The organism is Roseibium porphyridii (genome assembly GCF_026191725.2).
GTDB classification, from domain to species: Bacteria; Pseudomonadota; Alphaproteobacteria; order Rhizobiales; family Stappiaceae; genus Roseibium; species Roseibium porphyridii.
In genome coordinates this window covers 4,933,874-5,048,064 of the sequence record NZ_CP120863.1, presented here as the reverse complement: position 1 = coordinate 5,048,064, position 114,191 = coordinate 4,933,874, and the positions used below count along the sequence as shown (strand labels likewise).

At 55.7% G+C, this 114,191-nt stretch carries 109 protein-coding genes and 2 riboswitches (2 of these 111 running past the window's edge); of the genes, 53 read left to right on the top strand and 56 right to left on the bottom strand.

Annotated features, from left to right (window positions below):
* Together K1718_RS23220 and K1718_RS23215 are read right to left on the bottom strand one after the other, a co-directional pair.
* On the bottom strand, positions 1-549 hold the 5' portion of the coding sequence (locus K1718_RS23220) for a DMT family transporter (protein WP_265680681.1). The gene continues 369 nt to the left of window position 1, outside the view; the window shows 549 of its 918 coding nt (coding positions 1-549); its start codon is at positions 547-549; the stop codon falls past the left edge of the window.
* Positions 550-704: 155 nt separating this feature from the next.
* Positions 705-1,682, bottom strand: coding sequence for a threonine dehydratase (locus K1718_RS23215; protein ID WP_265680682.1), 978 nt, complete (start codon positions 1,680-1,682; stop codon positions 705-707).
* A 163-nt stretch (positions 1,683-1,845) separates the two neighbouring features.
* Here K1718_RS23215 and K1718_RS23210 point away from each other — a divergent pair, with 163 nt between their 5' ends.
* A complete protein-coding gene (locus K1718_RS23210; protein ID WP_265680683.1) occupies positions 1,846-2,616 on the top strand; it encodes a helix-turn-helix domain-containing protein in 771 nt (256 codons plus the stop codon).
* Between the two features lie 30 nt (positions 2,617-2,646).
* Here K1718_RS23210 and K1718_RS23205 read toward each other — a convergent pair whose 3' ends face one another.
* The gene (locus K1718_RS23205; protein ID WP_265680684.1) at positions 2,647-3,783 is read right to left on the bottom strand and encodes an alpha-hydroxy acid oxidase; all 1,137 of its coding nucleotides are present in this window, start codon (positions 3,781-3,783) and stop codon (positions 2,647-2,649) included.
* A gap of 19 nt (positions 3,784-3,802) precedes the next feature.
* Positions 3,803-4,579, bottom strand: coding sequence for a FadR/GntR family transcriptional regulator (locus K1718_RS23200; protein ID WP_265680685.1), 777 nt, complete (start codon positions 4,577-4,579; stop codon positions 3,803-3,805).
* Positions 4,580-4,775: 196 nt separating this feature from the next.
* Here K1718_RS23200 and K1718_RS23195 point away from each other — a divergent pair, with 196 nt between their 5' ends.
* Positions 4,776-6,074, top strand: coding sequence for a DUF3422 family protein (locus K1718_RS23195; protein ID WP_265680687.1), 1,299 nt, complete (start codon positions 4,776-4,778; stop codon positions 6,072-6,074).
* 59 nt (positions 6,075-6,133) lie between these two features.
* Here K1718_RS23195 and K1718_RS23190 read toward each other — a convergent pair whose 3' ends face one another.
* Positions 6,134-6,529 carry a c-type cytochrome gene (locus K1718_RS23190; protein ID WP_152503188.1) on the bottom strand — a complete coding sequence of 132 codons (396 nt, stop codon included), beginning with the start codon at positions 6,527-6,529 and terminating at the stop codon, positions 6,134-6,136.
* 178 nt (positions 6,530-6,707) lie between these two features.
* Positions 6,708-7,649: a LysR family transcriptional regulator gene (locus K1718_RS23185; RefSeq protein ID WP_152503187.1), complete on the bottom strand. Its 942-nt coding sequence runs from the start codon at positions 7,647-7,649 to the stop codon at positions 6,708-6,710.
* A gap of 168 nt (positions 7,650-7,817) precedes the next feature.
* Between K1718_RS23185 and K1718_RS23180 the strand changes: the two genes are divergently transcribed.
* The 3 genes from K1718_RS23180 to K1718_RS23170 are packed head-to-tail and all read left to right on the top strand — an operon-like array spanning position 7,818 to position 10,902.
* Positions 7,818-9,299, top strand: coding sequence for an FAD-linked oxidase C-terminal domain-containing protein (locus K1718_RS23180; protein WP_418068141.1), 1,482 nt, complete (start codon positions 7,818-7,820; stop codon positions 9,297-9,299).
* An 8-nt stretch (positions 9,300-9,307) separates the two neighbouring features.
* Positions 9,308-10,498, top strand: a complete 1,191-nt coding sequence (glcE, locus tag K1718_RS23175) for a glycolate oxidase subunit GlcE (protein WP_265680689.1) — start codon at positions 9,308-9,310, stop codon at positions 10,496-10,498.
* Between the two features lie 44 nt (positions 10,499-10,542).
* Complete coding sequence (locus tag K1718_RS23170) at positions 10,543-10,902, top strand: DUF4870 family protein (RefSeq protein ID WP_152503184.1); 360 nt, start codon at positions 10,543-10,545, stop codon at positions 10,900-10,902.
* A gap of 73 nt (positions 10,903-10,975) precedes the next feature.
* On the opposite strand, the gene K1718_RS23165 is transcribed toward K1718_RS23170, so the two are convergent.
* Positions 10,976-11,605: a hypothetical protein gene (locus K1718_RS23165; RefSeq protein WP_265680690.1), complete on the bottom strand. Its 630-nt coding sequence runs from the start codon at positions 11,603-11,605 to the stop codon at positions 10,976-10,978.
* A 246-nt stretch (positions 11,606-11,851) separates the two neighbouring features.
* Here K1718_RS23165 and glcF point away from each other — a divergent pair, with 246 nt between their 5' ends.
* Positions 11,852-13,189, top strand: a complete 1,338-nt coding sequence (gene glcF, locus K1718_RS23160; RefSeq protein WP_265682497.1) for a glycolate oxidase subunit GlcF — start codon at positions 11,852-11,854, stop codon at positions 13,187-13,189.
* Positions 13,190-13,199: 10 nt separating this feature from the next.
* Here glcF and clcA read toward each other — a convergent pair whose 3' ends face one another.
* From clcA to K1718_RS23145, 3 genes are all read right to left on the bottom strand, one after another.
* Positions 13,200-14,555, bottom strand: a complete 1,356-nt coding sequence (gene clcA / locus K1718_RS23155) for a H(+)/Cl(-) exchange transporter ClcA (RefSeq protein WP_265680691.1) — start codon at positions 14,553-14,555, stop codon at positions 13,200-13,202.
* Between the two features lie 174 nt (positions 14,556-14,729).
* Positions 14,730-15,476 carry a L,D-transpeptidase gene (locus K1718_RS23150; RefSeq protein ID WP_173006263.1) on the bottom strand — a complete coding sequence of 249 codons (747 nt, stop codon included), beginning with the start codon at positions 15,474-15,476 and terminating at the stop codon, positions 14,730-14,732.
* 258 nt (positions 15,477-15,734) lie between these two features.
* Positions 15,735-16,355: a DUF2927 domain-containing protein gene (locus K1718_RS23145; RefSeq protein ID WP_209006697.1), complete on the bottom strand. Its 621-nt coding sequence runs from the start codon at positions 16,353-16,355 to the stop codon at positions 15,735-15,737.
* Between the two features lie 378 nt (positions 16,356-16,733).
* On the opposite strand from K1718_RS23145, the gene K1718_RS23140 reads away from it, so the two are divergent.
* Both K1718_RS23140 and K1718_RS23135 read left to right on the top strand, forming a co-directional pair.
* The gene (locus K1718_RS23140; RefSeq protein WP_152503180.1) at positions 16,734-17,483 is read left to right on the top strand and encodes a protein phosphatase CheZ; all 750 of its coding nucleotides are present in this window, start codon (positions 16,734-16,736) and stop codon (positions 17,481-17,483) included.
* A 147-nt stretch (positions 17,484-17,630) separates the two neighbouring features.
* Positions 17,631-18,305 (top strand): DNA-3-methyladenine glycosylase I, encoded by a 675-nt coding sequence (locus K1718_RS23135; RefSeq protein WP_265680692.1) that lies wholly within the window; start codon positions 17,631-17,633, stop codon positions 18,303-18,305.
* Between the two features lie 12 nt (positions 18,306-18,317).
* Here K1718_RS23135 and hisG read toward each other — a convergent pair whose 3' ends face one another.
* Genes hisG through hisS form a run of 3 tightly spaced genes read right to left on the bottom strand, consistent with a single transcriptional unit; the run spans position 18,318 to position 21,914 of the window.
* A complete protein-coding gene (gene hisG / locus K1718_RS23130) occupies positions 18,318-19,286 on the bottom strand; it encodes an ATP phosphoribosyltransferase (RefSeq protein ID WP_265680693.1) in 969 nt (322 codons plus the stop codon).
* 3 nt (positions 19,287-19,289) lie between these two features.
* Positions 19,290-20,444, bottom strand: a complete 1,155-nt coding sequence (locus tag K1718_RS23125) for an ATP phosphoribosyltransferase regulatory subunit (protein ID WP_265680694.1) — start codon at positions 20,442-20,444, stop codon at positions 19,290-19,292.
* Between the two features lie 3 nt (positions 20,445-20,447).
* Positions 20,448-21,914 (bottom strand): histidine--tRNA ligase, encoded by a 1,467-nt coding sequence (gene hisS, locus K1718_RS23120; protein WP_265680695.1) that lies wholly within the window; start codon positions 21,912-21,914, stop codon positions 20,448-20,450.
* A 399-nt stretch (positions 21,915-22,313) separates the two neighbouring features.
* On the opposite strand from hisS, the gene K1718_RS23115 reads away from it, so the two are divergent.
* The 4 genes from K1718_RS23115 (at position 22,314) to K1718_RS23100 (ending at position 26,742) form a co-directional block, all read left to right on the top strand.
* Positions 22,314-23,444 (top strand): glycosyltransferase, encoded by a 1,131-nt coding sequence (locus tag K1718_RS23115; RefSeq protein ID WP_265682498.1) that lies wholly within the window; start codon positions 22,314-22,316, stop codon positions 23,442-23,444.
* A 22-nt stretch (positions 23,445-23,466) separates the two neighbouring features.
* Positions 23,467-24,954 carry an ArnT family glycosyltransferase gene (locus tag K1718_RS23110; RefSeq protein ID WP_265680697.1) on the top strand — a complete coding sequence of 496 codons (1,488 nt, stop codon included), beginning with the start codon at positions 23,467-23,469 and terminating at the stop codon, positions 24,952-24,954.
* 102 nt (positions 24,955-25,056) lie between these two features.
* Entirely contained in the window at positions 25,057-25,854 is a 798-nt protein-coding gene (locus K1718_RS23105) for a ChbG/HpnK family deacetylase (protein WP_152503174.1), read from the top strand.
* Positions 25,855-26,052: 198 nt separating this feature from the next.
* Positions 26,053-26,742, top strand: coding sequence for a Crp/Fnr family transcriptional regulator (locus tag K1718_RS23100; protein ID WP_152503173.1), 690 nt, complete (start codon positions 26,053-26,055; stop codon positions 26,740-26,742).
* Here K1718_RS23100 and K1718_RS23095 read toward each other — a convergent pair.
* Entirely contained in the window at positions 26,739-27,173 is a 435-nt protein-coding gene (locus K1718_RS23095; RefSeq protein WP_265680698.1) for an RrF2 family transcriptional regulator, read from the bottom strand. The genes K1718_RS23100 and K1718_RS23095 overlap by 4 nt on opposite strands.
* A gap of 93 nt (positions 27,174-27,266) precedes the next feature.
* Here K1718_RS23095 and K1718_RS23090 point away from each other — a divergent pair, with 93 nt between their 5' ends.
* The 3 genes from K1718_RS23090 to K1718_RS23080 all read left to right on the top strand — a co-directional run bounded on the left by K1718_RS23090 (position 27,267) and on the right by K1718_RS23080 (position 28,559).
* Complete coding sequence (locus K1718_RS23090) at positions 27,267-27,758, top strand: group III truncated hemoglobin (RefSeq protein WP_265680699.1); 492 nt, start codon at positions 27,267-27,269, stop codon at positions 27,756-27,758.
* Positions 27,752-27,973 carry a hypothetical protein gene (locus K1718_RS23085; RefSeq protein WP_265680700.1) on the top strand — a complete coding sequence of 74 codons (222 nt, stop codon included), beginning with the start codon at positions 27,752-27,754 and terminating at the stop codon, positions 27,971-27,973. The genes K1718_RS23090 and K1718_RS23085 overlap by 7 nt, the downstream gene beginning before the upstream one ends.
* 241 nt (positions 27,974-28,214) lie before the next feature.
* Complete coding sequence (locus K1718_RS23080) at positions 28,215-28,559, top strand: acyl-CoA thioesterase (protein WP_152504432.1); 345 nt, start codon at positions 28,215-28,217, stop codon at positions 28,557-28,559.
* Between the two features lie 6 nt (positions 28,560-28,565).
* Here K1718_RS23080 and K1718_RS23075 read toward each other — a convergent pair whose 3' ends face one another.
* The 5 genes from K1718_RS23075 to K1718_RS23055 form a co-directional block, all read right to left on the bottom strand.
* Positions 28,566-28,862 (bottom strand): hypothetical protein, encoded by a 297-nt coding sequence (locus tag K1718_RS23075; RefSeq protein WP_265680701.1) that lies wholly within the window; start codon positions 28,860-28,862, stop codon positions 28,566-28,568.
* A gap of 41 nt (positions 28,863-28,903) precedes the next feature.
* Positions 28,904-29,028: riboswitch (SAM-I-IV-variant riboswitch) on the bottom strand.
* 101 nt (positions 29,029-29,129) lie between these two features.
* Complete coding sequence (locus K1718_RS23070) at positions 29,130-29,843, bottom strand: ABC transporter ATP-binding protein (RefSeq protein ID WP_265680702.1); 714 nt, start codon at positions 29,841-29,843, stop codon at positions 29,130-29,132.
* Positions 29,840-31,078, bottom strand: a complete 1,239-nt coding sequence (locus K1718_RS23065) for an ABC transporter permease (RefSeq protein WP_265680703.1) — start codon at positions 31,076-31,078, stop codon at positions 29,840-29,842. Before K1718_RS23065 ends, K1718_RS23070 begins: the two co-directional genes overlap by 4 nt.
* The gene (locus tag K1718_RS23060; RefSeq protein ID WP_152503167.1) at positions 31,075-32,088 is read right to left on the bottom strand and encodes an efflux RND transporter periplasmic adaptor subunit; all 1,014 of its coding nucleotides are present in this window, start codon (positions 32,086-32,088) and stop codon (positions 31,075-31,077) included. Before K1718_RS23060 ends, K1718_RS23065 begins: the two co-directional genes overlap by 4 nt.
* 82 nt (positions 32,089-32,170) lie before the next feature.
* The gene (locus tag K1718_RS23055) at positions 32,171-32,383 is read right to left on the bottom strand and encodes a SlyX family protein (RefSeq protein ID WP_265680704.1); all 213 of its coding nucleotides are present in this window, start codon (positions 32,381-32,383) and stop codon (positions 32,171-32,173) included.
* A gap of 205 nt (positions 32,384-32,588) precedes the next feature.
* Here K1718_RS23055 and K1718_RS23050 point away from each other — a divergent pair, with 205 nt between their 5' ends.
* Positions 32,589-33,293, top strand: coding sequence for a glutathione S-transferase N-terminal domain-containing protein (locus K1718_RS23050; protein WP_265680705.1), 705 nt, complete (start codon positions 32,589-32,591; stop codon positions 33,291-33,293).
* Positions 33,294-33,325: 32 nt separating this feature from the next.
* Here K1718_RS23050 and K1718_RS23045 read toward each other — a convergent pair whose 3' ends face one another.
* Positions 33,326-35,116 carry a hypothetical protein gene (locus K1718_RS23045; RefSeq protein WP_265680706.1) on the bottom strand — a complete coding sequence of 597 codons (1,791 nt, stop codon included), beginning with the start codon at positions 35,114-35,116 and terminating at the stop codon, positions 33,326-33,328.
* 123 nt (positions 35,117-35,239) lie between these two features.
* Here K1718_RS23045 and K1718_RS23040 point away from each other — a divergent pair, with 123 nt between their 5' ends.
* The 4 genes from K1718_RS23040 to K1718_RS23025 all read left to right on the top strand — a co-directional run bounded on the left by K1718_RS23040 (position 35,240) and on the right by K1718_RS23025 (position 38,132).
* Positions 35,240-35,878, top strand: coding sequence for a VOC family protein (locus tag K1718_RS23040; protein ID WP_265680707.1), 639 nt, complete (start codon positions 35,240-35,242; stop codon positions 35,876-35,878).
* 165 nt (positions 35,879-36,043) lie between these two features.
* The gene (locus K1718_RS23035; protein ID WP_265680708.1) at positions 36,044-36,553 is read left to right on the top strand and encodes an SRPBCC family protein; all 510 of its coding nucleotides are present in this window, start codon (positions 36,044-36,046) and stop codon (positions 36,551-36,553) included.
* 29 nt (positions 36,554-36,582) lie between these two features.
* Positions 36,583-36,936 carry a YciI family protein gene (locus K1718_RS23030; protein ID WP_152503161.1) on the top strand — a complete coding sequence of 118 codons (354 nt, stop codon included), beginning with the start codon at positions 36,583-36,585 and terminating at the stop codon, positions 36,934-36,936.
* Positions 36,933-38,132, top strand: coding sequence for an RNA polymerase sigma factor (locus tag K1718_RS23025; protein WP_265680709.1), 1,200 nt, complete (start codon positions 36,933-36,935; stop codon positions 38,130-38,132). Before K1718_RS23030 ends, K1718_RS23025 begins: the two co-directional genes overlap by 4 nt.
* 103 nt (positions 38,133-38,235) lie before the next feature.
* Here K1718_RS23025 and K1718_RS23020 read toward each other — a convergent pair whose 3' ends face one another.
* The 9 genes from K1718_RS23020 to K1718_RS22980 form a co-directional block, all read right to left on the bottom strand.
* Positions 38,236-39,213: a TAXI family TRAP transporter solute-binding subunit gene (locus K1718_RS23020; protein WP_173006132.1), complete on the bottom strand. Its 978-nt coding sequence runs from the start codon at positions 39,211-39,213 to the stop codon at positions 38,236-38,238.
* A 17-nt stretch (positions 39,214-39,230) separates the two neighbouring features.
* Positions 39,231-41,360: a TRAP transporter permease gene (locus K1718_RS23015; protein WP_265680710.1), complete on the bottom strand. Its 2,130-nt coding sequence runs from the start codon at positions 41,358-41,360 to the stop codon at positions 39,231-39,233.
* A 1-nt stretch (position 41,361) separates the two neighbouring features.
* Positions 41,362-43,002: a sulfatase-like hydrolase/transferase gene (locus tag K1718_RS23010; protein ID WP_418068140.1), complete on the bottom strand. Its 1,641-nt coding sequence runs from the start codon at positions 43,000-43,002 to the stop codon at positions 41,362-41,364.
* 116 nt (positions 43,003-43,118) lie between these two features.
* On the bottom strand, positions 43,119-44,012 hold the full coding sequence (locus K1718_RS23005) for a LysR family transcriptional regulator (RefSeq protein ID WP_173006130.1): 894 nt from the start codon (positions 44,010-44,012) through the stop codon (positions 43,119-43,121).
* A gap of 116 nt (positions 44,013-44,128) precedes the next feature.
* On the bottom strand, positions 44,129-45,772 hold the full coding sequence (groL, locus tag K1718_RS23000) for a chaperonin GroEL (RefSeq protein ID WP_152503156.1): 1,644 nt from the start codon (positions 45,770-45,772) through the stop codon (positions 44,129-44,131).
* A gap of 55 nt (positions 45,773-45,827) precedes the next feature.
* Positions 45,828-46,115, bottom strand: coding sequence for a co-chaperone GroES (gene groES, locus K1718_RS22995; protein ID WP_152503155.1), 288 nt, complete (start codon positions 46,113-46,115; stop codon positions 45,828-45,830).
* A gap of 299 nt (positions 46,116-46,414) precedes the next feature.
* Complete coding sequence (locus K1718_RS22990) at positions 46,415-46,990, bottom strand: hypothetical protein (RefSeq protein WP_152503154.1); 576 nt, start codon at positions 46,988-46,990, stop codon at positions 46,415-46,417.
* A 108-nt stretch (positions 46,991-47,098) separates the two neighbouring features.
* The gene (locus K1718_RS22985) at positions 47,099-48,586 is read right to left on the bottom strand and encodes a sigma-54 dependent transcriptional regulator (protein ID WP_265680712.1); all 1,488 of its coding nucleotides are present in this window, start codon (positions 48,584-48,586) and stop codon (positions 47,099-47,101) included.
* 188 nt (positions 48,587-48,774) lie between these two features.
* The gene (locus tag K1718_RS22980) at positions 48,775-49,539 is read right to left on the bottom strand and encodes a hypothetical protein (protein WP_265680713.1); all 765 of its coding nucleotides are present in this window, start codon (positions 49,537-49,539) and stop codon (positions 48,775-48,777) included.
* A 358-nt stretch (positions 49,540-49,897) separates the two neighbouring features.
* Between K1718_RS22980 and K1718_RS22975 the strand changes: the two genes are divergently transcribed.
* Positions 49,898-51,424: an EAL domain-containing protein gene (locus K1718_RS22975; protein ID WP_265680714.1), complete on the top strand. Its 1,527-nt coding sequence runs from the start codon at positions 49,898-49,900 to the stop codon at positions 51,422-51,424.
* A gap of 24 nt (positions 51,425-51,448) precedes the next feature.
* On the opposite strand, the gene K1718_RS22970 is transcribed toward K1718_RS22975, so the two are convergent.
* The 5 genes from K1718_RS22970 to ileS all read right to left on the bottom strand — a co-directional run bounded on the left by K1718_RS22970 (position 51,449) and on the right by ileS (position 58,702).
* Positions 51,449-52,774 (bottom strand): M16 family metallopeptidase, encoded by a 1,326-nt coding sequence (locus K1718_RS22970; protein WP_265680715.1) that lies wholly within the window; start codon positions 52,772-52,774, stop codon positions 51,449-51,451.
* A gap of 2 nt (positions 52,775-52,776) precedes the next feature.
* Positions 52,777-54,168, bottom strand: a complete 1,392-nt coding sequence (locus K1718_RS22965; protein ID WP_418068138.1) for a M16 family metallopeptidase — start codon at positions 54,166-54,168, stop codon at positions 52,777-52,779.
* Between the two features lie 232 nt (positions 54,169-54,400).
* Entirely contained in the window at positions 54,401-55,105 is a 705-nt protein-coding gene (locus K1718_RS22960) for a hypothetical protein (RefSeq protein WP_265680717.1), read from the bottom strand.
* 76 nt (positions 55,106-55,181) lie between these two features.
* Positions 55,182-55,718 (bottom strand): signal peptidase II, encoded by a 537-nt coding sequence (gene lspA / locus K1718_RS22955; RefSeq protein ID WP_265680718.1) that lies wholly within the window; start codon positions 55,716-55,718, stop codon positions 55,182-55,184.
* 23 nt (positions 55,719-55,741) lie between these two features.
* Positions 55,742-58,702, bottom strand: coding sequence for an isoleucine--tRNA ligase (ileS, locus tag K1718_RS22950; RefSeq protein WP_265680719.1), 2,961 nt, complete (start codon positions 58,700-58,702; stop codon positions 55,742-55,744).
* A 370-nt stretch (positions 58,703-59,072) separates the two neighbouring features.
* Here ileS and K1718_RS22945 point away from each other — a divergent pair, with 370 nt between their 5' ends.
* Positions 59,073-60,359: a glycosyltransferase family 87 protein gene (locus tag K1718_RS22945; RefSeq protein WP_265680720.1), complete on the top strand. Its 1,287-nt coding sequence runs from the start codon at positions 59,073-59,075 to the stop codon at positions 60,357-60,359.
* An 82-nt stretch (positions 60,360-60,441) separates the two neighbouring features.
* Here the strand turns inward: K1718_RS22945 and K1718_RS22940 are convergent, their stop codons facing one another.
* Positions 60,442-61,440 (bottom strand): bifunctional riboflavin kinase/FAD synthetase, encoded by a 999-nt coding sequence (locus tag K1718_RS22940; RefSeq protein WP_152503146.1) that lies wholly within the window; start codon positions 61,438-61,440, stop codon positions 60,442-60,444.
* Positions 61,441-61,616: 176 nt separating this feature from the next.
* The gene (locus tag K1718_RS22935; protein WP_152503145.1) at positions 61,617-62,063 is read right to left on the bottom strand and encodes a MaoC family dehydratase; all 447 of its coding nucleotides are present in this window, start codon (positions 62,061-62,063) and stop codon (positions 61,617-61,619) included.
* 252 nt (positions 62,064-62,315) lie between these two features.
* Between K1718_RS22935 and K1718_RS22930 the strand changes: the two genes are divergently transcribed.
* Both K1718_RS22930 and K1718_RS22925 read left to right on the top strand, forming a co-directional pair.
* The gene (locus K1718_RS22930; RefSeq protein WP_055675225.1) at positions 62,316-62,699 is read left to right on the top strand and encodes a response regulator; all 384 of its coding nucleotides are present in this window, start codon (positions 62,316-62,318) and stop codon (positions 62,697-62,699) included.
* Positions 62,700-62,883: 184 nt separating this feature from the next.
* Positions 62,884-63,549, top strand: coding sequence for a chemotaxis protein (locus K1718_RS22925; protein WP_152503144.1), 666 nt, complete (start codon positions 62,884-62,886; stop codon positions 63,547-63,549).
* Positions 63,550-63,746: 197 nt separating this feature from the next.
* On the opposite strand, the gene K1718_RS22920 is transcribed toward K1718_RS22925, so the two are convergent.
* Positions 63,747-64,622 (bottom strand): TIGR01459 family HAD-type hydrolase, encoded by an 876-nt coding sequence (locus K1718_RS22920; protein ID WP_152503143.1) that lies wholly within the window; start codon positions 64,620-64,622, stop codon positions 63,747-63,749.
* A 113-nt stretch (positions 64,623-64,735) separates the two neighbouring features.
* Between K1718_RS22920 and mutL the strand changes: the two genes are divergently transcribed.
* Together mutL and K1718_RS22910 are read left to right on the top strand one after the other, a co-directional pair.
* Positions 64,736-66,646: a DNA mismatch repair endonuclease MutL gene (gene mutL, locus K1718_RS22915; RefSeq protein ID WP_265680721.1), complete on the top strand. Its 1,911-nt coding sequence runs from the start codon at positions 64,736-64,738 to the stop codon at positions 66,644-66,646.
* Between the two features lie 65 nt (positions 66,647-66,711).
* Positions 66,712-67,590, top strand: a complete 879-nt coding sequence (locus K1718_RS22910; RefSeq protein ID WP_265680722.1) for an alpha/beta hydrolase — start codon at positions 66,712-66,714, stop codon at positions 67,588-67,590.
* Between the two features lie 29 nt (positions 67,591-67,619).
* Here the strand turns inward: K1718_RS22910 and K1718_RS22905 are convergent, their stop codons facing one another.
* Positions 67,620-68,093, bottom strand: a complete 474-nt coding sequence (locus K1718_RS22905; RefSeq protein ID WP_265680723.1) for a nucleoside deaminase — start codon at positions 68,091-68,093, stop codon at positions 67,620-67,622.
* A gap of 134 nt (positions 68,094-68,227) precedes the next feature.
* Between K1718_RS22905 and K1718_RS22900 the strand changes: the two genes are divergently transcribed.
* Together K1718_RS22900 and rsmD are read left to right on the top strand one after the other, a co-directional pair.
* The gene (locus tag K1718_RS22900; protein ID WP_418068056.1) at positions 68,228-69,634 is read left to right on the top strand and encodes a pseudouridine synthase; all 1,407 of its coding nucleotides are present in this window, start codon (positions 68,228-68,230) and stop codon (positions 69,632-69,634) included.
* Complete coding sequence (rsmD, locus tag K1718_RS22895; RefSeq protein WP_265680724.1) at positions 69,631-70,188, top strand: 16S rRNA (guanine(966)-N(2))-methyltransferase RsmD; 558 nt, start codon at positions 69,631-69,633, stop codon at positions 70,186-70,188. Before K1718_RS22900 ends, rsmD begins: the two co-directional genes overlap by 4 nt.
* A 1-nt stretch (position 70,189) precedes the next feature.
* On the opposite strand, the gene K1718_RS22890 is transcribed toward rsmD, so the two are convergent.
* From K1718_RS22890 to K1718_RS22860, 7 genes are all read right to left on the bottom strand, one after another.
* A complete protein-coding gene (locus tag K1718_RS22890; RefSeq protein ID WP_209006690.1) occupies positions 70,190-71,050 on the bottom strand; it encodes an MBL fold metallo-hydrolase in 861 nt (286 codons plus the stop codon).
* Positions 71,051-71,263: 213 nt separating this feature from the next.
* Complete coding sequence (locus K1718_RS22885; protein ID WP_209006689.1) at positions 71,264-71,605, bottom strand: hypothetical protein; 342 nt, start codon at positions 71,603-71,605, stop codon at positions 71,264-71,266.
* 115 nt (positions 71,606-71,720) lie between these two features.
* Positions 71,721-72,572, bottom strand: a complete 852-nt coding sequence (locus tag K1718_RS22880; RefSeq protein ID WP_265680725.1) for a patatin-like phospholipase family protein — start codon at positions 72,570-72,572, stop codon at positions 71,721-71,723.
* 82 nt (positions 72,573-72,654) lie between these two features.
* Positions 72,655-75,834 carry a putative bifunctional diguanylate cyclase/phosphodiesterase gene (locus K1718_RS22875; protein WP_265680726.1) on the bottom strand — a complete coding sequence of 1,060 codons (3,180 nt, stop codon included), beginning with the start codon at positions 75,832-75,834 and terminating at the stop codon, positions 72,655-72,657.
* A 272-nt stretch (positions 75,835-76,106) separates the two neighbouring features.
* A complete protein-coding gene (locus tag K1718_RS22870) occupies positions 76,107-77,012 on the bottom strand; it encodes an alpha/beta fold hydrolase (protein ID WP_265680727.1) in 906 nt (301 codons plus the stop codon).
* 80 nt (positions 77,013-77,092) lie between these two features.
* A complete protein-coding gene (purD, locus tag K1718_RS22865; RefSeq protein WP_265680728.1) occupies positions 77,093-78,370 on the bottom strand; it encodes a phosphoribosylamine--glycine ligase in 1,278 nt (425 codons plus the stop codon).
* 197 nt (positions 78,371-78,567) lie between these two features.
* On the bottom strand, positions 78,568-79,362 hold the full coding sequence (locus tag K1718_RS22860; RefSeq protein WP_265680729.1) for a PEBP family protein: 795 nt from the start codon (positions 79,360-79,362) through the stop codon (positions 78,568-78,570).
* Between the two features lie 216 nt (positions 79,363-79,578).
* Here K1718_RS22860 and ubiA point away from each other — a divergent pair, with 216 nt between their 5' ends.
* On the top strand, positions 79,579-80,523 hold the full coding sequence (ubiA, locus tag K1718_RS22855) for a 4-hydroxybenzoate octaprenyltransferase (protein WP_265680730.1): 945 nt from the start codon (positions 79,579-79,581) through the stop codon (positions 80,521-80,523).
* 63 nt (positions 80,524-80,586) lie between these two features.
* Here the strand turns inward: ubiA and K1718_RS22850 are convergent, their stop codons facing one another.
* Complete coding sequence (locus K1718_RS22850) at positions 80,587-81,177, bottom strand: DUF6101 family protein (RefSeq protein ID WP_265680731.1); 591 nt, start codon at positions 81,175-81,177, stop codon at positions 80,587-80,589.
* 430 nt (positions 81,178-81,607) lie between these two features.
* Between K1718_RS22850 and K1718_RS22845 the strand changes: the two genes are divergently transcribed.
* Genes K1718_RS22845 through lpxK form a run of 6 tightly spaced genes read left to right on the top strand, consistent with a single transcriptional unit; the run spans position 81,608 to position 87,063 of the window.
* Positions 81,608-82,951 carry a TldD/PmbA family protein gene (locus tag K1718_RS22845; protein WP_152503133.1) on the top strand — a complete coding sequence of 448 codons (1,344 nt, stop codon included), beginning with the start codon at positions 81,608-81,610 and terminating at the stop codon, positions 82,949-82,951.
* The gene (locus tag K1718_RS22840) at positions 82,938-83,756 is read left to right on the top strand and encodes a 3'(2'),5'-bisphosphate nucleotidase CysQ (protein WP_265680732.1); all 819 of its coding nucleotides are present in this window, start codon (positions 82,938-82,940) and stop codon (positions 83,754-83,756) included. Before K1718_RS22845 ends, K1718_RS22840 begins: the two co-directional genes overlap by 14 nt.
* A gap of 32 nt (positions 83,757-83,788) precedes the next feature.
* Positions 83,789-84,028, top strand: coding sequence for a DUF4170 domain-containing protein (locus K1718_RS22835; RefSeq protein ID WP_152503132.1), 240 nt, complete (start codon positions 83,789-83,791; stop codon positions 84,026-84,028).
* 26 nt (positions 84,029-84,054) lie between these two features.
* On the top strand, positions 84,055-84,753 hold the full coding sequence (locus K1718_RS22830) for a lysophospholipid acyltransferase family protein (RefSeq protein WP_152503131.1): 699 nt from the start codon (positions 84,055-84,057) through the stop codon (positions 84,751-84,753).
* Positions 84,746-86,044, top strand: coding sequence for a 3-deoxy-D-manno-octulosonic acid transferase (locus K1718_RS22825; RefSeq protein WP_265680733.1), 1,299 nt, complete (start codon positions 84,746-84,748; stop codon positions 86,042-86,044). The genes K1718_RS22830 and K1718_RS22825 overlap by 8 nt, the downstream gene beginning before the upstream one ends.
* Positions 86,041-87,063 carry a tetraacyldisaccharide 4'-kinase gene (lpxK, locus tag K1718_RS22820; RefSeq protein WP_265680734.1) on the top strand — a complete coding sequence of 341 codons (1,023 nt, stop codon included), beginning with the start codon at positions 86,041-86,043 and terminating at the stop codon, positions 87,061-87,063. The genes K1718_RS22825 and lpxK overlap by 4 nt, the downstream gene beginning before the upstream one ends.
* A gap of 15 nt (positions 87,064-87,078) precedes the next feature.
* Here lpxK and K1718_RS22815 read toward each other — a convergent pair whose 3' ends face one another.
* The 3 genes from K1718_RS22815 to K1718_RS22805 form a co-directional block, all read right to left on the bottom strand.
* Positions 87,079-87,294 carry a DUF2093 domain-containing protein gene (locus K1718_RS22815; RefSeq protein ID WP_152503128.1) on the bottom strand — a complete coding sequence of 72 codons (216 nt, stop codon included), beginning with the start codon at positions 87,292-87,294 and terminating at the stop codon, positions 87,079-87,081.
* A gap of 98 nt (positions 87,295-87,392) precedes the next feature.
* Positions 87,393-87,620, bottom strand: coding sequence for a hypothetical protein (locus K1718_RS22810; protein WP_152503127.1), 228 nt, complete (start codon positions 87,618-87,620; stop codon positions 87,393-87,395).
* Positions 87,617-87,844, bottom strand: coding sequence for a hypothetical protein (locus K1718_RS22805; RefSeq protein WP_265680735.1), 228 nt, complete (start codon positions 87,842-87,844; stop codon positions 87,617-87,619). The genes K1718_RS22810 and K1718_RS22805 overlap by 4 nt, the downstream gene beginning before the upstream one ends.
* 277 nt (positions 87,845-88,121) lie before the next feature.
* Here K1718_RS22805 and tldD point away from each other — a divergent pair, with 277 nt between their 5' ends.
* The 3 genes from tldD to K1718_RS22790 all read left to right on the top strand — a co-directional run bounded on the left by tldD (position 88,122) and on the right by K1718_RS22790 (position 92,267).
* A complete protein-coding gene (gene tldD, locus K1718_RS22800; protein ID WP_152503125.1) occupies positions 88,122-89,546 on the top strand; it encodes a metalloprotease TldD in 1,425 nt (474 codons plus the stop codon).
* A gap of 14 nt (positions 89,547-89,560) precedes the next feature.
* Positions 89,561-90,175, top strand: coding sequence for an HAD-IA family hydrolase (locus K1718_RS22795; protein WP_265680736.1), 615 nt, complete (start codon positions 89,561-89,563; stop codon positions 90,173-90,175).
* A 304-nt stretch (positions 90,176-90,479) separates the two neighbouring features.
* On the top strand, positions 90,480-92,267 hold the full coding sequence (locus K1718_RS22790; protein ID WP_152503123.1) for a monovalent cation:proton antiporter-2 (CPA2) family protein: 1,788 nt from the start codon (positions 90,480-90,482) through the stop codon (positions 92,265-92,267).
* A 64-nt stretch (positions 92,268-92,331) separates the two neighbouring features.
* Here the strand turns inward: K1718_RS22790 and K1718_RS22785 are convergent, their stop codons facing one another.
* Positions 92,332-92,892: an invasion associated locus B family protein gene (locus K1718_RS22785; protein WP_418068050.1), complete on the bottom strand. Its 561-nt coding sequence runs from the start codon at positions 92,890-92,892 to the stop codon at positions 92,332-92,334.
* 515 nt (positions 92,893-93,407) lie between these two features.
* Between K1718_RS22785 and coxB the strand changes: the two genes are divergently transcribed.
* The 8 genes from coxB to K1718_RS22745 all read left to right on the top strand — a co-directional run bounded on the left by coxB (position 93,408) and on the right by K1718_RS22745 (position 100,068).
* Entirely contained in the window at positions 93,408-94,358 is a 951-nt protein-coding gene (coxB, locus tag K1718_RS22780) for a cytochrome c oxidase subunit II (RefSeq protein ID WP_371419547.1), read from the top strand.
* 78 nt (positions 94,359-94,436) lie between these two features.
* Positions 94,437-96,032: a cytochrome c oxidase subunit I gene (gene ctaD, locus K1718_RS22775; protein WP_152503122.1), complete on the top strand. Its 1,596-nt coding sequence runs from the start codon at positions 94,437-94,439 to the stop codon at positions 96,030-96,032.
* A gap of 144 nt (positions 96,033-96,176) precedes the next feature.
* Entirely contained in the window at positions 96,177-97,112 is a 936-nt protein-coding gene (locus K1718_RS22770; protein WP_265680737.1) for a heme o synthase, read from the top strand.
* A 4-nt stretch (positions 97,113-97,116) separates the two neighbouring features.
* Positions 97,117-97,278 (top strand): hypothetical protein, encoded by a 162-nt coding sequence (locus K1718_RS22765; RefSeq protein ID WP_265680738.1) that lies wholly within the window; start codon positions 97,117-97,119, stop codon positions 97,276-97,278.
* 11 nt (positions 97,279-97,289) lie between these two features.
* Positions 97,290-97,892, top strand: coding sequence for a cytochrome c oxidase assembly protein (locus K1718_RS22760; RefSeq protein ID WP_152503120.1), 603 nt, complete (start codon positions 97,290-97,292; stop codon positions 97,890-97,892).
* Between the two features lie 49 nt (positions 97,893-97,941).
* The gene (locus K1718_RS22755) at positions 97,942-98,814 is read left to right on the top strand and encodes a cytochrome c oxidase subunit 3 (RefSeq protein WP_152503119.1); all 873 of its coding nucleotides are present in this window, start codon (positions 97,942-97,944) and stop codon (positions 98,812-98,814) included.
* Between the two features lie 85 nt (positions 98,815-98,899).
* Positions 98,900-99,289, top strand: a complete 390-nt coding sequence (locus K1718_RS22750; protein WP_152503118.1) for a DUF983 domain-containing protein — start codon at positions 98,900-98,902, stop codon at positions 99,287-99,289.
* A 29-nt stretch (positions 99,290-99,318) separates the two neighbouring features.
* Positions 99,319-100,068 carry an SURF1 family protein gene (locus K1718_RS22745; RefSeq protein ID WP_265680739.1) on the top strand — a complete coding sequence of 250 codons (750 nt, stop codon included), beginning with the start codon at positions 99,319-99,321 and terminating at the stop codon, positions 100,066-100,068.
* Positions 100,069-100,115: 47 nt separating this feature from the next.
* Here K1718_RS22745 and K1718_RS22740 read toward each other — a convergent pair whose 3' ends face one another.
* Positions 100,116-100,604, bottom strand: a complete 489-nt coding sequence (locus K1718_RS22740) for a peroxiredoxin (protein ID WP_152503116.1) — start codon at positions 100,602-100,604, stop codon at positions 100,116-100,118.
* 122 nt (positions 100,605-100,726) lie between these two features.
* Positions 100,727-101,548, bottom strand: a complete 822-nt coding sequence (locus K1718_RS22735; protein ID WP_265680740.1) for a protein-disulfide reductase DsbD domain-containing protein — start codon at positions 101,546-101,548, stop codon at positions 100,727-100,729.
* A gap of 181 nt (positions 101,549-101,729) precedes the next feature.
* Here K1718_RS22735 and K1718_RS22730 point away from each other — a divergent pair, with 181 nt between their 5' ends.
* The 5 genes from K1718_RS22730 to K1718_RS22710 all read left to right on the top strand — a co-directional run bounded on the left by K1718_RS22730 (position 101,730) and on the right by K1718_RS22710 (position 108,817).
* Positions 101,730-102,326, top strand: a complete 597-nt coding sequence (locus tag K1718_RS22730) for a YqgE/AlgH family protein (RefSeq protein ID WP_152503114.1) — start codon at positions 101,730-101,732, stop codon at positions 102,324-102,326.
* Between the two features lie 190 nt (positions 102,327-102,516).
* Positions 102,517-103,923: a threonine synthase gene (gene thrC, locus K1718_RS22725; RefSeq protein WP_265680741.1), complete on the top strand. Its 1,407-nt coding sequence runs from the start codon at positions 102,517-102,519 to the stop codon at positions 103,921-103,923.
* A gap of 4 nt (positions 103,924-103,927) precedes the next feature.
* Positions 103,928-105,217, top strand: a complete 1,290-nt coding sequence (locus tag K1718_RS22720; RefSeq protein WP_152503112.1) for a M16 family metallopeptidase — start codon at positions 103,928-103,930, stop codon at positions 105,215-105,217.
* A 20-nt stretch (positions 105,218-105,237) separates the two neighbouring features.
* Positions 105,238-105,876, top strand: a complete 639-nt coding sequence (locus tag K1718_RS22715) for a GNAT family N-acetyltransferase (protein ID WP_152503111.1) — start codon at positions 105,238-105,240, stop codon at positions 105,874-105,876.
* Between the two features lie 31 nt (positions 105,877-105,907).
* The gene (locus K1718_RS22710) at positions 105,908-108,817 is read left to right on the top strand and encodes an EAL domain-containing protein (protein ID WP_265680742.1); all 2,910 of its coding nucleotides are present in this window, start codon (positions 105,908-105,910) and stop codon (positions 108,815-108,817) included.
* A gap of 41 nt (positions 108,818-108,858) precedes the next feature.
* Here K1718_RS22710 and K1718_RS22705 read toward each other — a convergent pair whose 3' ends face one another.
* From K1718_RS22705 to ispH, 4 genes are read right to left on the bottom strand one after another with little or no spacing between them, the layout of a single operon-like run.
* Positions 108,859-109,782, bottom strand: coding sequence for a diacylglycerol/lipid kinase family protein (locus K1718_RS22705; RefSeq protein WP_265680743.1), 924 nt, complete (start codon positions 109,780-109,782; stop codon positions 108,859-108,861).
* Between the two features lie 31 nt (positions 109,783-109,813).
* Complete coding sequence (rnhA, locus tag K1718_RS22700) at positions 109,814-110,269, bottom strand: ribonuclease HI (RefSeq protein WP_265680744.1); 456 nt, start codon at positions 110,267-110,269, stop codon at positions 109,814-109,816.
* On the bottom strand, positions 110,266-111,231 hold the full coding sequence (gene thrB, locus K1718_RS22695) for a homoserine kinase (RefSeq protein ID WP_152503107.1): 966 nt from the start codon (positions 111,229-111,231) through the stop codon (positions 110,266-110,268). The genes rnhA and thrB overlap by 4 nt, the downstream gene beginning before the upstream one ends.
* Before the next feature lie 4 nt (positions 111,232-111,235).
* Positions 111,236-112,234, bottom strand: coding sequence for a 4-hydroxy-3-methylbut-2-enyl diphosphate reductase (gene ispH, locus K1718_RS22690; RefSeq protein WP_265680745.1), 999 nt, complete (start codon positions 112,232-112,234; stop codon positions 111,236-111,238).
* A 191-nt stretch (positions 112,235-112,425) separates the two neighbouring features.
* Here ispH and K1718_RS22685 point away from each other — a divergent pair, with 191 nt between their 5' ends.
* Both K1718_RS22685 and gcvT read left to right on the top strand, forming a co-directional pair.
* Complete coding sequence (locus K1718_RS22685) at positions 112,426-113,010, top strand: hypothetical protein (RefSeq protein ID WP_209006684.1); 585 nt, start codon at positions 112,426-112,428, stop codon at positions 113,008-113,010.
* 141 nt (positions 113,011-113,151) lie between these two features.
* A riboswitch (glycine riboswitch) is annotated at positions 113,152-113,244 on the top strand.
* 176 nt (positions 113,245-113,420) lie between these two features.
* Positions 113,421-114,191 carry the 5' portion of a glycine cleavage system aminomethyltransferase GcvT gene (gene gcvT, locus K1718_RS22680; RefSeq protein WP_265680746.1) on the top strand. Its footprint extends 381 nt past the window's final position, so 771 of the gene's 1,152 nt are visible here — the first part of the coding sequence; it begins with the start codon at positions 113,421-113,423; its stop codon lies beyond the right edge, outside the window.

The following is a 114,191-nucleotide window of genomic DNA, read 5'->3' as shown; positions in this document are numbered from 1 at the left end:
CATGTTGCCAAAACAAAAACTGAGCGTGCCTCCAATACACATGGACAGTCCGAATAGCGTTGCGGAGCTGTATTGCGCGCTGGCAAGCGTTGGCCAGAACATCAGTCCGATCCCTGCAAATCCGAGGATACCTGCAGCGAGCGCCAGCAGGTTTGGCCGCTGACCGAACAGCAAAAGCCCCAGAAACAGGTTAAAGATCGACGCGGTGGAGAAGATCACCGCGAGCAGGCCGGAGGGCAGATGCGAAGCCCCATAGTAGAAGAGCGTGAAATTCGTCGAAAACAGAAAGGCACCGAGTCCAGCGAACCGAAGGTGGTCTTTGAGCGGAAAGGACAGATCATGTCCTCTGTATTTCGCCCAAGCCATCATGATCGTTGCGGCCAGCACGAACCGCCAGAAAACCGACACTTCTGGCGCTACCGTTGCGACCTGGCCTTTCATTGCAATCCAGCTGAAGCCCCACGCAAGCACGGTCGTTGCATAAAGACCATAGTCGGTTGCGTTGAAGCCATGTGACTTGGAACCGGCAGCAGGGGATGCGACGCTCATATGATTTGCCAATCGAAAGAAGAATGTGAATCCAATGTGAGTGCAGGGCTGGATCAGCACAAATGATTGTTTTTGATCTATCCATCACGAGATCCGATGACTTCTCGTTTTGCTTTCTTGACCTGAGACCAGATGTTGAATGTATGGCTCTGAAATCAAGCCATGGGTGTTTTTCCGTCCAAGATCGTGCGCAAGACTTTTTCGTCGATATTGCCGCCTGACAGAATGATGCCCGCCTTCTTGCCCTTCAGATGCACAGCATCCTTTTTCAATGCCGCAAGTGCCGCAGCACCTGCGCCTTCAGCAAGATTATGCGTGTCGGCAAAGAGTAGTCTCACCGCATCCGCAATTTCATCTTCTGAAACCGAGACGATGCGATCAGCTCCTTTCCTCAGAATATCGAGCGCTGCCTGCAGCGGTTTGCGGCAGGCCATGCCGTCGGCAAAAGTCTGCGCGGTTTGGGTCGTGACGATTTTTCCTGCGTCATGCGAAAGCTTGTAGGCCGGTGCGCGCTCACTCACCACCGGAACGATTTCAGTTTTCAAGTTGAGCAGATCCCGGACGGTGATCAGTCCGCAGGCACCTGACCCCATGCCGACTGGTACGTAAACGACATCCAAATCCGCACAGCTGTGAAAAAGCTCAAGTGCATATGTCGCAACGCCCAGCACAATGTTCCGATGGAAGGAGGGAACCATCAGATAGTTTCGCTCCTGGGCTGTTGTTTCGGCGACTTGCCGGCTGATATCGAAATCGCGACCTTCGATCAGAAGCTCTGCGCCGAGAGCTCGCATGGCCTTGTTTTTTCCCTCAGCGTTGCCCTCGGGAACGACAAGCGTCGCGGGCAGGTCGAGTAATCGTGCAGCCAGCGCCATTGACTGGCCATGATTGCCGCGGGTTGCCGAAATGATGCCTTTGGGACGACCATGGGTCACAATGTGCTTTTGAATATAGACGATCGAACTGCGCGCCTTAAATGCACCTATCGCTGTGTGGTTCTCATGTTTGACGACGACTTCGAACCCGAAACGCTTCCTGAGCAATGGCCAGGAATAGGCGGGTGTCTCAGGCACGATCTGGCGAACGAGAGGCAAGACCGCCTGCAGATCTTCAAGTTTAAAGAGCCTTGTCATATTTTGTCTTTCTATGAGGCGCAGTTGGGATCCGGCTTGGCAGCGCAACTGGTTCTGCCAAGCGACAGGTTCACGAGAATGCAGATGTGATTGTCGAAGTCTTTCAGGATCCTGAACCACAACGTGCTTGAGCTGCCGTCGCAGTTGGATCAGATTGCCTCTGATGATTGTCCGTGAACCAAGATCGATATTTGCAGCCGGTCACCAGGTTAAATTGCTTGCACCGGGGGCTTATGACACAAGCTATGTCGCTGCCGGCGACAGCATCGGTTTTGCATTTGATGCACAGTCGGGCAGTCACGCAATCGGAACAGACAGGTCCGCGGCGTTTTACAGGGATCCGAACACTTTTGCCGGAGTGCCAAATGGCTGTGATGTCCGGTCGAGTTCGCGCTCTGGAGGTGAGTATCTTCTGGTGAGCGGCCCTCAGATTGCGGTCAGCGCAAAAAAATATCGGTCCAATATCCGCGCTGATCGAACACGTGCACTGGCGGATCAACTCAGGTACTGGGTGATTTCCGGTCAGATGCCGGACGTGTTGGCGGCTGAAAACACATTTCGGCAGATAAGTGCCGTAGTCGCAAAACCCAAACGGGATCCGAAAGCCGCAAGATGGATGACACCGAGACGCTTCCGGCAACTGACCGAGACAGTTGAAGCCAAGCTGGAGGGACCGCTTACGGTGGCAGCGTTGGCAGAGGAGATCGGCGTTTCGGCAAGTTTTTTGAGTCGTGCCTTCAAAGCCTATTGCGGTCAGTCGCCCTATGATTTCATTTTGAGCCGGCGCCTGCAGCGCGCGCGTCAACTTCTTGAGGCAACGCAGCATTCGATTGCGACAATTGCGCTGGCGTCAGGGTTCTCCTCCCAGAGCCACATGACATCGGTCATGAGAGCAAGACTGGGAGTGAACCCTACGATGATCCGGCGACCCTGAGACGGGTGTCGCAAGGACGCCGATTCAAGGCTACATGACGAGGTTGTGGCGTCCCACTTTGCTGATGTCTGTTTCGCCACATAGTCCCATGGTGACGTCCAATTCCTTGTGCATGATTTCAAGAACCCGGGTCACACCCTGCTTGCCCATCGCTCCAAGGCCGTAAATGAATGCCCTGCCGATGTACGTGCTGTGAGCGCCCATCGCTATTGCCTTGAAGATGTCCTGCCCGGACCGGATGCCGCTGTCGAAATGAACTTCGATTTTGTCTCCAACTGCATCAACAATGTCGCCGAGCACTTCATAAGACGCCAGCGCTCCGTCGAGTTGACGGCCGCCATGGTTGGAGACGACGATTGCATCGGCACCGAGTTCAGCTGCGATTTTGGCATCATCGACGTCGTTGATGCCTTTCAGGATCAATTTGCGGTCCCAGTGCTTCTTGACCCATTCGACCGAAGACCAGTCGAGTGTCGGATCGAACTGGCTTGCGGTCCATTCCGAAAGTGATGACATGTCCTTCACGCCCGTGACGTGACCATGAATATTGCCGAAGCCATGTCGCTTGGTCTGCAGCATGTTCCAGCACCAACGTGGTTTCAGGCAAAGGTCCAGAAGCACATGCGGTTTCGGTTTCGGTGGCGTACTGAGACCATTCTTGATGTCCTGATGGCGTTGACCGAGAACCTGCAGGTCGAGTGTCAGAACAAGAGCGGAGCAGTCGGCAGCGAGTGCCCTTTGCATCAGACTTTCCGAAAAGCCCCGGTCCCGCATCACATAGAGCTGAAACCAGAATGGATTTTTCGTATTTTCGGCAACATCTTCGATCGAGCAGACGCTCATGGTCGATAGGGTGAAGGGCACACCAAATTCTTCGGCAGCCTGTGCTGCCAGGATTTCGCCGTCAGCATGTTGCATTCCGGTGATGCCCACGGGCGCCAGTGCCACAGGCATGGTCACATCCTGACCGATCATCGTCGTCTTGACCGAGCGATTGTCGATATTGCGGGCAACACGCTGACGCAGCTTCTGTTTTTGCAAAGCCGTTTCGTTTTGCCGGTAGGTGCTTTGTGTCCACGAGCCGGTGTCGGCATAGTCGTAAAACATCTTCGGAACCCGGCGTCTTGCCAGAGCCTGCATGTCTGCAACATCGGTCACAACGGTCATAGAAAATCCTCCGGGAAAGTCACGCGCGCGCGGGGCGCTTAAGGGGGGCGGTTCGTCGGAGGCCGGCCAGGAGTTCCCGTTCGTCGAGCCCCTGCGCGTCAGCCAGCGTTCCGCGTACATAGTCGATGTGTTCTTCGGCAGCGCGACGAGCGCCGGTTGGGTCGTTTTCGCGAATGGCCTTTGCGATTGCACAATGCTGGTTGAGCAATTCAACACGGGCATTCGGTAAATGGTAAAGGCGGCCACGATTGTAAAAGACACCGTTTTCAAGCAACCGGTAGCAAGATCGCAAGGTGTGCAGCATCACCACGTTATGGGCTGCTTCTCCAACCGCGTGATGAAAAGCCACGTCCAGCAGGGCTTCAGATTTCAGATCCTCCGCCTCATGCGCGGTCTCCATCTTTGCGACAATGTCGTCCAGACGTGCAATGTCCGAAGGCGCTGCACGCATTGCGGCCTGAGCGGACGCCTGACCTTCGATGCTTCTGCGGAACTCAAAATAATCGCTGATTGCTGAAGGGTGACGGGCGATCAGCTGAACGATGGCGTCGGAAAAGATAGGTCCGATGAGATCACAGACGAAGGTTCCGCCCCCGCGTCGGGCTTCGATCAGCTGCCGTTCCTCCAGCTTCTTGAGGGCGTCGCGAAGAATTGGCCGCGAGACGCCAAGCTGTTCCGCAAGGTCGCGTTCCGCTGGTAAGCGATCACCGGAGGACAGCACGCCTTTGAGGATCAGGTCCTCAATTTGGGCAACGACAGCATCGGCTGTTTTCTGATGGTCGACAGGCTGAAACATTCAGGTTTTATCCTTTGAACGGGGGTCAACATAACGGCGGATTTCAAATTGGTCAACTTTTTTGTCCAATTTCATGTTGCTGAATTGACGCGGCAGACTGCCAATAACTGCATGCGGCAAAAAACGCGGTTGGATTACCCGTTTCCCTAAGGGCAAGGTAGAGGCACGGGTTTTCTGTCAAAGTGAGGGGGGTACTTTGAAACAGGTTTCGGACAACGGTTCGTCGCTTCCCAACTTCCGGACGTCGCCATTGCGTGAACGTGTGTTGGGAGAAGTTCATGCACGGCCATTCAGACCGATCAGCAAGCAACGGACTATTTTGCACTATGCCTTCTTGACCAATGCGGACGAAGCGGCAGCAGATCATGAATGGCTAAAGGAGTTTTGCATCTCGCGCGGCGGCCACGGCCCTGCGCCCGGAGCGCGCCATTATACGCTCGACTTCGGGGGTGGAACGCTCAGCTGGGAACAGCATGCGGAATTCACCACCTACACCTGGGACGGAATGGCCAATCCCGGAGCAATGTTTGCAAGCGTGCCGGCGTCGCATCCCTTCGGCGTTGCTTTCAAAGCGCCAGGCGACCTTCTTGTCGCAGTTCGGCTGGAAGTCAGAGGAACGCCGGAAACTACGAGTTGGCGTGAAAATTTTGATGAGGGAAGTCTGACCGTATCTCGGCTTGAGGACGGTGCTGCAACCGTCGCCACTGATTTTCGACAGGACGGAGATGGTCTGACCCGGTTTGCGTTGTTTGTCGATTCACTGAGCGACGTGCAGTCGGGCGCGGTTGTTCAGCGTCTTCTTGAAGTCGAAACCTACCGCACTCTGGCAATGCTCGGCTTCTTTGAAGCGACTGGTCTGCAGCCGGAAATCAGACGGTTTGAAATTGAGTTGGCTGAACTCACCGAGGAGATGAAAGACGCGTCCGCACTTGGGACCAACCAGGACCTTTTGGACAAGTTTACGGCCCTGGCGGCAGCGCTCGAGGCCGGGGCAACGGCGAGCACGTTCCGGTTCGGCGCGAGCCGGGCGTATGCTGAAATCGTCAAGGCCAGGTTCATGACGCTCCGGGAGGAAGCTGCTCCGGGAGATCTGTCTATGGCAGCGTTTCTCGCGCGCCGCCTTGCGCCGGCCATGAGGACCTGCCAGGCAATTGAAGACCGTCAGGCGATGCTCTCGCGCAAACTGGCCAGAGCGACGACACTTCTGCGCACACGGGTCGATGTCGATCTGGAACAGCAGAACCGCAGCTTGCTGCAATCGATGAACCGTCGCGCGCGCCTCCAACTTCGGCTGCAGCAAACCGTCGAAGGGCTCTCAGTTGCAGCCGTCAGCTACTATGTCGTCGGCCTGATTTCCTATCTTGCAAAGGCAGCCAAGGAATCCGGGCTACCTGTTCCAAATGCGAGCATCATGACGGGTCTCGCTGTTCCGGTGGTGATCATCGTCATCTGGTGGACTGTAAAACGGATACGCATGCATCACGGTGAGCATTAGCAACGAATAAGGCCGGGCTCATGGCCCGGCCTTGTCGTTCTTTGCGAGAAGCCGAGACCTTACTCGGTCGTACCGTCTTCTTTGTACTGCGCCATATAGGCAATGACGTCCACAAGATCTGCCTCTTTGCGCAGACCGGCAAAGGCCATCTTGCCCTTTGGAATGACTTCTTTCGGTTTTGTCAGATAGGCTGTGAGTGTTTCTTCATCCCACACCTTGCCATCGGCCATTTCGACCAGTGCCTTGGAGTATTTGTAGCCTTCAATGGCACCCCAAGGGCGTCCTACGACACCGTTCAGCTGTGGGCCGACCTTGTTTTTCGCGTTCTCGCCTACGGCGTGACAGGCGGCACATTTCTTAAATACTCTAGCGCCTTTTTCGGCATCGCCCTCGGCGCTTGCCTGAAAAGTAAGGGCCAGAAACGCTGTTCCGGCGATCATCAGCAATCGCTGCATGGTTTACTCCCTCAAGTTGGGTAAATTGAAACCCGTCACCACACAACAGGAACTCCGGCCGCGATGCAAGCGACCGAAGGTCCCATTTACGTGAGCATTTTGTCGCTCAGGGAGAATACCTATAGACCAATTTGAGCATTTCTTTGCCGGTAATTTGACCGCTTTTGTTCGGCTGTCATCAACCGGCTTTTGCTCTGCTGGGCAATCGCAACCAGTCCTCCAAACCGGTGTCCCAGTAAGGCTCCGAACCATAAAGCCCTGCGAGGAAATCGATGAAAACCCTCACCTTGGCTGGGAGGAACTGCCGGCTCGGGTAGACTGCATAAAGGCCAACGTCACGGGACGCGCGATAGTGTGGTAGCAGGATCTGCAGTTTACCTTCACGCAACTCAGGTCCGACATCCCATGTGGATCTCAGTGCAATGCCGACCCCTGCCAGAAGGCACTCGCGGATCACTTCATTGGAATTCGTTTTGACCGGCGCGCGCGTGCGGACCGTTTCAATCCCATCCGGTCCCGCCAAGCGCCAGGGGTCCTGGTTGGTGGCCGCCAGCGTTACGTGTTCGCTCAAGTCTTCGATTGTCTCAGGCATTCCATATCTGGCGATATAGGACGGACTGGCGCATAGAACCCGGTGCACCGGAGAGAGCTTGCGTGCGACGAGACTTGAATCAGACAGTTCCGCAATTCGGATTGCCAAGTCATATCCATCGCCGACAATGTCTACAAAGTCGTCCGATAGGTCGAGATTGACCGTCAGATCCGGGTTCGCGGTCAGAAAATTGCCGAGGTGCGGGGCAATGTGAAGGCGTCCGAATGATGTTGGCACGGCAACCTTCAGGCTTCCCCTCGCTCTGGCCGAACCGCGGGAAACGAAGCTTTCGGCTTCTTCAACCGAAGCAATGATGGCAACGACCCGTTCGTAAAAACCTTGTCCCGCCTCGGTCATCGCGATTTGTCGCGTTGTCCGCTGGAGGAGCCGCGTGCCGAGTTTCTCCTCGAGGCGTCGAATGCGCTTCGAAACCACGGCCGGAGACAAGTTCATTTCTCGTCCGGCTGCCGACATGCTGCCAGCACTCACCACTCGGGCGAAAATTTCCATGTCCGTCAGATTGCTCATTTTCAATCCCACCGAAAAATATTTATTATTTTCCGAACATTTCCCTCCGCCGCGATACTTGTCAGACTAGGGACGTGTTGCTTTGCCAGCTCTGGATACGCAGTAAGTATCTTTCCGGATCAGCGCAGGGCTAAAAATCGAGGAGATTAGCCCGTGACAGCGATCGCAATGCCTGCACCGGATCCGGAAGTGCTTGCCAGGCGCCAGGAGATATTGAAGGCCCTCCAGGCCATAGTGCCAGGAGAAGGCGTGATCCACGACGAGCGCGAAATGCGGGCATATGAGACCGATGCCCTCACGGCATATCGCCAACTGCCGTTGATCGTGGTCTTGCCAGAAACCGTGGAACAGGTCTCGAAAGTTCTGAAGTATTGCCATCAGAATGATGTGAAGGTGGTGCCGCGCGGTGCGGGCACATCCTTGTCCGGCGGCGCATTGCCACTGGAAGACGGCGTGCTTTTGTCGATGATGAAGTTCAATCGTGTGCTTGACATCGATTATGACAATCGTGCTGTGGTCGTTCAGCCGGGCGTCACCAATCTCGGCATCACGCGCGCGGTTGAACATGAAGGTTTCTACTACGCGCCCGATCCTTCCTCGCAAATTGCCTGTTCCATCGGCGGTAACATCGCTGAAAACTCAGGCGGCGTGCATTGCCTGAAATACGGCCTGACCACAAACAACGTGCTTGGTCTTGAAATGGTGTTGATCACAGGCGAAGTGATCCGGCTCGGTGGTAAGCATCTGGACAGCGAAGGCTATGACCTGCTGGCTTTAATGACAGGATCGGAAGGACTGCTGGGTGTCGTCACAGAGGTGACGGTCAGGATTCTGCAGAAACCGGAAACTGCGCGCGCCTTGCTGATCGGGTTTCCGAGCAGCGAGGATGGCGGTCGCTGCGTTGCAGATATCATTGCAGCAGGCATTATCCCGGGCGGTATGGAGATGATGGACAAGCCTGCCATTCATGCAGCAGAGGACTTTGTCAATGCCGGTTATCCTCGAGACGTCGAAGCGCTTCTGATCGTTGAACTTGATGGTCCGGAAAAGGAAGTGGACTTCCTGATCGGCCGCGTGGAAGAAATTGCCAAAGCCAACGGGGCCAGCCACATCCGCATTTCTCAAAGCGAAGAAGAACGGATGACTTTTTGGGCCGGCCGGAAGGCCGCATTCCCTGCTGTTGGCCGGATCTCACCAGACTATCTTTGCATGGACGGAACGATCCCGCGCCGCGAGTTGCCCAAGGTTCTCTCTCGGATGCGGGAGTTGTCGGACAAACACGGGCTTGGCGTGGCAAATGTTTTTCACGCCGGTGACGGCAATCTGCACCCGCTTATTCTTTACGATGCGAACAAACCCGGAGAACTGGATGCCGCTGAAGCATTTGGTGCCGATATCTTGCGGCTCTGTGTCGAAGTCGGCGGTGTTCTCACAGGCGAACACGGCGTTGGCATTGAGAAACGGGATCTGATGACGGACATGTTCTCCGAAGAGGATCTGAAACAGCAGCAACGGGTCAAATGCGCATTCGACGAGAAGCATTTGCTCAATCCGGGCAAGGTGTTTCCGGTGCTGCACCGCTGCGCTGAACTTGGCAAGATGCATGTTCATAAGGGGCAATTGCCCTTTCCGGACATTCCGCGGTTTTGAGGGATCACATGGACGCAACATTCAAGCCGCAAACGGCGAAAGACGTGGAAGTCGCCGTGAAGTGGGCGGCTGCCGAAGACCAACCCCTGGAGATCGTGGGACAGGCTTCCAAGCGGAACCTTGGACGACCGGTTCAAACCGCCCACGTGCTCGACTTGTCGGAACTCTCCGGGGTCGACAGTTACGAACCGGCGGAATTGGTTTTGACCGTCAAGGCAGGAACACCGATTGCCGAAATCGAAGAGCTGGTAGATCAGAATGGGCAGGAATTGTCCTTCGAACCAATGGACTATGGGCCGCTTCTGAATGTCGATGCTGGGCAGGGAACCGTGGGTGGCGTCCTCGCAGCGAACCTGTCGGGACCGCGCAGGCTGAAGGCAGGAGCAGCACGGGATCATATCCTTGGCATGGAAGCTGTTTCGGGTCGTGGCGAAATTTTCAATTCCGGCGGCAAGGTGGTCAAGAATGTCACCGGTTACGATCTGCCGCGCGCACTCTGCGGTGCATTCGGTACTTTGGCTGTGGCAACGACGGTGACATTGAAGGTTAACCCGAAACCGGAAACTTCGGCGACGTTCGTGCTGTCCGGGTTGGATGCCGGACGCGGTATCAGTGCGCTCTGTAAAGCAATGGGCTCGTCTGCAGAAGTCTCCGGCGCTGCCCATCTTCCGGCCGGAATCGATGGCGACATAAGCAGGACACTATTGCGTCTGGAAGGATTTGAAACGTCCGTTGACTATCGGTTCAAGACACTGGAAGGCCTTTTGAAAAGCTATGGGCCTGTCTCCCGGATTGAAGAGCGAGACAGCAGGAAACTCTGGCAGACGGTCAGAGACGTTCGCCCGTTCGCTGGGGTAGACAATCCTGTCTGGCGGATTTCCGTTGCTCCAACGGTTGGCCCAAAATTGGTCGAAACCCTTGAAGAAGAACTGAAAGTCAGCGCGTTTTTCGATTGGAGCGGCGGGCTCATCTGGTTGATGTGCCTGGACGGACTTGTCAATGATCAGCAAATCCGGGCTGCTGTTGACGCGGTTGGCGGTGGGCATGCCACGCTTGTGCGGGCAGTCCCATCCATCAGGTCAAGCGTCGCCGTTTTCCAGCCGCAACCAGCACCTCTGGCAGCGCTTTCCAAACGGTTGAAGGAACAATTCGATCCAAAAGGTGTGCTAAACCCTGGACGTCTGGTCATGGGCGTGTAGTTTGTTTTACATTTCCAATCGTATTTTTAATTGCGGAGCGTGAAATGGAAGAACAATCCGATGTTGCCGGCTACATGGAGCCGGGCGGCAAGAACGCCACACTTGTCTATATCCTTTACCTGGTAAATATCATTGTGCCATTCACCGCGATTGTCGGCGTAATTTTCGCCTACTTGAATCGCGGCAAAAGCACGGGCTGGGTCGAAAGCCACTACACGTATCAGATACGCACTTTCTGGATCGGGCTGCTGTTCGGCATCGTCAGCGCGTTGCTGACCATCGTGCTGATCGGTTTTCTGATGATTATCGCAGTGCTAATTTGGATGATCGTGCGTTGCATCAAGGGGCTTCAGCTGGCGGGTCGTAACGAGCCCGTGCCCAACCCTGAAACCTGGATGTTCTGATCCGGCTATCTGCTAACGACATCGACACCCCCAAACCTATGGTAAGGGGTGTCGGTGCATGCCTGAGATGATGTCAACTGGCCGGAAGGCATTTGACGGTGACCTTGTAGCCATAGCCATCACGCTGATGGGTGGTGTTCTTCAAAGTCCACTTGTTTTTCTTTGCCTTGTTTTTTCGGGCTGCGACCGCGTCCAGCTCAAAGTAGGCTTTGGCAGACACCGTCCAGGTTTTGCCGAGGGCCACAGATTTCTTCATGCCACTCTTGATCTTCTTGTCCAGATTGAGCGAGCAGGCCTGAACCGGGTCCCAACCTTGCCACTTGATTCTCTTCAGAGGGATCGTCGGCTTGTAGGAGATTGAAACGGTGCGTTTCGATCCTGAACCGACATCGCGATTCTGAAAACTCTTGCTCCAAAGCGACCCATCGCCCTCGAAGTAAAGCACGTTTTTGAACGAGCCAACCTTCATCGCGACAATGCGCTCGCCGTTGGTCGCCTTGCCGTAGAGGCGCAGCAGGAAGCGATGCGACTTGGATTTGATCTTGGTGTAATTGTAGGAGCTGGCGGAAACTTCGACAGGAATGACGTCGATGCCGTCGCGTTTGACTTCAACCTTCTCAATCCAGTCCTTGGCCAGTGCACCTGTTGCGAGGCTGGAAAAGGCTACGGTTATAAAAAGGGTCTTGGCAATTTTCTTAAACATAAAAAGTCCTCAATCGGGGTTAATCGGCCCACTGACGAGCACTCTAGGTGTTCGGGTTTGAACTGTTTCTGAGCGGGGCGTTTATCTCGTATTCACATTCCATTCGCCTGGGCCGAGAGGTGTCGGCCAGATCGATGCATTGTCCAATTGGGCAAAACGTTTGTGCCGGAAAGGCATCTTGTGCCCCTATTTGTGAGCCCGTACCATCTGCTGGCGATTGTCGAAGGTGAGGGAAACGGGAACGCGATGCAGACAAATTTCACTGCGGAACAGCTGAAAGACCGGCATGTTGCGGAATCTGAAAAAATTCTGCGCAAATGCGTGCATTGCGGTTTTTGTACCGCGACCTGCCCAACCTTCACATTGCTGGGCGATGAGCTGGACAGTCCCCGTGGGCGGATCTACCTGATCAAGGACATGCTGGAGAACGACCGGCCGGCAGACGAGAAGGTCGTCAAGCATATCGACCGTTGCCTGAGCTGCCTGGCCTGCATGACAACCTGTCCTTCCGGGGTGCATTACATGCATTTGGTCGATCATGCCCGGGCGCATATTGAAAAGACCTACAAACGCCCCTTGTCCGACCGTTTGATGCGTTCGGTTCTTTCGTTTGTCCTGCCTTATCCAAACAGATTCCGGTTCGCTCTTATAGGTGCCTATTTCGGACGGCCGTTGGCCGGGCTCTTGAAGTCATTCGGTGGTCCCTTCACCAAAATGGGCGCAATGCTGGAATTGGCACCGTCAAGAGCGCCGATGCGTGGCCAGTTGGAGGGGCCAGGTGTTTTTTCGTCAAAACAGAAAAGCCGCAAAGGACGGGTGGCACTGTTGAGCGGGTGCGCCCAGCCAGTGCTGAACCCCGGCATCAACGATGCAACCATCCGGCTGCTGCAACGCTCCGGTTATGAAATTGTCTTGCCGAAGGGTGAGGTCTGCTGCGGTGCTTTGGTGCACCATATGGGCAAGGAAGAAGCCTCGCTTGAAAATGCCCGTCGCAACGTGGACGTCTGGTCGGCGGAAGCTTCGGGCGAGGGACTTGATGCAATCCTCATTACCGCATCAGGCTGCGGCACGACGATCAAGGACTATGGCTACATGCTGAAAGATGACCCTGTCTACGCTGAAAAAGCTGCGCGGGTTTCAGCTCTTGCAAAGGATGTGACCGAGTTTCTGACCGGGGTTGATCTTGGCGAGCCGCAGGTGCGACAGGACCTGAAGGTTGCCTACCATTCGGCCTGTTCCATGCAACATGGCCAGAAAATCACACGCCAGCCAAAGGACCTACTGAGCGCCGCGGGTTTTCAGGTGAAAGAGGTGCCTGAAGGACATTTGTGTTGTGGGTCGGCTGGAACCTACAACATTCTTCAGCCGGAGATCGCCCAGAAGCTGCGCGACAGGAAGGTCGCCAATATTGAAAGCACCGGACCCGATGTCATCGCAACAGGCAATATTGGCTGCATGACCCAGATCGGTCTGGGCACGCACATACCTATCGTGCATACGGCGGAACTGCTGGACTGGGTTTACGGGGGGCCGGAGCCCGAAGGTCTCGCTCCGGTTCTGCACGCACCTGAAGCCGCAGAATAGCTGAGCCGATTTAGCTCTCGCGGGTGCCGAGCTGCACCGGGGTTTTGTCTTTCTCGTCGTCGACGCTTTCACCCGCCAGTCTGAGTGTGCGTTCCAGAAGCTGTTCGTAAATGGGTCGGCCACCGAGGTGATGCGCCGTCAATGAGGCTGTCGTGCAGGTCACCAGAACCGGCATGATCAGCGCATAAGCGCCCGTCAATTCCATCACCAGCACGACGCCTACGAGCGGGGCGCGGACTGAGGCTGCAAAGAAACCGCCCATGGCAGCAACAGCACAGGCAGCGCGGAAATCCGATTCGATCGGCAGCCATTCAACCGAGGCGACGCCAAACGCGAGACCGGCGCAAGTGGCGATCGATAGCATGGGCGCAAAAATGCCGCCGGGAACGCCGGAGGCATAGGAAAACAAAACCCCGCCGAAGCGCAGCAAGGTCAGCAGCAACAGCGCATAGACACCGTAATTGCTGGCAATCAGATGATGAACAAGATCCTCGCCGCCGCCTGTTGCATCCGGAAAGGCATTCAGAAGAATACCGGTCAGTGCGCCGATAGCCAGGGCGGGAAGCCAGCGCAACCCTTTGGGAATGCGCAGGAAAAGGTCCATTACCGTGATCAGCGCATAATTGAAAAAGACACCGAGTGCGCCGAGAAAAATCCCGAGAAGGCCAAGCAGCAGAAAACTCCAGACGGGAATGTAGCTGACTTCAACGAGAAGGATAGGGCCTATATGTGTCAATTCCTCCATCACGGCGGCGCTGAGGATCGACGCGATGATAACCGCCATGTAGGTCCGGTAGGAAAAGGGAAACTGCCGTCTTGTCTCTTCAACAATGAATAGGATCGCCGCCAGGGGAGCGTTGAAAGCGGCAGCCAATCCGGCAGCTGCACCGGCTGCCAGCAATCCCTTGTGCTCGGGCGCGGTCACGTTGCCCGATCTTGAAATCGCCTCGGCTGTCATTGCTCCCATGTGGATAGTGGGGCCTTCACGCCCCAGAACCAGGCCGGAACCGAGTGCAAGCAGACCGCCAAAAAACTTGGCCACGAGAACCCGGGCCCAGTTGAGCGGCCGTTTGTCTTCCATAGCGCCTTCAATTTCCTGAATGCCGCTGCCAGCAGCTTCCGGGGCGACGCGTTGAACAAGTAAGAACGCACCCGTTACACAAATCGCCGATATGCAAATTGAAACCAGATAGGGCAGATAGCCGGAGCCTAGCGAAGCCCTGAGAGCACCATATTGGGCAAACATAAATTCCAGCCCGGAATGAAACCCCGTGGCCAATCCTCCGACAAGCAGACCGACAAGCGCCGCCTTCACAAAATAGGCCGCGTCGGAACGTGCAGAAAAGGATTTGGAAGGTTCTGTCATGCCACGGGCCGGAAAAACTTCGGTTGTTGCTCAATGGGGAATGAGCAGTCTGAAAGACAAACTGCAGACAAACCAGCCTGTGTGCAAGGCTTGCGCAGGATTGCAAAAGGAAAACGCGCAGGAAGACACCTGCGCGTTTCTTGATCGACGAACTCTTTTTAGAGAATTCAGGGCTCAGATTACGTGCACCCTTGTGCCAACTTTAACCCGCTCATAAAGGTCCATCACGTCTTCGTTGCGCATGCGGATACATCCGGAAGATACAGCATGCCCGATGGTCCACGGCTGATTTGATCCATGGATACGGTAAAGTGTCGAACCCAGGTAAAGCGCACGCGCACCGAGCGGGTTTTCCGGTCCGCCAGCCATGAAGGCAGGCAATTCCGGGCGACGTTTGCGCATCGCTGCCGGTGGGCGCCAATCCGGCCATTCGGCCTTGCGCGTAACCTTGTGGGATCCGGCCCACTCAAACCCCGGCTTGCCGACACCGACACCATAGCGGCGGGCGGTCCCGTCATTTTGCACCAGGTAAAGGTAGCGTGCGTTGGTGTCGATCACGATCGTGCCCGGCTTGTGCTTGCCGTGATAGTCAACAACGGTTGGCAGGAATTGCGGGGCAACCTGACGGCTTTGCGGCTGACGCGCCTGGCGTTGCGGTTGCTGACGAACCGGCTGCTGGCGTGGTGACCACCAGTTAGCCCGGCGAACCTGCGGCTGGACCACCTGGCGACGTTGCACAGGCGCGGCCACACGGCGCTGCGCGCGGGGCTGAAGTTGCAACACCCAGGGTTCAGTCAGGTTGGGGCTCAAAACGAGCGGAGGTGGCGATACCTGACCGGCCAACGCCTTGGTGCCCGGAAAACCGGTAACAACGACCAGGGCGCCAACGGCAACCAAAGCCAGACTCGAAACTTTTTTCATAAGGAACATGGCAGCACTCATAAACTTGTCATCGACCACGTTCACCGGCATTTACAAGTACCGGTTAACGGATTGGCAAGGATGATAAGCGCTGCCACTCAGTCAAAAGTGAATCTGACTTAGAGAAACGAAGTAATTGTTTCTTATGGTTATTTTTTGGTTGAAGAACAGGCTTAACAAAATACTATCGATCGCATTGCGACGTAGTGAATCAATTCAATCGATATTGAATCTTTTGCTCTTTCAAGGAAACCTTGGTTAACGAACACGGCGTCGCGCATCCCGAGCAACAATCGGCAAGATGTCCTTGGTCTGTTGTTTTGACATACCGGGTCTTATGCGCGGGTCGTAGAGCATATTGAGAATCAGCTGGTCGAAAACCGTAAACCTGCTGTGCCGGGAAGAATCGTTAAAGACGGAATGGGTCAGGGCGGCGTCGTCATTCATGGGCCCCAGCCCTTGAAGAAGTTCTTCGACAAGGCAGCGCCGAAATAAAAACTCGCCTTCGTCCGAAACGATGACCGCAGCCGATCTCTTGATGCCATTTCGACCTGAGACAACACGGACAAGGCATCTGCCGGGTACCCTTGCGCGATCATTTTTATAAATGTCTTTGCGCACAACAGGTTCGTACTGAACCCTGTCGACAACATAGACCTCAAAATTTGCGCTTGCCCGGTCGTTCGTGATCGCCGTCGTCAGGCCACCCACTCTTTTGCCGATTTCCTTTACGAAGCGGTTCACGGTCTTTCGACGGTCGCGGGCGGAAAGATTATGAACATAGAAAAGCACCGGACGCGTGAACTTCTTCACCAGATAGGGCCGCCAGCTCCAGCTACGATATTCTAGACCAAACACGGTCTTTTCGAATCCATCCATGATTTCTTCCATGGAAAAGGATTCATTCGCCGACTTTGCCGGAGACGAAAAAAAGAATCCGGTCATCAAAAGAATCAGCAGATTGGCGTGCAGGTTTTTCATCTGGGAATGGGCCGCTTCACCATCACATTGGGGCAGGCAGGAGCCGGACCGGTTTTGCAGTGTCGTTCGTTGTCATACGCCAAGTCATTCCCTTGTTCTTGTCGCGGGAGGATAGCCAAAGCACCTCAATGAGGAAAGCGATTAAACGGTTTCCCGGGTGCAAAGCGTCGGTCCATTTGCTCCCAGAACTGAAAAAACAATTCTTTAAACTTCCGCTGTTAAAGATGGATCTCGCAGCGATTTCAATCGCCAAAGGGGCTAGGGACGGGAGTAAGCATGGCCGCGGTGAAAAGATCCTTTCGAGCGGAAAGCTTGATACGTATGAATGCAGGGGCGAACGACGACCCCGGATATGCTGAAGAACGCCGTCACCAGGAAGTCTTGGCGGAAATTGCCAGTCTGAAGGCCATGATGCGCAAGGGTGCTGGAGAACAGCAGGCCCTCGACCCGGAGGAAATGGGTGCGAAATTCATGTCCGAGTTCCGCAAGGAACTGTCGGAGGCTGCCAAGCTGAAGGTCGAGCTGGACGCAATGTATGAAGCGATCGCTCAGACCAAGAAGGAAATCGCTACACTGCATCACACGACGGGTTCCAAGGGCGAAGAAATGACCCGGGTGACCAATGAGCTCGATGCTGTCGTGGTTGGAACGGAAGGCGCGACTGAAACGATTCTTGCTTCGGCAGAATTTATTGACGAGACCGCCAACACGCTGTCTGCACGCGTTGACGCTGCGGATGCCGAACTTGCGAATGACATCCAGGAAAAGGTCATCAGCATCTTTGAAGCCTGTAACTTCCAGGATCTGACCGGACAGCGCATCACCAAAGTGGTCGCGACACTTCGATTTGTGGAAGACCGGATAATCCAGATGATGGATATCTGGGGCGGCATCGAAACCTTCAAGGAATTCGAAGTCGAAGAGCGAAACCTCAAGGAAGGCGACGCTGCTCTTCTCAACGGCCCGGCGCTGGAAACGGACGCCGACGTTGCGACGCAGGACGACATCGACGCACTGTTCGCCTGATCAGCAGTCACATTGCTGGAGAAACGAAAAAGCCTGGCTGTCTGCCGGGCTTTTTCTTGTTTGCCTCCACCGGTTTTGTTGCTGCCTTGCCAACACGTTCAAATTGGCCTAACAGATAGAGAACAAACAGTGAATATTGAGCAGGCCATGACCGAACAGAAAAGCACATCAGCAGCAAAGCCTGAACCGGATCCGGATACCGGGTTGATTGTGGGGGCGGATGGGCTAAGCCGTTGCTGGTGGTATGGCGGTCTGGAGGATTACCAGCGCTATCACGACGAAGAATGGGGCTGGCCGGTAGATGACGATCGTCGGCTTTTTGAAAAGATCTGCCTGGAGGGGTTTCAATCAGGCCTTTCCTGGCTAACCATTCTGCGCAAGCGCGAAGGGTTTCGCGCGGCGTTTGCAAATTTTGAATTCGAACGCGTGGCAAAATTTACCGACAAGGATGTCGAGCGTTGCCTGAATGACAGCGGAATTGTTCGCCATCGCAAGAAGATCGAATCGACCATCAACAATGCAAACAGGGCGCTCGAACTGAGAAAGGAATTCGGTTCGCTGGCAGCCTATTTCTGGTCATTTGAGCCCAAGCCTGAAGATCGCCCGGAAAAAATTGATTTTCCAACTGCAAAAACGCTCGGCAAGACCGCCGAAAGCACAGCGCTGTCCAAGGATCTCAAAAAACGCGGCTGGAGCTTTGTGGGTCCAACAACCGTTTACGCCTTCATGCAATCCATGGGCATGGTCAATGATCATCTGGAAGGATGCTTCTGCAGGGAAAAGATCGAGAAGGCCAGGGCCGACTTCAAGCGACCGGTCTAAAGCTGGTTTAACCTAACTGCCGACCTTTTCCTGCAAAGGTGCGAACAACTTGTTTTCCTTGGAGAAAACATAATCCAGTGTCTCGACGGTGACAGTGTCGGCGCCTTCCGCGATCAGCAGCTGTGCGCAATCCGCAACAGCATCTTTCGGGCACAGCACACTGACATGGTTCATGTCATCGCTTTCAGAAAAGCGCTGCAAGGCCCCGACGTGGCTTACGGCTCTAAGGGCTTGTGTCCGATCATCGACCACGGCTTTGACCAGCTTGACATCGCGTGCGGCCTCTTCCGCGGCAATCCGGTCGAGAATGGCGCGGGCTCCCGTCAATGCCTCGTCTGACCAGTCTGCGTTCAGGGACGCCACCAGGTTGGCCTGGCTTTTCAACATGACACCGTCAGAGAGTATCTTCAGATTGTTGGCCTGAAGCGTGGAGCCTGTGGTGGTGATGTCGACGATCAATTCCGCAGACCCGGCCGCTGGTGCACCTTCCGTCGCGCCCGCACTCTCCACGATCCGGTAATCGGCTATGCCGTGATTTGCAAAGAATGATCTGGTCAGGTTGACGTATTTCGTGGCAACCCGAAGCCGGCTTCCATGGCGGTTTCTGAAATCAGAGGCAACATCGGAAAGATCCGCCATCGTCTCGACATCAATCCAGGCCTTTGGAACAGCGACCACGACATCCGCCGGCCCGAAACCAAGTGGTGTAACGATGTGCACGGTCGCGCCCGGATCTGCGATATTCTCGTGCACAAGGTCCAGGCCGGTGACGCCGAAATGTACCGCACCGTCTGAAAGCGCACGGGCGATCTCCGAGGCGGAAAGAAACGCGATCTCGACACTGTCGAGGCCTTTGATGGCGCCGCGATAATTGCGGGCGCCGCCCGGTTGCAGAACTTTCAGACCTGCACGGCCGAAGAAATCATGCGTTTTTTCCTGCAAGCGGCCCTTGGAAGGGATGGCGATGATCAGTTTGCTCATGTGTCAGCCCTCAACGCTCGCTGCAATCCGGTCCAGCCACATGGAGAACCCGATTGCCGGAACATCCTCCTCAGCACCAAGCAGATTGACCAGCTTGTCGTAGCGACCGCCGCCGACAAGCGGACCTTCCACGGTTTTTTCGGAAGCGTGTATCTCGAAGACGAAACCGGAATAGTAGTCCAGACGCCGGCCGAACTCGGCAGCAAAACTCAGGCGCGTGGGGTCGATGCCCTTTCGGTCAACAGCCATCATCCGCTGCTCGAATGCAGCAAGTGGCTTGTCGAGGACAAGGCCGAAATCCTTGCCGAACTGGCGAAGGACCGATGCAGCATGTGCACCGTCGGACTTCAGCGTGAGATACGCAGAAAGCGTTTTTGCTGCTTTGTCATGACCGCGAGCACCTCTTGCAAGCGCAGCCTGTTCAAGAAAACGATCTGCGATTTCACTGGGAGTGCGCCCACCGACAGCGGATATCCCTGCAATGGAAAGAAGATCTTCAACAACCGCGTGCGCTGCTTCAGGATCAGCACCTTCCATGGCGGATAGAAAACCAAGGCGGACATCCCGGCCTTCATCGTCGGAAACGGTACCACCCGCCATTCTGTCGATTGCAGCTGAAAGCTTGTCGGTTTCACCAAAGAGGTCGCGCAGACGTCGGCGCCAGACGCTTGGAAGCTCCAGTCCGTCGAGAACGGCGGCAAAAAGGGTTTCATCACCAACGCGAATAGTGTTTTCCCGGACCCCGAACGTCTCCAGCGCATTGACCGAGAGCGCCAACAGGTCAGCATCGGCTTCGCTTGTGTCGGTCCTCCCCAGGCTTTCCGCCCCGAGTTGAGGTATTTCGCCGAGGCCGGCTGGTCGCTGCCGAAACACAGGGCCATTGTAACAATAGGCAGCAGGTAGGCTCACCTGATCTTGCGCCAGGTGATGACGGCAAACCGGTATGGTGAAGTCAGGTCTGAGGCAAAGATCTAGACCGTCCGAACCGTTCGTCAGATAAAGTCGGCGTCGAATATCTTCGCCTGTCAGATCCAAAAAGACATCCGCAGGCTGAAGGATCGGCGGATTGACTTCCGTATGACCGGCCGCCTTGAAGAGTTCAAGCACCGCATCGATTTTCGACGGATCGGGTCTGTTCATCTGTGCCGAGCCATTCATGGCTTACTCCTCGCCGGCCCGTCTGCGATCATCGGCTTGCCCATCCAACAGTTCCTTCACGGTCGCGACAAGTTCAGATACCTTAACCGTGACCTGAGCCGGGCGGCTTTCGCGCCAGGTGATGTTGTCTGCGATTTCTTCCGACAAACGTTTGCCTTCAATAAGGTCCTTGATCTGGATCTCCCCGGCCTCGCGCTCATCCGAACCCTGGATGATAGCGATGGGACAGCCACGCCGGTCAGCATATTTCAGCTGATTGCCGAATTTCTTCCAGTTGCCCTGATACATCTCTGCGCGAACACCGGCGGTGCGCAGATCCTGAACCATTTTCTGGTATTTCCCAAGGGCAGCCGTGTCGCCATCCATGACGGTCACCAGCACCGGAGCTACCATGTCAGCAGTGCCGAGCTTGCCCAGGTTCTTCAATGCCGTCATCAGTCGGGAGACACCGATAGAGAACCCGGTTGCCGGTACATCGCGTCCGGTGAAGCGTTTGACCAGGCCATCGTAGCGTCCGCCACCACCAACGGAGCCGAATTGAACCACTTCGCCCTTCTCGTTGGTGACATCAAACAGGAGCTCGGCTTCATAGACAGGGCCGGTATAATATTCCAGACCACGGACAACCGATGGATCGATCTTGATCCGGTCTTCGCCATAGCCGCAACTGGCAAAGATAGCAGCCATTGTGTTGAGTTCAGTGATTCCGTCGTTCTCAATGCCGCCTGTTCCGGAGAGAAAGGCAACAAGCGTGTCTATTGCGCCCGGCTCCAGACCAGCGCCTTTGGTAAAGTCGCCGCTTTCGTCCTTGCGGCCTTCGCCGAGCAGAAGACGGACGCCCTCAACACCGAACTTGTCGAGCTTGTCGATGGCCCGCAAGACGGTGAGGCGTCGTTCTTCGTGTGTTTCACCGCCAAGGCCCACACTTTCCAGAACGCCGTCCAGGACTTTGCGGTTGTTGACGCGGATGACATAGTCGCCGCGCGGAATGCCGAGGGCTTCCATTGTGTCAGCCATCATCATGCACATTTCCGCATCTGCCTGCACACCAGGAGCGCCGACTGTGTCGGCATCGAATTGCATGAACTGACGGAACCTGCCTGGACCGGGCTTTTCATTCCGAAACACCCAGCCAGAGCGGTAGGTGCGATACGGAAGCTGAATTTCGTTGATGTTTTCAGAAACGTGCCGGGCAAGTGGTGCCGTGAGGTCGTACCGAAGGCTCATCCACTGTTCGTCTTCATCCTGTACGGAGAAGACACCGGCGTTCGGTCTGTCGGTGTCGGGAAGAAATTTTCCGAGACAGTCGGTGAACTCAAAGGCAGGTGTTTCGACAGGGTCGAAGCCATATTGCTCATAGACTGCGCGGATATTGGCCAGCATCTCATCCGTTGCGCGAATGTCGTCAGCAGTGCGGTCAACGAAGCCACGCGGCAAGCGGGCTTTCAGTTTGTTCGGTTTCTTGGCCATGAAGTCTTTTGATCCTGGCGAGTTCCCGGCGGGCCGGCGTCAGTCGGCAAACCGCCCGGTATTTGTGATGTTGCGGTTGTCCTATAAGAAACAGGTCACAAGGGCAAGACGGGCGAAAGCGCCAGATGTCACAAGGATTTGCTCACCTTGGCCCTCGGATTGACGCAAAGCTGTCGGATTGCCTTGTTTGCTTCACAGTTCCCGTTAAAAGGGCTCTGCCGGGGTGGACTGAGACCAGGGACATTGCGGCCAAAGGCTGAAGGCTCCAGTTCTTGTTTTCGAGTATTTAATCTCTGGCGGGCTATGGTCACCGGCAAATTGTGAGAATTGCGGCTGCTTGATCTGCCAGGGCGGATAAGATGACAGCGGATAAGGTTTGAGATGGACAGTGCAGTGCAAATGGAAGACAGCAAGGCCAAGGACGTTGGTATGCCGGCAACTGCACAGTCCGCCGAACTCAGTGTAATCTTGCCGAGTTTCAACGAAGCTGCCAATATTCCGATCCTTGTCGGGCTTCTGGATACGGCGCTGAAGGGCGTTCGCTGGGAAGCGATTGTCGTCGACGATAACTCGCCGGACGGAACAACCAAGGTTGCGCGCGACATTGCCGCAAGAGACGCCCGGGTCCGCGTGATCCGCAGGATCGGAAGACGCGGCCTGTCCGGAGCCTGTATCGAGGGCATACTCGCATCTTCAGCTCCATTTGTCGCCGTGATGGACGCCGATCTGCAGCATGATGAAACCATGTTGCCCAAGATGCTGGATGCCTTGAAAAAGGATGACACCGATCTTGTGGTCGCCAGCCGGAAAGTTGACGGTGGCACGGTTGGCGAAGGTCTGTCTTCGATACGTGCGTGGGGTTCCAATATCGCAAATGGTCTGGCGCAGAAGCTTCTCAATGTGACACTGAAGGATCCGATGAGCGGTTTCTTCATGGTCAGGCGCGAAAAGGCGGAAGCTCTGGCACCACAGCTTTCACCGCAAGGTTTCAAGATCTTGCTTGACCTGGTGTCCAGCGCGAACGGAGCGTTGAAAATCAAAGAGCTTCCGTTCACCTTTCGCGAGCGGCAACATGGCGAAAGCAAGCTCGATACGCTTGTGACACTGGACTATTTCGGCCTGCTCCTTGCCAAATATTTCGGTGATGTTGTCTCCGTTCGTTTTCTGATGTTCGGGCTTGTCGGTGCCAGTGGCCTTGTCGTGCACCTTGTGGCCCTGCGTCTGTTCCTGCTGGGCGACATGGAATTCAATCTTGCTCAGACGGCAGCGTCTTTTGTGGCGATGACATCCAACTTCTTTTTGAACAACCAGCTGACCTATCGCGACCGGCGCTTGAGCGGTGTGCAGGCCGTGATAGGCCTGTTCACTTTCTATGCCGTCTGCTCTGTGGGCGTGTTGGCCAACGTCGGTGTCGCGAACCTGATGTATGCCGATCCGGCCTATTGGTGGTTCGCAGGCACGGCAGGCGCGGTCATGGGAGCTGTCTGGAACTATGCGGCGAGTGCGGCTCTCACCTGGCGCAAAAACTGATCCGATAAAGATGACTTCACGGATGGACACAAGGAACGAGCCGATTTACCTGCGGCCGGCCGGTCTGGTGATTATCGTTGCGTTGCTGACAGCCATGAAGCTGTTCGCTGCATCACAGGCCCATTTCGTTGAGGACGAAGCCTATTACCGGATCTGGGGGCTCAATCCGGCGCTCAGCTATTTCGATCACCCTCCGATGATCGGCTGGTGGATCGCGATCGGACAAGCGGTGTTCGGTGACACGGTTTTTGCAGTCAGAGCCATGGTGGTCCTGTCCGGTCTCATCGGTTCTCTTGCTCTTTGGCGCACCACCTCGATTTTGTTCAACCGCACTGCCGCCGGCTGGGCGGTCTTGTTCCTCAACACCAGCCTGCTTGTTGGCATCGGCGGTATTCTGGCAACGCCGGACGCTCCTTCGGTCTTGTTCTGGGGCCTGAGCCTTTGGGCACTGGCCGAACTTAGTCGCTCTCACAACGCAAACTGGTGGCTGGTGGTCGGCCTGATGGCTGGCTGCGGCCTTCTTTCCAAATACTCGGTACTCTTTCTGGGTGCCGGCATTGTGCTTTGGCTTCTCTGGGTGCCGGACGCACGGCGATGGTGGAGATCTTGGCAGCTTTGGGCCGGAGGACTGATCGCACTGTTGTGTTTTGCTCCTGTGCTTTACTGGAATCATGCGCACGAGTGGGCAAGCTTCTACAAGCAGTTTGGCCGGGCGGGTGCAGGCGGCTTCACGGCAAAATATGTCTTTGAGTTTTTCGGCGCGCTGATCGGCCTGCTCAATCCATTGATTGCAATTCTCGCCGGCTTCGGCGCCTACCATATGGTGAAGGGCTTGAAAGCGAGAGATGGCGCGCCCTCACTGCTGCTCCTGAGCGTTGCTCCGTTTCTGCTCTATCTGCTCTATCACTCCTTGCACGCAAGGGTGCAGGCCAATTGGCCCGCGCCTCTTTTTCCCGCCTTTGCGATCATGGCGGCGGTGTTCGTGGCTAACGTCAAAATGCGCACACGAGTGTGGCAACGGGTCGGGGGCGTCGGGGTCCTTTTGGGGATCGTTGTTGCGTTGATCGTTCAATTGCATGCGGTTGAGCCGATCACCGGACAGTTCGCGCGGAAGGATCCGACTTTCCAATTGCGCGGGTGGCCCGCAATTGGTGCTTCGGTCCAGGCGATTGCCGATGCGGAAGATGCCGCCTTTGTTGCAACAACGAGTTACGGCCTGAACGGTCAACTGGACTTTCTTTTCAAAGACAAGTTGCCGGTATTCCAGGTGACCGAACGTGTGCGGTATCTGATGACGCCACCACCCGACATAGTTCTGCTGGAAAAACCAGGCCTTTATGTCACCGAAGATCGCCGAAACCAGGCAGATGAACTTCAGAAAGTCTTTGAAAAGGTCGAAGAAGTCGCAGAACTGGAGCGCATGGTTGAGGGGGTTCGTTTGGAACGGTTGATCGTTTACAAGATTGAAGGTCCGACCGGACCTGTTTTGGAGCCGGTCCGTTACAGATAGGACAAGCGCGGCAAATCGCTTGAGTTCACAACGGACTTGCATTGCGCGGGCGAATGACGCAGGGATGTGGCTGAATAATTGCTATTTGCCCGCCGGAATTAGATGAAGCGAATAACACTTGGTGCCTTGGATTATGGTCTCGCTTTCGGGGTTGACCGCGCCCTGCGCGAACTCGCCGAAAAGGGGCGCTTGAGTGCTGTCGGCGCACTTGTCGCAACAGAGCTTTGGCCCCGCGAGTTTCGTCCGCTGCAGGAAACGGCTGAAAAAGTCGGGAACCGGGTTCTTTTTGGGGTAACGATTGCCTTCAGTGGGGATCGAGTGGCACCAGTCAGTTCGCGCATGCAGGAAGTTTACGGTGAGAGGATGTTTAGCCGTGAAAAGCTGAATTTCCGCGCCTTGACCCGTCTGATGCCAGATGAACTACTGCTGGAAGAAGCCAAGGCACAACTGGCAAGGTACAGCGTGTTGATGAAGCGTCAGCCTGACTTCATCGCCGTTCGCGAGGGTCTGCTTTCCAGTATGTCGATTGCACGCCTTGTTCTGAAGGCCGTTGATCATGCGGACTTTGAAAAACCGCCTCTTTTGATTTCGCCCGTTCCACCGGGTTTGAAGGCACTGCGGTTGTCCCGTCTTGCCAAGGCCCACAACATGAAGCTTTTGCCAAGAGCGGAACCTTTGCCGCAAACGGATGATCGCGAAAATCTGCAGCGTCTTTTGCACAATCACTTCGATGGCATGAGCGATCTCAGCTTTGTCGCCGCAATTCCCGGCAGGGCCGATGATCGACTGAGACGCGAAGAGCCACGAAAAAAAATCGCGATCAGGGAATGTCAGTACGAGGTTTTGGCCAGTACGAGGTTTTTCCATACTCTGGACAAAAAGGACGTGTTTTTGAACTAGGATCGCTATTTCAACGAAAAAACGGCCCTGCGGGGAACAGAGCCGTTTTTCGTGGAGGCCTGGAAGGGGGGAGGGGCGACCCCGCTTCCATGACTTTAGATATAGGGTTATTTTGCTTGATTGCACGTGATGAACATCACAGGATTGCGACTGATCCAAAAAAGTTCGTCGCGGCAGCGCTGTTGGCAGGGGGTAGGTGTGGCGGAAATTAAAGATTTTTTGAAGAACAGCTTTTCACTTGAGGGGCTGGATCCGGAATTGGCTGTCGGGCTGTCTCGGCTTGCACGGCCCATGAAGATTGCTGCTGGAACAATTCTTTTTGAAAACGGCGACCCGGGCAATGGTTGTTATGCCGTGCTGGAAGGGTCGTTGAAGGTGTCGCTATTGTCCGTCGAGGGCGACGAACAATTGCTGGCCGTTCTCGGGCCGGGCGACCTTGTCGGCGAACTGGCGCTTCTGGATGGCAGGCCCCGCTCGGCGACAGTGAGCGCTTTGAAAGAGGCGCAACTCGCCTTCATTGACAAGGCGGCGTTCCAAAGGTTCTCGGACGAGCACCCGGCTGTTTATCGTCATATGCTGTCAATTGTCGGCAAGAGACTACGGCACGCCAATGACGTTTTGGCCGCACGCTCGTTCCTGCCGCTTCCCGGCAGGGTTGCGCAAACTCTGCTGCAATTGGCAGAAACCTTCGGCAAACCTCTCGACGACGGCCGAATGCTGATCCACTACAAGCTCAGTCAGGCCGACATCGCCAATATGGCCGGCGCTGCGCGCGAGAATGTCAGCCGCGTGCTCAATGACTGGAAACGGGCCGGAACGATCAGCCGGATCTCTGGCTATTATTGTCTTGAGCAGATCGAGTTTCTCGAACAGGCTTCAACGCTTTAGCCAGTGGCGTCCAACAGTCTTGCTTTCTGTGTCCCTGCGAGGATTGAAGCCAGGGTCTGTCCATTCAGGCTGTCCAGAAATGCTTCTGCAGCCTGTGCCATTGCACTCTTCAACGCGCAGCGTGGCAGGAAAGCGCAGGCTGCAGTTGACCCGGGTTTCAGGCAGGCGACCACGCCAAGGTCTGGCTCGATCAGCCGAACGACATCGCCAAGCCGGATTGCCTCCGGCGATTTTGCCAGCCTGATGCCACCGCCACGACCGCGAGTGGTTTCCAGATAGCCGCCCTTTGCAAGGTGGGCGACGATCTTCATCACATGCGATTTTGCCAGCCCCAGCTGTTTGGCAAGCTTTTCGACGGTCTGCGGATTGTCTGACTGTCCGGTGGCCATGAGTATTCTCAAGGCAAAATCACTGGCCTGACTGAGGCGCATGGCAGCTTCCCGTAAAACATTCATCTCAGATGTTGATTTTAGTATGAGCTTGTGTCATTTAAAAGATGCATCTTAAATGAATGTTTGGAGAAGATGATGCAGACCGGCAAACCCTCTAGCCGTCGCGACAGACCGCCCGTGATCGACAAGGGCGATCGCCTGCAACGTTATGAACACGTGGACGAACAATCGATTCACGTGATGGTCCAGACATTCTATGGCTGCGTTCGCGAGCATCCGCGACTAGGCGAAATCTTCAACAGTCGGTTGGACGGAAAGTGGGATGAGCATCTGCCGAAAATGGAAGCATTCTGGCAGTCTGTTCTCATGAAGAACGGCGCTTACAAAGGAAAGCCTGTACCGGCTCACCTCAAGCAAAAGGAACTTGTGAGTGCGGACTATGCCTTGTGGCTTGGTGTGTTTCGCCCTGTTGTGCGCGAGCTGTTCGTGCCCGACCTTGCTGACGAAATCATCGCGGTTGCAGAGCGTATCGCGCAAAGCCTGTGGCTGGCGACTTTTGGATTTGCCGGAGCAGTGCCCCCACCTGAACTCACCTCGAAACAGGACTGGATCGGATCATGTTGATCGCAATCGTGCTCGTTGCCGAGGTGCTTGTCGTTGTCTGGTTCGCCGTTTTTTCCCTGATGTTGCTGTCGATGTATTTGGATTCGCGCGACCTGCCGATGCCACGGCTCGACACGGCGGGCCGATCCCTGATCGGCAGTGCAAAGGCAGCGTTCATCACTGGAATGTTGGCACTCGCAATCCTGACGGTGATTGAGATCCCCGGTTTTGCTTGAAAAAGGAGTTTCCTTCACATGCGCAAGAACTTGCTGCAGCGCGGCCTGCCGATTGTCCTGATCTGGATCGCTGCACCATTACCCCTCTGGATCATGGCAATCATGATGCTGGTGATTTGAGTGACTTTGATCAAGTAGCACTTGTGATCTCTGCCGCGGTGGGTAGTCTCGACCTGTCTGAAAAAGGAGGGGCTCGGCCGTGACCGAAAACAAACCGAATGGCGATCTGACATTGCGAACAATGGCGATGCCAGCTGACACCAATGCTTCAGGTGACATTTTCGGTGGCTGGGTTTTGTCGCAAATGGATTTGGCCGGCGGTATTGCTGCCGGTCAAAGAGCAGAAGGCCGCGTCGTTACGATTGCGGTCGACAAGATGAAATTCATTCGTCCCGTTCATGTCGGTGACGTTTTGTGTGTCTATACAGAAGTGATCCGCGTTGGACGTTCTTCCATGGAAATCAGGTTGGAAGCCTGGGCTCTGCGGCATCGGTATGGACACCGTGAAATGGTCACGGAAGCCATATTCACGATGGTAGCCGTCGACGACGGTGGCAAGCCGCGTCCCGTTCCCAACAACGATTGACCAAATCTAGCGTTCAGACAGGTGACGGTTGACAATGTCGGCGAACAGATCCTCGTCGACCGCACATGTGCAACCATTTGCCCAAAGCTGCAGAAGGCTCTTCAGCCGGTTCAGACGTTCATCCGGGTGCAGGGCCGCCTTGTGTCGGGGCAATCCACCGACAATACGCAAAGACTTGATGCGTGCCAGAACACAGTCTTCGGCAGCCCGCTGCCAGATTGACGCTTCGGCGAGTTCGGCATGAGCACCAAGATGATGCTCGATCAAGTCCGCCGCACGACCGGCAAAAGGCTGTTGAGACAAAAAATCCTCCATCGGTTGCCCGAGGAGGACTGGCGCATGCTATTGAACCGCTTGGTTGCCGGTTAACCCGATGTGAGGGTCTTTCCAGCCGCATCCCTATTGCGGGGACCACCTTGCCCGGTTCGGCAGGTTGGCGAGGGCGCCAGCCCTTCTCTTGATGATGTCGGGCTTATGACATGTCTTCTCGCCAATGGCAAGCGGCGAGCCGATGACAAATTCATTTGTGATTTCAATGTTACCAGCGCTGAGAAGGCTCTGATAGCTTCGTTATTGCTTTCGGTCGTAGTCAATTCGCCCGTCGACCAGATGAACACGCCGTTCCATGCGATTGGCCAGATCCATATCGTGCGTGACAGCGATAATGGTGGTCTGCTGGGTTTCGACGATCTTCTGCAGGCTTTCAAAAACCTGCTCGGTAGCAACGGAATCGAGGCTTCCCGTGGGCTCGTCTGCGAGTATCAGGTCTGGCGAATTTGCAAGCGCTCTGGCGACAGCCACACGCTGGCGTTGACCACCGGAAAGTTGCTCTGGTCGACGGTTCAGAAAGTCCTCAAGTCCCAGCCCGGCCAGAAGGCCTTCCGCATGTTCATGCTGTTCCCGTGGCGGCAGCTTTCCAAGCCGCTGCATCGGGATCATGACATTTTCCAGCGCTGTGAATTCCGGCAAAAGAAAATGAAACTGGAAGACGAAGCCAATCTTTTCCAATCGGATGTGGGCAAGTTCGCTGGAAGACAGACGGTCGGTTTCCGTTCCGGCGATCCATATCTCGCCCTCGGACGGCCGGTCGAGCAGGCCTAGCAGATAAAGCAATGAGGATTTTCCGGAACCGGAAGGTCCGGTGATCGCGACAAACTCCGAATGACCGATCCGCAGGCTGACATCCTGAACCAGAGTTACGGGGACGACGGCGGGCAATATTCGGGTCAGGCTACGTGTTTCCAGCAGCGGGCTCTCCCTCGGCGCGGCATCAGGTGCAGTCACGTCGCCCCCCGTATGATGTCAACGGGATTGAGACGGGCAGCCTTGCGAGCAGGGATCAGGCCGGCAATTGCGGAGGAAAACAGCGCCAGAAAGCAGGCGATCACGTAATGCAGCGTCGAAAAATAAATCGGCAGACTGGTCACCTCGACATCCGTCGTAAGTTCGAACTTTACGGTTGCGAGGTAGCTGGAAAGGCCGAAACCGAGCACTGACCCGGTGATCGCGCCAAGCACGCCGATCACGAGGCCTTCAAGGACGAAAATCTGCTGAATGTCCCTCTCCGGAAATCCGAGTGATTTCAGGATCGCGATGTCTTTTGCCTTTTCATGGACGATGGTGGACACGATGTTGAAAATGCCGAAGCCTGCCACCACCAGTATGGCACCGACGACCGTATACATGATGATGTTGCGCACGAAGAAGGCTTCCATCAGTCCTTCATTCGCTTCCTCCCAGGACACTGCCTTGTATCCGAGCTGGCGTTCGGCGCGGGAAGCGACATCGTTTGCCTCGCCAATATTTGAAAGACGAATAGAGATGCTGTTGATGATGTCGGGTTTTTCCAGAAGGATCTGGACAGCTTTCAGGGGCGCGTAAGCAAAGCCTTCGTCGCTGGCGGTGATGCCGGTGTGAAAAAGTCCGACGATCTTGAACCTTTTTGCCACACCGTTTGCCGATGTCAGTGTGACAGTGTCCCCGACATCTGCGCCGAGTCTTTGAGCAGCCTTCCGGCCAAGCACAAGACCATTTGAAGTCACCTCAAGATCCTTGAGAGACCCCTGGCGCATGTCGTCCTCGATCTTGGACACTTGGAGTTCATATCGCGGCACGACCCCGGTCAGGGTCAGGCCGATGTCCTGTCCGCTGTAGCGCAGCACCGCCTGGCCGCTCAATCGCTGTGCCATGGAACCGTTCACCCAATCGCGCAACGATGCCAAAGCCTCTGTCGGATTGCGGATACCGCGCAGATCTTCCTTCGGTCTCAGTCCGTGAAATGCAACTGCGTCAAACCGTTCGCTGGCGGGTTGCAAGGCCGGAGCACGTTGTTCGTCCTGGATCTCGACATGCGGAATTGCTTCGATCAATGTCGACATGAAATCCCGTTGAGAGCCTTCCATCAAGCCAGCCATGGCAACTGAAAAGCCAACCCCGAGTGCGACGCCAAGCGTCGACACCACCGTCTGACGCATGCGGTTGCGCACATGAGTTGCCGCGATCCTGAGCAATAGAATCATGGCTGTTTCCCGGCCTCGGTCCGGACGGTCTGCCCCGCTTTCAGGTCTGAATTATAGGGAAAGACAATTCTTGAGTTCGGGTCCACACCGTCCAAAACTTCTACAGCGCGTGTGCCACGGATTCCGGTATCGACCTGTAGAAGCGAGACAGTGTTGTCTTCAGCAATCGCCTGCACGTTTGCACCATCAAAGGCGGCAAGCGGCAATAGCAAAGTGTCGCTTTCCTCAGCCGTGACAATATTGATTTCAGCGGTCATTCCGATGCGCAAGGGTGTGTCGTCCGGCAGATCCAGATAGACACGGTAGTTCTTCAACACGGGATCGCCCATGGGCGTGATCCGTGAAACAGTTGCCATCAAGTCCCGATTTGGAAACGCGTCTGCCTTGATGAGTGCTTTCTGACCTTTGACGACTTTCGGAATGTCTTCTTCATTGACTTCCGCAATCAGCTGCAGCGGTTGGGGTTGCCCAATCCAAAACAGAACATCTCCAGGCTCTGCAACTTCACCGACCGAACCATCCTGACGCAGGATTACGCCGTCCATCGGAGCGACGATACTGTAGTCGCGCAAGCGCTCCTTTTGTGCTGCAATCATGGCATTGACGCGGATGAGTTCGCTTTGGGCTTTGTCGTAGACCTGTTGGCTGACCACCCGTCGTTCCAGGAGCTGCATGGCGCGTTGTCTGTCGGACTTGGCAAGAACCTGTCGTGCTTCCAGCTCGGCCAGTGTCGCACGGGCATCGCCACTGTCCAGCTCGGCGAGCTGGTCTCCCTTGGCGACTTCCATGCCTTCGCAACCGCAGAGAGAGGTAATGCGCTCACGGATAATGCTGGTGACTTTGGCCCAACGAACGGGTTCAACAACCGCCGTCGCGTAAACGACCTCCGCCGCACTGCCTCTATAGGGCGCAACGACTTCGACAATAGGCGGGCGCGCATTCCACCAGGAGATGCCGGCAATACCGGCAATCAGGACGATTAGAAAACCCAGATATTTCAAGACACGCATGAAGCACCTTCTTTGAAGCTTACGTCAGCATAGTGTCTTTGCAAAAGCGGGCCTTGGAATGGATCAAACTCCCCAAATTCCTTCAGTAGTGAGGTGGTTTGTCGATCTGGTGGCCCGGCAGCACGTTGTCCATCAGCTCTTCCACCTGATCAGTCATGTTTGCAAGGACGTGTTTCATTCGCTCGATCTGTTTGCCTTGCTCGATCACAACGATATTGAGTTCGTCGATGGTGTTGTTGGCGTGAGCGAGATCAATTTCAAGCTTTTCAATACGCGCTTCCCTGTCGTCCGACATCAAATTCTCCATGAAAAGGCCTGGCCCTGAGCTCAGCTTAAGGGGCTCTCCGTTTGAGCGCGCGAGCTATAAGGTGTTTGCGAGCTTCTGTCTTCTCTAATTATTCATCGGCAACTGGCGATGGGTTTAAATACGATCGCGATGTCCTATATGCGCAGCGTAATCCGGCAAAGACCATTGGAACAGAATTAGAAGAGAGCATTTTATGACTGCATTGACCGACTACCCAATCACCCGGAAATGGCCTGCTCAACACCCTGACCGGATCCAGCTCTATTCATTGCCGACACCGAACGGCATCAAGGTATCGGCGATGCTGGAAGAAACGGGATTGGCATATGAAGCTCATAAAGTCGATTTCGCGACCAATGACCAGATGACCCCGGAGTTCCTGTCGCTCAACCCGAACAATAAGATCCCGGCGATCATCGATCCCAACGGCCCGGATGGTAAGCCTCTGGCTCTGTGGGAATCGGGCGCCATCCTGATTTATCTCGCAGAAAAGTCAGGCAAGCTGCTTCCGGCCGATCCGGCAGCGAAATATGAGACGATCCAATGGTTGATGTGGCAGATGGGCGGACTGGGTCCAATGACCGGCCAGCTTGGCTTCTTTCACAAGTTCGCCGGCAAGGAATATGAAGACCGTCGTCCGTTCGAGCGTTATCGCGACGAAGTCAAAAGGCTTCTCGGTGTTCTGGACCGCCAACTCGAAGAGCGGCAATTCATCATGGGCGATGACTATACAATCGCGGATGTCACCAGCTGGCCCTGGGCACGCAACATCAACGGGTTTTATGAAGCAGCTGAGGTGACCGGATATCTGGATCACAAGAATGTGGTTCGCTGGGTTGAAACCTGCCTGGCGCGGCCTGCGAGCGAAAAGGCAGTCAACATCCCTCCAAGGAACTAGCTTGCTGGCCACTTAGTGATAGAAAAAATCGATTACCCGGCGCAGTCATGGTTCCAGACCTGCCGCGTTTGAATATGTTTTGGCACGCCGGGTGGTTGCGATCTTTCAATCTGGAAATAGATGACAAAGCTTTGCAGCACGGGCTTGTCCGGATTCAATCGGGCCCAGTCCCGGCAAAGATAGCGACCGTAACTCAGTGCGAGAAATTGAGGTCTATCCTCGTAGGACTGGTCTTCAAGGTTCGACAGGAATTTGCGCCACCTGTAATTCCCATAAACTTTTGAAACCAAATCCGGTTTTCCAAAGTTTGCCAGCCCCACCTTGCCGTTGTAGACATCCACGATCATCCCGTCTGCAAGTTCACCCTCAATGACTGGCCATGGACTGGTCATCTCCGGAAAAGGGGCAAACATAGTCCAGTGCTGATAAAGGCCGAGCGCTTGGCGAACCATCTTGAAAGAAGCAGGTAACGGAGAGACGCCGCTCCATGGCAAGGTGGCGAGGTTCTGCACTGTGATGAAACACAGGAAAATCACAGCCAGCAATTGGGTCACAACGCCAAACTGTGGGGGTGAGGTGCGCCATGCAAACCATTTGCGGGATATCTTTGAGAGTGTTTTCCGGTTGCGGCCAACCAAGTCGTAGAGCCGGTCGCCGACATTTCGAAATATGGCGCGTTTGAGCAGCCAGCCGATAGGAAAGAAGATCGGTGACGAACAGAAGACAAGGGCAAGTGCCTGGAACTTGTAGTGGTGTTCATTGCCTTTGGTGACGACCCATGAGTTTCGTGCTTCCAGCTCGGCACCGATGTCGGGGTCATCCTGCGCAGGACGGATTTGCGTTGCCGGCAGAAACAGAAACACCCGCAAGAAGCAACAGGTCTTCTCGCAGAAATCGCATCCTCGATCGAACCACAAATGTAGGCCAGCATTGGCGCGCTGAGGCAACCTCCTGGCGATGGCATCCCACATCCAACCAGGCATGAAGGTAAGGTTCATGATGATGGAGATGAGCGGGAAAAACCCAATTTCTAGAAAAAGAAGAAACGCCAAATGCATGGACATGAAGGCCAGCATGAAAATCATTCGAAGAGTTCGGTGAAACAAGGGTGAAAAGATTAGGAACGGTCCGACTAGCTCAAGCAAATAGACATAGTAGGTTAGCCCTGTCATCAGATCCTGAAATTGCCTGAACCAAAGTGAAAAAGCTGTCACCAGATAGTCAAGCTGAAGGGCATAGTGCACCGCCGTGCCGTCTTTGAACCAGATCGGATGTGTCTTCAAAAGCGCGCTGAAGAAATACATCGACATGCCTTGTAGGAGCAGGGCACCTGTGGCGAATGAAGCATATTCGTTTTTGACAAAGCTTTGCGTTTTGTCCAGCGCGGCATCAACGGAATAACGGGCTCCCAATGGCAAGAACAACGCCCAAAAGAGTAAAAGAAGGGAAAGATTGTCTTCGCCGGAGAGGATAAAGGTGTTCCTGTTCTGCACCGACAGCATCAGGCCCCAGGAGATGACCGTCATGAAACGCGTACGCCAACCAGCGATCAGACAGAGAGCCGCAAAGCCTGAGATCCCGAACAAAAGTCCCTGAAACCAAGCTGCCCCATTTGCCAGATGGAATGACCAAGTGGTGACATAAAGATGATCGATCTGAACAGATCGCGGCATAACACCTGCATCTGTGTAATGTTCGACCAGATCCCGACTTCGCATCGCGAGATCAATCAGGATGTAGACGCCAAGTAGAATGCGAAAAAGTGCAAGTGTGCGCAGATCAATGCCGAAGATCGTACGAATTGGCGCGAGTTCGATTTTCAAAGGGGCCACCGCTGCCGAATGACGTCGTCACCTAGAATAGAATTGGCACAGATGATGGCAGCGTATGGTTAACAATCTTGAATTTGGGCTGTCTCGATTCCTACCCGCAAGAGGAACCTCTGCATGCTGAAACTTGACCACTTGACCGTCATCGCGCCGACACTGGCCGAAGGTGTTGCTCATGTCCGGGACTGTCTTGATCTGGACGTGCCGTTCGGCACACGGCACGTCTATATGGGCACTCACAATCACAGGCTCCAGCTTGGCGATCGCGTCTATCTGGAAATAGTCGCGGTTGATCCTGATGGACAGCGGCCACACCGGTCGCGATGGTTCGGACTGGATGATCAGGAAACTGTCAGGATGAACTGGGACGAAGGCCGTCGCCTCAGGGGTTGGGTTGCCAGCACTGCGGATATCGGCGCTGTGCTCTCAAAGTATGGAGATCACCTCGGAGAAGAAGTTGCGCTTCCCTTCAAGCAACCGGAGTTTGCGTTTTCCATCCCCAAAGACGGGACACTACCATTCGAAGGGGCATTGCCGTCGCTGATCGATCATCGTGGTGCCCCGACTTCCATGGCGGAAATACCAGATTTGGGAGCACGCCTTCTTGCGCTGAAAGTCGAGCATCCTGACCCGCAATCACTAGAAGATCTTTATCGCGCACTAAACGTCGAACACCCGCTGTCGGTTCGGTTTGGCGAACGTGTTCGATACTGCGCGGAGATCGAAACTTCGTCAGGTCGCAAGATGCTGACGTAAAGTATCCTTACATCTGCCTCCTATCGGAAAAAGCCTGAAAGTACCGAGCGCCCGGCAAAGTTTTTTTCAATTTCAAAAAAATGTCCGTCGATGTCCATCGGGACCCAAACCGTTCGTCATGTCAGTGAAAGCAAGGTGCTTTCAAGAACAGACTGAGAGGACATCATGACGATTTGGACTTATTTGGCCGGCGGTGTCGGCGCTCTGACATTGATTGCTGCTGGAACTTTGCTGTTGCCAAGGCAGATACATGTTGAACGCCAGGCCGTGCTGGCAACGAGCCCTGCAACGATCTTGTCCCTGGCAGCTTCCAATGCCGGGTATCAGAAATTCAATCCTTATCTAACCGCCGATGCCAACCTGAAGATCACTCCCTTCGGGCCTGAAAGCGGGGTTGGGTCCGGTTTCCGGTTCAACGGCAAAGACGGGAAGGGCAGTCAAACCGTAGCAGCAGTGACTCAAGATACCGTGCGCTACAACATAGATCTGGGCGCAATGGGTAAACCAGCCCAGGAGATCTCGGCTGTGGAAGCACCGGGTGGAACGCTCGTCACATGGCGCATGGACATGGACCTTGGTTACAATCCGGTCTTTCGGGTCTTTGGGCTCTTTATGGATGGAATGGTCGGCAAGACCTTTGAACAGGGTCTCGACAACCTGGCATCTGCCGCGTGATCATCGGCTTGAAAAATTGAGGAAACAAAATGCGTTATACATTCTTGCTTTATACGGACCCGGCCGACCTTGCGCACATGACTGCTGAAGACTGGGAAGCCGAAAAGGAAGTCTACGGAGCCTATATCGGTGCCTTGCAGGAAGCTGGTGTCTTTGTGGACACCGATTGGCTGCAGCCGGTGCAGACGGCGACAACCCTTTCTCTGAAGGCGGGTGCGAAGGAAATCCAGGATGGTCCCTTTGCCGACACCAAGGAAACACTTGGCGGATATTTCGTCGTAGACGTTCCGGATCTGGATGCGGCAATGGTTTGGGCAGAAAAATGCCCGGCTGCGAAAACCGGAAAAGTCGAAATTCGAGCATCCGCGATGGGGGGCAATTGAGCGATGCTGCCCGTGCTGCCGAAATGGCGGCGCGGGCTTCTTATGGGCGTCTGCTCGCTTTTCTGTCAGCGCGCACGAGCGATATTGCCCAGGCCGAAGATGCTTTGGCGGATGCATTTGCCAAGGCGCTTGACCATTGGCCGGCCAATGGGGTGCCTGGCAATCCGGATGCATGGCTTTTGACGGTCGCGCGCAACCGTTTGACAGACGTGCAAAGGCGTAGGACGCGCTTTCCAACCGAACACGAGTTGCCCGACATGCCGGAAGAAGAAAGTTCAGATCCTGAATTTCCAGATCAACGCCTGGCTCTCATGATGGTCTGCGCACACCCTGCGATCGCTGCAGATTTGCATACGCCCTTGATGCTTCAAACAGTCCTCGGACTTGATGCCAAGCATATAGCGCGCCTCTATTTGATGTCTCCGGCCGCACTTTCAAAGCGGCTTGTACGTGCCAAGACAAAAATCCGGGATGCGGGCATTCCCTTCAAAGTTCCGGATCAGGACGTATTGCCCGAACGGAGCAATTCCGTTCTTGAAGCGATCTACGGTCTGCATGCTCATGATTGGCTCGATCCGGCAGAAACGCTGGGTGAGGAAGCGCTCTACCTTTCGGATCTTTTGTGCAAGTTGCTGCCGGATAACGCAGAGGCTCTGGGTCTTTCTGCGCTGATCGCCTTCAGCCATGCGCGCGTAAATGCCCGAATAGTCGCGGGTGTGCTTGTGCCGACGGATGAACAGGACACCAAGCTTTGGAATGACGAATTGATCAGCTACGGCAAGCGACACTTGTCGCGTGCCTATCGTTTGAAAGCGGTGGACCGGTTTCAGATAGAGGCGGCAATCGAAGCCGTTCATATAGAACGGAAACAAAGCGGTGAAACGGACTGGAAGGCGCTCAACAAGCTCTATCATGCCTATTTGACCAAAGTGCCAACGGCTGGCGGACTTGTTGCACAAGCTGCGATTACCGGCCGATTGCATGGCGCAGAAGCTGGGCTTGCGGCCATCGAGGCGATTGAGGAAAGTGTCGGTCCGGCATTCCAGCCTTTCTGGGCTGTCAAAGCCGACTTGGAAGCCAGGGCAGGCCGTAACAATGAGGCTCTTGCCTGCTATGAAAAGGCGATTTCACTGGCAACTGACCTGCCCACCATTGAATTCCTGAAACAGAGGCGGATCACGGTGCTTCCGAATTGATCATGCCAAACGATTCTAGAGAGCCTGCCTGACACGCAGGTTGAAGTCGCCGGCATCACGCGTTGCATTAGTGACGCCGCCGACGACCTTTGGAAGCTGCCGGTTACAGCGCGCCGATTTCCTTGTAGTAGCGCTCTGCGCCTGGGTGCAGCTTGATGGTGCCTTCCGCTTTTGCGGCATATTCGGGTGTCAGAGCTTTGGCCCAAGGGGCATCGGACGCGATGCTGTCGACATTCTCCCAGAAAGCCTTGGTCATGTTGTAGACCAGCTCTTCGTCAAGATCGGTGCGAACTGCAATGCTGACTCCGGTATCGTTGGATTTGACGGGGCCGTCGTTGACTTGATTTGCATAAAGGCCTGCAGGCACTTCTGTGCGGTGGCGGAACTTGCCGAGAAACTTGTCGACCGCGTCACCGCTATCATCTTCCGGTCCGATGAACCGCACTTTCTCTGTTTCCGTGAACTGTATGAACTGCTGGCAGGGGTCGATACAACCATTGACATACATGTCGATCTTGCCATCCAGAAATGCCTGAAAGCCAGTTTTCCAGTTTGCCTTGATCGCATCATAGTCTTCGCCCGCAACAAGGCCCGTGGTCGACTGGATCCAGCCTTTGGCAGCATTGTAGGCTCCGCCGCCTTGCGGCCCCAGAAACACGGTTGTTCCTTCAATATCATCGAGATACTCGATCCCGCTATCAGGGCGGACCGCAAAGTGATAAGCCCCCCAAGGAAAAGCCATGAGCTGGCTGATGTTTCCGGCAAGCTCCTCGTGGTTTTCCACGTCCTTGTACATTGCCCTCTTGTTACTGAGTAGCGAGTGAATGGTCGGAGAGCCCATCGACATGTCGAGATTGCGTTTGGCAACTTCGAGCATGTGGACAGTTGCGGCGCCGCCAGCAGCGACCTCAATCGTGACGTCATCCAAATTCTCGGTCACGATATTGGCAAAGGTAGCCATCGTGATCGCCTGGCCAAGACTCGGCGCGATGGTGGCCATCTTTAACGTGACTTCCTCCGCCCAACTGGATGAAGCAATAAGGGTTGTGGCGAGAACAGTCGCAAGACTTAGTCGGCGCATGAGGTTTCCTCCCTTGATCATGCATATTCCTTTGGTGCGTCTGAGGTTGAAAGCCGTGACAGATGAAAATGACGCGCCAGCAGTGCGATGCCGGCGACAGTTGCGAAGCCGGCTACCAAAAGACTTGGTACGAGCGTGAGCAGACCCAGTGCGGTCCTGACCAGTCTTTCGACCGGGCTGAGAGTGCCACGATCAAAGCCCGTTAATGCGGAAGCGAGCATCCACATGGCGAGCACGAAGGCGACAATGACCCATGCGAATTCGAGCCATCCAACCGTCGCGATATCGAGCATGGCGCGACTGTTCGGGAGGTCTTCTCCAAACCAGACAAAGAGGACCTGCAGCTTGTAGAGAACCGCTGGATGATAGACGAAAACAAACGGGATCAGAAATCCGGCGATGCCGATGCGGGCTGCCTCAAAACCCGTCCGCACGGGGTCTGCGCCCGCGATAGGGGCTGCAGCAAATGCAGCCAGCGCAACTGGCGGCGTTACTGTTGACATGACGGCAAAGAAAACCACGAACAGATGCAATGTGAGCGGTGGAATGCCGATCGCTTCAATGCCGGAACTGAGCGCGATCACGATGATAAAGTAGGTGGCACCGGGTGGAAGGCCCATTCCAAGCACGATGGAGCCAAGCGCAACGACCAGCAAGACAACTGGAAGCGGCCCGCTCGCCAGTTGTGTCAGCAACAGTGCAAGCCTGCCTGAAAAACCGGATACCTGAATCAACCCAACGATGAGGCCGATGGCGGTAACAATGACAACGATGGCCGCGGACATGCGCCCCGCGCTCACGAATGCCGACCAGAGACTGCCTGCAGAACGGAACGCTGGAAAGAGAACCAGTGCCGTCACAAGGGCTGCCACCAGACCGTAGAAACCTGCTTTGGGTACAGATGGCTGGACGAAAAGGAAGTAAGTCAGAACACCAAGCGGAATGATGAACACCAGACACTGGAAGAGTTCCATCCGGTTGAGCGCAGGCCGGTCTTCGGCCCTGAGTGTCTCGATCCCCTGTTTTCTGGCCTCGAAGTAGATGGTCAAAAAGGTGCCGAAATAGTAAAAAATCGCCGGCAGGATCGCCGCGACGACGATGTAGCGGTATTCGAGGCCTATTTGGCCGGCGACGAAAAATGCGACAACACCCATGACCGGTGGCATTACCTGACCACCTGTGGAGGCGGCGGCTTCCACAGCGCCGGCAAAGGCCGGCCGAAAGCCCGATTTCTTGATGACAGGGATTGTCATCACACCGGTGGAGACGACATTCGAGATTGCAGCGCCCGACAGCGTCCCGAACAGAGCGGAGCTGGCAACCGCAGCATGGGCTGCGCCTCCGACAAAGCCCCCGGTCAAACGATTGGCTATCTTAAGAAGCAGATCACCTGCGCCTGAAGCCATCATCACGGCGCCGAACACGATGTAGATGAGAACGTTTCCCGAGACGACCTGAAGCGGCTGGCCGAACATGCCCCCTGTTTGAGCCCAGAAGTTCTGCACCATTGAGCGCAGATTTTGCGCAAAGGTTGCATCGGAACCGGCAAGGATCCCGGTCCAGCCGGGCAAGTCTCCCCGTATGAAGAAATAGACGACCCAGAAGGCGCAAAACGCCACAATGAACCCGCCGAACATGCGCCATGTCAGATAGAGAGTGATCAATGTCGCGAGCGGAAACATCACATAGTCGATCGGTTGGGCGGTAGGAAGCGCGCCGCCATCGGTCGCAAAAATTTTGACAATCCATGCTGAAAAGGCTGCGATGGCCAGCAGCGTTAGAACCCAGTTCAGCCATTGCAATGCGGGTTTGCTATGAAGTGTGAGAAGTGAAATCGCAAAGGCGAACAGGATCGGGAGACCCAGTATCAGGCCGGTGGGCAACAGAAAGGCCCGTTCAAAACTTCGATACCCGCCACCAAGCCAGTGTTCGCGATAAAGCAACCGTTTGTCGCGTCTGGAGAGTTCATCAAAGCCGGGCGTGGTCATTTCAATGACCCAGCGAACAAACTCGGAGATCGGGCCCGAAGCCGCGTAAAGCAGGATCACCATCGCAAAACAGAATGCGAGCACTTCCGACAGGTGGGTCGCGACGCGACCGGAAGGATGACGACTGGTCTCTGTACTGTCGGCCTGGACTGCACTCATCTCACTCTCCCGCTTCCTTGCGTTCATCGAGATGATTTTGAAGGGCTGGACCGCGATAAGCCTCCGTCAATTCTGCCGGAACTTCGGTGCCGTCCTTGAGAAATGGGAGAATACCCTTTCGCCGGGAACGGCCACGCATAGCCTTGATGTCGTCTTCCGATTTGGTAACTCGTTGCGCAAGCCGCCGTCCCCATTGCGCCAGGTAGCCATAGAGACGGTCGATTTCCGCGGAGTGCTCGTTGTCTTTCGCAAGGTCGACAAACTCGTCAGGATCGGAGACGAGGTCAAAAAGCATCGGGCGAAAACCGCCTTCTGCATGCATGAGTTTGTAGCGGCCGTCGAACACCATGAAGAGGCGCGCGTCTCTGGGTTCGAGCTCAAGTTTCACGCATTGAGGCGTTGGCGAATAGTCAAATTCGCTGATGACAAACTCACGTGTCTGGGTCGCTTTCCCGTGCAGGAATGGTTCCAGGCTACGACCTTCGAGAATGTGGTCCGGCACGTTGCCGCCAGCCGCTTGGACAAAGGTTGGTAGCAGATCAATGGCTTCCACCAAGGCATCACATGTCGTGCCACGGGTTCCTTGAGCTTCATCGCGGGGATCATGGATGATCAGCGGCACTTTGACCGACTGTTCATGAAAGAGGTCTTTTTCGCCCAGCCAGTGATCGCCCAGATAGTCACCATGGTCGGACGTGAGGACGATCATGGTGTCCTTCAGTTGTCCACTTTCTTCCAGATAGTCGAGAAGGCGGCCCAACTGATCGTCGCACTGTTTTATCAACCCCATGTAGGCAGGGATGACTTTTTCACGAACAGGGTCCTGCTGAAAAGCTTCCGATATCTTGCCTTCCATATAGGCCGCATAGACCGGATGAGCGCCCTCACGTTCAAGCGCGTGGCGTTTTGCTTGCGGCACATGATTTTTGCCAAACATATTGTGGTAGGGAGCCGGCACGATGTATGGCCAGTGGGGTTTGATATAGCTGACATGCGCACACCAGGTTCCCTTGGCCTGTTCCATGAACGCGATTGCCTGAGAGGTCAGCCAGGGTGTTTCACTGTCTTCTTCGCGAATGTTGGCGGCCTTGTCAGCATTGTCGAACATCCATCCACTGGCGATCTGATTGTCACTGATCCCAGCGTTAGCAAAATCTGCCCATGGGTTAGGGCTCTCGTAGCCTTTGGATTTCAGATACTCGTTATAGGGTGACCGCTTTTCGTCATAGAAGCCATCCGGCCCTTGGCCCCAGAGGCCATCGTCTCGGACCCAGACATCGAAACCGCATTCTTCCTGGCGCGCTCCAATGACGCTGTCAGGGCTGAGGCCGAGACGGGACATGCCTTCCTTGTCGGCTTTCATGTGCGTTTTGCCGATGAGCCAACACTCCATCCCAAGCTTGCGCAGATGGTCGCCCATAGTCATTTCGCCGATGCGCAACGGAAACCCGTTCCATTGCGCGCCGTGCGAGGATGCATAGCGCCCGGTATAGGTGCTCATGCGGCTTGCACCGCAAATCGGCGACTGCACATAAGCGTTCGTGAACCGGACGCCCATGGCCGCAACACGATCAAAATTCGGAGTGTGCAGATGCGGATGACCGGCGCAGCTCAAGTAGTCAAAGCGCAACTGGTCATACATGACAAAGAGAATGTTCAGCGCTGTCCCTCCCAAGATCGCCAGATGGGAGAGAATAAGGCGAATTACTCATAGCTTACAAATCACCGTTTTTCTCTTTCGGTAATTTTGGTTATGAGTCAGTTCCACTCCCTGCAATGCTCAAGAACGAGGTCTGAAAAGGCAAAGGCAGCCGGTGTAAGAATTCTGTCTTTTGCGCTGGTAATGGCAATGGAGACTGTCGGCAATGTCTCCTCAATCGGCACAAGGCCGATGTCCCACTTTGCACGAAGTTCGGGAATTGGCAGACTTGGAAACGAGCACAAGAGATCGGTTCCCTCAAGCATGGAAAGGATGCTTAGAACGGAATCCGAGCGGGCAAAAGGTTCAGGCGGTCGAACGCCCCTTCTTTCAAAAATCTCGTAATAGACCGGGCGACGCTCCTTAGGTCCGATCATGATCCAGCGACCGTCTCTGAGATCCAGTGGGTCTGTTACGCTCAAGTACCGTGATTGACTGCCGGTAAGGATTGAAACCGGTGTTGAGAACAATTGCGTTGCCTGAAGCCCTGGAAGGTCGCTGGGAGATGGTGAAGGTCCCAGAACAAAATCGGCTTCCCCGCGCCGCAGGGGAGAAAAGGCTGCGGGGGCGTGACCGCCGGTGATACCTATTTTTACATTTGGAAACCGGTGTTGAAAGCGACGCAGGACGGCTGGAACAACCTTCAGCGCAACAAGCGGCGATACGATGATATCGATCGTTCCGACATAGTCCCCCTGGATCTGGGCGACCTCTTCGCGAAGTTTCTTGATATCGCCGAAGATCTTCCGGCAACGATCGACGATAAGTTGTCCCTCACGCGTGGGCACGACACCATAGGAGGCCCGAAAGAAGATGGGCGTTCCAAGCTCTGTTTCGGCGGCTTTCAATGCCTTGGTAATTGCCGGCTGGGTCTTGTTCATGCGGGCAGCAGCTGCTCCCAGGCTGCCAAGCTCGGCGATCGTGACGATCAACTCCACATGCTGGGGTTTCAACAAGCTCTCCACTGATCAATCACATCAATTGCTGACAATAGGAGATCGCAATCGCCAAAGCAAAAGGGCGAGCCAATGGCTCGCCCTCAAGTCTTGGATCGTCTGGAAGGACTGGCTTAGAAGCCCATGCCGCCCATGCCGCCCATGTCGCCACCCGGCATTGCCGGTGCTGCTTCTTTCTTCGGCAGCTCAGCAACCATGGCTTCGGTTGTGATGAGCAGGCCGGCGACGGAAGCTGCGTCCTGCAGAGCAGTACGGACAACTTTGGTCGGGTCGATGATGCCGGCTTCGATCATGTTGACGAATTGTTCGGTCTGAGCGTTGAAGCCGAATGTGTCATCGCCATTTTCCTGGATCTTGCCAACAACGATGGAGCCTTCGACACCAGCGTTTTCAACGATCTGACGAAGCGGAGCTTCCAGAGCGCGCAGAACGATCTTGATGCCGGCTTCGATGTCGGAATTGTCGGAAGAAAGAGCTTCGACAGCTTTCTTGGCGCGCAGCAGAGCGGTACCGCCACCTGGGACGATGCCTTCTTCAACAGCAGCACGCGTCGCGTTCAGAGCATCGTCAACGCGGTCTTTTTTCTCTTTCACTTCGATTTCGGTTGCACCGCCAACGCGGATAACTGCAACACCGCCAGCAAGCTTGGCCAGGCGCTCCTGGAGCTTTTCACGGTCGTAATCGGAAGTGGTTTCCTCGATCTGTGCCTTGATCTGACCAACGCGGCCGTCAATGTCTTCCTTGGAACCGGCACCGTCAACGATGGTGGTGGTTTCCTTGGTGATGGCAACTTTCTCGGCTGTGCCGAGCATGTCGAGGGAGACGTTCTCCAGCTTGATGCCGAGATCTTCGGAGATCACGGTGCCGCCGGTGAGGATCGCGATGTCTTCCAGCATGGCCTTACGGCGGTCGCCGAAGCCCGGAGCCTTGACAGCAGCGATTTTCAGGCCGCCACGCAGTTTGTTGACAACGAGGGTTGCCAGCGCTTCGCCTTCAACATCTTCAGCAATGATGATGAGCGGACGGGAAGACTGAACAACAGCTTCCAGGATCGGCAGCATGGCCTGCAGGTTGGAGAGTTTTTTCTCGTGCAGCAGGATGTAAGGCTTCTCCAGGTCAGCCAGCATTTTGTCAGCGTTGGTGACGAAGTAAGGAGACAGGTAGCCACGGTCGAACTGCATGCCTTCAACGACTTCGAGCTCGGTTTCCAGAGACTTGGCTTCCTCGACGGTGATAACACCTTCGTTGCCGACTTTCTGCATGGCTTCGGCAATGTCCTGACCGACCTGCTCGTCGCCATTGGCGGAAATGGTGCCGACCTGTGCAACTTCTTCAGAAGTCGTGATGGTCTTGGAAGAAGCTTCCAGAGACTTGACAGCTTCAGCAGCAGCAAGATCGACGCCGCGCTTCAGATCCATCGGATTCATGCCGGCAGCAACTGCTTTTGCGCCTTCCTTGACGATGGCTTGAGCCAGAACCGTCGCGGTTGTTGTGCCGTCACCAGCGATGTCGTTGGTTTTGGAAGCAACTTCACGCACCATCTGTGCGCCCATGTTTTCGAACTTGTCTTCCAGTTCGATTTCCTTGGCAACGGAAACACCGTCTTTGGTGATACGCGGAGCGCCGAAGGCTTTGTCGAGAACAACGTTACGGCCTTTCGGGCCGAGGGTTACCTTTACAGCGTTTGCCAGGGTGTCCACGCCTTTGAGCATGCGCTCACGGGCGTCGGAGGAGAATTTTACTTCTTTAGCAGACATGTAGTCGTCTCACTTAAATTGGAATGATGATGAGATCAAAAAGCGGTTCGCTGACTTAAGCGATCACGCCCATGATGTCGGATTCCTTCATGATCAGGAGGTCTTCACCGTCGATTTTAACTTCGGTGCCGGACCACTTGCCGAACAGGACGCGGTCGCCTGCCTTGACGTCGAGAGCTACGATCTCGCCATTGTCTTTGCGAGCACCATTACCGACGGCGATGATCTCGCCTTCCTGCGGTTTCTCTTTTGCGGTGTCCGGAATGATAATGCCGCCAGCGGTTTTCTCTTCAGAGTCTACGCGGCGAACAACGACACGGTCGTGCAGTGGACGAAATGCCATAAGACTAGTTTCCTCTCATGAGCGCGCCCCACGCAATTGGCAGCGCGCGAGACATGATTTCTAGGTTGATTTCGCATGAAGGGCCTTCCCTTCATGAGGCTACTAGCACTCCTCAAAGGCGAGTGCTAACGCGCCCACGATTTATGTACCGAAGGCCGTCTTGTCAATGCTTTGTGATGATAAATTGTACGCTTTTGGGTGCCAGGCCACCCTTGCGGACAAGGGTTCGTCAGGGCGAAGGCCTTTAGCGCCTCAAAAAGCTAGCCGAACGTTGTTCTTTGGCCCGCAGGTTTCAGTGGTCAATTGGCCTCGACAACCGTGAAAGGCAGGTTAAAGGCAGCCTTCTTTCCACCGAATGTGTCGCTGAAGCTCGTTTCGAGCTGATAATCGCCTGCCGGCAATCCACTGAACTGGAAACTCAACCCGGCAGAGAGCTCCCGTTTCTTGGATCTGCTGGTCCCGGTAAATGAGGCGAAATTGCTTTGTTCGGCAAGCACCTGTCCGGACAGGTTCAAAAGACGGTAGCTGGCAGTGAGTTCATAGGTGTACCCATCCGCAGTTTCCTGAAAGCCATATCCGACAGGTTCCGCATAAACATTGATGGTATCCCCATCGGCAAATTTCGCTTCGCTAAGCGGCGTATATTTGCCATAGCCTGTGCTTGCATCCTGGGAAAAGCTCACGATGGTGAAGGCAAGTTCCGAACTGTCCCAGGCTGTATCAAAAGCGGTTAGAGCCTGGAGAAAAGACTGCGAAGGTTTGGCCACTTGCTCTGATTGAGCCTGCGCAGCCAATGTGCCGGCCAGTGTTCCGGTCGCAATCAGGATTGCAGCCGCAAGCCGTCCGGTTGCACGTCTACCTGCCAGTGTTTTCATAAGTACCCACACGCCCTTTAATCTTGTCTGTTCTCAGGGTTGTGGCCGATATAGACCGACTTTCCCTGATAGACAAGAAAATGTGTGCAATGCGGTAAATGTAGACGGTTAAAGACTGCGCGCCGTCCAGGACTGGCGTTTGCGGTAGATAGTTGAAGGGCTGATCTCGAGGGCGGCTGCGGCCATTGCGATGTTGCCGTCAAAGGCGTCCAGAGCATCTTCGATGATCCGCCGCTCCTGAGCCCAAAGCGGCTCGATTGCGCCGAAAGGCCGGCTCGGAACCGGCACGCGAGCTCTTTCCCTGGACAGATCAATAATGGCGTTCGGGCGGCTGCTTTGGTCGCGGATCACTATCGGAAGCATATCGAACGTGACCGCTACTCCGTCGTTCATCACGACAATCTGCCGAATGGTGTTTTCCAGCTGACGAACATTGCCCGGCCAGGCATAGGCGATGATGCGTGCTTCCGCATCTGCGTCGAACCCTTTGAAGGATCGCCGCTCTTCACCCGAATACCGGTCAAGAAAGGCAGCAGCCAATGGCAGGATGTCGTCTCGTCTCTCGCGCAAAGGGGGCAAATGGATCGGCAGCACGTGAAGTCTGTAGTAGAGGTCTTCGCGGAACCGGCCAGCTGAAATTTCGGCAACGGGATCGCGATTGGTGGCGCAGATGATCCGCGCATCGACCTTTCGCGTCTGGGTGTCGCCCAGTCTCTGGAATGTGCCCGTTTGCAGGAACCGGAGCAATTTGCTTTGCAAGAGCAGATCCATCTCGCCGATTTCATCGAGAAACAGGGTTCCGCCGTCTGCCTGTTCCGCCGCGCCGGCCCGATTGTCGGTGGCGCCGGTGAACGCCCCACGCATATAGCCGAAGATTTCGCTCTCGATGAGATCACGTGGGATCGCTGCGCAATTGAGGGTCACGAACCGGTTTGACTTGCGCTCGGAAAGATCGTGGACAGCGTTGGCGCAAAGTTCTTTGCCGGTACCGGACTCACCGGTGATGAACACTGGCGCTTGAGAAGGGGCCATTCGGCTGATCTGTTCGTGTACATCCCGCATTTTAGCAGAAGCACCGATCAGCCGCGAATGGCCGGTAACTTCAATGTCTTGTATGTTAACCCGTTCAACTGGGACAGGTCTTTCAATAACGGCGGGAGCCGGCATCGGCTCGATCGGAGCCGGTGCGCTCTTGATGGCCGGACGGCGTTGTTCCAGTTGGAAGGAGACCTTCGACGCCAGTGCGTCAAGCGAGAAGGGCTTTGTCAGAAAGTCATGAGCGCCCGCGCGCATAGCGCTGACAGCGCGCGACACAGACCCTTTTGCCGAGACAGCCATTATCACCGATTTTGGGCAGCGAACGGCATAAGCCTCAAGAGCTTCGTCACCGCCAATTGTCTCAAGGTCAATAATCAGGATGTCAGTTGATTTGTCTGCGAGATCCTGAAGGCAGGAGGCAGAATCCGTATAAAGGATAGGATCGGAGCAGGCATGAGCCAGTTTGGCACAGACCGCTGCCGTGCGTGCAGCTTCCGAAGCTGATGCGTCCAGGACACGTACAATTACAGGCAACTCAGTGCCCTCGTTACTCCCCATTGCTGGGCAACTCCCATCGCTCGATCCGGCACTTTCGAATATCGAAAGATTCGTCAACCTGATAATTCTCCGAACAGGGTAAACAAAGCGTTGTCAGATGACGCATTTTGCAGTTTCACGGCGAAATGGGTCATTTCAGGAGCAAACAGACGGATTGAACGGCAGCGAATGCGCAGGAAAACGCGACGTCAGAGGGTTGCAGCCAGAACACCGACCAAAAAGCAGGCAATGCCGATCACCATCACCATGTGGAAGGGAACCTGACTACGAAGGAGCTGTCGGTAAGAGATTTCCAACTCGCGCCAGACTCCCGGCTGGTCCTCAGACGGATCCGCTTTTGTGCCGGAGACAGGTTCACCCTGTTCCTGAAGTCTTGTCAGTGTTTCAAGGGACTTTGACGTATCAGTGGCCAGACTGTCGAACTGAATAGTGAGTGTGTGAACTCTTTCCGGTCCTGATGTGTTCTTGTCAGCCGGTTCAAAAAAATGCGGTGTGTAGCTGCCCTTTGGGATAGCAATCCGCACCGGGTCGTTTGAGCCGGAACCTTCATAGTATTTTTCGAGGCGGCGTCGCAATCTGGCGGCTTCGACGCGCACAATCGGGTCGGTCACCGGATTGAAGTCTTCGGGCCGACCAAGTGCTTCGACCGCAATTGTATAGCCTTTGATTTTTTCCCGCTGGTCGTTGAGCGTGGCGCGGACCACAAAGCCAAGAAAGGATCTTAGCTGCGGTGCGGATTGAAATTCAGGGCTCTTGAGTGCTTTGACGAGTGCCTTTTCAATCTGATCGTCAGAATGACATCCCGGACCGCTTGCTTCGTTACGCAAAGCCGATTGCTGGCTGCGCTGCGGTGGGCGATCTGCTTCTTTGGCCGCAATAGCGCCGGGGCCTCTGTCTGGAGCTCGAACGGCATGCGGCAAAGGACGCCTGGATGTTTGCCCGGAAGCACGCATGCCAGCCCTCTCTTCAAATGCACTCTATCAAACGCCGCGACACCAATTGTTTACCCAAGTTAACTCTAACGGAAGCCTGGAGAAATGGAAAGACCAAAGGCACTCTATGGGATGGGTCGCAGTTCTTTGCACGGTTAAGTGGTTTTCGCCGGTTTAGGGTGGCTGGCATCAAATTGCCTGCCGATTTTGAATTCCCGCAGCGCATAGTCGGGGACAAGTTACGGATTCTACGTCAGAAAGCGGGTTGCGGATTCGGTGTCGGCTCTTTCTTAAGGCATGATTAACAAGTAACTCTTGATTCGGATCGGAACATTCGTACGCCATGGGTCGGACAGGGACCATATTTGTTGCAGTATGCATGGCCGTGATCGCATTGTCCTCGGCGACCGTGCTGATCTTCCAGTTTGGCAGGCCGTTCGGGGAGGCTGTGTCTCTTTCTCTTGCGCTGATGTGCACGATGATCCTGATTCATCTTCTGATCGGGCGCGCCCGCGATCGCGGTGCTGTTAGCGAGGCCGTTGATCGCCTGGAAGAACGCATGTCCGATATCGATGAGGATGTGGGCAATCTGGAGGGCCGTCTGACCGGAATGGAACAGACGGTGCCGCGCCGCACACGCGCTGAGATCGATCCACTGTTCGCGGAGGTTGAAGTTCTTGGAACCCTCGTGAAGCAGATGGCTGAAGCGATGGCCGATCTGGAGACCAGGGTAGAGGATCAACAATCCTTGGCACCGCCGCCCTCCATGCAGCAGTTGCCGCGCTATCCTCAGTCCCAGCCGGCACCGCGCGGCTTTGGCGGTGATGTTCCGCCTCCTTATCAAATGTCCCCGGGTCAACCTCCAGTGCAGCAGCCTGGTGCGCATGCACCCGGACTTGAGCAAACGGGACCAGCAGCGCCTGCGCATACCTATGCGCCCATGCACGGCGAAACAGCGGACCTTGACCGGAACTATGGTGTTCAGGCACCGAATGCCGGTGATGTGCCCTCACATCTTGGGCACCCGCAAGCGCGACCGGATGACGGTTACGCATCCGAAGCCGATCTCCCAGGTGAAGCAGGCGGATTGCCACAGGAACAACCTGCCTATCAGCCGAACATGGCGATGCGGGAGTTAATCGCCTCCGCATTGAACGCAAACCGCGTGGAACTGCATTTGCAGCCAATCGTGTCGCTGCCGCAGCGCCAGGTAAAGTTCTATGAGGCTTTCACCCGTCTTCGCGATGTGGATGGCAACACAATAGAAGCAGCGGTATTCCTGCCGGAGGCCGTACAGTCCGGTCAAATCGCGCGCATCGACAATCTGCTGCTCTTCCGCTCGGTCCAGGTCATTCGACGCCTGATCTCACGCAACAGGAACGCGATCCTCTTCTGCAACATCTCGTCGCTGTCGCTTGTCGACGAAACATTCTTTCCAGGCTTCCTCGAGTTTGTGAAAGCTAATCAGGACCTTGCAGATGTCCTGGTGTTCGAATTCGCGCAGCCGGATGTCGCTGTCATGGGGCCGCGTGAACTGGAGAGCCTGAGTGCACTCTTTGAAACCGGCTTCCGTTTTTCCATCGACCGGATCTCCGATATGAAGATGGATTTCAATTCACTGGCAGGGCGCGGGTTCAAGTATGGCAAGCTGAATGCGGATTATTTGATCGGGCGGCGTGAAGCAATCCACGGTCACATACATCCATCCGATTTTGGAGACTTGCTGCATCGCTACGGTATGCAGTTGATTACCGACCACGTTGAAACGGAGAACCAGGTTCTGGAGCTTCTCGATTTCGACGTCAAACTGGCTCAGGGAAATCTGTTCTCGCCGCCTCGTCCCGTACGTGCCGAGGTTCTTCAAGGAGCGCCCGCGCCAGGTCCGAGAAGATCGGCAGCGGGCTGAACCCGCTGCCAATAGTCATTTTTCTCAGCCCTGTTTCGGACCAACAGTAACAACGGTTGGTGCTTGTTCTGCAAGCAGCCGTTTTGCCACCCTGCGAACATCTTCAAGAGTGACCGCATCAATTTCGCTGTTTCGGCGATCGAAGTAGTCAATGCCCAGTTCCGCGTTCTGCAGAGCGACCAACTGCCGTGCGATCTTCCCGGAACTGTCGAAACGCAAGGCATAGGAACCTGTAATGAACTGCTTCGCGCGGCGAAGTTCGTCGTCTGTCGGCCCCTCGTCTGCCATGCGGCGGAATTGATCAAGCATGACGCTCACTGTCTCACCGGCCCGTTCTGCCTTGGTAGCAGCTGAGCCGATCAGCAAGCCGGTATGGCGATAGGGCGACAGGGACGTGTTAGCACCATAGGAAAGGCCACGCTTCTCACGCACTTCCTGATACATCCAGGAGGTGAACGAGCCTCCGCCCAAAATGTGGTTCATGACATAGGCAGCCTGATAGTCCGGATCGTCCCGTTTTAGGCCGGGCAGGGCGACCAGAATGGTCGTTTGAGGGACGGCCAGTTCTTCAGCGATCTCATCGCCTGCTGTCGGTGTCAGTTCTGCAACCGCCTTCAGGTCGCCGCTCTCCGGCAGACCGGCAAAGACCTTGTCCAGCAACGGCTCCAGCGTTTTGGCATCAATTGCACCGACGACACCGATTGTCAGACCCTGCTTTGCCAAAAGCCTCCCGTGTTGCGCATTCAGATCATCCGCGGTCAGGGCACCGATGGTAACCGCAGTGCCGAGCGTTGGCCGGGCATAGGTATGGTCGCCAAACATGGCTGCAGCAAGAGATCTGCCGGCAATTGCGTTCGGATCGGTTTCGCTTCGCCGCGCCCGTGTTTCCAGCCGGGTCTTCATCCGTTCGATTGGCGCTTCGTCAAAACGCGGCGTGTTGACGGCCAGCGCAAGGAGATCGCCCGCTTCAGGAAGTGTTGAGGTCAGAGTTCTGAGGCTCCCGTAAAACCGGTCTTTGCCCGTACTGAAGCCTATGCTGATGGCAAGTTCCTCAAGCTTCGCCTGAAACTCTTCCGAAGAAAGGTCGCCAGCGCCTTCGTCCAGGGTTGCGGCCAGAAGCCGGGTCAGACCTTCCTTGCCAGCCGGGTCTTGCGACGAACCGCCGTCAAAGGAAAAGTTTACGGCAATGATCGGGACTGTGTGATCTTCAACCAGCCAGGCCTCGATGCCTTGAGGGCTGGTCACCCGTTGAATCTCGACGGCTTCTGCAAGCCGGACCAAGGCAAAAAGTGTCACGAACGCAAACGCGATGGTGGGCAATACGCCCTTTGAGAATGTGTTCTGCATCATGGTCAGGACTTGTCCTTGAGTTGTTGGTCATCGCCGAGGGCGGCTGCGGGTTCTGTTGGGGTTTCGATGCGCAGCTCTCCAACAACCGGCATGCCTTTCAGATACGTGCGTGCAACGTCAAGCACATCGTCAATGGTGACGGCCCTGACTTGCGATGGCCATGTCTGGACGTCTTCAATAGTCAGTCCGGTGGTCAGCGCACTGCCGAAGAGACGAGCCAGCCCGGATTGACTGTCCTGCGCATAGATCGCGCTCGCAATCATACTGTTTTTAGCGCGAGCAATCTCTTCTTCGGTAACGCCACCAGACAGCAGCTTTTGCAGTTCCAATGCAATCAGCTCTTCCATTTCCTCCAGCGTATGGCCGGGGCGGGGGGAGGCGTAAAAGCCGAAGCGACCGTCATCCAGCGCACCGCTTTGATAATACGCACCTGCACTGATGGCGACTTCCTGGTCCAGAACCAGTGACTTGTACAATCGGCTGGACGGGCCCTGGCCAAGAACGTATGCGAGAATGTCCAAAGCTTCCGGTATGCGGCCTTCACCCGTCGACTGGCTTGGCACGACCCACGTCTGGGAAATTGATTCCTGGCGCACACGTGGATCTGAGACGGCAATCCGGCGTTCTCCGGACAGCGGTGGTTCCTTGGGACGTAGGCGTTCTCCAGGCTCCGCGCGTCTTGCAATCTTGCCATAGGTCTCGTCGGCAAGCTTGCGGACATCTTCAACGGTAATATCACCGGCGATCACGACAACGGCGTTGTTGGGTGTGTAGAAACGATCGTAGAAAGCGATGGCAGCCTCTTTGTTCAGGGCTTCAATCTCGCTCTGCCAACCGATGACAGGTGATCCATATGGGTGGTTGACGAAGGTTATTGCATTCAGGGCTTCGCGAAGGCGTGACCCGGGTTCGCTGTCGACGCGCTGGCGTCTTTCTTCCAGCACCACCTTGCGCTCAGGGGTCACCACCTCATCCGACAGCACCAGATTTTCCATCCTGTCTGCTTCAAGAGCCATCATCAGTGGAAGATGCTCTTTGGCGACCCTTTGAAAATAGGCGGTGTAGTCCGCGCTGGTGAAGGCGTTTTCCTGTCCGCCACGTTCCGCGATCATTTTTGAGAAAACGCCGTCAGGGTTGTCTTTCGTGCCTTTGAACATGAGATGTTCAAGGAAATGGGCAACACCGGATTGTCCCTCCGGTTCATCTGCCGATCCGACCTTGTACCAGATCATGTGGGTAACGACCGGTGCACGCCGGTCCGGTATGACAACAACCTGGAGACCATTCTCCAATGTGAAGCTTTCCAGATTGGGCGCAATCACCATGCTTTCAACCGTGCTGGGATTTGCGTTCGCACCGGGAGCCGGCAGAACGGCAGCTGTACCGAGCAACATTGCTGGCAAGAGCAGCGATTTGAGTGATCGTATTAGGCGAAGAGTAAAAAAATCCGGACGCTGAATCTCGATGGGGTTCACGTGCAACTCCGTGTTTTTTAGGGCCTTCAGACGCAAAAAGACCTTCGGACGTCTCCATCCATATAGGAAGGAGGTCCCGAAGGTCCCGTTACTTTTTCGTCATCAAGCCCTTACGGCTGCATGAACTGTGGGTACTTAACCGTAACGTGTTCTAGTTACAGTAACTTGAGTCCCCTTCCAGACACCGGGGATCAATCGGCGCGGAATCGTACTTGTCGAAGTTGGTTGGTTTACGCTTGTTCTTCTGCACGACATCCGGCATCGGGGCGTCAGGAGAAGGCGTTGAGTAATCTGTCGGCGGCTCGGTCAGGTAACGACGGGTTGCAAGCCCATTCTTGTCGAGGCCAGCCTGCTGTGCCTTGAGCTTTTGCAGGCGCTCCCATTCGTCACGCTGTTCCTGACGGGTAAGCTTCTCGCCTTCCGTAATCTCGTTTTCGCGTCGTTCGGCAGCAAGATCGCGGTTCTGGCCGGTAACGCCTGTGACGGTAAAACCGCGCATCTGTTCCGGGGTCAGAGGTTCGCGCTGCATACGGCTTGAGCCCGCGTAGAGGTCCTTCAGTTCCTTGAGCTGCTCATTATCTTGTTGCTTGGGCCAGTTTGCATCGTTCACACCGGCGACGTTGGTTTCCGGTTCAGGAAGCTTGGCCGGCTCGGATGGCATCGCCAGCGGCGCCCGTGGCTTGTAGTCGATCGGTTTTTCGTTCGGATCGACAGCACCAAGGCCCTTCATGACCGAATTTACCAGAGCCACGTCCGGAGCCTGGGTTGTACCGTCAGCTGCCTGACATGCCGCCAGTCCGGCAAGCAGCACCAGAACAGAAGACTTCTTCGCCAATCCAAAAATGGTCCGCACCACAGCAGACTCCCCGAATTTCTCGTCTCAATGAATCGGCAGCGTCCTGCCGAGATTGCGTCCGTCCTGCCTTAAACCGCTATTTTGCGGCTGAATTAGGACCATTTCGAAAACTGTCATACAGGAGACCGACGACGCCCGCAACGATCCACACGTCTGCCATGTTGAAGACGTACCAGGAAAAGGTGCCGACATGAAAGTGAACGAAGTCGACAACCGCACCGTAGGTGAGCCTGTCGATGCCGTTTCCAACGGCACCGCCGATGACCAGTGCCAGAGCAAGGGCCACCAGTTTGGTGTCGCATCTTGTCGACCAGATCCACAATCCGATTGAGACCACGACCGTCAGCCCTGCGAGCAGCCAGCGTCCGAGATCGCTGTTTTGCTGAAAAAGGCCATATGAGATGCCTCTGTTCCAGACAAGAACGATATCCAGGAACGGAAGTGCCTGCACCGGGCCATTCGCCGCAATGTCGAAGCCATGTACGAGCCAGATTTTGGTGCCTTGATCGACAAGCACACAGATGAGCACAACAATCAGGACGAACGAACTGAAGCGGCCCCAGAAGAGAGGCCGCTTGCTGGTATTGACAGACGTGTTGTCCAGTTCGCTCATCTCAAGTCCGGCACGTTGACGTTTCAGGCATCTGCGTGGGCGGCATCCCACTCACGCAAAGCAGCCGCATCCCGCAAAGTGACGTCCGGATAATCGGCATCGGAACCAACTTCCGGAAGGATTTTCCACGACCTTGCGCATTTGGTGCCTTCCGCAAGCGCCGGAACAACCGCGACGCCTTTGGTATCGTCAAGTGTGAACGCGCCTGAAGGAGCAGCCGTATCTGTCAATGTCAGCTGACTGGTGATGGCAATATCGGCCATGTCCTTGCCTGCAAGTGCCGCCATCAGATCCGCATCCGTAACATGAACCACCGGATGCGCTTCCAGGGACGAGCCTATGCGTTTTTCGCGGCGCTCGATTTCCAGTGCACCTGTCACCACACGGCGGACCGTCTTGATCTTGGCCCACTTGGCTGCAAGCGCTTCGTCTTTCCACTCCCCGGGCACTTTCGGAAACTGTTCCAGGTGGACACTTGCGTCGTCACCATAGCGGGACACCCAGGTCTCATCCATGGTGAACGGCAACATGGGTGCCATCCAGGTAACGAGACAGTTGAACAGTTTGTCGATCACAAAGAGCGATGCCTTGCGACGGGTGGAAGAGGCCGCGTCGCAATAAAGCGCATCCTTACGGATGTCGAAATAAAAGGCAGAAAGTTCCACTGTCATGAAAGTGAACAACTGGTGGAAGATCTTTTTGTAATCGAATTCCCAATAAGCCTCGCGAACCATCTCATCCAGTTCGACAAGTCTGTGCAGCATCAGCCTTTCAAGCTCGGGCATGTCCGCAAGTGAAACGTCTTCACCTTTTGCATGGGCCAACGAGCCCAGCATCCAGCGCAACGTGTTGCGCAGTTTGCGATAGCTGTCGACATTGGTCTTGATGATCTCGTTGCCAAGGCGCTGATCTTCCCAATAGTCGGTGGAAGCGACCCACAGGCGCAGGATATCCGCCCCGTACTGCTTGATGATATCTTGCGGGAACACCTGGTTGCCAAGAGATTTGGACATCTTGCGTCCATCCTCGGCCATGGTGAAGCCATGTGTCAGAACCGCGTCATAGGGTGCACGCCCCCGCGTTCCGCAGCTTTCAAGAAGTGAGGAGTGGAACCACCCGCGGTGCTGGTCGGACCCTTCAAGATAAAGCACGTAGTCATTGCCGCCGTCGACTTTCCGCTTCGGTGCAAGGTCTGCCCGGTCTTCAAGAACGAAAGCATGTGTCGATCCGGAATCGAACCAGACATCCAGAATGTCGGTCACCATGTCCCAATCGTCGGCCTTGAAGTCGTTGCCAAGGAACCGTTCCTTGGCCCCTTCTTCAAACCAAGCATCAGCGCCTTCAGACTTGAAAGCCTCGAAGATGCGCTTGTTGACGGCTTCGTCCTTCAGGATCTCGGCAGTCTCCTTGTGGATGAATACCGTGATGGGAACTCCCCAGGCACGTTGACGCGACAGGACCCAGTCCGGGCGGTTCTCGATCATCGACCGCAGACGGTTCTGACCTGCGCCTGGCACAAAGCGGGTCTCATCGATTGCGGTGAGTGCACGCGTACGCAATGTGTCGCGTTCACCATTCAATGCCTTGTCCATATAGACAAACCATTGCGGGGTGTTGCGGAAGATTACCGGTTTCTTGGAGCGCCAGGAATGCGGGTAGGAGTGATTGAGCCGTCCCAGGCCGATCAGATTTCCCGCATCCTTCAGTTTTTCGATTACTGCCCTGTTGGCTTTACCCTTTTCACCCTTGTGAGTGATCACTTCGCAGCCATCGAAGCCCGGGGCATCCTTGGTATAAAACCCGTCATCTGCAACCGTGAAAGGGATCGTGGTGCTGATACCGCGTGCTTCCAGTTCGGCACGCTTTTCCATCCAGATTTCAAAGTCATCCGCACCGTGACCCGGCGCAGTGTGAACGAAGCCAGTGCCGGCATCATCAGTCACGTGATCGCCATCAAGCAGCGGCACATCGAATTCATAGCCGCCAAGGTCCAACTCCGCCAGCGGATGGGCGCAAGTCAGCGTTGCCAGTTCATCCGCGGTTACTTCACGCAAGCGCTCAAAATCGGTGATCCGCGCGTTCTTGAAAACGTCATCGGCAAGTGCGTCCGCCAGGATCAGCAGATCGCCCTTCTGGACCCAGTTGTCGTCCGGCAATCCATCCTGAGTAACCTTGTAAAGGCTATAGGCGATGCGTGATGAATAGCAGATTGCCCGGTTTCCTGGGATGGTCCACGGAGTGGTGGTCCAGATCACAACAGACGCATCGAGCAACTGTTCAACGGCCGCCTGATCGCTTCCTCCGGCAGTCACGATCGGAAACTTCACCCAGATCATATCTGACTTGTGGTCGTGGTATTCGATTTCAGCCTCCGCGAGGGCAGTTTTCTCGACGACAGACCACATGACGGGCTTGGAACCGCGATAAAGCTGACCGGATGTCGCGAACTTCATAAGCTCCTGCGCGATCACGGCTTCGCTTTCAAAACGCATGGTCAGATAGGGATTATCCCAGTCGCCTTCGATACCGAGGCGTTTGAATTCCTTTTTCTGGACATCAATCCAGTGCTCAGCGAATTCGCGGCATTCCCTGCGAAATTCGTTGATCGGCACTTCGTCCTTGTTCTTGCCTTTGGCACGGTACTGCTCTTCGATTTTCCATTCGATGGGCAGGCCGTGGCAGTCCCAACCGGGCACATAGTTGCTTTCATAGCCCAGCATCTGCATCGAGCGGGTCACGATGTCTTTGAGCGTCTTGTTCAGTGCATGACCGATATGGATGTGACCATTGGCATAGGGAGGGCCGTCATGCAGGATGAATTTGTCCCGTGTCTTTCCCTGCTCACGCAGTTTCTTGTAGACGTCGAGCTTCTCCCAACGGGCCAGGATTTCCGGCTCTTTCTTGGGAAGGCCTGCTCGCATCGGAAATTCGGTCTTGGGAAGGTTGAGCGTTTCTGAATAGTCGCGTTTATCTGTCTCGGTCATCGTAAGGTCGATCCGGTCGTTCGGGCACCAGCCCGCAGTCATGTGTCAGGAAGATTGCAGGTCCAATGCGGCGCTGCAACTTGAAACAGGAAGAACCCGGTCCCTGGCGCCGCGCGGTCGCGTCAGCCGAGGGCCGGGCAGGTAATTCGCGCAATCGCGTTCATCAGTGCGCCATGAATTATGTAAGCCTGAGTGTGCATGGAGTGGGACATAGCAGTACTTTGGCTGCGAATAAAGACAGATTGGGAAATGTCCCTGCAAATTGCACATTGAGGCAATTCATTCTTCGCCAAGTAACCGAATATAGACGTCTTTCGGCCATTGTGCCGGCCAACATGAACAAACGACAGGTTTTGGACACGGTAAGGTCATGACGGCTCAGACTGAGATCAACAGCGAATTGGCTGCTGCCGACCCGCAGAACCCGGGACTTTGGCACCGCGGCGCCACGCGCGGCGACTGGCTGACCTGGGACCGGATTGGCTTTGCCTGCCTGTGTTCTGCCATCGGCTATTCACTGGCTCTTGCCTGGATGCTTTTGCTTCCGAACAGTTTCGGCTCCGCCAACGGCACCTTGCTGATGGACTACCTGAGTTTCTGGCTCGCGGGCAAGCAGGTGCTCTCTGGTACACCGGAGCTTGTTTATCTGCCGAAAGAGTTCGCAGCCTTGCAGGAATCCTACACCGGTTCCGACACGGTTTTCGGCTTCTTCTATCCGCCGACATTCCAGTTGTTACAGAGCCCGTTCGCCTTATTGCCTTATAAGGTTGCTTTTGCTGCCTTCGTCGGATTGACCACCGGATTGCTGTTTCTCGCGTGCCGCATGATCACAGGGAAATGGCTGCTTGCTGCCTGTCTCATTCTGGTTCCTGCCTGTGCCAACAATGCGTTTCACGGGCAAAATGCAGCTTTGACAGCTGCGCTCTATGCCTTCTTTTTGATTGGCATCGAGAGGGGCAAATTTGTTTGGGCCGGAGTGGCGCTTGGTCTTTTGACGATCAAGCCACAGCTCGGAATTCTGGCGCCCGTTGCACTGATTGCCAGCTTGAACTGGCGATCCTTTGTCAGCGCTTCCGTAACGACATTGGGCTTGGCCGGTCTGAGTGTTGCAATCGTCGGCATAGGCGTTTGGGTGGTTTTCTGGCAACAGGCCCCGGTTGCTGCGGCAATGATGGAACTGGGCGGCGTCGAGTGGGGCAAAATGGTCTCAACTTATGGCAGCGCCCGGCAACTCGGTTTGGGGCACATGGGCGCCATGTCAGTGCAAGCAGTTGTGGGACTTGGTGTCTTGGCCTGTGTTTGGCATGCGTGGCGCAAGTCCGAGGACATGACCGTTCGCGCTTCGGTTCTCGTCGGTGGAGCACTTTTGGTAACGCCCTTCGCGCTCTCCTATGACTTTACGTTGCTGGTTGTTCCCTGCGCCTTCCTGATCCGGGACGGTTTGAAGTCCGGATTTTTGCCATACGAAAAAGTTTTGCTGGCTGGTGTCATTGCTCTTTCAGCGTCCACAAGCCCTTTGGCGCTTTATGTTGGTTTGCCGGTTGCACCGCTGTTGCCCTTGATTGTGCTTTGGCTCGGTATGCGTCGTCTCGGCAATGATCTTGAAACCCGCGATGTGCCGACAGACATCTCAAAGGTGCCCGCAACTGTCGCCTGATCGTCGCATCCAACAGTAGGTAACGTTACTACGGCCTTCAGTGACAACTGCTCGCAGGTGCAAAGTGCACGCGCGGGCTTTGTCAGGGCGCAAGATCCAGCAATTTCATGTCGATATCAGACAACGGTTGCATGGAGGCCAGCGCAGCGCGCGCCTCTTCGCTGTCTGTGTCCATCTGGGTGACGAGCGCCTCTACGCTATCGAACTTTTCTTCCCCCCGAAGGTAAGCAACAAGATGCACGCGCAGGGTTGCGTCATATAAGTCTCCGTTGAAATCAAACAAATGCACTTCAAAGAGAGTTGCGCCGTTGTCGAATGTCGGTCGGCGTCCATAGCTGGCAACACCGTCATACCATTGCCCGCCTGTTTTGACCTTGACCGCATAGATCCCGCGCTGCAGCGGTGTGTCTTCTCCCAGATTCAGATTTGCGGTCGGGTAGCCGAGATCTCGTCCGCGCTTGTCGCCGTGCTGAACCGACTTTTCGAAGAACCAGCGATAGCCCAGAAGCGCGTTGGCCTGAACAATATCACCGCGTCGCAGGCTGTCGCGAACCCGTGTGGAAGAAATGACCTCTGCGCCTTCATCTTCTTCTCTTTGCACAATCGTGACACCGAAGCCGTGATTGGCACCGGCATTGCGCAGGTAGTCGGGCGTTCCCTGCCTTGCACGGCCGAAATGAAAATCGTAACCGGTCACGGCGTGAGAGATGCCAAGAGTGTCGATCAGGATTTCCTGAACAAAGGCATTGGCTTCGATGCCGGCAAATTCCTTGGTGAAAGGCAAGATAAGCGCGCCGTCCAGACCACAGACCTTCAGTAGGCCAAGTTTTTGTTCCGGCGGCGTCAACCGGCTGACAGGTTTGGCCGGATTGAAGACGGTTCGGGGATGCGGCTCGAAACTCATGGCAAACACCGGGTGGTGCGTGCCGTGTCCGAGGCCAAGCGCTGCTCCAAGCACAGCGCGATGACCCCGATGAACTCCATCGAAATTTCCAATCGCAACGATGCCGCCCTTCAGCTCCTGAGGGAAGGTATCAAGACTGTCGGCAATCAGGAACTTTGATGGATCTCTCAGGCTCATCCAGGTAACTTTCGCAAAACGTTTCGGCAAGACCGACCGATAAGACCGGCTGTCCGCAAAATCGGCGGTCAGGAGAGCAGGGACTTAGCCAGGCTGACCGCCCGTTCGGCGAGGAACCTGCCGCCAAGACTTTGAAAGGTCAAGATGGAGCAGACCACGACAGGTGCGTGTTGGCTTCAAAGGCCTGAGCGGTCTTCATCGCGGCTGGGAACTTTCACCAGCGCTTCACCTTCCAGTACGACAGTATCGTCAACGCTGCAGATGCATGACAAACGGGCGCGATTTCCCCTTTCCTGAAGCTCCTCGACTGTTACGGTGACCTTGACGTCGTCACCGATCTTGACGGGTGCTTTGAAGTTCAATGTTTGCGACAGATAGATGGCGCCCGGGCCGGGTAAACGGGTTCCCAGAACCGCGGAAATAAGACTGGCGGTATAAAGCCCGTGCGCGATTCGGGTCTTGAAGGGCGTTCTGGCGGCAAAGTGTTCGGAAAGATGAATTGGATTTCTATCGCCGGATACTTCGGCGAAACCGACAACATCGGAAGAACTGACATGTTTAACAAGTTCTTCGCTCATCCCGGTCTTGAGATCTTCAAAACAGAGTTTTTGCAGTTCCAACATTGGGTTTCCGCCTCGAATTCAAGTTTTTTATGTTGGCAGGACGCTAGGCTGGCCAAGGTTTTCTGGCAATTATGCTTTGGGCTGAGAAAAAAAACCTGCGTTATTAACGGTCTTTTCAGGGGCAGCGTCTAGATTGCTTGGAGTGTGGGGAGGTGAGGACACAGATGAATGTGTCACTCTCCTTCAAAGTCATAACGCGTATCCACCGGCCCACGGCCAGGGGCCGCGCAAATTGACAGTATGGAGTAGACAATGGCCCTTGATCTTCAGATGCCGGTCCTCGTGGTCGATGATTATAAGACCATGATTCGCATCATTCGGAACCTGCTCAAGCAGCTTGGCTTCGAAGACATCGACGATGCCGCGGACGGTACCGAAGCATTGGAAAAAATGAAACAGCGCCGTTACGGCCTGGTGATTTCCGACTGGAATATGGAGCCGATGACTGGCTACGAACTGCTCAAGCAGGTTCGTGCCGATAGCGGTCTCAGCAAAACACCGTTTATTATGGTGACAGCGGAATCCAAAACCGAGAACGTCATTGCCGCCAAAAAAGCCGGTGTGAACAACTACATCGTGAAGCCGTTCAACGCGCAGACGTTGAAAGGCAAGATCGAAGCCGTTTTCTCGGAATAATCTCTCGCATATGGCGGGGTAAGCGCTTCCATGGTGCGTCTCCGCCAGTGCCAGCCGATGGTTGTGGCACATCTCGATCCGCTGGGCAGGTGGATCGGGCGTGACATGCCGCACCCTGTCGGACGAGCGGGCCTTTGGGGGGCTCCGCGCATCGAATGATGCCGTGAAAGAAAGGCGCGAAAAAATGAAACAAGAAAATATCGCCCGCGTAATCGATTTCCTGCAGGAAAACAAAAACCGGGAAAGTGAAGTTTCCCTGACAGATGTCATGCATCTTGCTGAGATGATGTCCGGTTCGATGCATGATTACCTCGAGACTGTTCAGCCGGCGGTCACTGACGAGCTGACGATGATCGCGAGGGAAATTAAGCGCATGAAGGAGGAAATCTCCCAATTGCGTGCCAATGACATGACCGGCAACAAGATCCCGGATGCCGGACGTGAACTTGATGCGATTGTTGAGGCTACGGAAGAGGCCACCAACTCCATCATGGAAGCTGCAGAAGACATCATGTCTGCTGACACCAGCGATCCTGAAGCCTATCAGGAGCTCGTCTCCAACAAGATGATCGGGATCTTCGAGGCATGTACTTTCCAGGATATTACAGGCCAGCGAATTTCAAAGGTCGTGTCAACGCTCCGTTACATTGACGAACGGGTGAGCTCTTTCATCGAGCACTTGCGTCTTCCGGAAGATTTGGATGCCGAGCTGGTCGAGACAGACGAAGAACGCCGCCAGCGGGAGTTGATCCTGCACGGACCGCAACACGATGGCCAAGGTGTGTCTCAGGACGACATCGACGCCATGCTAGGCGATGCGCAGGCAGATATCGATAAGCTCTTCGACTGATCGAAGCTTAAAAAGAATTCTCAAAAAGGCTCTCCATGTGAGAGCCTTTTTCGTTTCAAGTCCGTCAAAAAAGACTTTGTGGAAGCCAGTCGACTGTTGCTCTTTTCAAGTGAGCTATCATCGGTAGGCAGCAAGAGTGTTGAAAACCTTCCCCGACATTTCAAAATGCAGACCGGCGATTGGGTCCGGTTTGCCGCTTACCACCACAAGCGCGGAAGGGCAGCCCGGGCACGTAAACCTTCTTCGGTCAGACGGCGGCGGATCAGGTGTTCCTCGGGATCATCGCTTGGGCCGAAATCCGAAGCGTGAATACCGGCAGTTATGAACAGCACATCAATGTCCTGCGAAACTGCACCGCGAATATCGGTCGGCAAACCGTCACCGACTGCAAGGACGTCTTCCTTTGCGATCGTCGTGCCGGCGAGCTCCGAAAGCCGATCCAGTGCTGCCTTGTAGATCGGACCGTGAGGCTTGCCGAGTATGGCAACCTCACCGCCAAGGTCTTCGTAAAGCCTTGCCAGAGCGCCGGCGCACCACACCAGACGGTCGCCGCGCTCAACAACGATGTCCGGATTGGCGCAGATCATCGGCAGCTTGCGGTCGACCAGTTTCTGCAAACGGTCGCGATAATCATCCGGTGTTTCCGTTTCATCATCCGTCAGACCGGTGCAGCTGATAGCGTCTGCCTCGTCGTCATTTTGCGTGAAGGTCGCTTCCAGGTTCCAGTAAAGAGGCTGGTCCCGATTGGGGCCGATGTGTAACAGCGTTTTTGTACCTTGTGCTTCCAGAACACTGCGCGTGACGTCGCCTGAAGTGACAATGCCGTCATAGGCCTCTTCCGGCACGCCGAGACTGGCGAGCATTTCACCAACCTGTTTGGCAGGACGCGGAGCGTTGGTTATCAGCACGACCTTGCCGCCGGTTTCGTCCCTGTATTTTCGCAGCGCCTTGTGGGCATCTTCAAAGGCGGCGACCCCGTTGTGCAAAACGCCCCAGACGTCACACAAGATGCCCTTATAGGAAGGGGCAAGGGCGCGGAGCCCGTCAACAAGAAGCGGTGCAGAAACGGTCATGGCGGGTCACTCGGATCACGGTGTGTCTGATAAGCTGATGAAAGAATCGAGGCAAACTCGGCGCGGACCATATAGGATCGCAGCGCGGTAAGAAACCGAGTAAAGGGAGTTTCATGAAGGTCAGGCAACTTGGCGAACAGGTGATCAACCAGATCGCCGCCGGGGAAGTGATTGAGCGTCCGGCCAGCGTCATCAAGGAGCTGGTCGAAAACGCGGTCGATGCCGGAGCCGGGAACATCGAGATTGTCACGGCTGCCGGCGGCAAGACCCTGATGCGTGTGGCTGACGATGGACTTGGGATGAACCGCGACGACCTGGAACTGGCTGTTCGCCGGCACTGCACTTCCAAGATTTCGGATGATGACCTCTTCGATATTCGCACGCTCGGGTTTCGTGGCGAAGCATTGCCCTCGATCGGGTCCGTCGCTCGCCTTGCCATTCAGACACGCCACGAAACGGAAGATCATGCATGGGCCATCGCGGTTGAAGGTGGCAGGCATCAGCCGATTGTTCCCGCCGCCAGAGCCAAGGGCACCCAGGTTGAGGTGCGCGATCTGTTCTTTGCGACACCTGCACGCTTGAAGTTTTTGAAATCCGATCGTGCCGAGGCGGCAGCGATCACCGAGATCGTTAAACGCATCGCCCTGGCTTATCCAACTGTAGGGTTTTCACTTTCAGGAGCAGATCGCCAGGCGCAAAGCTGGCCGGCAGCTCGAGGAGATGAGCCGCACCTTGCTCGAATTGCTCAAATTCTCGGCCCGGAGTTTGTCGACAATGCCATGGAAATCGACGCTGAGCGGGAAGGCGTCAGGTTGTCGGGGTTTGCCGGGCTTCCGACACATCACCGGGGCAATGCCCAGCATCAGTTCTTTTTTGTGAACGGCAGACCGGTAAAGGACAAACTGTTGTTGTCGGGCCTGCGCGGTGCCTATGCAGATGTTCTGGCGCGTGACCGGCATCCGGTTGTCGTCCTGTTTATTGAACTCGATCCCGGTCAGGTAGACGTCAATGTTCACCCCGCAAAGGCGGATGTCAGGTTCAGGGATGCGCAATTGGTGCGAGGACTGCTGGTTGGTGCCATAAAGCGCGCACTGGTTGATGCCGGCCACCGTGCTTCGACCTCAAATGCAGCGATTGCCCTGGACGCAATCAGATCTCATGGCGACCCTCAGGCTGGGTATGGATTTGCCGCTTCGCCAGCGGGAGGAGCAACAGATACTGCATATGCCGGGCGGGGTAGCGGATTTGCTCGTGCAACTGCAGCAGCCCACTGGAACCCGGAGGCCTTTCGGCCACTTGAGGAAAATGAGGGGCCGATTTCCGAATTTTCTGAAAGTGCCCAAAGAGCTTTCCAAACACCCGGACAGGACGGGTTCGCGGGGCTTGCGACGCCTTCTGCGGACGCCAGAGCCCACGAAATACCGGTGGAAACGGAAAAGACTTTGCTGCCCCTCGGAGCCGCAAGGGCACAGGTCCACGAAACCTACATCATTGCCCAGACAGGTGATGGGGTTGTCATCGTGGATCAGCATGCCGCTCATGAGCGCCTTGTTTATGAACGTTTGAAAGAAGCGCTGGCGAAGAAAAGTGTTGCACGGCAAATGCTTCTGATCCCTGAAATCGTCGAATTGCCTGAAGAAGACGCGGCCCGGCTCGCCGAGCGTGCCGACGATCTGGAGGCCGTAGGCCTGTCGCTTGAGGCATTCGGTCCTGGTGCTATCGCCGTCAGAGAAACGCCGGCGATGCTCGGCGACATGGATATTCAAGGTATGGTCCGCAATCTTGCTGACGAACTTGCCGAATGGGACACGGCAGATGGTCTGAGGGACAAACTTGACCATGTTGCCGCCACGATGGCCTGCCATGGCTCCGTTCGCGCCGGTCGGCGGATGCGTGCAGAGGAAATGGATGCCTTGTTGCGGGACATGGAAGCAACGCCGCTATCCGGGCAATGCAACCATGGTCGGCCAACCTGGGTTGAGTTGAAACTCACGGATATTGAGAAACTCTTCGGCCGCAAGTGACCGCGATGCCGACGCCGGCAACAAAACCCAAATGAGAATTCCGGAAACTGATTTGAGATACGTGCATGTCCGAAGCTGAAAACGATCCGGCCCTGAATGCCAGGGCAACACCATCCGGTTCGGGAAAACGTGTCCGCAAGCTGTTGGTCAATCTGACTGTCGTCGTGGCGATTGCGTACACGATGGCAGCAGGCTTCATGTATCTGAACCAGCGCAGCTTTCTGTTTGTACCGACGGGAGAGTTGTCTGACCCCGCGGAGGCCGGGCTTGACCAGGTAGCAGTTGAAACTGTGACCATGGCAGACGGCACACAAATCAGCGTCTGGTCTGCTGCGCCAGCGGTCGAAGGTGCTCCGACGGTTCTTTATTTTCACGGCAATTCCGGAAACGTGTCCACGCGCGCATCTCGCTTCAAACAGATCCTCGACAGTGGCTTCGGGCTCTACGCGCCCAGTTATAGAGGCTATGCAGGCAGCGAAGGCAGCCCGACGGAAGTTGATTTGATTTCAGATGGCCGGGAACACTTCCAAGCCGTGGCAGGTCTTACGGATCGGATCATCATCCATGGCGAGAGTATGGGTACAGGCGTTGCAACCGCGATAGCTGCAGATCAGCCGGACACAGATTTGCTTGTCCTTGAAGCGCCATATACGGCGTTGGTCGACAGGGCATACGAACAATATCCCTGGTTGCCCGTCGGGCTGCTCATGATCGACCAGATGCCGACACGCGAGCGTATTGGAAATGTCCGGGCGCCGATCCTGATCGTCCACGGCACGGAAGATTTCGTGATTCCCGTTGAACACGGAAAACGGTTGTTTGAACGCGCTGCAGATCCCAAAGAGATCCTGATCTTCGACGGTGCGGCCCACAACAATCTCTGGTCACAAGGTCTGTGGCCGGCGGTTCTTGATGCCTGGGAGAAGACCAAAGCCGAAGAATAGATCCTCCGTACCGGCAAGACCGGTGCGCATCAGTTTCGACGCCTTGAGTTGAAGAAAGCTCTCAGGAGTTTCGCTGCCTGAACCTCGCCTATACCGGAATAGGTATCGGGAGCATGATGGCAGGTCGGCTGATCGAAGAAACGAGCGCCATGATCAACCGCGCCACCTTTCTCGTCGCCAGCGCCGTAGTAGAGCCTTCGTATACGGGCAAACGAGATAGCGCCTGCACACATGGTACAGGGTTCCAGCGTCACGTACAGATCGCAATCAGGTAGTCGCTGTGAATTCAGCAATGCACAGGCTTTGCGGATGACCAGAACTTCGGCGTGCGCCGTGGGGTCGTTGAGTTCAAGGGTTCGGTTGCCGTCCCGCGCGAGGATACTGGTTCCTCTGACCAGAACGGCGCCCACAGGCACTTCCCCGCGGCTGGAGGCTTTTTCCGCCTCTTCAAGCGCAAGATCCATGAATGTCTTGTCACGTTGGGAGTGCTGACCGCTGGTCATTTATTGTCTCAGGGCCCTTTTGGAGAGGCGAAGAAAGTTCGTGTTTAATCGCAAAAGCCGATACAGTCAGCCCCGTAATTTCTTCTTTTCGACCGAGCTATGCGTCTGGGTGTCAGCGCCTTTGCAGCCTGTGAATGCAACAAGCGATTTCAGAAAAGGCAAAGCTCTGCTATGACGCGGCCATGACGACAAGAAAAACTCCCCCCAAGCGCCCCGGTTCGGTGAACCCGCGAGCGCGCGACAATCGTGCACCTTCAAAACGGCGTGGGCCACAAGGTGCGAAGAAAGACGGCCCAAAGAAAAGCGCGGCTATGCCTGCGTCGCGCAGCACGACCGACGAAACCGGCTCTCGAGGCGAGCGGATTGCCAAGGTTATGGCGCGCGCAGGCCTGTGTTCGCGCCGCGAAGCAGAAACCTGGATTGCCAACGGCCGGGTTGAACTGAACGGTCAGGTTCTCACCACACCGGCAGTCACGGTGACGCCGGACGACAAGGTCCTTGTGGACGGAACAGCTCTACCGACCCGGGAAAGAACAAGGCTTTGGCTTTATCACAAGCCGCGTGGCCTTGTGACGACGAACAAGGACCCTGAGGGGCGCCCTACTGTCTTCGACAGGTTGCCGGACGATCTGCCTCGTGTGCTGACAGTTGGGCGGCTCGACATCAACACGGAAGGTCTGTTGCTCTTAACCAATGACGGCGGGCTCGCGAGGGTTCTTGAACTCCCTGCCACCGGTTGGTTGAGACGGTACCGTGTTCGTGCCTTTGGCAAAGTCACGCAGGCCGATCTGAATGGGTTGCAGGACGGTGTTGCTATCGATGGTGTTCTTTACGGTGCGATCGAAGCTGTGCTTGACAAGGAGCAGGGCGGAAACGTCTGGATGACCGTCAGCTTGCGGGAAGGAAAGAACCGGGAGGTGAAGCGTGTGCTTGAACATCTCGGTCTTGCCGTGAACCGACTGATCCGCGTGTCCTATGGACCGTTTCAGCTCATGGATCTGCCGGAAAATGATGTTCGCGAAATTCGCGGGCGCGTATTGCGGGATCAGCTTGGCGAGGCCTTGGCCGAAGAGGCTGGAGCAGACTTCGACGCACCGATCTTTCATACACCCAAACAGGAAGCTGAAAAGACGTCGGCCACAAAACGGTCTGGCGGTGGCAGAGACGACCGCAAATCCGGCGGCCGACGCGAAGAAGGCCAGGGCAAGTGGCTGACGGCGCGTGAAGGCAAAACAGAAACAGACCGGAAAAAGGCTGCCAAGAGCGAACGTGCGGATCGCAAACAGGGTAAGGCGCCGCGCAAGAACAGCGGTCAGCGTCAGGAAAAGGTGTCTCCCCGTTCCCGTTTCCGCATGACTTCAGCACCCAGGGCCCGCAAGGACATGGACCAAGAGCGACGCAGCCCACCTCAGCGTCGGATTTGGAGTGAGGATGGCCTCGTTGACGACAAGCAGCAGGAAAGTCGAAGCACGCGCGAAAAAGAGGAGCGGCGTGGCCCGCCCAAGGGCGGTCGGGGACCGCGTCGCGGAGACCGTTCGTGAGAATAGTCGCAGGGCGCTTCAAGGGCGCCGCGATTGCGGCGCCTAAATCTCAGGGAACCCGTCCGACAAGCGACAGACTGCGCGAGACGATCTTCAACATTCTCGCGCACGGCTTGGGAATGGAATTCGAAGGCGCGCGCGTTCTGGACTTGTTTGCCGGAACCGGAGCGCTCGGCTTTGAAGCCATCAGCAGAGGAGCGCGCCATTGCACCTTCATAGAAGAGGGGGCTGAAGCGCGCGGAGTGATCCGGCGCAACATGGAAAGTCTGGGGCTAAACGGAGCTGCGAAAATCTTCCGACGGGACGCAACCCGCCTGGGCGAACCTGGTACGATCGAACCGTTCGACATTCTCTTTGCCGATCCGCCTTATGACAAGGGCCTCGGTGAAAAGGCACTGCAGTCAGCTGGTTCCGGAGGCTGGCTCAAGCCGGACGCAGTCTGTGTACTGGAAGAGCGGGCAAGTGCCGACATTGAAACACCCGAAGGCTTTGCCGAAGTTGATCGACGGCAAGCCGGGGACAGTCAGGTTCTCTTTCTGCGCTATGCGCCCTAACTCACGCGCCGCCAGGCATCATGATGTATGCGGTTGGTTTGGTAGGCAGACTGGCACGGCTGACAATGAGTTTGGCATTTTCTGCGCGAACAATCTCATACCCGGCTTCTGCGGCGCGCCCGGTAAACGCCTGAAGCGCACCGGCAAAGTGAAAATGCATCGGAATAACCATGGCCGGACCGATGCTTTCCAGCACATCCATGAGACTGTCCAGACGCAATGTCGATGTGTTGTCCACGGCGGCAAACACAATATCTATCTGCCCCAGTCTGGTCAGGTCTTCCTTTGTTAGCCTGTGGTGCAGGTGACCGAGATGGGCAATGCACAGGTCGGCAATCTCAAAAACAAAGATGGAATTTCCGAGCCGTCGGGTTTCACCGTCCCAGCCACGTATATTGGTCTGGATATTGCGGATCCGGACATCTTCCACCGTCATGTCATGGTCCATTGCCCCGCCATCCGGGTTCCAGCCATATAGAAGATGCTCGATGCTCGGGTCCGGATTGAGCGAATAGTGCGTGCTGTGCGCACCGTTCATCGTGGCAACGGTCGGTGGCAGAAATGGACGAACGCTGTCGTTGTAGTCCGTCGCAATTCGCACCCCCTTGGGTGTTTCCAATTCGAAAGTGGAGTGTCCGATATAGCGAATCTGGACTTCGCCCGCCTGCAGCGATGCGTTCCAGACCCTCGCTTCACCAGGGAGCAATTGCCGGTAGGGGGCGTCTGCAACCAATTGGCAAATGGCCATTGCTGGTTGAACAAATGCAACTGCCATAATGCAACCGATCAGCATCGAAACCGAGCGGATTTGGCCAAGGCCGTGAGCCAACGTCTTAAATAGGTCCGGAACGTCCCGGGTCATGATGCGCTCTCCCTGAAGACTGCCATGACCTTAAGTTAGCGGGTCGGACTGTCAGGGCAAGCGACTAGAGACGTATCTGTGTTGCTTTGGCGAGAACTTGATCGTTTTTCTCGATGCTGCCAAAAGAAAAGGCAACCGTTCGCACGGATTTGCGAAGGCGGTTGCCTGAGGTGGGGGCGGGTGGGAGGAAGGACCAGCCCCGGAACTGAGTGTTCAAACCACGTAAAGGCTGACGGGGGCCTTTCCCCCTTTGGGCGTGGATTGCCGTTCGATCTCCAGCGCCTTCTTGTCATCTGTTGCCTGCATGTGAATCATCTCGCCGGCATGGCCAGCTTCCAGAATCATGGCTTGCTTGCTGCAATGGCTAGCAAGCGACAGGCCCAGCTTGCGAAAATGTGACCGACGATAACAATAAACAGCCAGGGCTGCGCGTTGGCGCTCCGGCAGCTGATCGCCCACGTCGGAGACTGCACTCAGCGTTGCTTCGAGCAATCGCTTCAGCAAATCTTCGGAAACAGGGCAGTCTTCCAAATCTGTAGAACCAACTGGCCGCATAGACCTTCTCCTAATAAGATAGGAAAAGTATTTATGCGTTTTATTAATGAACTATTAAATAAAGTAATTGTGATAACAAGAGTGATCGTTCTTGTTAAATATGCTCATGTTGCTCTCAAGTAACGAGCGCTGTTTCTTTTGTCAGTGCTGACAGTTGTTCCTTTGTTTGATCTCGCAATGGCTCCGCCTTGTTCAGAATGCGATCGGCTTTCAAGAAATCAAGCACACGGACGGTGTCGTGCGGTGGGCGAACCAGTATATCTGGCTGATCCAACTTGAGTTTTTGCTTTGTGATCGTTTGCATAAGGATCTGTGAGGAGCCGAAGAGACTGTCCAGCATGTTAATGTCGTCGCTGTTTGGGCGTGGAATCGGGGCGCCGACGACATCAACGGCGATGACAATATCGCATCTATCCCGCAAGCCATCAAAAGGTAACGGGTTCACAACGCCGCCATCGATCAGATGACGTCCATTGTGACGTACAGGCCTGAAAACGGCGGGTATTGCAATCGAAGCTGCAATCGCAGGAAGAAGAGGCCCCGAATCGAAGTCGACCTCCCGACAGCCGAAAAAGTCGGTTGCGATCAGCCTGAGGGGGATATCCAGGTCTTCGAAGGTGCCTGGAAGAAATTCTGAAATGAACACCTCCAGGACGCGTTCCGGGTCGAACTGAACCGGTCCTGAGCGGAACATATCAGCAAACTTCTTCGGCCTGAGTTGCCAAAGGCGGGAAAGGACCGCATTTCGATCCGAGAACGTCTTGAGAGTAATTTCTCGAATTTGCTCTCCGCTACGGCCGCTTGCATAAGCGGCCCCCATGATCGCGCCAATGGAAGTGCCGGCGATTTGTGTCGGTCTTAGACCCAGATCGTCCAGGGCTTCCAGAACTGGAATATGAGCGAGACCACGCGCGCCACCGCCTCCAAGCGCAAGCCCGATCTTGGGATGGGAAGTGTCGGATTGCATAAGTATCGTCCTGTTGTGACTACACTCAAGCACATGGGGAGTGGCGCATGCTTTGCCAAGCCAAAGGCCTTGAGCAACGCTCTTAAAGGACGAAGTACAAGTCGTCGCTCGATTCCGAAATCCAGTTTGTCACCTGATCGAAGACCATGGGTTTGGCGATCAGGAAGCCCTGAATGGAGAAGTCGCCCATCATGCGCAACCGGTCGTATTGCGCCTCTGTCTCGACGCCCTCGCAAACCACGCCAATATTCAACGAGCGGGCCAGATGTATCAGCTGATTGACGACAGCTTCCTTCTTCGCGTCCTGAAGCATCTGGCGCGTAAAGGAACGGTCGATCTTCAGACCGTTGATCGGAAGATCGGCAACATGCGTCAGGGATGCGTAACCCGTACCAAAATCGTCCAGTTCTATATGGACGCCGAGATCATAGAGTTTTTTCAGAGCCTCAAGGTGTCCTGATCCATTGTCATTCAGAAACACCGATTCCAGAACTTCTGCAGTGACCTTTTCCGGGTTGACGCCATGGCGTTTCATTGCGGCGCTGAAGTGTTCAACCAGTTTGCCAGAGGCCAGATGAGCTGGTGATACATTGATGGAAATTCTGCCGAAGTTGATGCCACTGTCGAGCCAGCTCTTTGCCGCCGCCAGTGCTTTGTCGATGACGATCTCGCCAAGGATGGGGGCAAGGCTGCTTTTCTCGACAACAGGTAAAAACTCGCCGGGTGAGAGCTCGCCCCTCTCTGGATGGGTCCATCGTATCAGTGCTTCAACGCCGGTAACCGCCTGGCTTCGCAAATTCACCTGAGGCTGGAAGACGAGATAAAACTGATCGTGTTTGACGGCATCATGAAGCTCAAGCTCGATTTGGGCCTCGGTTTCGCTCTCCGCCTTCATGTTTGTTTTGAAGAACGTGTAGCGGTCTTTGCCGTTTTCCTTTGACTGGTAGAGCGCCAGATCCGCGTTTACCAGAAGAGTGTCGAAACTGTCTGCATCGTCCGGACAGAGCGCAATCCCCATACTGACGGTAGGCCAGAAGCGATTGCCATTGAATTCCATCGGCTGGCGCATGAGACGCCTTGCGCGCTCACAAAGCTGATTTGGATCGGATGTGCTGCTGTCCGCAAGAATAACAAACTCGTCTCCACCCCACCGATAAGGAGTGCCGAGACCGCGGCAGACTTCCCTGAGCCGCCTGCCGGTTTCTTCAAGGCAATGATCCCCGGCAAGGTGACCGAGCGTGTCGTTGACGCGCTTGAAGCCATCCATGTCCACATGAATGAGAAAGGACGGTTTGTCGTCTCTGGCAAAGAGCGACTTGGCGTCCCGCTGGCATCCGGCACGATTGGACAGTTTCGTGAGCGGATCGAAATAGGCAAGGCGCTCCGCCCTTATCTTGGCCTCTCGGGTTTCCTTCTCCCTCTGGACCCGGTCCGAAACGTCATTTGCAATCGCCACAAACAGATTGCGATCGTGGTCCTTCAGGATTTGAACCCGAAGATCGACCGGGTACTCACTGCCGTCTTTGCGTCTGTGTTCGCTTTCAATCGACAGGCTGCCACGCACCCCCTTGAGCAAGGGAGTTACATGCCTGCGCACGGTTTCCTGATCATAGAGCGGGTTGATGTCCCAGATCCGGCGTGACTTCAGCTCGTCGAGATCAAATCCAAGATTGTCGATCGCACACCTGTTTGCGTATTCGATGCGGAAGGTATCAACGTTCAGAATGTAGATCTCGTTCAGAGACGATTCCAGAATGTTGGCCAAAAGCTGGCTCTGGCGTTCCGCCTTCTGGCGGTCGGTGATGTCATGGATAATCCCGACGATCTTTGTGGCGTCGCCATCTGGTCCGGCCATTACATAGCCGCGAACATAAATGCTGCGGCAGTCGTCCGGCGCAAAAATCAGGGAATGTTCGAACTCGAACTCGCTTCGGTTTTCAATCGCCTCTCGAACCACCTCGAGGTTCCGCAATCGTTCCTTTTCAGGCACAAGATCGAGCAGTTGTTGGCGGATTTTACCCCCCGGCTGGTCGGGCGATATGCGGGTGATCCGGAAGAACTCTTCAGACCCAATGAAAAGGTCGGTTTTCAGGTCACGTTCCCAGCTGCCAACTCCGGCGATGCGCTGGGCTTCGAGCAGTTGCGAAGCGCTCTCTTCCAATTGCCGTGTATTTTCTGCGACCATGCCCGTCAGGTGCGAATGGGTGGTTTGCACGGATCTTTGAAGTCTGGAGAGCAATCGGCGGATCACGATCCAGGCAAGAAGTGCAATGCCGCCACCGGCTGAAAGCGTGAGCAAGGCCCCTTGAAGAAATGCCCAGAAATGATCGGTGATGTTCTTCACCAGGATCAGTTTTGCGTCATGTCCGGGCATCGCTGGACGTACAGGCAGTTCGTGGACAATGAAAACCTGTGAATTCTGGAAGTAGAACCGGTCCAGATTGAGCAGACCGGTCGCCGAATTGGTCAGCGCACTGAAATTGAATTCGGTTTTCATCGGTTCGCCCAGGACGCGAGAACTGATCTGCTGACCATTCAGGCTTTGGGGAATGTCCATCTTGCTTAAGTTGACGAGTTCAGCGTCGACTGCGGCCCCGGCAACGACAAGCGAGCGCTCAATGTCGACGGCGAGTTTCAAGTATCCGAAAAGGTTGCCATCGACGGTCCAGGCCTGGAAGACACTGACCACAAATTTTCCGTCGATACTCAATTCTATGTTGCTCGTGTTGCGTGTCAGATTTGCACTCAAGTCATTTTGAAATGCCAAGTGGGCCGGCTCTGCAACAACGGGGCTTCTCGAGCTGTAAATCGGTTTCTGGTCCGCACCATAGATTGTGAATTCTGCAACACTGCTGCCTTCCGGAGCAGCCAGCATAATTTTGTCGGCGATGGCACGGATTGTGCCGGTGTCATGCCGCTGGATGGCATTTTGAAGATTCTTATCGGAACTGATTTCACGGACCGCGCGATCAAGCATCTGCGTGCCAAACGCGCGTTGCTGCGTCAGCAGTCGCTCGGTTGTCCGGATGACGGCTTCCTGAGGCTCAAGCAGGTTGCGGTAGCCTGAAGCGATGTTTTGAATGCAAAGGACGGCGACGATCAACACGAGGAATGAAAGGAAAACACCGCGCAACGGTCTTTCAAACTGGGAATCGTCCACGCTCCATTTCGCAAGGAGCTGATCCAGGCAAGCGCTCAGACCACGTCGGCAGGGTTTGCCCGCACGCAGCTGTTCCTTGTCCTCGTTTACTTGCTCGCCCACACTAGCCACCCGCACCGCCGGTTCTAAAACCGCACAATCCCCCGGCTGTGATGTTCGTATTTGAAGTAACTGCAAATTCGCAGTCTGTTTTTGTGAACACTCACCGCCTAATTCTTCAATAAACTCTATTGGTTAAATTGTTTTGAATGCATTTGTTAAATAGTGTTAAGAGCAAATGGTTCTCAATCGGAAAAATTTACCCGAAAACTATCTTGAAATGAAAAAATCAGGCGGCAATCTAAAGTAGTAATGAAGGTCAGGCTGGTTTTTGCTCAGTCTGCAAAGAATTTCCGCAATGCGTCTGCGGTTTCTTGCCAGGCTTCTTCTGGGAGAAAGTGACCACCGGGAACTGGCTGGCCCTCTGCATGCGGGCACCAGGATCTCCAGACGTCGAGCGGGCTCTCGACACTGGTGGCAATGCCCTTTTCGCCCCAAAGCGCAAGCAAAGGGATCAGGATCTGGTTGCCAGCCTGGTGGTCAAGACTGTCGTGCTCGAAATCGATCGTGGCACCGGCCCGGTAGTCCTCGCAGGTTGCCGAAATGCGATCCGGATCTCGGAACCAGGCTCGATTGTCGTCTAATGCTTCTTCGGAAAAGCAATCAAGGCTCTTGTTGCCAGTCCAACTGGCGAGTGTGTGTTCCAGAAAGCGGACTGGAGACGCAGCAATCAGCTTTTCGGGGAAAGGGGCTGGTTGGGCCAGGAACATCCAATGGTAGACCTTGAGCCCAAATTGCCGGTCAAGTTTTTCCCAGTAGTCGAAGGTTGGCAAAATATCGAGCACGGCCACGCGGCTGACAGCGTGCGGATGGTCCAGCGCCAGGCGGTAGGCAACGCGACCACCACGGTCGTGTCCTGCAAGATGGAATTTATCGAAACCGAGCAGACGCATCAATTCTACGATGCTATTGGCCATAGTCCGTTTTGAATAAGCGTGATGGTCCTGGCTTAGGGCCGGAATGGACGAACTGCCATACCCCGGCAAATCGGGAAGCACGAGCGTAAATCGCTCAGCAAGAAGAGGTGCAACCTTGTGCCAACAGGTATGTGATTGCGGATAACCGTGCAAAAGCACCAAAGGAGGGCCGGATCCGCCAACACGGCAGAACAACTGTGCTTCTTCCGTTTCCACAGTTTCACTCTTGAAACCTGGAAACAGGTCAGGAAATTCGTTAGCCAAAATGAGTCCTCCGCCTGCCGGTTTAAGCTAGCGGAGGTGGGGAGTGCCTGCCAAGTCCAATAAACTGACGGCACTGCAACTCATGAACTGGTTTCGCGGTCGATTGCTCGCCAGCCGATATCGGTTCGGCAAAATCCGTCCGGCCAATCGATCTGGTTGACGGCTTCATAGGCATTTTGTTGTGCTTCGCGGACATCGTCGCCAAGTGCAGTCACATTCAGCACCCGGCCACCATTTGAGCAAAGCGTTCCGTTCTTCAACTGCGTTCCGGCATGAAAGACCTGAAGCTTCTCACTTCCGAGTTGGTCAAGTCCACGAATTTCGGTGCCTTTTGCATAGGACCCCGGATAACCCTTTGCTGCCATCACCACGGTCAGGGCAACGCTGTCGTGCCAATCCGCACTGGTCTTGCCGAGTGTCCCGTCAGCGCTCGCCTCCAATAGGTCCAAAAGATCGCTTCTCAGACGCATCAACAGGACCTGGCACTCCGGATCGCCAAAGCGCGTATTGTATTCAATCAGCTTTGGTCCGTCGCTTGTAATCATCAATCCCGCATAGAGAACGCCCTTGAACGGTGTGCCGCGTCCGGCAAGCGTCGTGATTGTCGGCTTGATGATCCGCTCCATCACGTCCGCAACAATCTCGTCGGTCAGAACTGGTGCGGGTGAGTAAGCGCCCATGCCACCAGTGTTTGGGCCTTCGTCGCCATCAAAAGCACGCTTGTGATCTTGCGCCGTCGCCAGAGGCAAGGCGTCGGTTCCATCGGAAAGAACAAAGAAACTGGCTTCTTCTCCGTCCAGAAATTCTTCGATTACGACTTCCGCACCCGCATCACCGAATGACCCGTCAAAACAGGCCTTCACGGCGTCCTCAGCTTCGTCCAGCGTCATGGCCACAACCACGCCCTTGCCAGCCGCCAGCCCGTCAGCCTTGACGACAATCGGTGCGCCTTGCTGCCGGACATAGGCCAGTGCACCCGTTGCGTCTTCGAAACGGCCATACCCTGCTGTCGGAATATTGGCTTCGTCGCAAACGCCCTTTGTAAAGGCTTTGGAGCCTTCAAGTTGGGCTGCGGCCATTCTCGGCCCAAACGCCTTTATGCCGGCAGTGTCGAGGTCATCCACAAGTCCGGCGACCAGAGGAGCCTCCGGCCCGACAACGACCAGGTCGATGTCGTGGGTTTTGCAAAACGTGACAACCGCCTGGTGGTCGGAAACATTCAGATCGGTCAACTCCGCAACATCTGCGATACCCGCATTGCCGGGAGCCGCGTAGAGTTTTGTCAATCTGGGAGACTTTGCCAGTGCCCATGCAAGTGCATGTTCGCGGCCGCCGGATCCGATCAGAAGGAGTTTCATGAATTGCAGGTCTCTGAGAGTAGGTAACGCTGGAAAGACGACTTGCCTGAAGGGCTGATCGCCATCATTGAGCGGGGTCTAGCATGCACGGTTGAAGCCTGCAATCGGACCGCTTTGCCCCGATCTGGCGGATGCCGGTTTTTCAGTGCTGGAAGACAACCCAGGCACAGTGCGCGCCTGGGCCAGTCGTATGAGCGTCAGCCGCCAAATGATGCGCGGCAGTAGACAATATTGTCCTTCTTCAGGTCCTTGCCCCAGATAAGCTTCGCAGAACTGTCCCACTGGATCTGGTTGTAGCCGTCCTTGGGCCCAACATCGCGGGCGCTATAGACACTCGCCTTCGGCCAGTTGCTGTCGTCAAACCCTGGGTCTGTCCAGTTCCCTGGAACCTCGACGCGGGTCTGCGCGCAGACCGCCTGAGACACATCGGGATTGCGTTCGCGTGCACAGGACGCGTCTGCAGGCGCGGCTTGTACCGTCAGGCATCGCCAGTCGCCTCCGGTAGCGCCAATCAGTTTTCCGCTGGCAACGTCCTTGAATTGTGCGATAGCGCCTCCGTCGCCCAATTGCTGGCGCCGGGAACCGATATATTCAAGTCCGGTTTCGTTCTCCATGAAATCGCGAAACTCGAAGGCAATCGTCATCGGGAAGTCTGAGCCGAATTCAAAACGCTCGGCATTGAACGAACGCTCGGTTCTGATCGAGACGCTGTCTTCCAGAAGCGGTTTGCCATTGATGTAAAGCTTGAACCAGTTGTCGACCCAGACTTCACCGAGCACTTGTCGAGAACCACCGGAATCGATCTTGCTTTCGTTGACTTCCTTGCCTCCGCGTTTTGGTGGCCGGTCGTCACCTGGACGTGGAGGTGGTTTGCCATCCTCGTGCTTGGGTGGGGGCGGTGGCTTTTGAGCAAAAGAGCTGGTCGGGAGGGTGCTGAGGCCGATAGCTAAGGATAAGAAAACACTGACTGCAAATTTTGGAGAAAAATACACACTGCACTCCTTGGTTACGGCGAATCGGCCACCGAATATCTTTCACGAACCGAGCAATTTCGCCGTTTTTCAACAAACCCACACCAAGACAGTGTCACTATGACCCCTTGCAGGATGAATTTCATCCAAATAATCGGTAGAAATGCCGGGGGTGATCCAACTTTGTTCGAAATTCGCGTTGGGCAACCGGTCAATGCAAACCGAGTGTGAAGTGTCATGATTTTTTCCACCAAGGATACGGGGCCTGTCGCGGATGCGGTGAAAAAGCACTGGGTCGACACAAGCCTGCCGTCGTCCTTGCGTCCATTCGCACGGCTCGCACGTTGGGAACGGCCGATCGGTTGGTGGTTGCTGCTGTGGCCCTGTTGGTGGTCTGCCGCGCTTGCGGCAATTGCTGCCGGTCAGGGCTGGCCGAACCTGTGGCACCTTGCTCTCTTCTTCATCGGAGCGGTGGCAATGCGTGGTGCGGGCTGCACCTACAACGATCTGGTTGATGTTGATATCGATGCACAGGTGGAGCGGACCCGTTCACGGCCAATTCCAGCCGGGCAGGTCTCAAGACTTCAAGCGAAGGTGTTCCTTTTCCTTCAGGCTATGGTTGGCCTGATCGTGTTGCTTCAGTTCAACACGTTTTCGATTTTGCTCGGGATCGTGTCATTGCTGCCGGTCGCGATTTATCCCTTCATGAAGCGGTTTACCAATTGGCCGCAGCTTTTTCTGGGTCTCGCATTTTCCTGGGGCGCATTCATGGGGTGGGCCGCTGAATTCGGTTCGCTCTCATGGGCGCCGATGTTCCTATACGCGGGCGGCATTTGCTGGACAATCGGCTATGACACGATCTATGCGCATCAGGACAAGGAAGACGATGCTCTGGTCGGCGTGAAATCCACCGCACGCCTGTTCGGAACGCGAACCAAACCTGCATTGATTGTTCTGTATGCTCTGGCCACGCTGCTTTTTGCGACCGCAGCTGTCTTGGCCGATGCGGGGCCAGCCGCCTTTATCGGAATTCTCGCAGGCGTCATTCACCTCGGCTGGCAGATCGTCGCGCTGGATATTGACGATGGTGATCAGTGTCTCCGCTTGTTTCGTTCCAATGGAACCTATGGCTGGATCCTGTTTACGGGGTTTGTCATAGATGCCTTCGTTACCTGGCTATAAATGAACAAAGGCTCCGCCTTGCGGAGCCATTTGGTGCCTGTCCCGATCTTTCGAAACCCATGCCTAGGTGCGGGCAATGATCTCGCGTTCACTGCCATGGCAGACTGAGGTTGCAGCCGGTCTTCCAACCACTCTCTTGTTCAAGAACCTTGGTCTTCGGCCGGTCAGCATCCGCAATTGACGGCGAGGGGCCGGTTGCGCTGCGGGAACGGCACGAAATGCGTCGATCGGTTTCACCTTGCCGCCCAGATCGCATACAAGCATCGGCAGATTGAAAACCTGTGCCCACCGGCTCCAGAGGATCGCGAGGTCATCGGAGTTTTCAGTCTCCGCAAGCGTGATGGATAGGGCGCTATCGTGATGTTTGAGGATCAGGGCAGCCTGGATTTCGCCTGGCACGTCGCCTGGAATTATCCGGACCATCACACCATCGAATGCTTCCGTCGGCACGACGAGGTTGACCGGAACACCTGCAACACGGCGCTTGATGATTGCTCTTTCGCGATCAAGAACAATGTCCGCGGGAAGAGAAGGTGTTCCCGGACGCGATTCCAGTCGTTGCTGAAAGCGTACCGGAAGACAATCGGGATGCGGCATTGTTTCTGCCGCTGTCCCGATTGCTGCCGTTTCCTGTTTTTCTGTTTGACGTCTCAAGTAACTCTCCACCGGACCTTTTGGTCTCTCGATGTCTTTCAATCTAAGGGGGAAAGGTCGTAAAGCGCTTAAGAGACAGAGTTAAAAAAGTCTGTTTTTAAAGAGGGTTACTGGTTTGTAAGTGGCACGGTAAGACCTGATTCAGACCTGTGTCGGGAAGGTGTTGATACTACTTTAGCGAGAGTGCGAGTGGTGCTCAAAACGCCTAGTGTTTCTGCGGACTTCCATTGATCTGCCCCAGAAGCGGCACACATAGGAGGTGTCGAACCTGTCACGCCTTTACAGCATCGCAGTGTTGCGCCGGAGTGAATGCCTCCCGGCGTTTCTGGTTCGGAATGAAACAGATTGTTGGCATCTCAAGCTGGCTGTTGCAGCTGAACGGTGCGAAGCGTAAACAACAGCCAGACCTGATGGCACAAGAGCGGATCAAATGTCGGAACTGATCGATCAAAGTGAATTGCAGTCTCGCGCAGCACGGCTAGTGGAAGCTGCGCGGCAAGCAGGAGCCGATGCCTGCGACGCTGTCGCAGTCACCGGAGTATCGCTCTCGGTTGACGTGCGCGAAGGCAAGGTTGAAGAAACCGAACGTGCCGAGGGTGACGACGTCACATTGCGGGTCTTTGTCGGCAAACGTACCGCAGCCGTTTCAGCAAACCGTCTTGACGATCCGGCCAGTCTTGCCGAACGCGCAGTTTCGATGGCCAAGGTCGCGCCGGAAGACCCCTTTGCCGGACTTGCGGACCCGGAGCTGCTGGTGAAGGAATTCCCGGTACTGGAGTTGTTGGACGACAAGGAACTGACGGCCGACGAACTGACGGACATTGCGCTTGAAGCGGAGGCAGCAGGTCTCGATGTGGACGGCGTCAGCAAGTCCGGCGGGGCTTCAGCGTCTTGGCGACTTGCAGGAATAGTGCTTGCAACAAGCCATGGTTTCGAAGGGTCTTATATATCTTCGCGATACGGCATGTCTATGACAGCAGTCGCAGGCGAAGGCACCGGCATGGAACGGGACTATGATTTCGACAGCAGGACTTTCTTCGCGGATCTGGACCGTCCAAAAGAGGTTGGACTGCGTGCCGGTGAACGCGCGGTACGCAGGCTGAATCCGCAAAAGCTTTCGACCCGAACCGCAAATGTCATTTATGAGTCTCGCGCAGCGCGCAGCATCCTCGGGCACCTGGTTGGTGCAATCAACGGGGCTGCGATTGCGCGCAAAACGAGTTTCCTGAAAGACCGAATGGGTGAAGCGGTGTTCGCGCCGGGCATTCGTGTCGTCGATGATCCCTTCAAGCGCCGAGGTGCAGCGACAAGGCCTTTCGATGGAGAAGGTACACGCGCTGATGTGCTTGAAATGGTCAGTGACGGAGTGTTGCAACACTGGTTCCTTGATGGCGCCTCTGCACGTGAACTGGATCTGAAACCCAACGGCCGCGCTCACCGGGGCGGCAGTGGTACATCTCCCGGTCCGACCAATATCACGCTGATGCCGGGCGAAAAATCGTTGGAAGAGCTGATGACGGACGCCGGCGAAGGCCTGCTTGTCACCGACCTGATTGGCCATGGCGTCAACGGAGTGACCGGAGACTATTCCCGCGGTGCTGCCGGTTTCTGGTTTGAGAACGGAAAAATTGTCGAACCTGTCAGTGAAATCACCATCGCAGGAAACCTGAACGACATGTTCAAACGCCTTGTGCCTGGCAGCGATCTGGACAACCGGTATTCGAGTGCCGCCCCGTCTGTCATGATCGAAGGGATGGCACTTGCTGGAAGCTGACACGGGCAATAATCACTCCTGGCTCGACCTTGATCTGCGACTTCTTGAAGACGCGGCGCATAAGGCTGGAGAATTGGCGCTCAGTTATTTCGGGTGCGACCCTGAAACCTGGTTCAAAGGGAACAACCGCTCTCCAGTCTCTGAGGCGGATCTGGCAGTTGACCGATTGCTTGCCGAGGAATTGCGCGGAGCACGGCCTGACTATGGCTGGCTTTCGGAAGAAACGGCAGACGACAAAAGCCGTCTGGGTTGCGAGCGGACTTTCATAGTCGATCCGATAGACGGAACAAGAGCATTTCTGGCAGGTGGAGACGAGTGGACGGTCTCTCTGGCGGTTGTCGAACAGGGTCGCCCGACCGCTGGCGTCGTCTTTTGTCCGCGTCGAAACGAATTGTTTGCCGCGCGTGCCGGAGGCGGAACCACTTTGAATGGAGAAAAAGTTTACGTTTCTCCGAAGCAGAGTGTTGAAGGGGCAACCTTGTCCGGGCCACATTCGATTGTTGCCAACAAAGATGTGATGGCGGCTGGATTTAGCGGTACGGAAATCCTGCGCTCGCTGGCCTATCGCCTGGCGATTGTGGCAGCTGGACGCGTCGATGTCGGCGCCGCACGGGGCGGGCCAAGCGATTGGGACCTTGCAGCAGCTGATCTTTTGGTGCAGGAAGCGGGCGGCAGGCTGACCGACCTTTCCGGCCGGAACCTTGTTTACAACCGGACCAAGACCGGACATCCGGGATTGATTGCTGCACCGGAAGCGCTGATCGAACCGGTTCGCGCGGTTCTTGGTGAAATGATCAGATCCTGAGCGGATTGCATCGACAAACAGTGAGGATATCCATGAGCGAGACCGACAGCCCCAAACAGCTGCTGCATCTGGTGTTCGGCGGTGAGCTGGAGTCGCCTGAGGGACTGACCTTCCGGGATTTGGATGAATTGGATATCGTCGGCATTTACCCGAACTATGCTGAAGCCTCCAAGGCCTGGAAGGCCAAGGCGCAGGCAACGGTCGACAATGCGCACATGCGCTATTTTGTGGTCCACCTGCATCGCTTGCTGGACCCGGACACAACGGCCTGATTGGTCGTTCTTAGGCGACAAGAAAAATGATCAAACGCCTCGGCCGTCAACCTTGGGTTCTCTCTGCAGTCGGTTCTGTGCTCGCCGGTTATCTCAAGCTGGTCTATCACACCAACCGGTTCACGATTGAGCCGAAAGGCGTTCATGAGGAAACGGAAGCTGATCTGCCGGTGATCGTTGCCATGTGGCACGGTCAACATTTCATGGTGCCGTTTGCCAAGCCTTCCAGCTGGCCGGCGAAGGTCATGATTTCAAGATCCGCAGACGGCGAAGTGAATGCGATCGCTGCTCGAAAACTCGGTCTTGGTCTTATCAGGGCATCGGGCGGCCGAAACGCGCGCCAAATCAAGAAGCGCGGAGGCATGCGCGGATTTATCGAAGCTCTGCGGGCTTTGAAAGACGGGTTCAGCATAGCCATGACTGCTGACGTGCCAAAGGGACCTGCGCGCCAATCCGGTGTCGGCATCGTTCAACTGGCGAAACACTCGGGCAGGCCGATCCTGCCTGTGGCGGTTGCCACCAGTCGCAGTATCGAACTGAACAGTTGGGACAAGGCCAGCGTGAACCTGCCTTTCGGGCGAGGCGCAATTGCAACCAGCGAGCTGATCTGGGTGCCTTCGGAAATCGAGGACGATGCGCTCGAAGCCTACAGACAACAGGTTGAGGACGGACTGAACAAGGCGACGACACGTGCCTATGAGATTGTCGGAAGGGCCGATGGCTGATCCGCGTCCCGTTCTTGTGACAGCCTATCGGGCTCTTGCGGTAGCCCTGACCCCCTTGTTCCACTTTCTTTTCTGGCTGCGCAGTCGGTCTGGAAAGGAAATCCCCGAGAGAAAGAGCGAACGGTTCGGCAAGGCGGATGTCGTCCGCCCAGAAGGTAAACTGGTCTGGATTCACGCTGCGAGTGTGGGCGAGACCGTCTCGGTGCTGCCTTTGGTCGATGCCTTGATCAGCGACGGCAACAAGGTTTTGCTGACCACGGTGACGGTTACGGCTGCGGAACTGGCACAAAAGCGCTTGCCGGCCGGGGCGAACCATCAATTCATGCCTTTCGACGCACCGGCGCCGATTGCAAGCTTTCTGGACAAGTGGCGACCTGACCTTGCCATGGTGGTTGAATCTGAGATCTGGCCCTGCCTTTTCGATGAAATGCGCCGCCGGCCCATTCCCTTTTTGCTCGTGAATGGTCGTCTGTCCGACAAATCACATCGGAACTGGTCGATTTTGCGCGGCGTAGCCCGGTATCTGTTTCAGTGCCTGGACTTTGTTTTGGCACAGAGCGAGGCAGACGCCGAAAGGTTTCGGCATTTGGGTTGCCGTAAGGTCGAGATGCCGGGCAATCTTAAATTCGATGCAGAAGAGCCAGCGCTTGATGAGAGCGCCTTCAGGACATTGAAGGGTCAAGCAGGTCAACGGCCGATCTGGCTGGCAGCGCTAACCCACCCCGGCGAAGATGATTACGCATTGGACGCATTTGATGAACTTCGACGCGCGAATTCCGATCTGCTTCTCATCCTTGTCCCAAGGCACCCTAAACGAGCTGATCAGATCTGCGAAATGTTGCAGGTTAGGGGCCTGACCTTTTCCCGCCGCAGCTCCGGTGAAGAAATTTTGCCCGAAACACAAGTCTATCTTGGCGATACACTCGGCGAGATGGGACTTTTCTATCGACTGGCCCCGGTCACATTTCTCGGTGGTTCCTACACTGAAGCGGGCGGGCACAATCCGGTTGAGGCTGCATTGTGTGGATCGGCTCTCGTGACCGGCCCAAGGGTCTCCAACGCGAGAGCTGTCTACAAAGACTTCTGGAAACATGAGGCGGCATTGAGAGTGTCTTCACCAGACAATTTGAGCGCAAGTGTCGAAGCTCTGTTCAAAGATCCGGAAGCTGCCAAACGTCAGGCAACAAGGGCACGCGAACTCGTCGAGGCAGGTCGGGGCGCTCTGGACAAAACGCTTGCATCGTTAAAACCCTACTTGAAATCGACGGACGCAGCGGGAGGTGCGGCGTGAGCAAGGCGCCCGACTTCTGGTGGCAACAAGGGTTCTCTGTTGCCGGCGCTCTTCTGGCGCCTTTTGGCTGGATTTACGGTCTTGTTGCGGGTAGGCGCATGTTGGCCAAACCGAAAGCGGAGAGCCGACTGCCCGTCATTTGTATCGGTAATTTCTTAGTCGGTGGTACCGGGAAAACACCTTTCGCAATCGAGTTGGCTTTTCGGCTGCGCGAGGAAGGCTATATGCCCGGCTTTCTGTTGCGTGGGTATGGCGGCAGCACAAAAGGGCCAGTTTTGGTAGATCCTGATCTGCATGATGCTGCAGAGGTTGGCGACGAAGCTCTGCTCCTTGCCCGTCACGGTCCGACGGTCGTTTCGGCAATCCGTCCGCAAGGAGCAAGGCTGGCCGAAGAGCAGTCAATCGATGTTCTTCTGATGGACGACGGGTTTCAGAACCCTGCACTCAAAAAGGATTTGAGCCTGATACTGGTGGATTGCACCGTTGGCTTCGGGAACGGCCGTTGTCTGCCCGCAGGTCCCTTGAGGGCCCCGGCGGACAGGCAGATCCTGAAAGCCGATTGCCTTGTTCTGGTAGGGGACGGAAACGAAGCGGAAACCGCCATTCATCTGGCAGGTCGCAAAGGCTTGCCGATTCTGCACGCGCATATTCGCGCTCAAAAGGACAAGGCACTTGAAGGTCAGAAGCTCTTTGCTTTTGCCGGGATAGGCCGACCGCAAAAGTTTTTCGATGCGTTGAAAGGCCTCGGTTACCAGGTGAAGAAAGCGCGGGCCTTTGCAGACCACCACCTCTATAGCCAGGCGGATGTCAGAACTTTGCTGACTGAAGCCGAAGAGGAAGGACTACAGCTCGTTACCACGTCCAAAGACATGGCGAGACTGGAGACGACTGAAGGGGAGCTCTTTCACTGGATCGCATCGACCGCAATCGTCGTGGATGTGCGCATGGACATCGACGACGAGGACCGGTTGATGAACCTGATCCGTGAAAAATTGCGACAGCGGAGCTTCAAGACCTGAGCGAGGTCTGCGCGTCTAGCGCGTTTCCAGATACCGTTTCATGGAAGCTTTGGCATCTACATAGGCTTCCTGCCGGTCTACGGACCAGTATTTCAACTCATCAAGCGGAATTGCCGTACCGGTCACAGCGCATCGCACGAATGTGCCGGGTGTTTCCACTTGGTAGTCGCCATCCAGGTATCGGACGCGGGCCTCGCTTGGAATGCGCGGATTTTCGTAACGGTTCATCATTGCGTCTGCTGCTGTGTTGCAAGGTCAAGTGTGCCGGAAGACTTGTACGGTAGATCGACCACCAAGGGCAAGTCACGGCTTTGTTCGCTTTGACGGCATCAGAACATCGGCGTGGTACGACGGTCTCGTCCAATGAGATATCGGCAGCGGGACATAACCACAGCCCATTCCGGCAATATTTCCTGTGCTTTTTGCATTTCGTGGCCACGATCGTTCTGACAGGTTTCCATGTCCTGCCAGCGTTTTGCTTCCACCGAAACGTCCTGACAAATAAGCAGCTCTGGCTCACAGGCAACCAGATGCATCGCGATGAGCACTGATTTCATGAGGCTGCCTTGCCGTTTTTCAAGGCCGATGACCTGGACAGTCTGAAGTCAACGGACACCACCATGTCGTCGGTTTGTTCGGAGGGACGGGGAGGGCCCGCGACATTTCCCGATTTGCTGAGCGCTTGAAGAATGAGTGGATGCAGTCCGTCGCCACGCTTGGCAGCTAGATCATGAAAAGAACTGTAGGTCTCACCGATGAGATCCTTGGGTCGCTTGGGCATGCGCAAACGTCTTCCTATTCGCGACAAGCGCGAATTTGAATGATGAAATTTTGAGAGAGAGCTGGCGAGGCCGTTTCTGAAGCGGTCAGGCTGACTGAGGATGCGAAGGATCCTTAAAGGTGAGTATTATATTCAAGTTTAAAATCTCGCAAGTGGATTTCGAGGAATTCAGGGTGAATTGCGTGTCAAAAACCCTATGTTGGGGGTAACGCCTTGCATGACGGTGGGAATGCCGCCGGAAAGGCAACGTCCTCAAACGACTATGCAGGAAACAACAATGACCATTTCCACGGCAGATCTCATTGAATCGTCAGGTCTTGGGCTGGAAACAGCAAAACGCCTCACCAAGGACGCCTTGGACGGGGCGGATGACGGTGAGCTGTTTGTGGAATACCGGCAGACGGAAGGGCTGGTGTTCGACAACGGCCGCCTCAAGGGAGCCAATTATGATACGGCTCAGGGGTTCGGCCTCAGAGCTGTTGCCGGAGAAGCGGCGGGATATGCCCATGCTGGAGACATATCCGAAGGCGCGTTAAAACGTGCGGTCGACGCGGTAAGTGCCGTCAAAAAGGGGTATTCAGGCAGCTATGCTGCGGCGCCAGCAAGAACAAATGTGTCGCTTTATTCTGACGCCAACCCGCTTGGTGGCCCGAGCTTTGAAGACAAGGTCAAGCTGCTGCAGGAAATAGACGCATACGCGCGATCCGTGGACCCGCGCGTGCGCCAGGTGACAGCATCGCTTGCCGGGTCCTGGCAGGTTGTTGAGATCCTGCGGGCCGATGGTCATCTTGTCCGCGATGTCCGCCCGATGGTGCGTTTGAGCATATCCGTTGTCGCGGGAAATGACGACCGACAGGAAAGCGGCTCGTTTGGATGCGGCGGCCGCGAAGGTTTCGACCGGTTTATCACGACGGAAAACTGGCAGGGTGGCGTGGACGAAGCCTTGCGCCAGGCCCTGGTGAACCTGGAGGCTGTACCGGCACCGGCAGGCACGCTCGATGTCGTGCTTGGTCCGGGTTGGCCGGGTATTTTGCTCCACGAGGCCGTCGGTCATGGTTTGGAAGGTGATTTCAACCGAAAGAAAACGTCGGCGTTTGCCGGGCTCATGGGCGAAAGGGTTGCGTCTCCCGGTGTCACGATCGTCGATGACGGCACCATACCGGACCGCCGCGGTTCGTTGAGCGTGGACGACGAGGGAACGCCTGCCAGCCGTACTGTTCTGATCGAAGACGGCATCTTGAAGGGTTACATGCAAGACCGTCAGAATGCACGGTTGATGGGAATGGAACCCACAGGCAACGGCCGGCGTCAGTCTTACGCCCATATTCCAATGCCGCGTATGACCAACACAGTGATGATGGCTGGCGACAAGGACCCGGAAGAGATCCTGAGTTCTGTGAAGGATGGTATCTACGCAGTCTCGTTCGGCGGTGGTCAGGTAGATATCACGTCAGGCAAATTCGTCTTTTCCTGTACAGAGGCTTACCGGGTCGAAAACGGCAAGGTCGGCGCACCTCTGAAAGGGGCAATGCTGATCGGCAACGGCCCGGACGCGCTGACACGCGTTTCCATGATCGGCAATGACATGAAACTTGATCCGGGCATGGGCACTTGCGGAAAGCAAGGGCAAGGCGTACCGGTCGGTGTTGGCCAGCCATCTATGCGCATCAATGAAATGACGGTCGGTGGAACAGCAGTCTGACCCGGAGGTTTAAGGTGCCGGGCGTCGTATTCGTTGTCTTCGACATGGATGAGGTTCTCTATGACTATCGTCATCAAACGCGGCTTGATTTACTCGAGCAGTTAACCGGGAGGCCGGCTGCTGAAATCGATGCGGCGGTCTGGGGTGGACCTCACGAAGAAGCCGCAGAGGCTGGTCAACCGGGAACCGCCGAAGCCTATTTGGCACAATATGGCCAATTGCTCGGTTATCCGATCGACTTTGACACCTGGTGCGATGTCCGGCGTCGGATGATGCGGCCGAGACCGGATGTGCTTTCGTTGGTAAAACGGATCACCGCCAAAGCCGACACCGCGCTTTTGACGAACAATGGAATGATGCTGAAAGCGGCGCTTCCCGTTTGTGCACCCGACGCGTTCGAAATCTTCGGCAGCAAAGCCCACGTTTCTGCAGAATTCAGACTGCGAAAGCCTGATCCGCGGATCTACCGGGCCATTTGTGAAAAATATGGCTACGAACCGGGCCGCTGCGTCTTTGTTGACGACAAGTTGGAAAACGTTTCCGGGGCTGAAGAGGCCGGCCTCATCGGACACCATTATTCATCGTGTAGGGCGCTGGAGGCTTTTCTCTTGGACCACAAGTTGATCTGACGTCGGCGACGCAAACTGAGTGGTTTTCTCGAAAGCGAGGAGGCGGTTCTGCGTTGTTGAAATGGCCTCCCTGACCGCGAAATTGCCGCGCCTGCCGCGTTACCGGGCTCCTGGCGCAGCGCGCATTGAAATAGCGCTTTGTCGAAAGCTGAGGTCGACGCATCGTTCTGTGGCAGAAAAAGCGAAGCAATAACCTGTATTGCAGCCATTTTGAGACAGGTTAAAGCCTGCAAATTTGCTACAGTTAAAATTGTCATCACAGTTTAACTGATTCCGGTCGCCGCAATCCGGTTTAGGAGAAAGAATGGCCAGCGAGGCAGCACCTCCGTTTTTTGCTGAATCTATCGTGTTTCTGGCTGCGACAGTTGTAGCCGTTCCGATTGCAAAACGGCTGGGACTGGGTTCGGTGGTTGGCTACCTGGCCGCCGGTGCAGCGATCGGGCCGCATGGACTTCAACTTCTGGGTTCTGGAGAAGACGTTCTTCATGTGGCCGAGCTCGGCGTTGTCTTGCTGCTCTTTGTCATCGGCCTGGAACTCGACCCTCAAAAACTCTGGCGAATGAAGCGCGACATTTTCGGCCTCGGATCCGCCCAGGTGATGCTCACCGGCCTGACCTTGTTGGGCGTTGGTCTGATTTCGGGGGTCTCGTTCTCCACTTCCCTTGTCGCAGGATTTGGATTGGCGCTGTCTTCAACAGCCTTTGCTTTGCAAATCCTGCAGGAGCGTGGACAATTATCATCAAGCTATGGCCAACGAGCTTTCGGCATCCTGCTCATGCAGGACATTGCGATCGTCCCTCTTTTGGCAATGGTGGCCATATTGGCGCCGGGCGAGGGGCCATCGACGGCAGCCCAGATATTCAGGGAGATCATTCTCGTTCTGGCTGCCGTGGCCGCGGTTATTCTCACCGGCCGGTATCTGATCTCACCGATATTCCTGTTTCTCGCAGCCAGCCGCGCGCGCGAAGTCATGTTGACGGCTGCGCTTCTGGTTGCCCTGGGCAGTGCGGGGATCATGCATACCGTTGGCCTGTCTATGGCGCTCGGTGCATTTCTGGCAGGTGTGCTTCTTGCCGAATCAAGTTTCAGGCACACACTGGAAGCTGATATTGAGCCGTTCCGTTCATTGCTGATGGGATTGTTCTTCGTGGCGGTCGGTATGTCGCTCGACGTTTATCTTGTCATGGAGAATTGGGTCATCTTGGCCGTTGGGGTCCTACTCGTCATGGGCATCAAGGGCTTGTTCCTCTGGGGTCTGTCCCGAGGCACCGGATCACCAAACTCCGATGCAATGCGCATAGCTGTGACGTTGCCCCAGGGTGGTGAATTTGCTTTCGTTCTCTTCACAGCTGCCGTCAGCAACGCCCTTCTGGACTATCAAACGGCAAACCTTCTGAATGCCATCGTGATCCTGACGATGCTGCTCACGCCAGTTGCCTGTCTAGGTCTCGACAAACTTGCGGCCCGAGCCAAGGCGAAGGGTGTTGAAAACCCGTCAATTGAAACCTTCGAGGAGGCCACACCGACGGTTCTCGTTGTCGGTTTTGGCCGATTTGGGATGGTTGCCGCTCAGATCCTAACATCCGAAGGTCTTGAGATTACAGCGATCGACAATCGGCCCGACCGTATCGATTACGCCCGCAAGCAGGGCTACAAAGTCTATTACGGAGATGCGACACGTGCAGACGTCTTGAGTGCTGCTGGCGCCGGCAAGGCCGCGTTGATTGCCATGTGCATTGAAAACGACAAGGTGATGGGCAAGGCAATCGATCTTATTCGGAAAGACTTCCCTGAAGTCCTGATTTTCTGTCGCGCGACCGACCGTGCACATGCTCTGGATCTTACAAAACGCGGCGTCGACTTTCAGATCCGTGAAACCTTCGAGTCGAGTGTCGTGTTCGGCAGAGCGGCTCTGGAAGCGCTCGGAACACCTCTCGATCGGATTGATCAGATCGAGGAAGATGTGCGGCACCGGGATGAAGAACGGCTGGCCATGCAGCTGACGGAAGGCATGTATGCCGGGATGGACCGTCTGCATAAGGTCACCCCGCGAAAAACTGTCTCTGACGAACACGACGAACCGGCAGAATAGAAAAAAGCGCCGAAGGGCGCTTTTTGTCGTCGTGAATTAAGACGATTGTTCGCTTTTGGCGGCCCTAGGGCAGAGCGTCAAACCCGGCTGAGAAACCGTTCAGCGAAATCGGGATACCGATCCCTTCCTCCGGTGTCTGGAAAATGATGAACGTGGCCTGTCCACCCCCTTGCAGTTTGGTCAGCAGGTCTTCTTCCAAAATGACTTCAGCAATACAGCCGTTCGGCAGACAGCGGACAAACCCCGCACGCCCGATATCGGCATTGTCGACCCGCAGACCGAGGCCTGAGGGCAAAAGCACTCCAAGCGGCGCCAGGACACGCAGGATACGTGCCTGTTTGTCGGCGGTTTTGAGGATTATCACCGAAAGACCGACATTCTCGCGGTCTGCTGCCGTCACATTCTGGATCAGGGCGCATTGTTCTCCGGTCGAGCCGGGAGGCGTATCGCAGCGCATTTGCCAATCGCCATGCGCAGAGCGCACCTCGCCTTGAGCCGCGGCGGGCAACGTTGCGTGTGAAACGGCGCTGAAAAGAATTCCGGCAATGGCGGCAAACTTGGCAATCGACAGTTTGGAGCGTCCGGTCTTGCGGGCAGCCAGGGACTGCGTCAAAAAGGTTGACAAGAAAACCTCCAGTCAAGCGTTATATGATCCGTGAGCCGCTCCCGCATCCGGAAACCGGCTGGCCTGCGAATCATGAATATGATCCCGAGCCGACCTTGCCGCATGATAGCGCTTGATTCTAGTCCGGCGGGGTTTCAATCGGCAGCGATAGTTGCATTTTTTGTCGAAAATCAGCCTGTCCTTGACCCTTGTCAAATGGCCAAAGCCTTTCAGGGACTGTGAAAAGTTGGAAATTCCGTTGCAGCCCGGCGTTTCTTGTGGTTTTTGTGCGACAGCAGGGTGTTGGTGGGGTGATGCGGCACATCGCCGCTCTGCACAGTAGAAACCATCGCCCTCAATACCAGTTTGTGGTTATAGTCCGGCCATCAGATAATCCTGTCGGGTGTCCGGATGCGGCAGATAGGGGCTTGCGAAGCTGCGCCAAGCCCGCTACTGCCGCACTGGATTGGGCCGGAGTGTGTATCCGGTATTGATGCATGTGCCGCGTGAAGCGGCTGAGGGAAGGGAGCGCGGACGTGAAGGCAATCTTCAAGCGTCTCATGACTATAGCCGGAATGGCGGCGACATTTGCTGGAGTGTCCACTGCGGCCCTGGCGGCCGAATCCGGCATGACGAACTGGCAGCTCGGATTTCAGCGGTCTGTCACCGAAGTGATGGACGACATCACATGGTTCAACAGCTTCACGTTGATAATCATCACCGTCATTACACTTTTCGTGCTGGCGCTGCTGATTGTTTGCATGTCGCGTTTCAGTGCCAAGGCGAACCCTGTTCCCTCGCGCACGTCGCACAACACGATGATCGAGGTCGCGTGGACGGTTGTCCCGATCCTGATCCTTGTTGTGATCGCCATTCCCTCCTTCCGTCTGCTTTACAAGCAGTTGGATATTCCCGAGTACGACATGACCATCAAGGCGATCGGTTATCAGTGGTACTGGGGCTATGAATACACCGACGAGGGTATGGGCGAACTTTACTTCGACTCCCTCATGGTGGGCGATTCTTCAGATCCTGCAGCCGATCTTGCTGAAAGGCAGGAAGTCGCTGATGCGCGCGGCGTTTCGATTGCGGAAGTTCCGCGCTTGCTCGCAGTTGACTACGATCTGGTCGTTCCGGTTGACACCACTGTTCGCCTGCAGGTGACCTCTGAAGATGTGATCCATGCCTTCGCGATGCCGTCCATGGGCCTCAAGATCGATGCGATCCCCGGCCGCTTGAACGAGACATGGTTCCATGCTCGTGAAGAGGGCGTTTTCTACGGGCAGTGTTCAGAGCTTTGCGGCAAGGACCACGCCTTCATGCCGATTGCCGTTCGTGTGGTCTCAAAAGACCAGTTCCAGACTTGGGCATCCGCGGCTCAGGATGATCTGGACACGGCAAACGAACAGCTGATGGCGTCGATTGCCGATGCAAAGAAAGTCGCCGAAAGCGGCCAGAATGAAGAAGTCTCGGTCGCAGCGAAATAACGCTGCGACTTTTCTTGTTTGGCGATGCGCGCGATGAGACGCAGCGCCGCTGAGAAAGTTTGAAAGAGGGAGCCCCAAATGGCTGCGACCGAAGCACATGCGGCACATGACCATCCCTACGGATGGCGTCGCTGGGTCTATTCGACCAACCACAAAGATATTGGCCTGTTGTATCTCTTCTTTGCGATCTTTGCCGGGATCGTAGGGGGAGCACTCAGCGTCGGAATGCGCATGGAGCTGCAAGAGCCGGGGATGCAGATCTTCGCTAATGCGCACATGTTCAACGTGTTCACGACGGCACACGGTCTGATCATGATCTTCTTCATGGTCATGCCCGCCATGATCGGTGGTTATGCCAACTACTTTGTGCCGATCATGATCGGTGCGCCGGATATGGCGTTCCCGCGCATGAACAACATCTCCTTCTGGCTGCTTCCTCCGGCATTCCTGCTTCTGGTTCTGTCTCTCTTCGTTGAAGGGCCTCCAGGCGGAAACGGTGTTGGCGGCGGCTGGACGATCTACCCGCCCTTGTCGACCTCCGGCCAGCCCGGTCCGGCAATGGACCTTGCTATCCTGTCCCTGCACATTGCTGGTGCGTCGTCGATCCTGGGTGCGATCAACTTCATCACCACCATCTTCAACATGCGTGCTCCGGGCATGACACTGCACAAGATGCCGCTGTTTGCCTGGTCCGTACTGATCACGGCGTTCCTGCTGGTCCTGTCGCTGCCTGTTCTGGCCGGCGCGATCACCATGCTTTTGACCGACCGTAACTTCGGTACCACGTTCTTCACGCCGTCCGGTGGCGGTGACCCGATCCTGTTCCAGCACCTGTTCTGGTTCTTCGGTCACCCTGAAGTGTATATTCTGATCCTTCCGGGCTTCGGTATCATCAGTCACATCATCTCGACCTTTGCCCGTAAGCCGATCTTCGGTTACCTGGGCATGGCCTATGCCATGGTTGCCATCGGTGTGGTCGGCTTCATCGTGTGGGCTCACCACATGTACACGGTTGGCATGTCTTCCGAGACCCAGGCCTACTTTGTGGCAGCCACAATGGTGATTGCGGTTCCAACCGGGGTGAAGATCTTCTCGTGGATTGCGACCATGTGGGGTGGTTCGATTGATTTCAAAACCCCGATGATCTGGGCTATCGGCTTCATCTTCCTGTTCACCGTTGGCGGTGTGACGGGTGTGCAGCTGGCAAACGCCGGTCTCGACCGTGCGTTCCACGACACCTATTACGTTGTGGCTCACTTCCACTACGTTCTGTCGCTCGGAGCCGTCTTTGCGATCTTCGCAGCCTGGTACTACTGGTTCCCGAAAATGTTCGGCTACATGTACAACGAGACGATCGGCAAGGCGCATTTCTGGATTACGTTCATTGGCGTGAACCTTGTGTTCTTCCCGCAGCACTTCCTGGGTCTGAACGGCATGCCTCGTCGCTATGCCGACTACCCGGACGCGCTGGCTGGCTGGAACTATGTTTCCTCCATCGGATCGTACATCTCGGCGTTCGCAGTCCTGGTGTTCATCTACGGCATTGTCGAGGCGTTCTCCAAAAAACGCGCCGTTGGCAACAATCCGTGGGGCGAAGGGGCGACAACCCTGGAGTGGACGCTGTCTTCTCCTCCGCCGTTCCACCAGTTCGAAACGCTGCCGCGCATCAAGTAAGCGTGGTGTGGAGGATAGTCTCCATCGCATGATCTGCACCGCGCCGGACCCCGGCGCGGTGCCAGTTTGAAAGCCTGACAAGTTCGGTAAGTGCTGGAAACCGGCTGAGAGAACAGGCTGACATGGAAATCAAAGGACGCGCCTATGTCGCTCGTTGAGCGCCAGGAAACAATGAACCAGGACAGCGCCGTTTGGGACGGCGGGATGGGATCTGTGAGCGACTATGTGGCGCTCCTTAAGCCCCGTGTCATGTCGCTGGTCATCTTCACGGCATTCGTTGGCCTCATGCTTGCCCCTGGCAATGTGCACCCTGTGCTTGGTATCGTCGCGATCTTGTGTATCGCAATCGGTGCCGGAGCATCCGGTGCTCTCAACATGTGGTACGACGCAGACATCGACGTCGTCATGACTCGCACGCGCAAGCGTCCGATCCCGGCAGGGAAGATCACACCGGACGAAGCACTTGCCTTCGGCATCACGCTTTCGATCGGTTCGGTTCTGACGCTTGGCCTTCTGGTGAACTGGTTTGCCGGTGCTTTCCTGGCCTTCACGATCGCCTTTTATGTCATCGTCTATACGATGTGGCTGAAACGTTCGACGCCCCAGAACATCGTTATTGGCGGTGCGGCTGGCGCGTTCCCGCCGATGATTGGCTGGGCATCCGTCACAGGCAGCGTAAGCCTGGAAAGCTTCGTACTGTTCCTGATTATCTTCATGTGGACGCCGCCGCATTTCTGGGCTCTGGCTCTTGTTAAAAACGGTGATTACACGGCAGCAAAAGTGCCTATGCTTCCGGTGGTCGCAGGGCCCACCAGCACGCGCAACCACATACTGATCTATTCAATCCTCTTGGCGCCGGTAGGTGTCGCCCCCTATCTGCTCGGATTTGCGAGCCTGTTCTACGGCGCAGCGTCTGCAACGCTCGGTATAATCTTCGTTGCCCTTGCCGCAGATATCTGGCGCAAGCGGGAAGGCGACGCCGCCAAGGCCGCGTGTTGGCGGCTGTTCAAGTTTTCGATCTTCTATCTGTTCATGCTGTTCGCTCTTCTTCTGGGCGAAAGCCTGATCTCGGGGGCCTGATCGCATGGCCGCCGAAGAACAGGGCATCAAGCTGACAGACGAGCAAAAGAAAAAGCGCCGTGCGCGCTCGATTGCGATAGCAGCCGTGTTGGTTGCCATGGTTGTGCTCTTTTACGTCGTTACCATCATCAAGCTGGGACCGAGTGTAATGGACAGGGCGCTCTGATGGAGGAACGCATGAGCCGGGAAGCGGATCAGGATCTGGCCCGTAAGAACCGCAAAGTTGCGGTCATTTGCGTCGGGATGTTTGCTTCGATGGTGGGAATGGCCTACGCAGCCGTACCGCTTTATGACCTGTTCTGCCGGGTCACCGGATTCGGTGGCACTACACAGGTTGCAGATGCCGTCAGCGATGTCGTGATCGACCGGAAGATCACCATCCGTTTCGATGGCAATGTGAACCAGAGTCTTGCCTGGGCATTCAAGCCTGAGCAACGGTCCGTAACCCTCAAGATGGGCGAGTCGGCGCAACTTGCTTACCTCGCAACGAACACGGGCGAGGGACCGAGCGTTGGCACATCCACATACAATGTTTGGCCGCCCGCTGCCGGAGCCTATTTCAACAAGCTGGACTGTTTTTGCTTTACAGAGCAGGCACTTGAAGCTGGCGAGACCGTCGAAATGCCGGTCGTCTTTTTTGTCGACCCTGAGATGGACAAGGATCCTGAACTGAAACACGTGAAGGAAATCACTTTGTCCTATACTTTCTTCCCGGTAGAACAACCGGAACGCCCTGTAGCAGCCCGAGCCGAAAAGCCCGGTGCTGAGACGAAATTGTGAGAATGGCGCGTGAGCGCGATTGAAATGACTGTGTTTGGGGAGCTTGCCGATGGCTGAGGCACATACCAAAAACCACGACTACCACCTGGTGGAACCAAGTCCGTGGCCGTTTCTAGGAGGAGTGGGCGCATTTGTGTTTGCTCTTGGAGCCATCGGCTTCATGAAGTCGGTACAGGGCACAGAGTTTGTTCTGTTCGGAATGAACCTGACTGGCTGGGGCCTGTTCGCCATTGGCCTGTTGGTCATTCTCTATGTGATGTTTGGTTGGTGGCGTGACACCATCAATGAATCGCATCAGGGTCACCACACGCGTGTTGTGTCTCTGCATCTGCGCTACGGCATGTTGCTCTTCATCGCTTCGGAAGTGATGTTCTTCGTTGCCTGGTTCTGGGCCTATTTCGATGCCGCGCTCTTTGCTGGAGAAGCGATCCAGTTTTCGCGGGTCGAGGCGACTGGCGGTCATTGGCCACCCGATGGCATCGAAACATTCGATCCCTGGCACCTGCCACTGCTCAACACGTTGATCCTGCTGTGCTCCGGCACAACGGTGACGTGGGCGCACCACGCTATGCTGCATGAAGACCGCGAAGGCCTGAAATGGGGATTGACGCTGACGGTTCTGCTGGGCGTGCTCTTCACCATCTGCCAGGTCTATGAATATGGCCACGCTGCGTTTGGCTTCAGCGGCAATATTTATGGCGCGACCTTCTACATGGCCACAGGCTTCCACGGCTTCCATGTGGTTGTCGGTACGATCTTCCTGGCTGTCTGTCTGGGCCGTGCGCTCGCGGGTCAGTTCACCAAGGAAAAGCACTTCGGTTTCGAAGCTGCTGCATGGTACTGGCACTTCGTTGACGTTGTCTGGCTGTTCCTTTTCGTCGCCATCTATATCTGGGGCGCGGGTACACCTGCCGCCCATTAGGGCGACATACTAAGAACGACACTTGCGCCCGATCCGGTCAACCGGGTCGGGCGCAATCTTTTAGTGCTCTGGAGTAAGGCGGGCGATGGAAGACAAGGCGCATTTTCCTCCGGTCAATCCGGTACCCGCCGGCCTTTCGGGTAAATGTCCGCAGTGTGGCCAGGGCAATCTTTTTGATGGCTTCCTGAGCGTGAAGAAATCCTGCATGTCTTGCGGGCTGGACTATGGTTTCGCGGATAGTGGTGATGGACCTGCAGTGTTTGTCATCATGTTGGTCGGTTTTGTCGTCGTCGGATTGGTGCTTTTTGTCGAACTCTCGTTCCAGCCACCAGTCTGGCTGCATCTGTTGCTTTGGCTGCCGTTAACTGTCGTACTTGCCGGGTTGGTGCTTCGTCCATTGAAAGGTCTTATGATTGCCCTGCAGTTTCGCCACAAGGCCGCTGAAGGTCGCCTTGACGACGATCAGCACTCCTGACTGAAAGGATTGTCCCGAGGATGGGGCCTATGAGGAAACTCATTTTTCCAACCATTGCGACGTTGATTGCGCTGGCCATTCTGCTCAATCTCGGCTTCTGGCAGCTCAACCGGCTGGCCTGGAAAGAAGCTTTGATCGACAGAGTAAAGGCAGGTGTTTCCAGTCCACCGGTTTCGGCACCTGGCCCAACTGAATGGATGACGCTCTCAGAAGACGACGATTATCGTCGTGTTGAGGTCAGTGGCGCCTTCCAGAAAGGCTTTGCCTATTACTACACGGCGCTGACAGATCCGGTTGGCGCTATAGGCGGTCCCGGGCTGATGGTCTATGTACCGTTCAAATCGGATGAAGGTTGGACGGTTTTTGTCAATCGCGGCTTTCTGCCCCAGGGGTTAGATGACAATCTCCGAGCTGAAGCACTTGACCTGCCTGAAGGCGAAGTCGCCCTGACCGGGTTGTTGCGTCTCAGCGAGAAGCCAAATTGGACGACTCCGGAGCCCGATGAGAACGATCTCATCTGGTTCGCGCGTGATACGGCATCGATGGCTGAGCTTCTGGGGGTCGAAGCCACGGGCCTCGCGCCCTATAGCGTTGACTTGGATGCGGCGTTTACGCCTGCCGCCGGAATGCCTCAGGCTGGCGAAACGATCGTTAGGTTTAAAAACGATCACCTCGGTTATGCGCTCACCTGGTTCGGTCTCGCGGCCACATTGGTGGGCGTCTATTTGACCTGGGCCGCCAGCGTTTTATGGCCTCGAAAGCGCAGGGACAGCGCATAAAAGAGAGCCCTTCCGGGCTCTCTTAACTTGTCGGATATCGCGAAGCTCTAGCCGAGCGCTTCCAAAATAGCGGCGGCACCCGTTTTAGTAGCATCGCCAGGACTGTCTTCAACTGCCAGAAAAGTCACTTCTCCGTCTTTGGCGATTAGTGCGAAGCGTTGTGAGCGCAGATGACCGAAGATGGGTGCTGGGCCGAGCCCGAGACCAACGGCTTCGACAAACTCAGCGCCGGTGTCAGCCAGAAACGTGATCTTGCCACCGGTGTTCGAACCCTTTTCCCAGGCATCCATCACAAAGACGTCGTTGACGGAAACAACGGCGATCTCGTCAACGCCCTTGTTCTTGAGTGTCTCTGAATGTTCGACAAAGCCAGGCAGGTGGTTCATGTGGCAGGTTGGCGTGAAGGCCCCGGGCACACCAAAGAGCACCAGCGTCTTGCCAGTCGTCAGCGCGCTTGTTGTCGTTTCGCCCGGACCGTCCTCGGTCATGATCTTGAACGTTGCCTCCGGGAGGCGGTCCCCAACCTTAAGTGTCATAACTAAATCCCTTGTCCGATGGCTGCAGAAGAAAAATGCAGCCCGGGCCAGAGATAGGGCGGAATCCGGTTCCAGTCGAGGGACACGGCACCAAAAATGAGCGCTTGTGGTTTGACGGCTGTTTATTCCACCCAAGCGGGATCAATCGGTTGCAAAAATTCCGTCGCCCTGCCACCGGATTTAAGTACCAGCCGGAGTGTCCTGTCGTCGCCCTGAGTGGACAGGCCCTTGGTGGACAGATGCCAGGTCGCAGTGTCTGCATCGTGGTTGAACAATTTGGGCAGACCGATGAATGATCCGTGTGGACCGGCAGCAAAGAGGTCCGGCTGTTCCTCAATGCCAACGATGGCATCGATAACCAGCGCTTTCTTGTCTTCAGACAGGCTCACATTCTGGATCTTCAACGTATCGTCGCCTGAAGACGCCGGAACATTGTCCAGGTCGCGCTCGATCAGTTTTGCTGCGAGCTTGTCTTCTACCATGTCCGGGCCGAAATCGAGGCTGAGAACAGCGTCACCCGGAACACAGATGTCCTTGCAGATGCCGAAGAAGAGCTCGATGGAGAAGCGAACCTCACCGGAAGGGTCTTCAGGGGTCACTTTGATCGGCAACACGATGCCGTCGTGATAGACGATCGATTCAGAAAACCCGTCATTGTAGCGCTCAGGCACCGGATAAAGAATCTCGATGTCTTTCAAATTGGCAGTGTTCGAAAGCGTGATTTGCGGCGGAATGCCGGCTTCGCCGGGGTAGCGCCAATAGGTATGCCAGCCCTGTTCCATGAGAAATTCCAGGCCGGCCAGATAGGAGCCGTCCTTCAGAGCGCCAGAGGCAATCAACCGCACGGCGCCACCTTGGACCTCAGTCCAGTCGGTCATGGCGGCGCGCGCCGGAGAAAGGGCCGTCAGAAAGGCGAGCGAAAGGAAAAGCGCAAATCGTTTCATGCTCTTTTGCTACACGACTTTCCGGGAGAGGTCATCGGCCAGATACCCAAATCCGGGTCATATCCTTGTGACGCTGCCGTGAACCTTGAAGCCTGTGAAATTGGAAACTGACATTAACAAACACAACCAAAGGGGCTACACTTCTAGAAGGCAGAGGGCGTCAACAGCAAATGAGGTACGAATGGCTGTAACCGAAGCAACAGATACCCTCGAAGGACAGTTTCTGATTGCGATGCCGAGCATGGCAGACAGCCGGTTCGAACACTCTGTGATTTATGTATGCTCCCACTCAGATCAGGGGGCGATGGGACTGGTTGTGAACCAGGTTGCCAGGCACTTGTCTCTAGAAGAACTCTTGATACAACTGGATATCGTCAATGACGACAGCGCCATCCGGCTGCCGGCCAGCGTACGTGACATGAACGTTCACAAAGGTGGCCCGGTTGAAGTTGAACGCGGATTTGTCCTTCACAGCGACGACTTCATGCTGAACCAGTCGACATTGACAATCGACAACGGCATCTGCCTGACAGCAACACTTGAAATTCTCAGAGCTCTTGCACAGGGCACCGGCCCGGAGCAAGCCATGTTGGCTCTTGGGTATGCCGGCTGGTCACCGGGCCAGCTTGAAAACGAGATACAATCCAACGGCTGGCTTACGGCACCTGCCGATCCGGACATCCTCTTTGATCGGGAATCCGACAGAAAATGGCACCGTGCTCTCGGCAGTCTGGGCATTGATCCGGCAATGCTGTTTTCCGACGCCGGACACGCCTGATCCCTGTCCCACCACAGTCAAGATTTTAGCCAAAAGCGACTTGCGCTTGATTGTTATGGCGCGTAAGTCGCATGTTTGGCATGGTTTGTTTCAAATCCGCTGGCTTTGAAGTAGTCTTCATGTCTGGCAGATCGGGCAAGGGGCTTAAGGGCGCCCCGAAACAAGATCAAATCGAAAGGAAAGTTGCGCGGTGAAATACACGAGCACCCGTGGTGAAGCACCAGTTCTGGAATTTTCCGATGTCCTGCTCCAGGGGCTTGCCCGCGACGGTGGTTTGTATTTGCCGGAAACGTGGCCGCAATTCGATGCCGAAACCATAGCGTCCTTCGCCGGGAAGCCCTATGAGGACGTTGCCTTCCAGGCAATGCAGCCTTTTGTCGGCGGTGACATCCCGGATGACGATCTGAAGTCCATGATCAGCGAAGCCTATCAAAGCTTCAGGCATCCCGCAGTGACGCCGTTGGTCCAGACCGACGCGAACACTTTTGTTCTGGAACTCTTTCACGGGCCCACGCTGGCGTTCAAGGACGTCGCCATGCAGCTGCTTGGCCGCATGATGGATTATGTCCTGGCCAAGCGCGGTCTCCGCGCAACGATCGTGGGCGCGACCTCGGGCGATACCGGTGGTGCCGCCATAGATGCGTTCCGGGGCCGAGATAGAACCGATATATTCATCCTGTTTCCGGACGGTCGGGTGTCCAATGTCCAGCGGCGGCAAATGACGACACCTGAAGATGCCAACGTGCATGCTTTGGCACTGACCGGGAACTTTGACGACTGCCAGGCAATCGTCAAAGGCATGTTCAATCATTTCTCGTTCCGTGATCGGGTCGCGTTGTCCGGAGTCAACTCGATCAACTGGGCACGAATTCTTGCGCAGATCGTCTATTACTTCGTCGCCGGAGCTGCTTTGGGATCTCCGCATCGGAAGGTTTCTTTCACAGTGCCGACGGGCAATTTCGGCGATATCTTTGCCGGCTATGCAGCGATGAAAATGGGACTTCCGGTCGAAAAATTGATCGTTGCGACCAATGTCAACGACATTTTGGCGCGCACTCTTGAGACTGGACGCTATGAAAAGCGCGGCGTGACGCCGACGATTTCACCATCGATGGACATTCAGGTTTCCTCCAACTTCGAGCGCCTCCTTTCGGAAGTGTGTGGCAAGGACGGAGCAGTCGTTCAGCGCATGATGAACCAGCTTGCGCAGTCCGGCAGCTTCACGATCGATGACGGTCCGCTTGCCGATATGCGACGCTCCTTTGGCGCCGGGCGGTGTGATGAAGCACAAACGTCCTCAACGATTGCACGGGTCTGGGAAGACGCGGGATACCTTCTGGACCCGCACACCGCTATTGGTGTGCATGTTGCAAAGGAGCAGAACGATGGTTCTGTTCCCATGGTGGTTCTGGGAACGGCTCATCCGGCCAAATTCCCGGATGCAGTCGAAAAAGCGGCTGGCATACACCCGGAATTGCCGGAAAATCTGAAAGACATGATGAGCGCGGAGGAGCGCCAGCAAATATTGGCGGCAGATCAGGACGTGGTGGAGCGATATATCGAAGATCACGCCCGGGCCGTCACCGCTGGGGTGTGACTATATGAAAGTACAAACAACTGTTCTTGAAAACGGGATGACGGTCGTCACCGACCAGATGCCTTACCTGAAAACAGCGGCGCTTGGGATCTGGGTCCGAACGGGGTCTCGAGCGGAACTGGTGAACCAGAACGGTATCACCCACCTTCTTGAACACATGGCTTTCAAAGGCACGAAATCGCGCACGGCGAGAGGTATTGCCGAGGAAATCGAGGCCGTCGGTGGAGAGCTGAACGCCTCGACCAGTATTGAGCACACCAACTACTACGCCCGCATTCTAGCTGAAGACATGCCGCTGGCAGTAGATATTCTGGCAGACATTCTGCAGAACTCCACATTCGACGCTCAAGAACTGATGCGCGAACAACATGTGATCCTGCAGGAAATCGGTGCGGCCGCCGATTCCCCTGAAGATCAGGCATTTGATCTGTTCCAGTCGACAGCCTGGCCCGACCAGCCGATCGGCAGGCCCATTCTGGGCACGCCGGAGACGGTGCAGGGCTTCAATCGGGACGCGTTGAACACCTATCTGGCGGAACGGTATCGGGCTCCCGACATGGTTCTGGCCGCAGCTGGTGCCGTTGATCATGACGAACTGGTTGCGATGGCCCGGGAAAAACTGGGCGGTTTCAGCAGCGAAGCTGCTTCGCAGGAGTCTGAAGCCCGCTATCGGGGTGGCGAGACCTTGCGCACCAAGGATCTCATGGAAGCTCAGGTGCTCATGGGCTTTGAAGGCAGGCCTTATAAGTCCAAGGATTATTACGCCATTCAGATCCTCGCTTCTGTGCTTGGTGGTGGGATGTCCTCGCGGCTGTTCCAGGAGATCCGCGAAAAACACGGGTTGTGTTACGCAATCTACAGCTTCCATTGGGCGTTTTCCGACACCGGTCTGTTCGGGCTTCATGCTGCGACCAGCCACGAAGACCTCGGCGCTCTGATGCCGATGATTGCAGATGAGCTGGTGTCCGCCACACAGACGATTACGGACGATGAAGTGGCCAGGTCACGCGCGCAGATCCGCGCCGGCCTGATGATGGCGCTGGAAAGCCCTGCGGCACGCGCCGGGCAGATCGCACGGCAGATCCTCGTACATGGACGCGTCCTGGGTCCGGACGAAATCTCGGCCAAGATAGATGCGGTGACTGCTGCGGATATCCGGCGCGTCGCGCACGAAACCTTTGTCGGCGCGACGCCGACACTGACTGCAATTGGGCCAGTTGATGGCATCATGACCGCAGCAGAGCTTGCGGACAGGCTACAACAGGGACCGGTTCTGCAGGCAGCTTCCATGTAATTGGCTGGAGGCGTGTAAGCATGGCACTGCTACGGCCGGGAACATCGCCTGACGCCGAACTGCTGATCGAAGCCGGCGGTTACTTTCTGCGTCCTCCGATCATGTCCGACTATAAGGAATGGTCGGAGCTGCGCGCCGAAAGTAGGAGGTTTCTGAAGCCCTGGGAACCTTTATGGCCTTCCGACGATCTGACAAAGTCAGGTTTTCGCCGCCGTCTGCGCCGTTATGCGAAGGATCGTAAAGAAGGCCGCAGCCTCTCATTTCTGCTGTTTCGAGCCAAACAACACCAGATCCTCGGTGGCCTGACGCTGAGCAACATTCGCCGTGGTGTGAGCCAGACAGCGACCCTCGGCTATTGGATGGGGGAACGGCATGCGGGGAAAGGTCATATGTCTTCCGCGGTCGCCATGATCTTGCCGTTTTGTTTCGGCGTTTTGAACCTTCACCGAATTGAAGCGGCGTGTCTTCCGACCAACATGCCGTCTATCCGACTACTCGAGAATGCAGGGTTCCACAGAGAAGGCTATGCGCGCAACTATCTGTTAATTAACGGGACCTGGCAAGATCATCTCTTGTTTGCCTGTTTGGCGGAAGATCACGCATCGCGGCTGGAAAAGGTGGCACCGAGTGTTGACGGTATCTTGAAAGAATTCTTGTGAGATGCGCAACAACCCGGTAGTTCTTCGCCCCATGTCGCATACGTTACCGGACACACACGTCAGCGTTCTGAAACGCAATGTCATAGCACTGTGGTTGATCTTCGTGATGCTTGTCGCCTTGCCGGCTCAAGCTCTTGAACCGATCCCCGTGCCGATTGACATCGAAGCGCTGGATATCACCAATTCCGTTGAGCTTCACAGGGAAGCGGGGACGCGGCTGCAGGTCTCCACGGCACCCGGTGCTGACGGGATTGTCCGCCGGATCGAGGTTCCCTCGCTAGATGGCACAAACACAAATTGGGCTGTTTTTGCTCTGGCCAACACCAGTGACGAACAAATCGACCGTTTGATTGTCGCGCCGAACTACAAACTTGTCAGTTCCGACATCTTCTGGCCGGACCTCGGCTCCTCGCGTATCGCCACGATTACCCCAAGCCAGGGCATCGCCCCGCAGCGTCAGAAAAGTCTGGAGGCAGATGTTTTCCTTGTGACGCTCGACCCGGGTTCTATCGTGACTTTTGTCGCGGAACTGACAACACCCAATCTGCCTGAAATCCGCATCTGGGAACCGGATGTCTATAAGGAAACCATCAACGCCTACACGCTTTACCGAGGCATTATTCTGGGTATTTCAGGCTTGCTGGCGCTCTTCCTGACGATCTTGTTCGTCGTCAAGGGAACGGTCATGTTCCCCGCAACAGCAGCACTTGCCTGGTCGGTGCTCGCCTATTTGTGTATCGATTTCGGCTTCTGGGGCATGGTGTTCAACCTGGAAGGTGGCGGCAGCCAGCTCGCCAGAGCCTGTGCGGAAGTGATGCTTGCGGCCAGCTTGATAATCTTCCTTTATGCCTATCTCAATCTCAATCGTTGGAACATTCACTATTCTCACCTCGCATTGACGACATTGATCCTCATTCTGGGGCTCTTGGGCGTTGCCGTCTGGGATCCGTCGGTCGCCGCCGGTATTGCGCGGCTTTCATTGGGTGTGATTGGCGTTCTGGGTTTCGTGACAATCGCGGTGCTGGCCTTTCAGCATTACGACAGGGCAATCCTGCTCATCCCCACCTGGTGTCTGTTGATTGCCTGGCTGATTGGCGCCGCCATGTCCGTGACCGGATATCTTGGCAACGACATCGTTCAACCGGCGCTGGGTGGTGGTCTGGTTTTGATTGTTCTTCTGATTGGCTTTACAGTGATGCAGCACGCCTTCGCGGGCGGAGCCATCGCGCAGGGCCTGATCTCCGATGTGGAACGCAAAGCCTTGGCGCTGACCGGGGCAGGCGACATCATCTGGGATTGGGATATCGACCGGGACCGGATCTTTACCGGCAACGAAGTTGAAGACCTTCTGAGCCTCAAACACGGCACGCTGGAAGGACCGGCCCGCGATTGGCTGGACGTGCTGCACCCGCAGGATCGCGATCGGTTCCGCGCGACGCTCGATGCTGTGATCGATCAGCGCCGTGGTCGTGTGATGCAAACGTTCCGGCTGAGATCTGAAGATGGTCATTTCCGTTGGTTCCGGCTGCGTGCGCGGCCCATCATAGGTTCTGACGGCGAGGTCATCCGTTGCGTCGGGACGCTCTTGGATGTTACCGAAGAACGCACGGCGGAAGAGCGGCTGCTGCATGATGCGGTCCATGACAACCTGACCGGGTTGCCCAACCGAGAGCTCTTTGTCGACCGCCTTCGTACAAGCGTTGTCCGTGCGAAGGCTGAGGAAACGTCCAAACCGACAATTCTGGTTTTGAACCTCGACAGGTTCAAACAGGTCAATGACAGCATAGGACTGTCGGCCGGTGACAGCATTCTTTTGACAGTCGCGCGGCGTCTTGGCCGTCTGATTGGCCAGCAGGACACATTGGGTCGGCTGTCAGGCGACCAGTACGGTCTGGTGCTCTTGTCGGAACAGGAGCCAGACAGAATTGTCGCGCTGGCTGATGCTTTGCGCAAGGCGGTCCGTGCACCGATCACCTTCGGCGACCGGGAGATCTTTCTGACCTGTTCGGTCGGCATCTCGTTTTTTGAGGGCGGCAAGCAGGGTGTTGAGGACATGCTCACCAATGCCGAGATTGCGCTCAATCACGCAAAGCGTCTTGGTGGGGACCGCCAGGAGGTCTTCCGTCCGATCCTGCGCCCACTCGACAAGAACATCGTTGATCTGGAAGCAGATCTCAGAGAGGCGATCAAGAAGGAGACACTTGGTGTTTTCTTTCAGCCGATCATTCGTCTGGAAGATCAGGCTGTCGCCGGATTTGAGGTTCTTGCTCGCTGGAACCATTCAAAGCGCGGCAAGATTTCTCCATCGGAATTCATACCGGTTGCCGAGCAGTCAGGCCTGATCAACGAACTCGGCATGTATATGCTGGACAAGGGCGCGCAACAGCTTGCGCATTGGCAGCGAGAGTTTCCGATGCAACGCCCGCTGTTTGCGTCGGTCAACCTGTCCTCGCGTCAGCTGCTCAAGCAGGACTTGATCAACGATGTGAAGGCGGTGTTGTCCAGAACGTCCCTGGAACCGGGAACGCTCAAGCTTGAGCTGACTGAGTCCCTGCTCATGTCGAACCCCGAATACTCCGCGAAGGTTCTGGAACGGTTGCGGGGTCTTGGGGCTGGACTGTCGCTTGATGATTTCGGCACCGGCCATTCTTCGCTGTCTTACCTGCAACGGTTTCCGTTCGACACGATCAAGATTGACCAGTCCTTCGTCAAACCCAACGGGTCGTCAGCGCGGCCTGTTCTACTCAGGACCATCGTTGCCATGGGGCATGATCTGGGCATGCAGGTGGTTGCGGAAGGGGCTGAGAGCGAAAACGACGCCCTAGAGCTTTATCAGCTTGGCTGTGAATATGCGCAAGGCTTCTTCTTCGGGGAAGCGGTCTCCGCCTCTGAGGCCACGAAGATCCTGCGCAAAATGCCAGCAGAAGCCGAAAGCGCCTGACAAACGGTCCGCCATTGAAGCGATTGTCATGCGTGCCGGGATTAAGGCACGAGAATTGGCACCGTCTTGTCAGACGCCTGGATTTCCAATGGCGTCGCGCCAAAGGGGTCGCCGTCCACCTGCGCTGCAACTGTTCTGCCTGCCTTGATCGATGCAACGTTGAACGGTCTCACCGTGGCCCCCTTCGCCTTGTGCAGACGCCCGCTTAGAAGAGCCATCGTATAGCGTATGGACGACCATGGGTCGTCTCTTTCCAGTACCAGCATGTAAAGACCTGGATCGGTGGCACCACCAGGCGAGATCACAAACGGGCCACCATAGCGGTGTGCATTGCATGCGACGGCGAATTTGCCACTGAAATGTTCGCCGTCCAGCGTGACGTCCAAAGGGGCGCTTTTGCGTCTCAGTCCAATGCGGATAGCGGTAACCACATAAGCAAGCTTGCCGAAACGGCGCTTCAGAGAAAGCGGGACGCCGTGAACAACTTCTGCATCGAACCCGGCCGACGCCATAAGGGCAAAGGGCCTGCCATTAGCAATGCCGTAGTGTAGAGGCTTTGTCTTTTGGGCAAGGATCATTTCGGCGACAGCAGCAGCGGTGCGTGGCAATGACAGCTCCAGTGCCAGCACATTTGCCGTGCCGGTGGGGATCACGGCGAGTTGTGGCGGGGCAGGGTGATCCTGGAAACCGGTAAGCGCTTCGTTGATCGAACCATCGCCGCCTGCAACGACGAGTGTCTGGACCGCCAATGCAGGGTCAGCACATGTTTCGCCAATCTCTCCGGCACGCTGCGTCAGGCGGATTTCCGTCGAACGCCCTTGTCGTTCCAACCGTTGTCGAACGTCCTGGAGAAACGGGGCGTCATACCCGCCAGATGTCGGGTTCGCCATTATGAGCACCTTGCCGTTTGAATGCGGCTCGGGCCGGCGTGGTTCAGCCGGTGCTGCCCCCCTGGTATCGCTCACTCGAAATCCTCTGTTGCACGAACAGATCTTGTTATTGGTCGCCGCTCTTATAAGGGGCCATGCCCCCGCGTGCCAGCTCATCGGCACGCTCATTGTCGGGGTGGCCGGCATGACCCTTCACCCAGTGCCAGGTGACGTCGTGCCGTTCTCTTGCTGTGTCGAGAGCTTGCCAGAGGTCCGCATTCTTCACTGGCTTGTTCGCGGCGGTTCGCCAATTCTTTCGTTTCCAGCCTTCAAGCCATTCTCGAATGCCACTGCGCACGTAGGTGCTGTCTGTGTAAAGGTCCACAGCGCAAGGGCGTTTTAGCGTGTTGAGCGCTTCGATTGCCGCCATCAGTTCCATGCGGTTGTTGGTGGTTTCCACTTCGCCGCCCTGCAGCTCACGTTCGTGTCCGCCGAAACGCAATATCGCTCCCCAGCCACCTGGTCCGGGGTTCCCGGAGCAGGCACCGTCGGTATAAATCGTAACGCGGTTCTCGGTGCTCATCTTTCCAGTCCATAAGCCTCGGTGGAACTGACCGTTTGGTGAAAACGCAGTTTCTTGACGTATTCCATCGGGTCTTTCGGTGTGACCAATGCACCCGGCGGGACGCTCAACCAGTCATAGAGCCGTGTGAGCAAAAAGCGCAGGGCTGCGCCTCGGCAGAGGATCGGTAACGCCTCATACTCTGCCTCGTTCAGTGGCCGAACGCCTGAGTAGCCTTTCAAAAGCGCCCTGGCCTTGGTCACATTGAAGGAGAGGTCCTGCTCGAAGCACCAGGCATTGAGACAGATGGCAATGTCGTAGGCGAAAGCGTCGTTGCAGGCGAAATAAAAGTCGATCAGACCCGAGAGCTCATCGCCCAGAAAAAAGACATTGTCAGGAAAAAGGTCAGCATGAATGACACCGCCTGGCAAATCCGAGGGCCATACCTTTTCAAGGTGTTCGAGTTCAGTGGATAGTTCCGCTGTCAGGCCCGGAAGAACGCTGTCGCTGCGGTCTCCGCATTGCTCGAACAAAGGGCGCCAGCCGCTCACATCCAGAGCGTTTTTTCTGAAGCCGTCATAGTCTCGACCGTCGATATGCAACTCGGCCATGGATTTGCCGAGTTCACCACAATGCTCAACGCGGGGCCGTTTGACCCACATGCCTTCCAGAAAGGTAACAAGCGCTGCCGGACGCTCGGCCAGTGTTCCCAACAGCTTGCCTGACTTCGAGGCAACTGGGGTCGGGCAGGACAAACCCTTTGCTGCCAGGTGTTGCAATAGGTTGAGGAAATAGGGGAGGTCATCCGGATTAACCCGCTTTTCGTAGAGGGTCAGAATAAAAGACGCCTTGTCCGTATGAACCAGGAAATTGCTGTTTTCGACGCCTTCCGCAATGCCCTTGAAGGAGAGCAAGCGCCCGACATCATACTGGCCGATGAAGTCGCTCAGCTCTTCATCGGTGACTTCGGTATATACGGCCATTGTCTTACCCGGTGGCTGCCTGGGCCGGGGCGATCATGTCCCGTAATTCCCGTGGCAGATTGAAGGAAATCGTCTCTTCCGCTGTATGAACGGTTTCAACGGTCACATCGAACCGTTCGGCGAAAGCAGTGATGATTTCCTCTACCAGAGTTTCGGGAGCTGATGCACCGGCCGTCAGGCCCAAAGTCCGAACGCCTTCGAAATCCTGCCATTGAATGTCGCTTGCACGCTGGATTAGCACGGAAATCTTGCAGCCTGAACGCTCTGCGACCTCACGCAGCCGCTGCGAATTGGAAGAGTTCGGCGCTCCGACAACAATCATTGCATCCACTTTTGGCGCAACATGTTTGACGGCTTCCTGCCGATTGGTCGTCGCGTAGCAAATGTCTTCCTTATGCGGAGCCACGATATCGGGGAATCGCTGCTGCAGCACCGCAACGATGCCGGCAGTGTCATCGACCGAAAGCGTCGTCTGGGTAATGTAAGCAAGAGGCCGGTCGCTTTTGGGCACATAGGCGTGGGCGTCATCTTCGGTCTCGATCAGGGTGACCGTGCCATCCGGCAATTGACCCATGGTTCCGATCACTTCAGGGTGGCCCGCGTGACCGATCAGGAGAACCTCGCGGTCACGGCGGAAATGGATTTCCGCTTCCTTGTGCACCTTTGAAACCAGCGGGCAGGTGGCGTCGAGATAGAACATTTTCCGCGCCTGGGCATCCTCAGGAACGGACTTGGGCACACCATGCGCTGAAAATATAACCGGTCTGTCGCTGTGTTCTGCAGGAATTTCCTCCAGCTCTTCAACGAAGACTGCTCCCTTTGCCTTCAGTCCGTCCACCACGAATTTGTTATGAACAATTTCGTGACGAACATAGACCGGCCGACCGTATTTCGTCAGTGCCAGTTCCACGATCTGGATGGCCCGGTCGACGCCTGCGCAAAAGCCGCGCGGAGCACAAAGCTGAAGGCTGAGAGGCTGTTTTTCCTGTTTGGTCTCGGTCATGGTCCACTTTCGACAAACCCATATGGCCGCAATAAGGGCTTCGCCTCCCTCCCTGTCAAGGGAGGTGCGCTCAAGTGCGCATAATTTCGGCCATAATCTCCTGCTTCATGCATTGTCGCCATCAAGTCTCGCCAAGCATTGCGGGACCTGCTAATAAGCCCCGCCAAGTCGCGTTGCATTCGAATGGGAAAATGATGATCAGAACGTTTCGAGCCGTGTCCGCCACCAAGATTAAGCTTGCCTTCGGGGCGGGCCTGTGTGCCGTGGTTTTGAGTGGATGCGGTGGAGCGGACAGCGTTGCTGGAAAAGTGATTTCAGGTGGCCGTGAGCCGATTGAAGTGTCGCCGGAAACGTTTGCTCCGCCTGTGCCATGCCCGCCGATGCAGCTGAAACCCAACACGTACCTGATCATGAACTATGTGCGTGGCAAGCAGGACGAGCGTTCGGGTTTGCGGTATCAGGCAACTGTCGAAGACTGGGCTGTGACCTGCACAAGTGAAGCAGATGGCGGGCGTCGCATGAAGCTCGGCTTCTCAGGCGATGTGACACCAGGACCCGCATGGCAAGGCGGAGATATTGTGCTTCCACTGCGGGTCGCTGTTGTCCCCGGCGGAGAGGACGAGAAACCGCTGAGCTCCGAAATCCTCAAGATCCCGGTTTCGATCGCAGCTGGAGCACCTGCCGAAACCTGGACCCTGATTGAAAACAAATTCACGATACCGGCCGGTGCGAGCGTCAAGGTTGTCTTCGGCTTTGATGAAGGCCGCCGCCGCTAGAGGACCTCTTTCGAAGGATAAAAAATAGATTTTGCACGGGCAAACAACAGTTGCGACACGTCGCATATTGACAAGACTTTGTCCGGCTCGCACAATCGCGCCCTAATCAGGGTCGTCCCCTGATTGGCGTGGTATCACGCTTAAGCTTATGCGGGAGAGGCCGGACGAAAAGATGCCGGCGCCGAAGGAGCAACCGCCCCGGAAACTCTCAGGCAAAAGGACCGCCTAGGCTAAAACGCTCTGGAAAGCAGTGATCCGTTCAAGCGGACTGCTCACCGAAGGAGTAACCGCTCCGCCGCCTCAGGTGGTCAGCGGGAAATCTCTCAGGTACTCGGACAGAGGGGGTGCAGACAAACCAATGCCTGTGACGGGCGGTTTGAGACTGCGCAACCCCGAACTCGAGGACCGTTATGGCGGAACCCGTTGCAGAGACCGATCTGAAACAAACGCCTCTTCACGACCTTCATGTGGAACTTGGTGCGCGTATGGTACCCTTTGCGGGTTATTCCATGCCTGTGCAATTCAAGGCCGGCATTATGGCCGAACATCAACAAACCCGTTCTAGGGCCGGCTTGTTCGATGTGTCCCATATGGGTCAGGCGTTTCTGATTGGACCCGATCATGAAACCACCGCGCGCGCGCTGGAAGCATTAACCCCGTCGAACTTTGTCGAACTTGGGCTCGGTCGTCAGCGGTACACCGTTCTGTTGAACGACAACGGCGGAATTATCGACGACCTGATGGTTACCCGCTCAATATCGGCTGACGATGACGGTCGGCTCATGCTGGTTGTCAACGCCGCGCGCAAGGATGTCGACTACGCCCATTTTCGTGCCAGACTTCCGGAAAATGTCAGGCTTGAAGTGGTCGAGGACCGCGCATTGATCGCCGTGCAGGGGCCGGAAGCCGTTGCTGCAGTCGCTGCACACGCGCCCAAAGCGGCAGAGCTTGCTTTCATGAGCGCATCCTCCATGGAATTTGACGGTATCGACTGTCACATCGCCCGTGCCGGGTATACCGGCGAGGACGGCGTCGAAATGTCCGTTCCCGCGGGTGCAGCCGAAGCAATTGCCCGCGCACTTCTGGCAGATGACAGGGTCGAGCCCATCGGGCTTGGTGCACGTGACAGTTTGCGTCTTGAGGCAGGCCTTTGCCTTTATGGCCACGATATTGATGAAACA

Bases quoted from the DNA above. Each gene is read 5' to 3' on its own strand.
- K1718_RS23215 (WP_265680682.1), bottom strand. From the start codon at position 1,682: ATGACAAGGCTCTTTAAACTTGAAGATCTGCAGGCGGTCTTGCCTCTC.
- K1718_RS23210 (WP_265680683.1), top strand. From the start codon at position 1,846: ATGATTGTCCGTGAACCAAGATCGATATTTGCAGCCGGTCACCAGGTT.
- K1718_RS23205 (WP_265680684.1), bottom strand. From the start codon at position 3,783: ATGACCGTTGTGACCGATGTTGCAGACATGCAGGCTCTGGCAAGACGC.
- K1718_RS23200 (WP_265680685.1), bottom strand. From the start codon at position 4,579: ATGTTTCAGCCTGTCGACCATCAGAAAACAGCCGATGCTGTCGTTGCC.
- K1718_RS23190 (WP_152503188.1), bottom strand. From the start codon at position 6,529: ATGCAGCGATTGCTGATGATCGCCGGAACAGCGTTTCTGGCCCTTACT.
- K1718_RS23185 (WP_152503187.1), bottom strand. From the start codon at position 7,649: ATGAGCAATCTGACGGACATGGAAATTTTCGCCCGAGTGGTGAGTGCT.
- K1718_RS23180 (WP_418068141.1), top strand. From the start codon at position 7,818: ATGCCTGCACCGGATCCGGAAGTGCTTGCCAGGCGCCAGGAGATATTG.
- glcE (WP_265680689.1), top strand. From the start codon at position 9,308: ATGGACGCAACATTCAAGCCGCAAACGGCGAAAGACGTGGAAGTCGCC.
- K1718_RS23170 (WP_152503184.1), top strand. From the start codon at position 10,543: ATGGAAGAACAATCCGATGTTGCCGGCTACATGGAGCCGGGCGGCAAG.
- K1718_RS23165 (WP_265680690.1), bottom strand. From the start codon at position 11,605: ATGTTTAAGAAAATTGCCAAGACCCTTTTTATAACCGTAGCCTTTTCC.
- glcF (WP_265682497.1), top strand. From the start codon at position 11,852: ATGCAGACAAATTTCACTGCGGAACAGCTGAAAGACCGGCATGTTGCG.
- clcA (WP_265680691.1), bottom strand. From the start codon at position 14,555: ATGACAGAACCTTCCAAATCCTTTTCTGCACGTTCCGACGCGGCCTAT.
- K1718_RS23150 (WP_173006263.1), bottom strand. From the start codon at position 15,476: ATGAAAAAAGTTTCGAGTCTGGCTTTGGTTGCCGTTGGCGCCCTGGTC.
- K1718_RS23145 (WP_209006697.1), bottom strand. From the start codon at position 16,355: ATGGATGGATTCGAAAAGACCGTGTTTGGTCTAGAATATCGTAGCTGG.
- K1718_RS23140 (WP_152503180.1), top strand. From the start codon at position 16,734: ATGGCCGCGGTGAAAAGATCCTTTCGAGCGGAAAGCTTGATACGTATG.
- K1718_RS23135 (WP_265680692.1), top strand. From the start codon at position 17,631: ATGACCGAACAGAAAAGCACATCAGCAGCAAAGCCTGAACCGGATCCG.
- hisG (WP_265680693.1), bottom strand. From the start codon at position 19,286: ATGAGCAAACTGATCATCGCCATCCCTTCCAAGGGCCGCTTGCAGGAA.
- K1718_RS23125 (WP_265680694.1), bottom strand. From the start codon at position 20,444: ATGAATGGCTCGGCACAGATGAACAGACCCGATCCGTCGAAAATCGAT.
- hisS (WP_265680695.1), bottom strand. From the start codon at position 21,914: ATGGCCAAGAAACCGAACAAACTGAAAGCCCGCTTGCCGCGTGGCTTC.
- K1718_RS23115 (WP_265682498.1), top strand. From the start codon at position 22,314: ATGGAAGACAGCAAGGCCAAGGACGTTGGTATGCCGGCAACTGCACAG.
- K1718_RS23110 (WP_265680697.1), top strand. From the start codon at position 23,467: ATGGACACAAGGAACGAGCCGATTTACCTGCGGCCGGCCGGTCTGGTG.
- K1718_RS23105 (WP_152503174.1), top strand. From the start codon at position 25,057: ATGAAGCGAATAACACTTGGTGCCTTGGATTATGGTCTCGCTTTCGGG.
- K1718_RS23095 (WP_265680698.1), bottom strand. From the start codon at position 27,173: ATGCGCCTCAGTCAGGCCAGTGATTTTGCCTTGAGAATACTCATGGCC.
- K1718_RS23090 (WP_265680699.1), top strand. From the start codon at position 27,267: ATGATGCAGACCGGCAAACCCTCTAGCCGTCGCGACAGACCGCCCGTG.
- K1718_RS23085 (WP_265680700.1), top strand. From the start codon at position 27,752: ATGTTGATCGCAATCGTGCTCGTTGCCGAGGTGCTTGTCGTTGTCTGG.
- K1718_RS23080 (WP_152504432.1), top strand. From the start codon at position 28,215: ATGGCGATGCCAGCTGACACCAATGCTTCAGGTGACATTTTCGGTGGC.
- K1718_RS23065 (WP_265680703.1), bottom strand. From the start codon at position 31,078: ATGATTCTATTGCTCAGGATCGCGGCAACTCATGTGCGCAACCGCATG.
- K1718_RS23060 (WP_152503167.1), bottom strand. From the start codon at position 32,088: ATGCGTGTCTTGAAATATCTGGGTTTTCTAATCGTCCTGATTGCCGGT.
- K1718_RS23055 (WP_265680704.1), bottom strand. From the start codon at position 32,383: ATGTCGGACGACAGGGAAGCGCGTATTGAAAAGCTTGAAATTGATCTC.
- K1718_RS23050 (WP_265680705.1), top strand. From the start codon at position 32,589: ATGACTGCATTGACCGACTACCCAATCACCCGGAAATGGCCTGCTCAA.
- K1718_RS23040 (WP_265680707.1), top strand. From the start codon at position 35,240: ATGCTGAAACTTGACCACTTGACCGTCATCGCGCCGACACTGGCCGAA.
- K1718_RS23035 (WP_265680708.1), top strand. From the start codon at position 36,044: ATGACGATTTGGACTTATTTGGCCGGCGGTGTCGGCGCTCTGACATTG.
- K1718_RS23030 (WP_152503161.1), top strand. From the start codon at position 36,583: ATGCGTTATACATTCTTGCTTTATACGGACCCGGCCGACCTTGCGCAC.
- K1718_RS23020 (WP_173006132.1), bottom strand. From the start codon at position 39,213: ATGCGCCGACTAAGTCTTGCGACTGTTCTCGCCACAACCCTTATTGCT.
- K1718_RS23015 (WP_265680710.1), bottom strand. From the start codon at position 41,360: ATGAGTGCAGTCCAGGCCGACAGTACAGAGACCAGTCGTCATCCTTCC.
- K1718_RS23010 (WP_418068140.1), bottom strand. From the start codon at position 43,002: ATGTATGACCAGTTGCGCTTTGACTACTTGAGCTGCGCCGGTCATCCG.
- groL (WP_152503156.1), bottom strand. From the start codon at position 45,772: ATGTCTGCTAAAGAAGTAAAATTCTCCTCCGACGCCCGTGAGCGCATG.
- groES (WP_152503155.1), bottom strand. From the start codon at position 46,115: ATGGCATTTCGTCCACTGCACGACCGTGTCGTTGTTCGCCGCGTAGAC.
- K1718_RS22990 (WP_152503154.1), bottom strand. From the start codon at position 46,990: ATGAAAACACTGGCAGGTAGACGTGCAACCGGACGGCTTGCGGCTGCA.
- K1718_RS22985 (WP_265680712.1), bottom strand. From the start codon at position 48,586: ATGGGGAGTAACGAGGGCACTGAGTTGCCTGTAATTGTACGTGTCCTG.
- K1718_RS22980 (WP_265680713.1), bottom strand. From the start codon at position 49,539: ATGCGTGCTTCCGGGCAAACATCCAGGCGTCCTTTGCCGCATGCCGTT.
- K1718_RS22975 (WP_265680714.1), top strand. From the start codon at position 49,898: ATGGCCGTGATCGCATTGTCCTCGGCGACCGTGCTGATCTTCCAGTTT.
- K1718_RS22970 (WP_265680715.1), bottom strand. From the start codon at position 52,774: ATGATGCAGAACACATTCTCAAAGGGCGTATTGCCCACCATCGCGTTT.
- K1718_RS22965 (WP_418068138.1), bottom strand. From the start codon at position 54,168: ATGTTGCTCGGTACAGCTGCCGTTCTGCCGGCTCCCGGTGCGAACGCA.
- lspA (WP_265680718.1), bottom strand. From the start codon at position 55,718: ATGAGCGAACTGGACAACACGTCTGTCAATACCAGCAAGCGGCCTCTC.
- ileS (WP_265680719.1), bottom strand. From the start codon at position 58,702: ATGACCGAGACAGATAAACGCGACTATTCAGAAACGCTCAACCTTCCC.
- K1718_RS22945 (WP_265680720.1), top strand. From the start codon at position 59,073: ATGACGGCTCAGACTGAGATCAACAGCGAATTGGCTGCTGCCGACCCG.
- K1718_RS22940 (WP_152503146.1), bottom strand. From the start codon at position 61,440: ATGAGCCTGAGAGATCCATCAAAGTTCCTGATTGCCGACAGTCTTGAT.
- K1718_RS22935 (WP_152503145.1), bottom strand. From the start codon at position 62,063: ATGTTGGAACTGCAAAAACTCTGTTTTGAAGATCTCAAGACCGGGATG.
- K1718_RS22930 (WP_055675225.1), top strand. From the start codon at position 62,316: ATGGCCCTTGATCTTCAGATGCCGGTCCTCGTGGTCGATGATTATAAG.
- K1718_RS22925 (WP_152503144.1), top strand. From the start codon at position 62,884: ATGAAACAAGAAAATATCGCCCGCGTAATCGATTTCCTGCAGGAAAAC.
- K1718_RS22920 (WP_152503143.1), bottom strand. From the start codon at position 64,622: ATGACCGTTTCTGCACCGCTTCTTGTTGACGGGCTCCGCGCCCTTGCC.
- mutL (WP_265680721.1), top strand. From the start codon at position 64,736: ATGAAGGTCAGGCAACTTGGCGAACAGGTGATCAACCAGATCGCCGCC.
- K1718_RS22910 (WP_265680722.1), top strand. From the start codon at position 66,712: ATGTCCGAAGCTGAAAACGATCCGGCCCTGAATGCCAGGGCAACACCA.
- K1718_RS22905 (WP_265680723.1), bottom strand. From the start codon at position 68,093: ATGACCAGCGGTCAGCACTCCCAACGTGACAAGACATTCATGGATCTT.
- K1718_RS22900 (WP_418068056.1), top strand. From the start codon at position 68,228: ATGCAACAAGCGATTTCAGAAAAGGCAAAGCTCTGCTATGACGCGGCC.
- K1718_RS22890 (WP_209006690.1), bottom strand. From the start codon at position 71,050: ATGACCCGGGACGTTCCGGACCTATTTAAGACGTTGGCTCACGGCCTT.
- K1718_RS22885 (WP_209006689.1), bottom strand. From the start codon at position 71,605: ATGCGGCCAGTTGGTTCTACAGATTTGGAAGACTGCCCTGTTTCCGAA.
- K1718_RS22880 (WP_265680725.1), bottom strand. From the start codon at position 72,572: ATGCAATCCGACACTTCCCATCCCAAGATCGGGCTTGCGCTTGGAGGC.
- purD (WP_265680728.1), bottom strand. From the start codon at position 78,370: ATGAAACTCCTTCTGATCGGATCCGGCGGCCGCGAACATGCACTTGCA.
- ubiA (WP_265680730.1), top strand. From the start codon at position 79,579: ATGATTTTTTCCACCAAGGATACGGGGCCTGTCGCGGATGCGGTGAAA.
- K1718_RS22845 (WP_152503133.1), top strand. From the start codon at position 81,608: ATGTCGGAACTGATCGATCAAAGTGAATTGCAGTCTCGCGCAGCACGG.
- K1718_RS22835 (WP_152503132.1), top strand. From the start codon at position 83,789: ATGAGCGAGACCGACAGCCCCAAACAGCTGCTGCATCTGGTGTTCGGC.
- K1718_RS22830 (WP_152503131.1), top strand. From the start codon at position 84,055: ATGATCAAACGCCTCGGCCGTCAACCTTGGGTTCTCTCTGCAGTCGGT.
- K1718_RS22825 (WP_265680733.1), top strand. From the start codon at position 84,746: ATGGCTGATCCGCGTCCCGTTCTTGTGACAGCCTATCGGGCTCTTGCG.
- K1718_RS22815 (WP_152503128.1), bottom strand. From the start codon at position 87,294: ATGATGAACCGTTACGAAAATCCGCGCATTCCAAGCGAGGCCCGCGTC.
- K1718_RS22810 (WP_152503127.1), bottom strand. From the start codon at position 87,620: ATGAAATCAGTGCTCATCGCGATGCATCTGGTTGCCTGTGAGCCAGAG.
- K1718_RS22805 (WP_265680735.1), bottom strand. From the start codon at position 87,844: ATGCCCAAGCGACCCAAGGATCTCATCGGTGAGACCTACAGTTCTTTT.
- tldD (WP_152503125.1), top strand. From the start codon at position 88,122: ATGACCATTTCCACGGCAGATCTCATTGAATCGTCAGGTCTTGGGCTG.
- K1718_RS22790 (WP_152503123.1), top strand. From the start codon at position 90,480: ATGGCCAGCGAGGCAGCACCTCCGTTTTTTGCTGAATCTATCGTGTTT.
- ctaD (WP_152503122.1), top strand. From the start codon at position 94,437: ATGGCTGCGACCGAAGCACATGCGGCACATGACCATCCCTACGGATGG.
- K1718_RS22770 (WP_265680737.1), top strand. From the start codon at position 96,177: ATGTCGCTCGTTGAGCGCCAGGAAACAATGAACCAGGACAGCGCCGTT.
- K1718_RS22765 (WP_265680738.1), top strand. From the start codon at position 97,117: ATGGCCGCCGAAGAACAGGGCATCAAGCTGACAGACGAGCAAAAGAAA.
- K1718_RS22760 (WP_152503120.1), top strand. From the start codon at position 97,290: ATGAGCCGGGAAGCGGATCAGGATCTGGCCCGTAAGAACCGCAAAGTT.
- K1718_RS22755 (WP_152503119.1), top strand. From the start codon at position 97,942: ATGGCTGAGGCACATACCAAAAACCACGACTACCACCTGGTGGAACCA.
- K1718_RS22750 (WP_152503118.1), top strand. From the start codon at position 98,900: ATGGAAGACAAGGCGCATTTTCCTCCGGTCAATCCGGTACCCGCCGGC.
- K1718_RS22745 (WP_265680739.1), top strand. From the start codon at position 99,319: ATGAGGAAACTCATTTTTCCAACCATTGCGACGTTGATTGCGCTGGCC.
- K1718_RS22740 (WP_152503116.1), bottom strand. From the start codon at position 100,604: ATGACACTTAAGGTTGGGGACCGCCTCCCGGAGGCAACGTTCAAGATC.
- K1718_RS22735 (WP_265680740.1), bottom strand. From the start codon at position 101,548: ATGAAACGATTTGCGCTTTTCCTTTCGCTCGCCTTTCTGACGGCCCTT.
- K1718_RS22730 (WP_152503114.1), top strand. From the start codon at position 101,730: ATGGCTGTAACCGAAGCAACAGATACCCTCGAAGGACAGTTTCTGATT.
- K1718_RS22720 (WP_152503112.1), top strand. From the start codon at position 103,928: ATGAAAGTACAAACAACTGTTCTTGAAAACGGGATGACGGTCGTCACC.
- K1718_RS22715 (WP_152503111.1), top strand. From the start codon at position 105,238: ATGGCACTGCTACGGCCGGGAACATCGCCTGACGCCGAACTGCTGATC.
- K1718_RS22710 (WP_265680742.1), top strand. From the start codon at position 105,908: ATGTCGCATACGTTACCGGACACACACGTCAGCGTTCTGAAACGCAAT.
- rnhA (WP_265680744.1), bottom strand. From the start codon at position 110,269: ATGAGCACCGAGAACCGCGTTACGATTTATACCGACGGTGCCTGCTCC.
- thrB (WP_152503107.1), bottom strand. From the start codon at position 111,231: ATGGCCGTATATACCGAAGTCACCGATGAAGAGCTGAGCGACTTCATC.
- ispH (WP_265680745.1), bottom strand. From the start codon at position 112,234: ATGACCGAGACCAAACAGGAAAAACAGCCTCTCAGCCTTCAGCTTTGT.
- K1718_RS22685 (WP_209006684.1), top strand. From the start codon at position 112,426: ATGATGATCAGAACGTTTCGAGCCGTGTCCGCCACCAAGATTAAGCTT.